We start from the raw sequence: 91,687 nt of genomic DNA on the forward strand, positions 1-91,687 counted from the left end.
CCGGCTGCGAAGGCGACGCGCTGTTGCTGCTACTCGATGCCCAGGGCATCGCCTGCTCGACCGGCTCGGCCTGTTCGGCCGGGGTGGCGCAGCCGTCGCATGTGCTGCTGGCGATGGCCGACGACGACGAGCGGGCCCGCTCGTCGCTGCGGTTCAGCCTGGGCCACGACTCCACCGGGGCCGAGGTCGACGCGCTGGTGGCGGCCCTGCCCGGTGCGGTCGAGCGGGCCCGTCGGGCCGGCGCGGTCCGCGGCACGAAGCCGGTGCCGCCCGCCGCCGGCTGACCCGGCACCGCTGCGGTACTACCCTCGAGCGTGCGGCGACGATCAGGCAGGAGATGGGTACGGTGCGAGTACTGGCGGCGATGTCCGGCGGGGTCGATTCGGCGGTGGCGGCCGCCCGGGCAGTGGCCGCCGGACACGACGTGACCGGTGTGCACCTCGCGCTGTCGCGCAATCCGCAGACGTACCGTACCGGGGCCCGTGGCTGCTGCACCGTCGAGGACGCCCGGGACGCCCGGCGGGCCGCCGACGTGATCGGCATTCCGTTCTACGTCTGGGACATGGCCGAGCAGTTCCACAGTGACGTGGTGGACGACTTCGTCGCCGAGTACGCCGCCGGGCGTACCCCGAATCCGTGCCTGCGCTGCAACGAGAAGATCAAGTTCGCGGCGGTGCTGGACCGGGCGGTGGCGTTGGGGTTCGACGCGGTGGTCACCGGCCATCACGCCCGGCTCGGCCCCGACGGTCTGCTGCGGCGCAGCGTCGACCTGGCCAAGGACCAGTCGTACGTGCTCGCCGTGCTCAACCGGGCCCAGCTGGACCGGGCGATGTTCCCGCTCGGCGACTCGACCAAGGCGCAGGTCCGGGCCGAGGCGGCGCGGCGCGGGCTGGCGGTGGCCGACAAGCCCGACTCACACGACATCTGCTTCATCGCCGACGGCGACACCCGCGGCTTCCTCGCCGACCGGCTCGGCAACGTCCCGGGCGACGTGGTCGACGCGACGACCGGCGCGGTCGTCGGCCGCCACGACGGGGCGTACGCGTTCACCGTCGGCCAGCGGCGTGGCCTGGGCATCGGGGTGCCCGCGCCGGACGGTCGACCCCGCTACGTGCTGTCGATCACCCCGACGAGCAATACGGTGACCGTCGGCCCGGCCGAGGCGCTGGACGTCGACACGGTGACCGGTGTCCGCCCGGTGTGGATCGGCGGGGACCAGCCGACCGGCCCGGTCGAGGCGATGCTCCAGGTGCGCGCGCACGGCTCGACCACCCCGGCGGTGGTCGAGCTGACCGACGCCGGCATGTACGCCCAGCTGCACCGGCCGGTCCGGGGGGTGGCCGCCGGCCAGGCGATGGTCGCCTACCGACCCGATCCGGCCGGCGACGTGGTGCTCGGCTCGGCGACCATCGCCGGCTGACCGGTAGAGTCGGCGGACGTGACCGACGCGAGTGACCTGCCGTGACCCACGCGAGTGACCTGCCGGGACCGGAGCCGGCCGCAGCGGCGGCGGCGGACACACCGTGGCCCTGGCCGCCGGGTGCCGCCAGTGGGATCGGATCGCTGCCCGGCACCGACGTCGCCGAAGCGCAACGGATCGTCCTCGGTGAACTGCCGGGCCTGCCGCACCTGCCCGAGCTACCGGCCCGTGGGCCGGGCGCGGAGATGATCGGGCGCGGTGCCACCTTCCTGGTGGACCTGCCGGTCGAGCTGTACGCCGGTCGCTGGCGGGTCGCCGCCCGACCCGGCCGGGACCTGCGCCGCGCACTCGACCTGCGGGAACGGGACCTCGACCAGTTGACCGAGCAGGCCGACGGCTACACCGGGCCGGTCAAACTGCAGGCCGCCGGGGTGTGGACGTTGGCCGCCGCTCTCGAAGTCGGCCTCGGCGGGCGGCTGGTCCGCGACCACGGTGCCGTACGTGACCTCGCCGCCTCGCTCACCGAGGGCCTGCGGGAGCACGTCGCGGAGGTGTCCCGCCGGGTGCCGGCTGCACGGCTGCTGCTCCAACTCGACGAACCCTCGCTGCCCGCCGTGCTGGCCGGGACGCTGCGCACCGACAGCGGTCTGCGCACCTACCGGGCGGTCGCCGCCGGCACCGTCCGGGACCTGCTCGCCGAGGTGATCTCCGGCGTCGGTGTGCCGGTGGTGGTGCACTGCTGCGCCCCCGGTGTACCGGTGGGTCTGCTGCAGGCAGCCGGAGCCGTCGCGATCGCCGCCGACCTGGAGCTGCTCACCGACCTGGACTCGGTCGGTGCGGCGATCGACACCGGGATGGGGCTGTTCGCCGGGGTGGTGCCGGCGACCGGGGAAGCGTCCGGCGCGGCGGCACCGACCTCGGCGCGGGCGGCGGGACAGGTCCGTACCCTCTGGTCGAAGCTGGGGTTCCCGGCGGAGCAGGCCGCCGCCCAGGTGGTGGTGACCCCGGCGTGCGGGCTGGCCGGGGCGACCGTGCCGTACGCCCGGGCCGCGCTCGCCGCCTGCCGCGACGCCGGCCGGCGGCTGTCCGAGGGCTGACCCGGCAGGCGGCCGGCGGTGGAGTGCGGTGGGGTCTCGGCCGTGGAACACTGCCGCCCGGGGTGTGCCTACGGTTACCGTTGGTGGCGATGAGCTACCACGGTGACAGCGACGGTGACCCGGCCGCCGGTCAGCGCGGCTGGTGGCGGATGTACCGCGGACTGATCATCGCCGTGCTGGTGGTGGTCTTCGTGCTGTGCTTCCTGTGGTGCGCCGGGGTGGCCGTGTTCAACCTCGTCCAGGGCGAGTGACCGGGCCGGTTCGCGAGTGACCGCGGTCGGGCCGCCACACGGGTGACCGCGGTCGGACCGCCGGCCGGTATCCGCGAATGTCGGTGCCGACCGATACGGTGCGCAGGTAGATCCGAACACGGAGGTCAGCCGGTGTCCGAGGAAGTCGTTCCGCAGCAGGTCAGCGCCGCCGGGCAGGCGCAGGCCGGTGAGGAGCCCGACGCGGCCGCCCGGGAGCGGCACGCCACGCTCGCCGAGGAGATCGATCGCCACCAGTTCCGCTACCACGTCCTCGACGCGCCGGAGATTTCTGACGGGCAGTACGACCTGCTGATCCGGGAGCTGAACCAGCTGGAGGAGCGGCACCCGTCGCTGCGTACGCCGGATTCGCCCAGCCAGCGGGTGGGCTACGCATACGCCACCCAGTTCGCCCCGGTGAACCACGCCGAGCGGATGATGAGCCTGGACAACGCCTTCGACGACGATGAGCTCACGGCCTGGGCCGACCGGGTCGAGCGCGACGCCGGTGGCCCGGTCAACTACCTGTGCGAGCTGAAGGTCGACGGCCTCGCGGTCAACCTCACCTACGAGCGGGGCGTGCTGACCCGGGCGGCGACCCGGGGCGACGGTCGGGTTGGCGAGGACATCACCCCGAACGTGCGGACCATCCGGCAGATCCCGGAGCGGTTGGCTGGTGAGGCACCCGAGCTGCTGGAGGTGCGTGGCGAGATCTACTTCCCGGTGGCCGCGTTCGACGAGCTCAACGCCAGCCTGGTCGCCCAGGAGAAGGCGCCGTTCGCGAACCCGCGTAACGCCGCCGCCGGCTCGCTGCGGCAGAAGGATCCCCGAATCACCGCTGGACGCGGGCTGCGCATGGTGGTGCACGGCCTGGGGGCGCGCAAAGGCTTCGAGCCGGTACGCCAGTCCGACGCGTACCGGCAGCTGGCCGACTGGGGGCTGCCGATCAGCCAACGCTGGCAGGTGGTCGGCGACCGCGACGGGGTGCGTGACTTCATCGCCCACTTCGCCTCGCACCGCCATGAGGTGGAGCACGAGATCGACGGCGTGGTGGTCAAGATCGACGAGGTGTCGGTCCAGCGCCGTCTCGGCTCCACCAGTCGCGCTCCGCGTTGGGCGATCGCCTACAAGTACCCGCCGGAGGAGGTCAACACCCGGCTGCTCGACGTCAAGGTCAACGTCGGACGGACCGGGCGGGTCACCCCGTACGCGGTGCTCGACCCGGTCAAGGTGGCCGGTTCGACGGTCGGCTTCGCCACCCTGCACAACGCCGGAGAGGTGGCCCGCAAAGGGGTACTGATCGGCGACATGGTGGTCCTGCGGAAAGCGGGCGACGTCATTCCCGAAGTGGTCAGCCCGGTCGTCGATCTGCGGACCGGCGCCGAGCGCGAGTTCGTGATGCCGACCGAGTGCCCGGAGTGTGGCACCGAGCTGCGCTACGAAAAAGAAGGTGACGCCGATATCCGGTGTCCGAATCTTGACTGCCCGGCGCAGTTGACCCGCAAGCTGGAGTACATCGCCGGTCGCAGTGTTCTCGACATCGAGGCGCTGGGGGAGCGGTCGGCGATCGCCCTGGTCGATTCCGGTGCCGTGCAGAGCATCGGCGACCTATTCGATCTTGATGCGGACCGCTTGTCCGGAGTCGAGTTCTTCTGCAACCAGAGCGGGGAGCTGACCGAGAACGCGAAGAAGCTGCTGGCCAACCTTGCCGAGGCCAAACAACGGCCGCTGTGGCGGATCATCGTCGCGTTCTCCATCCGGCACGTCGGCCCGGTCGCCGCCCAGGCGCTGGCCCGCGAGTTCCGTTCGATCGACGCGATCGCCGCCGCTAGCCAGGAGCAACTGGTCGACGTCGACGGGGTCGGCCCGGTGATCGCCGCAGCCGCCGCCGACTGGTTCGCCGCCCCACACGCTCAGGAGGTGGTCCAGCGCTGGCGTGTGGCGGGCGTGCGGATGGTCGAGGAAGCCGGTGACGACCAGGCGCCGCGTCCGTTGGTCGGCGTCACCGTCGTGATCACCGGTTCGCTCGCCGGGTACTCCCGTGACGAGGCGGCCGAGGCGGTGCAGTCCCGAGGCGGTAAAGTCAGCGGCTCGGTGTCGAAGAAGACCGGGTTCGTGGTGGTCGGCGACAGCCCGGGATCGAAGTACGACAAGGCCGTATCACTGCGTGTCCCGGTGCTCGACGAGGCAGGCTTCGGGGTTCTCCTCGAGGAAGGGACGGACGCGGCCCGAGCGGTCGCCGTCAACGAACCGGACCAGCCGGCCGAGTCCGCCCAGCCTGCCGATCCGGCCGGTACGGCCGAGCCCGCCGCCGCCAGCTAGCGGCGCTCCGGCGCCGGCCGGCCCGGACCATCGCCGGAGCTCCGACAATTGGCGGATGCCATTTCTCGACGGCCGGGAATCCCGCGGCGGGCATTCGCCGACCGCGTCTCAAATCAGTCACGACCGCGCTTCACCCCTGACCCGCCGGCCGTCCATCCTTAAGGTGTAGGACGTCGGTGGGACGCCCGGCTCGTGCTGAGTCGGCGAAGCGGGCCACGGGAGCGCGACGGGAGGGCAGATGGAGGCCGCGGCACTGCGGAACTCCGTTCCTCCGGAACGCGCGCCTGGTTTCTTCGGCTTCGTTGGCGGCGTGACCGCTGCGGCGCTCGCCGTCTGCGCCGTACCGTTGCTGAACCTGCCCGCCCAGATTTCCGACCTGCCGGCGGCATTCTGGCTGATGGCCCTGCTCGCGGTGGTCGGCGACGCCCGACCGTTCACCCCACCGGGCCGGCGGCGCCGATCCGAGGTCTTCCCGTCGGTCTGTTTCACCTTCGCCATCCTGCTCGCCTGGGGCCTCGGCCCGGCGGTCGCGGTGCAGGCCGTCGCGGTTGCGGTCTTCGCCTGGCGGGCCCGGCACGTGCCGTGGCGGGCCCTGTTCAACAGCTCGCAGTACGCGCTGGCGCTCGCCGCCGCAGCGGCGGTGGCCGGACTGGCCGGGCCGGGCACCTTCGCCGGCGCCGCGGAGCTGGCCTGGAGCGACGTCGCGGTGGCGGTCGGCGCGGCGGCCGCTTGGTCGGCGGTCAACTACAGCACGGTCACCCTGGCGATCCGGCTGCGCTTCGGCGGCCGGTGGTGGCGGTCGGCCCGCCGTGGCATCGGCTTCGAGCTGTCCTCCACGGGGTCGCTGCTGCTGCTCGGGCCGGTGCTGGTGGTCGCCGCGCAGGTCGACCCGGCGCTGATCCCGCTGGTGCTGGTGCCGCTGTACGCGGTCTACCGGATGGCTGCGTTGGCCAGCGAGCAGGAACGGTCGGCCCGGCTGGACCCGTTGACCGGGCTGGCCAACCGCAAGGCACTGATCGGCGAGATCGCCGACCAGGTGCCGGCACACGCCAACGCGCTCCGCCGCGGTGCGCCGGATGCCCGGATGGCGCTGCTGCTGCTCGACCTGGACCGGTTCAAGCGGGTCAACGACGCGCTGGGGCACCTGGTCGGCGACCGGCTGCTGGTCGAGGTGGGGTTGCGGCTGGCCATGGTGGTCCGACCGCAGGACCTGGTGGTCCGGCTCGGCGGTGACGAGTTCGCCATTCTGGCCACCCGACTCACCGGGGCGGACGAGGCCCGGGACATCGCCGAACAAGTGGTGACCGCGCTCGCTGAGCCGGTCGCCCTGGACGGGCTGCCGCTGGACGTCGGCGGATCGGTGGGCATCGCCCTCTACCCCGAGCACGGTGGGGACTTCGCCACCCTGCTGCAGCACGCCGACGTCGCCATGTACGACGCCAAGGACACCGGTGACGGCACCGCCGTCTACACGGCCGAGTCGGACCACAACACGCCGGAACGGCTCAGTCTCCTCGCCGACCTGCGTCGGGTGCTCGACGTCAACGGCGCGCACGCGGCCGACCCCGGTCGGGAGGTCGACGACGTCGGCGAGATCACCATGTACTACCAGCCGCAGGTGGAGATTGCGACCGGCGAGGTGGTCGGGGTGGAGGCGCTGCTGCGCTGGCGGCATCCGCGCCGGGGCATGGTCGACCCGGAAGAGCTGATCAAGGTTGCCGAGCAGAGCGCCGTGATGCGCCTGCTCACCCGTCGGGTCGTCGATGACGTCGTCGAGCAGATCGCCAAGTGGGCCGCCGCCGGGATCACCATGCGGGCAGCCGTCAACGTCAGCGTCCGCGACCTGCACACCGGCGAGATCGCCGATCAGATCTCCGACCGGCTCGCCCGCTACAACCTGTCACCCGAGCAACTTCAGCTGGAAATCACCGAGGGGGCGTTGATGGCCGACCCCCGGCGGGTGCTGGCCACCATCTCCCGGCTGGACGCCATCGGGGTGGCGATCGCCCTGGACGACTTCGGCACCGGCTACTCGTCCATGCAGCACCTGCGCCGGCTCCCGCTGTCCGAAGTCAAGATCGACCGTTCGTTCGTCCTCGGCATGGCCGCCGACACCGACGACGCGGCCATCGTCCGTTCGGTGATCGAGCTGGCCCGGGCGCTCGGGCTGCGGGTGGTCGCCGAAGGCGTCGAGGACGACGCCTCCTGGCGGCGGTTGCACGCGCTCGGCTGCCACGTCGCCCAGGGCTGGTTCTACGCCCGGCCGATGCCCGCCGACGAACTGGTCAGCTGGCTGGCCCGGTACCGTCCACTGGTCCCCGGCCCACGTGGCGTTCCGCCCGGCCTGCTGGATGACTCGGCAGACCCGCCGTCAGACCGGCGGCCAGACCCGCCCGGCCCGCCCGATGACTCGGCCGGCCCACCGGAGAAATAGACTCGTCGGGTCCGGCCCGCTGAGCCACGCTGAGCGAGAGTCCCGGGCCAACCGTTCGATCACCGTACGAAGGGGGCGCAGATGGCCGCCATCTCCCGCGAGGAGGTCGCGCACCTGGCGCGACTGTCGCGGCTGGCCGTGACCGAGGACGAACTGGCGACGTTCGCCGGCCAGCTCGACGTCATCCTGCAGTCCGTCGCCCGGATCGGCGAGGTCGCCGCCGACGACATCCCGCCCACCTCGCACTCGGTGCCGCTGACCAACGTGTTGCGCGACGACGTCGTCGTCCCCGGTCTGGACCGCGACGCCGCGCTCGCCGCCGCCCCGGACGCCGAGGACGGCCGGTTCCGGGTGCCGCGCATCCTGGACGAGGAGGTCTGAACCATGTCCGAACTCACCGGGATGACCGCCGCGCAGCTGGCCGGGCTGATCGCCGGCGGCGACACCAGCGCCGTCGAGGTGACCCGCGCCCACCTGGACCGGATCGCCGGCGTCGACGAGCGGGTGCACGCGTACCTGCACGTCGACGCCGACGGTGCGCTCGCCGCCGCGCAGGCCGTCGACACCGCCCGCGCCGCCGGGCAGCCGCTCGGCCCGCTGGCCGGGGTACCGATCGCGGTCAAGGACGTCGTCACCACCAAGGGCGTACCGACCACCGCCGGGTCAAAGATCCTCGACGGCTGGCGGCCACCGTACGATGCGACGATCGTCGCCCGGCTGCGCGCTGCCGGCATGCCGATCCTCGGTAAGACCAACATGGACGAGTTCGCGATGGGCTCGTCGACCGAGTACTCGGCGTACGGGCCGACGTACAACCCGTGGGACCTGACCCGAATCCCCGGCGGATCCGGCGGCGGCAGCGCGGCCGCGGTCGCCGGTTGCGAAGCTCCACTGGCGATCGGCACCGACACCGGCGGCTCGATCCGCCAGCCGGGTGCGGTCACCGGCACCGTCGGCGTCAAGCCGACCTACGGCGGCACCTCCCGGTACGGGCTGATCGCCTTCTCCTCCTCGCTGGACACCCCCGGACCGTGCGCCCGGACGGTGCTCGACGCGGCGCTGCTGCACGAGGCGATCGCCGGCCACGACCCGCGCGACTCCACCTCGATCCCGGCCGCCGTGCCGCCGGTGGTCGAAGCGGCCCGCGCCGGAGCCGCCGGTGATCTGACCGGGGTCCGGCTCGGCCTGGTCACCCAGTTCGCCTCCGGCGAAGGCGCCGAGCCGGGCGTACTGGCCGCCTTCCGTGACGCCGTCGACGCGCTGACCAAGCTCGGGGCCGAGGTCGTCGAGGTCTCCTGCCCGCACTTCGACTACGCGCTGCCGGCGTACTACCTGATCGCGCCGAGTGAATGCTCGTCCAACCTGGCCCGCTACGACGGCGTCCGGTACGGGCTGCGCAGCGGCGACGACGGCAACCGGTCCCTGGAAGAGGTCATGTCGCTGACCCGCGACCAGGGCTTCGGTCAGGAGGTAAAGCGGCGCATCATGCTCGGCACGTACGCGCTGTCCAGCGGCTACTACGACGCCTACTACGGGCAGGCGCAGAAGGTCCGTACCCTGATCACCCGCGACTTCACCGCCGCGTTCGAGCAGGTCGACGTGCTGATCTCGCCGACCACGCCGTTCGTGGCGTTCCCGCTCGGGGCGCGCACCGCCGACCCGTACCAGATGTATCTGGCCGACCTGTTCACCATCCCGACCAACCTGTACGGCGGCCCGGCCATCTCGGTGCCGTGCGGGCTGGCCGACGGGCTGCCGGTCGGGTTGCAGGTGATGGCACCCACGATGGCCGACGACCGGATGTACCGGGTCGCGGCGGCCCTGGAGTCGGCGGTCGGCACCCTCACCCCGCCGGAGCTCTGAGCGGCGACGTGCTGACCTGCGATCGAGAGTTGGAGCTGTGAGATGAGCACGACCGCGTTGCCCACGTACGAGGATGTCGTCGCCCGCTACGAGCCGGTGATCGGCCTGGAGACGCACGTCGAGCTGGGCACCAACACCAAGATGTTCTGCGGCTGCCCGACCGGGTTCGGCGCCGAGCCGAACACCCAGGTCTGCCCGGTCTGCCTCGGGCTGCCCGGCTCGCTGCCGGTAGCGAACAAGGCGGCGATCGAGGCGACGATCCGCATCGGGCTGGCACTCAACTGCTCGATCGCCGACTGGTGCCGGTTCGCCCGGAAGAACTACTTCTACCCGGACATGCCGAAGAACTACCAGATCAGCCAGTACGACGAGCCGCTGTGCGTGGACGGCTGGCTCGACGTCGAGGTCGACGGCGAGATGGTGCGGATCGGCATCGAGCGGGTGCACCTGGAGGAGGACACCGGCAAGACGCTGCACGTCGGCGGCGCGACCGGGCGCATTCACGGTGCGACCGAGTCGCTGGTCGACTACAACCGGGCCGGCATCCCGCTGGTGGAGATCGTCACCAAGCCGATCCCCGGCACCGGGGACCGGGCACCGCAGGTGGCCCGCGCGTACGTCACCGAGCTGCGGGACGTGATCCGTTCGCTGGGCGTGTCCGACGTACGGATGGAGCAGGGCTCGCTGCGCTGCGACGTCAACACCTCGCTGACCCCGGTCGGGCAGACCGAGTGGGGCACCCGCACCGAGACCAAGAACGTCAACTCGCTGCGGTCGGTGGAGCGGGCGGTACGCGCGGAGATGCTGCGCCAGGCGTCGGTGCTCGACGCCGGTGGCCGGATCGTGCAGGAGACCCGGCACTTCCACGAGGACAGCGGCGACACCACGTCGGGCCGGTCCAAGGAGACCGCCACCGACTACCGCTACTTCCCGGAGCCTGACCTGGTGCCGCTCGCCCCGGACGCCGCCTGGGTGGCCGAGCTGAAGGCGGCCCTGCCGGAGCTGCCCCGGGTGCACCGCAAGCGGCTGCAGGAGCAGTGGGGGCTGACCGACCACGACATGCAGTCGGTGGTCAACGCCGGCGCGGTCGAGCTGATCGAGCAGACCGTGGCGGCCGGCACCACCCCGGCCGGTGCCCGCAAGTGGTGGCTGGGTGAGCTGGCCCGCCGGGCCAACGAGTCCGGTGTGGAGCTGACCGCGCTGGGGGTCACCCCGGCGCACGTGGCCGAGCTGCAGGGGCTGGTCGACGCCGGCAAGCTCAACGACAAGCTGGCCCGTACCGTCCTGGAGGCGGTGGCCGCCGGGGAGGGCACGCCGACCGAGGTGATGACCGCGCGCGGCCTGGAGGTGGTCTCCGACACCGGTGCGTTGACCGTCGCCGTCGACGAGGCGATCGCCGCCAACCCGGACATCGCGGCGAAGGTCCGCGACGGCAAGGTGGCGGCGGCCGGGGCGCTGGTCGGCGCGGTGATGAAGACGACCCGGGGCCAGGCTGACGCGCGTACCGTCCGGGAGCTGATCCTGTCCCGCCTCGGCGCACAGGGCTGAGGCGGGCGCGCGGCCAACCACAGCGGACGAGCCGCGTCGGGCACTGCCCGACGCGGCTCGCGTCATTTACCGCTGGTGGTGGCTGACGAATGTCTGCCAGGCTGCGGGGGAGAAGGTGAGGGTGCCGCCGGTGCGGTTCTTGCTGTCGCGGACCAGGACCCGGCCGGGCAGGTTGTCGGCGACTTCGACGCAGTTGCCGCCGGTGCCGTTGCTGCGGCTGCTGGTCCGCCAGGCCGGTCGAGGATCGGTCGTCATGCCCATCTGTCGGCTGCCTCCTGCATCAACGCCACGGACTGCTCGCTGGGCAGAGCGTACTCCCGCAGCGACTCCCAGGCATGCTCCAGTCTGGTCAGATCGGCCTCCAACTCGATGGTCTGGCCCTCCAACGGCCCGTCGACGAAGCCGGCCGCCCGGCCGTCCAGGCTGGCCAGAGTGAACGGGCCGTTCAGCCCCGGGGCAGCACCGCCTCGTCGATCACCCCGACGAAGCGGCACGGCCGCTCGGCCCGGTGCAGGATCTCCTGCCGGCCGAGCCGGTCGCCGACGGTGGTGTCGACGTCGTCGATCGCCACCCCGGCATGGGTGAGGATGACGCGGGCGTACGCCTCGGTCTGCAGCAGGCCGGGCACCAGCAGCGGCTCGTAGCAGCGCAGCATGATCGCCTCCCGTTCGTGCTCCAGCCACGGGCGCAGCCAGACCGGGGCCCGCTCGGTGCGCAGCAGCAGCTCCCAGAGGGTCGAGTAGTCGCAGTTGAAGACCCGGTCGATGGTGGCCAGGTAGTCGAGCCGGATCGGCCGGGCACCGCGCTCGACCGCGCTGACGTGCTGGGCCGACCAGTGCAGGGCGGCGCCCCACTGTTCCTGGGTGAGCCCGGCCAACTCGCGGCGGCGGCGGAGCTCCGCTATCAGATATGCGCTCGCTGCTCCAGACATTCGTTTCCTCCAGCTCTCTACAGAATCGCTTTGCGGTGGGCAGGGGTTGCCCCGTGACGGATGTTGTTGCTACGAGGACAAAGCCCACCTTCCATAGGGGAGGCGGGGAAGTCCAGGGTGGAGGAGTGGGGAATTCGAGAAGGCGTCCATTGTCGTCCCGGTGGGGGACGCGTGGTGCAAGAATGAATGACAAAGATCAATTGCGCCGGCACGGCGTACTCGGCTGGATGTCGGTGCCGACCGGCAGCGCCGTGCCCGGCTACGTCAACCACCCGGTGATCGCCCGCGCCCGCCACCTGGCCGCGATGCACCTGCCCGACCCGGTGACCGGGTGTCCGCGCTGCGGCACGATCACCTGTCCGGGGCTGCGGCTCGCGGTGGCCTACCTGGACCGGTACGACCGCGATGCCGCCCGGACCATCCGCCGGCTGCTCGCCTCGGTCGGCATCTGGCTCACTGCCGACCCGGCGACCGGGGCAGGTGGCGATGACTGAGTCGACAAGATCGCCGCTGGTGCAGCCGTGGGACGTCATCGAAATCGGCGCGAGCGACTATTTGAATGGTGACGGACCCCTGCGACTGAGGGTCATCCACGTCCGCGCCGAGGCCGCCCACCCGAATATCGAATGGATTCATCTGCTGGGCACCCGACTGCACGGCAACCGGGACGGCCAGATGATGATGGTGATGGTCCGCGCGGCGGCGCTGCGCCGCCCCGGCGCGGTCATCCGGCCAGGGCCGGCTTCCGGGACCAAGGTGGAACTCAGGACGGGCTGGGTGCCGGGGTCGCGGACTGAGTGGTAGTCGGGGTCGCGGACGGATCGGCGGTAGGAGTCGGCGATGCCGACGGATCCGCTTCCGGTTCAGCGCCGGCGATGACGTGCCGTTCCAGGGTGACCTGGGCCTGGCCGGTACCGCCGACCCGGATGTCGTCGTGCGCCTGCAACTGGTGCTCGGCGTCGAAGTACAGCACCGTCAAGGCCAATGGCGTCGGCTCCTCGCCCTCCAGACCGCGCAGTCCGGCCCCGCCGGTCGAACCCTCCACCATCAGCCGGGTCGGCTGCTCACCGGGGATCTCGGCGAGCATCCGGACCTCCCGGTTGTGGGTGTGCCCGGCCAGCACCAGCGGCGTGGTGCCGGACAGCGGGCCGGCCGACACCGGGTCGTGCACCAGGGCGATATCTACCGGTTCGTCGGTGCCCAGGATCGTCGCGGCAAGCTGCTCGCCGACCCCGATCACCTGGTCGGTGGCCGGCTTGGACAACCCGCCGTCGGCCGGGCTGGTCTGCTTGTCGGGGGTGAACCGGGGGTCGCCGATACCGGCGATGGCCAGCCCGGCGACCTCGGTGACCTCGTTGTCCAGCACGATCGCGTTCGGCTGGCTGGCGACCGCCTCCTGGGTGCGGATCGAGTCGTGGTTGCCGCGGATGAACACGTACGGCACCTCCAACAGCCCGATCGAGGCGACGTAGTTCGCCTCCGGCTCGCTGCCCCAGTCGGTGATGTCCCCGGTGTCGATCACCACGTCGATGTCGAACTGCTCGACCACGGTACGGATCACCGACCAGCCGGTCGGGTTGAGGTGCATGTCCGACACGTGCAGCACCCGGGTGGTGCCCTCGGCTGCCTGGTAGACGGGCAGCGTCGACACGGTGGTGTAGATCCGGCTGACATTGCTGACGATGTGCTGCAGCTGTTCGGCGTACTGGCTGTAGTTGGTGGCGATCCGCTGTACGTCACCGACCACCGCCGGGGCGTTGACCAGCAGACCCTCGTACCGTGGCTCCTCGATCGACTCCGGCCGGATGGTCGCCGCCGCGACGCCGATGCTGCCGCCGGTGATCAGCAGCGCCAGGGTGCCAGACCAGGCGACCCGGCGGGTGTCGCGGAAGACCAGCGCGGCGAGGATCAAGGTGGTGAGCACGGCGACCGCGATGGTACGGATACCGAGCCGCAGCACCCCCTCGGTGACGTCGCCGACCACGGTCTGACTGGCCCGGGTGATCGCGTTCGGGTCGTCGAGCAGGGCGAGGGTGCGGACCTGGTCGAGGGAGCCGAGCCGGATGGAGAGCTGGACCGGCCCTTCGTGGCTGTCGACGTGCAGCGCGCCGAGCGGCGGGATGGCCATGGTGGTGCCGCCGTCCACCGCCGGGGTCACCGCCATCTCGGCCCGGAACGGGCCGATGTCGACGTCGGCACGAGCCCCGAGCAGGACACCGATGACGACCCCGGCCAGACTGACCGCGACGACCGCGAGCGCCACGCCGATCCGTCGGGTGGCTCGTGACCGCGCGGCCCGCCCGAATCCGCGACCTGCGGTACGGCTGACCGAGCCGAGCCGTCGCCCGGCGTGTGCCAGCCACCGCCCGGGGCGACCCGGCTGCTGAGCCGGACGGCCCGGCTGCTGGCCGGGACGGCTCCGGTCGGCCGTTTGCTCGTCGCTCATGCTGAGATCATGCCTGTCTGATCGAAGGTGGGGAGGCTGGTGGGGTCAGCTGCGCCCGGCTCCGCCGTCGGCGAAGACCAGCCGCAGGATACGGTCGTCCTCCGGGGCCGGTTCGCCCCGGCCGTCCTGGTTCGAGGTGGTCAACCAGACCGAGCCGTCCGGTGCCCGCACGACGGTGCGTAGTCGACCGTACTCCTCGGTTAGCAGCGCGCGGGGCTGGCCGAACACCGTACCGGACTCGGTCAGCTCGACCAGCCACAGCCGCTCGCCGCGCAGACAGGCGGCGGCCAGGATCCGGTCCACCACGGCCGCCCCGGAGCAGGAGGACTCTCCGGTCGGCCAGACAATCAGCGGGTCGACGAATCGTCCGTCCCCGCCTTCGCCCTCGACCTGCGGCCAACCGTAATTCTCGCCCGGCTCGATCAGGTTGATTTCGTCCCAGGAGTTCTGGCCGAACTCGGTGGCGTACAGCCGGTCCTGAGCGTCCCAGGCGATGCCCTGCACGTTTCGGTGGCCCAACGACCAGATCAGCGAGTCGGGGAACGGGTTGTCGGGGGCCGGCTCGCCGTCCGGTGTCATCCGCAGAATCTTGCCGCCGAGGCTCTCCTGGTCCTGGGACAGGCCGGTGTCCGAGGCGTCGCCGGTGGTGGCGTACAGGTAGCCGTCGGGCCCGAAGGCGAGCCGGCCGCCGTTGTGGATGCCGGAGAGCGGGATGCCGGTGACGATCGGTTCCGGTTCGTCGCCCAGCGTCAGCCGGGCGATCCGGTTGTCCTCGGCGGTGGAGTAGTAGATGAACACCGTTTCGTCGGTGGCGTACTCGGGGGAGACGGCGATGCCGAGCAGCCCGCCCTCACCGCCGCCGTCGACCTGGTCGATGGTCTGCACCTCGGTGACGTCCAGCCCGTCCGGGCTCGAACCGGGCCCGACCTGCAGAATCTTGGCGCTGTCCCGCTCGGTGACCAGCGCGGCGCCGTCCGGCAGGAACGCCACCCCCCACGGCACCGCCAGCCTGCTGGCCAGCACGGTGACGGCTACCTGCTGATCGACGCCGCCGCCGGCCGGTGTCTCGGTCGGGGCGGGGAAAGTGGGGGGCGCGCCGGCCTGGTCCGGCTCCGGCTCGCCGAACGTGCAGCCGCCGGCGAGCAGCAGGGTGGTCAGGCTGGCGGCGGCGGTCGCCGTGATCGCGGCGGTCGGGCGACGCGACGAGCGGCGGTACGGCAGGCGAGCGTTCACCCGCACCAGACTAGTCCGCTGCCGGACATCCGCATCCGATGGCGTCCCCGGGTACTTAGGTGAGGGTATCCAATATGAAATCAAATGGTGTTAGGTAAGGGTTCCCAAAATTGCGAGAAGTGAATAAGCGCCATATATTCGATCGCAGTGGACTACTGTTTTCCCACAGTGGCGGTGACGCTGCCGCTGCCGGATGCTGCCAAGCTAGGAGGACCACCATGACCGCGATGATGGAGATGCCCCGGGTGCAGGAGTGCACCGTCGTGGAGTGCGCGTACAACCAGCACGAGGGCTGCCACGCCTTCGCTATCACGATCGGGACCGAGGCGGACAGCGCCAGCTGCACCACCTTCTTCGACATTTCGTCCAAAGGCGGCCTCGACGCGGTGATCGCCCAGGTTGGTGCCTGCAAGCGCGCCGACTGCCGGTTCAACGCCGAGTTGGAGTGCCGGGCACCGGCGATCCGGGTCGGGCCGAGCCGGGAGACGGCCGACTGCATGACCTACGAACCTGCCTGACCCGCTGCAGGTCCGGCCAGAACCGCAGCGGCACCGGTCGTGGGACGAGCCCGTGGCCGGGGTCGCTCCCGCGTCGGCGGCACCGGCTACGGGCGAATTCCCGGATAGTGGTTTCCGCGCAAGGGAAACGTCGTAGTCGACCCTGTGGCACCGGACTGTGACCGGTCCCGACGGCGATAGCCTGTTCAGAAGCAGGCAGCGGGCGTCAGATGCAGAGTGATGTCGCGTGACCGGATGATCATGAGATGCCCGGCCTGAGCGGACCGGACCCGGATGGCCCGCTATCGTCGGACCGGTGAAAGTCTGGATCCCCCACCCGCACGGCCGACAACTGCTCGGCCGGCTGCCCGACGAGGTGACCGTCGAGGTCGCCGCCGACCTCACCCAGCTGCCGTCCGACCCCGCCGGCGTGCGGTTCTGGGTGCCGCCGTTCCTGGCCCGGCCCGGAGCGGCGGAGCTGGCCGGCAAGATGCCGGACCTTCAGGTGGTGCAGTTGCTGTCCGCCGGTGCCGACGCATGGGTGGGGCGGCTGCCGGAGCACCTGACGCTCTGCGACGCGCGCGGGGTGCACGACTCGTCGACGGCGGAGTGGATCGCCGCTGCGATCCTCACTCACGTCCGCGACTTCGCCGGCTTCATCCGGGCACAGACCCGTCGAGAATGGTCGTACGAGCAGTTCGCCCCGACCGACGAGCTGGCCGGCAAACGGGTCCTCATCGTCGGCGCCGGATCGATCGGTGCCGCGCTGCGTGCGCGGCTGTCCCCGTTCGAGGTGGAGTTCACGCTGGTGGCCCGGACCGCCCGGCCGGCCGTCCAGGTGCACGGCGTCGACGAGCTGCCCGCCCTGTTGCCGTACGCCGACATCGTGGTGTTGATCGTGCCGCTGACCGACCGGACCCGGGGGATGGTCGACGCGGCCGTGCTGGCCGCGATGCGCGACGGTGCGCTGCTGGTCAACGCCGCCCGCGGCCCGGTGGTCGACACTGCGGCGCTCACCGCGGAGCTGTCCAGCGGCCGGATCTGCGCCGTACTCGACGTGACAGACCCGGAACCGCTGCCCGCAGACCATCCGCTATGGAGGTTGCCGAACGTGGTGATCAGTCCACACATCGCCGGGTCGGTACGCGGTCTGCTGCCTCGCGCGTACGCCCTGGCGGGTCGGCAGGTCACCCGGCTGGCTGCGGGCGAGCCGCTGGACAACGTGGTGGTGGACGGCTATTGAGTCGGCGGCGTAGCCGGTTCGTCGGTCGCGTCGGCCGTCGGAGTCGCCGGGTCGAGCGGAGTCGCCGGGTCGAGCGGAGTCGCCGGGTCGAGCGGTTGTCCGCTGGCGGCGATCAGCCGGGGCAGGTCGTCGGCCCGTACGGCGGGTAGCCGTACCCGCTCGCCGTCGGTGAGCAGCGCCACCGCCCGGCCCTGCGGGTCGGCCGCCAGCTCGGCTACCCGCGACCAGCCGATCCGGCGCTGGCCGATCAGCGCCCGCACCCGGAGCCCGGCCGGGTCGGCATCGGTTCCGGAGCGGACCGCCCAGATCGCGATCGCCAGCGGCAGCAGCAGGACCGGCAGCAGATACCAGCGGGCACTGGCCAGCGGCAGTGACCCGACGAACGCGATCACCGCCGCCAGCATGATCGCCTGGTGCGGCCGGAACCGGACAGTTACCCTGCGACTCATCCGACAATCCTGGCATCCGGCCGGTGGGTGTCGGCTGCCGGGTAGGTCGGGTGGCATCGGCGAGTGCGCCGCCCGACCCGGCCGCCCGACCAGGCCGGGGGCACCCGACGGTTCCGGTTGCGGAAACCCGCCGGAAATTTCCGGTGACCGCCCCGTAACCCGGCGCCGGACTGGTTCGTTGTGTCCGGCACAGTGGGCCGACCCGGCCCGGCTTTGCCCCGACCCCTTCCGTGGAGGCGACGGCCACCGTGCCTGAGGCGTTCCCCGAACCATCCCGTCCCCGTCCCCATCGGGCCCAACCCCCCGGCTGGACCCTGCCCGCACAGGCCGGCGCCGCCGCGCTGCTGCTGACCGCCGGCGCGGCCGGCCTGCTGACCGCCCCGGTCGCGGTGCTCGGCGCGGTGCTGTTCGGCGTCGGCATGCCCGGTCTGCGGCTGTCGCGGATGGCCGTCACCGCGCACGCCCGTACCGGCGATCTCCGGAACTGCCGCGGAGCCAATCTGCTCGCCGTGACCAGCATCGGCGGCGCCACTGCGGTCTGCGTCGCCGCCTTCAGCCCGCCGGCGGCCCGGACCGGCCTGGCGCTCAGCGGGCTCATCCTCGCGCTGGCCGGCCACCTCGCGGCGATTCTGCTGCTGCCGGGCGTCGCCGAGACCTGGCGGCTGCGGCTGCGGCGGGTGGTCGACGGGCTGAGCCTGGGGATCAGCCTGATCTTCGCCAGCTGGCTGCTCTCGCCGGTCGACACTGCGTCGTCGGCCGTACTCTTCGTCGAGCTGAGCGTGATCGGGGCTGGGTCGATCAGCGTGGTCACCGCCCTGGGGATGCGGAGGCAACGCCCAGCGGTGCTCTACTGCGGTGGCGGCTCCATCGCGCTCCTCGTGGGGCTGGCCGCTCCAACTGTCTGCTTCGCGTACGGCACCGCCGGCTGGCTCTGGTGCCTGTCGACGGCCCCGGCGGTCGGCGGCATGCTGCTACTGGTCATCGGGGCGCAGCGGGCACAGCGGGCAGGCTCGCAGCCGGTCACCCCGGCGCGCGGCCGGCTCACCGCGTACCCACTGTTGACGGTGCCGGCGGTGGTGGCCGCGCTGGCCGCCGCGTACCACGTGGCGACCCAGGGATCGTTCGACCGTACGTCGGTCCTGCTCGGCCTTGCGGTGATCCCGACGCTGGTGGTCCGGGAGATGATGGCCGCGGCCGACGTGCGGTCCTACGCCCGGCGGCTGAGCATCCAGGAGGCGCATTTCCGCTCGTTGGTCTCCGGCGGCAACGATCTCACCCTGACCCTTGGCGACGACCTGCGGGTGCGGTGGCAGTCACCGGCCGCCGCGCGACTGTTCGGGCTGGCCGACGCACAGGTGCTCGGCCGACCGTTCATCGAGCTGATGCATCCGGAGGACGTCCCTGAGGTGATCGCGGTGCTGGCCGGCGTGGTGACTGGCCGGCTGGTGCCGACCACTCGGACCCCGTTGGTCACCGCCCGGCTGCGGGACGGCCACGGTCGGTGGCGGGACACCGAGTCCACCGTGTCTGACCAGCGGACGGTGCCCGAGGTCGGAGCGCTCGTGGTGCATGTGCGCGACGTGGGGGAGCGGGCGCACCTGGAGCGGCGGCTGTACAAGCTCGGCTTCACCGACCAGCTGACCGGGTTGGCGAACCGCCGGGAGCTGATGCGCCAGATCGCCAACCAGCGGGACCTGCCCGGTCACCCCGGTGCGTTGCTGATCATCGACCTCTACGGGCTGGTCGGCGTCAACGAGCAGTACGGGCGGGAGGTCAGCGACGCGGTGCTGGTCGAGGTGGGGCGGCGGCTGCGGGACACGGTGGAGCCGGACGACGTGGTCGCCCGGCTCAGCGGCGACGAGTTCGCGGTTGTCACCGTCGCCGGCCCGATGCTGGCGTACGGGACCGGGGCGCGGCTGGTCGCGGCGTTGCGCGAGCCGTGCCAGCTGCCCGGCGCGGTGGTTGCGCTGCAGACCAGCATCGGCATGGCCGAGGTGGCCGGCGGTGCCGGGGCGGACGATGTGCTGCGCCGGGCGGACCTGGCCCGCCGCCGGGCCCGCCAGCTCGGTCGCAACCGGGTCGAGTGGTACGACTCCTACCTGGAGGAACAGCTGGTCCGGCGGCTGGACCTGGAGCGGGAGCTGCCGGGCGCGGCCGAGCGGGGCGAGTTGGACGTGGTGTACCAGCCGGTGGTGGACCTGGTCGACGGCAAACCGGTGGGGGTCGAGGCGCTGCTGCGCTGGCGCAGCCCGGTGCTCGGCACGGTGCTGCCGGCCGAGTTGCTCGCCGTGGCCCGGGAGCTGTCGCTGCTGGGCCACATCGGCCGGTGGGCGCGGACCACCGCCTGCCGGCAGTTGGCGTCCTGGTCACGGGAGGGACACGGGCTGTGGCTGTCGGTCAACGTCGCCCCGGCCGAGTTGACCGCGACCACCTTCGTGGCCGACCTGATGGCCATGCTGTCCGCACAGGGTATCGGGCCGGATCGGCTCGTCGTCGAGGTCGCCGAGTCGCTGGTCGCCGAGGAGCTGGCGGCTGCCGAGAATCCGCAGATCCTCGCGCAGTTGGCGAACCTGCGGGCGTACGGGGTGCGGATCGCGTTGGACGACTTCGGCGCCGGACAGGCGTCGATCGCCCAGCTGCGGCGGCTGCCGCTGGACGTTGTCAAGATCGACCGTTCACTGGTCGCCGACGCCGGTGCCGGCCTGGACAGTGTCCACCCGATGCTGGAAGCGGTGGCTGGGCTGGGCCGGCGGTTCGGGCTGGAGATCGTCGCCGAAGGGCTGGAGACGGACGGTCAGGTGAGCCAGGCGCAGGCCGCCGGCTGCCGGTTCGGTCAGGGGTACGCGCTGGCCCGCCCCGCACCTGCGGAGCGGACCGAGGCGTACATCGCCGACTTCCCCACCCCGTCGCACTGACCCGATCGGCGGCGACAAGGCGCGGGCGGGCGGAGCTCAGCGCAGGTCAGGCGGCGTAGCCGGGCATCGGGTAGCCGGCCAGCAGGTCGGCTACCTCCCCGGCGATCCGGTCGAGGGCGGCACCGTCGTCCTTGACCGCCGCGGTCACCGCGTCGTCCAGCCAGGCGGCGACCTGCGGCATCTGCGCCTCGGTCAGGCCGCGGGTGGTCAGCGCGGCGGTGCCCAGCCGGATGCCGGACGGGTCGAACGGCTTGCGCGGGTCGTACGGCACCGTGTTGTAGTTCAGCTCGATCCCGGCCCGGTCCAGCGCCTGTGCGGCCGGCTTGCCACCGACGCCCTTGCCGGTCAGGTCGGCCAGGATCAAGTGGTTGTCGGTGCCGCCGGAGATCAGCTCGAAGCCGCGGTCGACCAGCGCGGCGGCGAGCGTCTTCGCGTTGGCGACCACCTGGTGGGCGTACCGGCGGAAGTCGTCGGTGTCGGCCTCGCGCAACGCGACGGCGATGCCGGCGGTGGTGTGGTTGTGCGGGCCGCCCTGCAGGCCGGGGAAGACCGCTTTGTCGATCGCGGCGGCGTGCTGCCCGGTGGTCAGGATCATCGCGCCGCGCGGGCCGCGCAGCGTCTTGTGGGTGGTCGTGGTGACCACGTCGGCGTGGCCGACCGGTGAGGGGTGTGCGCCGCCGGCGACCAGACCGGCGATGTGCGCGATGTCGGCGACGAGCACCGCGCCGATCTCCCGGGCGATCTCGGCGAAGGCGGGGAAGTCGATGGTCCGCGGCACCGCCGTACCGCCGCAGAAGATCACCTTCGGCCGTTCGCGGCGGGCCAGGTCACGTACCTCGTCGAAGTCGATCCGGCCGGTGTCGCGGGAGACGTTGTAGCGGACCGAGTTGAACCACTTGCCGGTGGCCGACACCGACCAGCCGTGGGTGAGGTGCCCGCCCATCGGCAGCGACATTCCCAGCACGGTGTCGCCGGGGGAGAGGAAGGCGAGGTAGACGGCGAGGTTGGCGGGGGAGCCCGAGTACGGCTGGACGTTGGCGTGGGCCGCCCCGAAGAGCGTCTTGGCCCGCTCGACGGCGAGCGTCTCGATCGGGTCGACGAACTGCTGGCCTTCGTAGTAGCGGCGGCCCGGGTAGCCCTCGGAGTACTTGTTGGTCAGCACCGTGCCGCTGGCCTCTAGCACGGCGGTGGAGACGTAGTTCTCCGAGGCGATCATCCGCAGCTTGTCGTGCTGGCGGCGGGCCTCACCCTCGACGAGGGCGGCGAGCTCCGGATCGGTGGCGGTCAGTTGCGGGATCTGCGGTACGTGCACGACGTGTCCTCCTGGGTCGGGCGGCCCCGTCGGCCCGGAGCGACCCGGGCATGACGGTGCCGTCGACGGTGCACCCAGGCGCGCGGCGCACGTCGGTGGTCGCTCCCCGGTGGTCGGTTCCACCTTCGCTGCGCCAGTCGCGTGACCGGTCCGAGCATAACCCGCGGTGGTCGGCGGGTCGGGCAGACCCTGACGGTACGTGGCGAGATCTGCTGGTCTTTGCGCCGTTCAACGCATCAGAAACTCAACCGGTTCACTGATCCGTGCGTGGTGGCGCGGTGCTGCCGCGCGGGGTCAGGTGCGGCGTCTCGTCCTGGTACGCCTGCGTCGGCTCACCGGCGATCGTCGCCAGCAGCTGCCGCGCGGCGTGCGCACCGTACGCCGGGATGTCGCGGCCCAGCGCGGTCAACGGCGGATGCACCAGCCGGCACAGCGGCGAGTCATCCCAGGCAACGATCGACAGGTCGCCCGGCACGGCCAGCCCCATCTCCTGGGCCACCGCCAGGCCGGCGATCGCCATCACGTCGTTGTCGTAGATCACCGCGGTGGGGCGGGCCGCGGTGCTGATCAGCCGTCGGGTGGCCCGCGCACCCTCCTCGCCGGTGTAGTCGGACGCCACCGTGACGCACTGGTCCAGGCCGAGCCGGCGGCAGACGTCGGTGAACGCGTCCGCGCGGATCTCGGTGTGCAGCAGGCCGGGCAGGCCACCGATCCGGGCGATCCGGCGGTGACCCATCGCGACCAGGTACTCGACCGTCTCGACCAGGGCCGATGCGTCGTCGGACCAGATGTTCGGCAGTGAGCCGGTGTGCCCGGGGCCGCCGATCACCACCGCCGGCAGTTGCAGCGTCTCCAGCGCCGGCACCCGGTCGTCGCCGACCCGCAGGTCGCAGAGGAACACGCCGTCCACCCGGCGCTCACCCCACCAGCGCCGGTAGACCGCGATCTCGGCCTCGGTGTCGGCCACCACCTGCAGGGTCAGCGCGTACGACCGGGCGGACAGCTCGGCCTCGACACCGCTGATCAGCTCCATGAAGAACGGCTCGATGCCGAGGATCCGGGCCGGGCGGCTCAGCGCCAGGCCGACGGCGTTGGCGGTGGCCCCGGACAGGGCGCGGGCGGCGCTGTTGGGGTTGAACCCGATCTCGGCGGCGATGGCGAGGATCCGCTGCCGGGTCGCCTCGGACACCCCGGGCTGGCCGTTGAGCGCGTAGGAGACCGCGCCCTTCGAGACGCCTGCTCGGCGGGCGATGTCGGCGATGGTCGGCCGTTTCACCGGCGGCGCTCCTTCGGGTTCGTCTCGGCTGGCCTTGCCCGGTTAAGTCTGCTGCCCGAAACGATATCCGGCATCGGCCGGGTTCGGCGGCCACCCCGCCCGAGGACACCGAGGTTACGGGTTGGCTGCGGCGGTAACCAGCCATTGACATGCATCGAAGTCGCTCGTACCGTGGCCTGACTTACCCGGTTCAGTCGACGCTCCTCGATGTTTGGAGCGTTTCCAAGTGTGTTCGGAGGATGGGATGAAGCGGCGTTGGGCCCCTTGGACGCGTACGGCGGCGGTCGGCGCCGCCGGCGCGCTGCTGATCGCCGGCTGCAGTGGCGAACCCGGCGGCGGCAGCGACGACGGCGGCACCACCCTGACCATCGCGTACTGGGGCGACTTCGGCCTCGACGACCTCAAGGCCGCGTACGAGGCGCAGAACCCGGACGTGCGGATCAACCTCAACTCCGGTGAGTACAACGCCCAGCACGAGGACCTGCAGAAGAAGCTCATCGCCGGGTCCGGCGCCGCCGACATCGCCGCCATCGACGAAGGGTTCGTCGTCCAGTTCCGCGAGCAGGCCGACAAGTTCGTCAACCTACTGGACAAGGGCGCCGGTCAGTACGAGGAACGCTACCTCGACTGGAAGTGGCAGCAGACCCTGTCCGCCGACCGGGCCACCCAGATCGGCCTCGGCACCGACGTCGGCGGGCTGGCCATGTGCTACCGCACCGACCTGTTCGACGCGGCCGGGCTGCCGACCGACCGGGACGAGGTCTCCGCACTGTGGCCCGACTGGGAGTCGTTCGTCGCCACCGGCGAGGAGTACGTCGCGGCCAGCGGCAAGAAGTTCGTCGACTCGGCCACCAACATCTTCAACCCGGTGCTCGGCCAGCAGCCGGTCGGCCTCTTCGACACCAGCGACAAGCTGGCCATGCAAGGCGGACCGAAGGTTGCCTTCGACACCGCCGCCACCGTCGTCGGTGCCGGACTGTCGGCCAACCTCGCCGCCTTCTCCCCGGAGTGGAACAACGGCTTCGTCAACGGCGACTTCGCCGTGCTGGCCTGCCCGGCGTGGATGATGGGCCACATCCAGAACACCGCCCCGGACACTGCCGGCAAGTGGGACGTGGCGGCCATCCCCGGTGGCGGCGGCAACTGGGGCGGCTCGTTCCTGACCATCCCCGCGCAAAGTGAGCACGTCGACGAGGCGTACAAGTTCCTGGAGTGGCTGATCCAGCCCGAGCAGCAGATCGAGATCTTCAAGAAGATCGGCAACCTGCCGTCACAGCCGGCGCTCTACGAAGACCCGGCGATCGTCGAATTCTCCAACCCGTTCTTCAACGACGCGCCGGTCGGCCAGATCTTCTCCGCCACCGCCGCCAACCTCACCCCGCAGTACCTCGGCCGTAAGAACGGCCCCGTCCGGGTCGCGGTGGAGAACGTCCTCAACCGGCTGCAGAGCGGTGACCTGGAAGGCAAGCCCGACGAGGCGTGGACGGAAGCCATCGCGGAAGCCGAGAAGGCGGCGAACGCGTAACCGCTCGCAGGCCGCGAGCCGCGCGTGCGGCCGAACCCGGAGGCAAACCATGTCCGCAACCCGCGCCGCACCGGCACCACCACCCGAGCCGACCTGGCGCAACCGGCTGCACCGCTTCGACATGCGGTACACCCCGTACATCCTGATCTCCCCGTTCTTTCTCCTCTTCATCGCCTTCGGACTCTTCCCGATCATCTTCAACGGCGTGGTGGCGCTGCGGCACTGGCGGCTGGACAACGCCGACCTGACCGGCTGGGCCGGGCTGGAAAACTTCCGGCGGCTGTTCACAGACGACAGCTTCTGGAACGCGCTGTACAACACGTTCGGCATCTTCCTGCTCTCCACCGTGCCGCAGCTGTTCCTGGCCCTGATCGTCGCGTCGCTGCTGAACCGCAAGCTGCGGGCGCAGACCTGGTTCCGAGTCGGCGTCCTGCTGCCGTACATCACCCCGATCACCGCGTCGACGCTGCTGTTCGCGGTCTTCTTCGCCCGCGACTTCGGCATCGCCAACTGGGCGCTCGACGTACTGCACCTGCGCGGCGAGGCGCCGATCGACTGGCGGTCCAGCAAGGCCGCGTCGTGGGTCGCCATCGCTACCATGGTCAACTGGAAGTGGATCGGCTACAACGCGCTGATCTACCTGGCCGCGATGCAGTCGATCCCGCGCGACATCTACGAGGCGGCGGCGGTCGACGGCGCCGGCCCGTGGCGGCAGCTCTGGCGGATCACCGTGCCGATGATCCGGCCGGTGGTGGTCTTCACCGTGATCCTGTCCACCATCGGCGGGCTGCAACTGTTCACCGAGCCGATGCTGTTCGAGCAGAACTCGCAGGCCGCCACCGGTGGGTCAAACGGCCAGTTCCAGACCATCGCCCAGCTGATCTACAAGGTCGGCTGGAAGGACCTCAACCTCGGGTACGCCGCCGCGATGTCCTGGGCACTGTTCCTGATCATCGTGATCATCGCGGCCGTCAACGCGCTGGTCGCCAACCGGCTGGGCGGAGGCCGCAAATGAGCAGCAGAACCGTCGGCCGTGCCCCGGCCAGTACGCCGGGCAGCTTCTGGAACTACCTGTTCCTCAGCCTGGTCATTCTGTTCTCCGCCTTCCCGCTCTACTGGATGGTGGTGATCGCCAGCGGCACCGACGCCGACCTGGCGAAGATCCCTCCGCAGCTGCTGCCCGGCGGGCAACTGCTCACCAACCTCAACGAGGTCTTCACTCTCAAGAACGTCTACTTCGCGCAGTCGCTGGGCAACAGCTTCATCGTCTCGTCGATCGTGACGTTCTCGGTGCTGTTCTTCTGTTCGCTGGCCGGCTTCGCCTTCGCCAAGCTGCGGTTCGCCGGCCGCAACGCGCTGATGGTCGTCGTGGTGCTCACCCTTACCGTGCCCAACCAGCTCGGCGTCGTCGCCCTCTACATCCTGATGGGCGAACTCGGCTGGAACGGCACCCTGGTCGCGGTCATCGTGCCCGGCCTGGTCACCGCGTTCGGCGTGTTCTACATGCGGCAGTTCATCCTCGAAGCGGTGCCCGACGAGCTGATCGAGGCCGGTCGGATCGACGGTGCCACCACGCTGCGGATCTACTGGAGCGTGGTGCTGCCGGCGGTCCGCCCGGCGATGGCGGTGCTCGGCCTGCTCACCTTCGTGGCCACCTGGAACGACTTCCAGTGGCCGCTGATCACCCTCGGCGGCACCTACTACCCGACGTCGATGGTGGCCCTGTCCGACCTGGCCAGCGGCAACTATGTGCTGTACCGGCGGGTGCTCGCCGGTGCGTTCGTGGCGACCATCCCGCTGTTGATCATGCTCTTCATCGGTGGTCGGCAGATCGTCCGGGGAATCATGGAAGGCGCCGTCAAGAACTGACCGGCGAGCACTCGTACCGTGGCCCAGTCCCGATCCAGCACTAGTGAGGTATGGCATGAACTCCGTACGACCGCTCCACGAGGGCTGGACCGTACGACCCGCCGACGGGTCCGACGTGCCCGACGGCGTGGGCGATCACAGCGTCCCCGCGGCCGTACCCGGCTGCGTCCACACCGACCTGCTCGCCGCCGGCCTGATCCCCGACCCTTACCTCGACGACAACGAGACCCGGCTGTCGTGGATCGGCCGGACCGACTGGGTCTACGAGACCACGTTCGACTGGGTCGACCAGGCAGACCCCCGGGTCGACCTGGTCTGCGCCGGCCTCGACACGATCGCCACCGTCACCCTCAACAACGTCGGACTGGGCCGCACTGCCAACATGCACCGCGGCTACCGGTTTGACGCCCGACCGGCCCTGCGCCTCGGGCGCAACACCCTGCGGGTGCGGTTCGACTCCGCGTACCGGCACGCCGAAGCGGTCCGCGACCGGCTCGGCGACCGGCCCAACGCCTACCCGGAACCGTTCAACTTCATCCGCAAGATGGCCTGCAACTTCGGCTGGGACTGGGGCCCCAACCTGGTCACCGCCGGCATCTGGCAGGAGATCGGCCTGCACACCTGGAGCACCGCCCGACTGGCCACCGTTCGTCCGCTGGTCACCGTTACCCACCACCCGACCGGCAGCGCCGAGGCGAAGGTCGAGCTGCACGTCGAGATCGAACGTGACACCGACGAGGACATCACCCTGGTCGCCGCCGTCGCCGGGGCCCGCGCCGAAGCGGTCGTCCCGGCCGGGCAGCGCAGCGCCGTCGTGACCCTCACCGTCGCCGAGCCCGAGCTGTGGTGGCCCCGAGGGTACGGCGATCCCGCCCGCCATGCCCTCGACGTCACCCTGCATCGGGCCGACGGCAGCACACTCGACACCTGGCAGCGACTGATCGGTTTCCGGTCGGTCCGCCTCGACACCACCGCCGACGTCGCCGGCAGCGCGTTCACCCTGGTCGTCAACGAGGTGCCGGTCTTCGTCCGGGGCGTCAACTGGATCCCCGACGACGCGTTCCCCACCCGGGTCGACCGGGCCCGCTACGCCCGCCGGTTCGGCCAGGCCGTCGACGCCGGCGTCAACTTCCTGCGGATCTGGGGCGGCGGACGCTACGAATCGGAGGACTTCTACGACCTAGCCGACGAGCTGGGACTGCTCATCGGGCAGGACTTCCTGTTCGCCTGCGCCGCGTACCCGGAAGAGGAGCCGATCGCCGGCGAGGTCGCTGCGGAGGCCCGGTACCAGGTCGCCCGGCTCACCCCGCACCCCAGCCTGGTGCTGTGGACCGGCAACAACGAGAACATCTGGGGCTGGCACGACTGGGGCTGGCAGGAGATCCTCGACGGACGCACCTGGGGGCTCGGCTACTACCTCGACGTGCTGCCCGGCATCGTCGCCGAACTCGACCCGACCCGCCCGTACTGGCCGGGCAGCCCCTACTCCGGCCGCGACGACCTGCACCCCAACAACCCGGCGCACGGCACCACGCACATCTGGGACGTGTGGAACACCGACGACTACCTGAAGTACCGGCAGTACGTGCCCCGGTTCCTCGCCGAGTTCGGCTACCAGGGGCCACCCGCGTACGCCACCCTGCGCCAGGCGATCAGTGATGACCCGCTCGCCCCCGACTCACCCGGCATGGCCCACCACCAGAAGGCCGTCGACGGTGACCTGAAGCTGCGACGCGGCCTCGACGCGCACCTGCCCGCGCCGCGTGACTTCGACGACTGGCACTACCTGACCCAGGTCAACCAGGCCCGCGCCATCGCCGTCGGGGTGCGGCACTTCCGCTCCCACCGGGGCATCTGCATGGGCACCATCCTGTGGCAGCTCAACGACTGCTGGCCGGTCACCTCATGGGCCGCCGTTGACGGCGACGGCCGCCGCAAACCCCTGTGGTACGCGCTGCGCGACGCCTACGCCGACCGGCTGCTCACCATCGAATCCCGCGACGGTGGGCTCGTCCTGGTGGCGGTCAACGACACCGGCACTGACTGGCACCCGCAGACCGACGTCACCCGGCTCACCCTGGCCGGCGAGCCACTGGCCAAGATCGGCTACCAGCTGGCCGTACCGGCCCATTCGGCGGTCACCGTGCCGATCTACCCCGACCTGGCGGCCACCGGCGACCCACGCCGCGAGCTGCTGCTCGCCGACGCGGCCGGGCACCGGGCCTGGTGGTTCTTTGCCGAGGACAACGAGATCGACTACCCGGTTGCCGGGTACGACGCGACGGCCGCACCGGTCGACGGTGGGCTGCGGGTCACCGTCACCGCCCGGACCGTCCTGCGTGACCTGACCCTCTATCCCGACCGGCTCGACCCGGCCGCCGAAGTGGACCGGGCACTGGTCACCCTGTTGCCCGGCGAGTCGACGGAGTTCGTGGTGCGCACCGGGGTCGAGCTGGATCCGGCGGCGCTGACCAGCCGGCCGGTGCTGCGCTGCGTCAACGACATCGTCAGCGACACCCCGACGGCCGGCGCGTGAGCACCGGACCGGCAGCGGCCGACCGCGCCCCCGGCACCGTCAGCCCGGTCAACATCCACGCCTGGCGCGACTTCGGCATCCTCGACTCGCTGCGGCCGTTGCTGCCCGGCCGGCCGGCGGTGCTCGCCGGCGACGGGCACTGCATGGCGCTTGGCGAACACTGGCTCGGCGGCTACCCCGGCCGCGCCCTGCTCGGCATGGTGGTCTCCACCGGCGTCGGCGGCGGACTGGTCATCGACGGCCGGGTCCACCCGGGCGGCAGCGGCAACGCCGGCCACATAGGACACATTGTGGTGGACATGACCGGACCGTCCTGCCCCTGCGGCGGGCGCGGCTGTGTCGAGGCGATCGCCAGCGGCCCGGCGATGGTCCGCTGGGCCGTCGACCAGGGCTGGACGCCGGGGGAGCGGCCGGGCGACGCCCGTACCCTCGCCGAGGACGCCCGGGCCGGCGTACCGCTCGCCGTCGCCGCGTTCGGGCGTGGCGCGACCGCGCTGGCCGCCGCGGTGGTCTCCGCCACCGCGCTGGTCGACCTCGACGACGTCGTCATCGGCGGCGGGGTGGCCGCCGCCGGTGACCTGCTCTTCGCTCCGCTGCGTGCGGCCGTAGCGGAGTTGGCCGGGCTCGACTTCGTCCGCCGGGTCCGGATCCACACCAGCAGTCTCGGCAACGACGCGGGGTTGCTCGGTGCCGCCGCACTCGCCCTGGAGGCCGCCGCGCGTCAGTGACCTCCACCGCTCCACGGTCAAGGAGAACCCCGCAATGCGCCCACGCTCCGCTGGCCTGCTGCTGGCACTGGCCGGGCTGCTGCTCACCGCAGCGGCAGCCCCGGCCCAGGCCGCACCGCCGGCCCACCATCCCGGCCATCCCGGCCATCCCGGCCATCCTGGTACGCCGACCGCCGAATTCGTCACCCGGCACGGCGACGACCTCACACTCGACGGCCGGAAGTTCCGGTTCGCCGGCAGCAACAACTACTACCTGATGTACAAGTCGCCGACGATGGTCGACGACGTGTTCGCCGACGCGAAATCTGCCGGGTTCACCGTGCTGCGTACCTGGGGATTCCTCGACATCGGCAACGCCGACGGTTCCGACTCGGTCGCCGGCCCGGCCGACGGGGTCTACTTCCAGTACTTCGACGGTGATCGGCCGGCGTACAACGACGGCCCGGACGGCCTGCAACGCCTCGACTACGTCCTCGCCGCCGCCCGCGAAGCCGGCATCAAACTGGTCATCCCGCTGACCAACAACTGGCGTGACTTCGGCGGCATGGACCAGTACGTGCGCTGGCGCGGCGGGCAGTACCACGACGACTTCTACACCGACCCGGTAATCCGCGGCTGGTACAGAGACTGGATCAGCCATGTGCTGAACCGCACCAACACCTTCACCGGGGTGAGATACAAGGACGACCCGACGGTGATGACCTGGGAGCTGGGCAACGAGCCGCGCTGCAAGGGCTCCGGGGTCTACCCGCAGTCACCGGACTGCACCACCGACACGCTCACCGCCTGGGCTGACGAGATGACCCGGCACGTCAAGTCGATCGCTCCCCGGCAGCTGGTCAGCGTCGGCGACGAGGGCTTCTTCTGTGACGATCCGACCAGCGCCGACTGGACCACCAACTGCGGTGAAGGCGTCGACAGCGTCGCGCTGAGCAGGTTGCCCGCCGTCGACGTCGTCTCCTACCACCTCTACCCGGACCACTGGGGCAAGGACGCCGCCTGGGGCACCGAGTGGATCACCCGGCACGCTCACGAGGCGAAGAAGGTCCGCAAGCCGGTGATGCTCGGCGAGTTCGGCATCCACGACAAGTCGACCCGCAACGTCGTCTACCGCGAGTGGACTGACGTGGCGATCGCCGGCAGCACCAGCGGTTTCCTCTACTGGATCCTCTCCGGCGTGCAGGACGACGGCAGCCGCTACCCGGACTACGACGGTTACACCGTCTACTGCCCGAGCCCGGTCTGCACCACGCTGTCCAACGCGGGCGCGGCGGTGCGCGGCGACCGCCGGCCGTGGCCGCCGGTCGCCGACCACGACACCACCACCGTCGAGTTCGGCCAGGTCGCGACGCTGCGGCCGGCGGCCAACGACATCGCCCACCGGGGTACGGTCCGAGCCGCCACCATCGACCTGGACCCGACGGAACACGGCCAGCAGAAGCAGGTCAGTGTCGAGGGCGGGGAGTTCGCGCTCGGCGGCGACGGTGCGGTGACCTTCACCCCGGCGGACGGCTTCGCCGGCCGGGCCACCGCCCGGTACCGGGTGTGGGACCGGGCCAGGCGCGCCTCGAACGTCGCCGACCTGGTGGTCACCGTCAAACCGGACCCGGCCGGGGTGCAGACCCTGTTCTCGTTCGAGACCGGCACCGACGGGTGGGGACCGCCGTCGTGGGAGCCGGGTGTCGGCAGCGTCGCCCAGTCGGACGCGTTCGCCACCGACGGGGTGTACGGGCTGCGAGTCGACTCGGTGACCGGCGGCTGGTTCGGCACGTCGTTCGCTGAGCCGGTGGACCTGTCCGGTCGGGTGACCCTCAAGTACGACCTGCGTACCGACCCGTCAGTGGGCACCAACGCGGCGATCGCCGTGCAGACCGGGCCGAGCTACACCTGGTGCCAGTCCACGTTCACCTGGCTGAACCAGGACTGGACCGGCACCGCCGAGATCGACCTGCTGACCGAGATGTCCTGTGACGCCGAGGCGCTGGCCGACGTGCGCGAGATGTACGTCTACGTCAACCCGGGCTCCGTCCACATCGACAACGTCCGGGTCGAGTAGGACGGCGCGGTCACCGGTGCGCGTCGAGCCCCGGCCCCCGTCGGCGTGGGGCCGGGGCTCGACGTCGTCGCCGCTCGTCTGCTGATCCTGCGGCTCAGCGGAGCGTGGGTGCTTCAGCGATGAACGAGCGCCAGGCGGTCGGGCCGAAGGCGAGCGTGGGACCGCCCTGGTCCTTGCTGTCGCGGACCAGGACGCGAGCGGGAAGGTTGTCCGCCACCTCGACACAGTCGCTTCCGTTGCTGTTGCTGCGGCTGGACTTGCGCCACGCCGGCTCGGTCATAGTTCCTTCACCAACTTCAAGATCATGTCTCGCGACTGGTCGCGCGGCAACGCAACACCACTCAGAGCCTGCCAGGCCTGTTCGAGGGTGGCAACCCGCTTCGGATCGGTCACCAGGCGGCCCTCCAACTGGTCGTCGACATAGCCGACGGTGCCGCCGGTCTCGGCCATGCTGGCGAGCATGAACGGGCCGTTTTGCCCGGGATGCAAGCCGGCGGATACCGGGGCCACCTGCACCAGCACCCGCGACCGGGTGCTCATCTCGGCGATGTGCTCCAATTGCTCCCGCATGATCACGGGGTCTCCCCGACGAAGTCCGTCCTCGTCGATGATGAACTGACACACCGGCGGCTCCTCCCGCTCGAACACGGCGGCCTGTCGCGTCATCCTGAGGGCGAGGTACTCGTCGGCCTTAGCGGGAGTTAGCAGGCCGCTGTGCAGGATGGCCCGGGCGTACGCTTCCGTCTGGAGCAGTCCAGGGATGATCTGGCACTCGTACCGCCGAATCGCGGAGGCTTCCTGCTCCAACTCCGGTAGCGCCCGGAACCAGTCCGGTGGGATGCTCTTGCGGGCGTTCTCGGAGAGTTCCTTGATCAGCGGGGCACTGCTGAATACCTGATCGATGTGGTCTGCCGTGTCGGGCATTGGTATCTGTCGACCGGTCTCGAACTTGGCGATCAGCGATGTCGAGACGCTGAGCTGCTGTGCCAACTGCTCCTGTGTCATGCCGCCGTTGAGCGAACGGAGAAACCTGAGCACCTGTGGAATGCCGTTGCTGCTCACTGCTGCTTGTCCTTCCGGCCCGTATCGGGGCAGCTTCCTACCAGGAATCAACTGCCTTGCGTGCCGGTATCTTCTCGCGTCGTGTCCAATCAGTCCGGGGTGGATTCATGATCTTGGCGCCATGGCCACCCGAAACAGATTCACGTAATGGATGAAGTTGATCCCGGGAACCGAAAGTGCTTCCGGACGTGATGCCGCAGGTGCATCTTGATGCATCTCTGGCATCGAGCTCGGCCGCTACCTCCGAACCGGTGGGGTGACGTTGTGTTTGCCGGGACGCGTTTACCGTCCGGTTCACGGTGCCGAGGGATCTCGCCGGTGTCCGCTAAGAGGCTGGTCTGTCAGCCTTGTAGGTGAGGAAGTAGCCCTTCGGCCAGCTGTGGAAGCTGTTGGGCTCGGTCGCCGGACCGCTGCAGTCGGAGGTCCGGTATCCGGGGACGGAGCGGAAACCGCCGCTCCAGGCGAGCAGCCAGGTCGCGTCGGCCGGTACCTGCGGCAGACATCGTCCGGTGCGGACTGCCTGCCGACTACCTCCGTCGGGTAGCTCGAGTAGAAGACCAGACCCTTGTCGGGGCTCTGGACCGGCTCGCCAGCGGCCGCGGGCGACGCCGGTAGCGTCGCGGTCAGCGTGGTCACCAGGGCGGCGGCGAGACCTGCGGCGACTCGGTGGACGGATCTATGCATCGGTGTCCTCTCGGGACGGTTGGCGGAAGGGGCCGAGGGTCGCTTCGGCCCGCGATCGAAGTGGTATGCGTCGATGTAACGATCGATGCAGAAAGTTGCCGAGTCAACAAAGCTGGCCCCGAATCTAGGTGACCCCCTCACCGGTGGACTGCGCCGATGGCCGGCGACCCGCGCGGTCCTGCCGGTGTCTGTCGCCGCGACGCCGACTGAGAAAAAGTTGTTGGTCATCGGCCGGCCGTTGCCTCTCACCTGTGTCCGGCGGCGTCGCCGGATGTACCGCGACCCGGGCAGAACCCGATTGACCCAGGTGGGGCGTCGACCCACCCGGCACGGAGAGGCTGGAGGACCAGATGATCTACACGACCAAGTTCGGGGTGCTGGCGCGGCGGTCGACCTGGCGGTGGGGCACCGTCACGTTCGTCGCCGCCGCCGTCCTGGGCGTGCTGCTCGCGGTGGCGTTGGCGGCCTGCGGCCCGTCCGGCTCGGGGCGGGCCGACGCGGCCTCGGACGGTGGCCAGGTGTCCGGGGCAGCCGGACTCGGTGGCGCGCCGACCGGCGTCGGCGGCAGCGGGTCGGCCGGCACCGGCGAGCCGCAGACCGACGGCGCCGACCCCGGCGACGGCGGTGACGGCGGGGAACCGGAACCGCCCGTGCAGCCAACCGCCGAGGACTGTGTGACGTACGACCCGGCGAATCTGACGATCGAGCAGAGCGGCGACGCGTGGCGGATGCGCGACGGCGGCCACGCCATCAAACTCTTCGCTACCAAGACCGACGCCGAGGACGGCGTCAAAGTGGCCCGCAACTGGACCCGGCTCTGCTTCATCGGCCGGGACAACGACCGCGCCGACCGGCACCGCTACATCATCACCTACTTCCAGGGCCCGTCCGGGCTGCCGTTCGGACCCGCTCCGCACTTCGACTGCATCACGTACGACCCGGTGGAGCTGGCGGTGCACGGACCCGACGGCGACGGCTGGGGGCTGCGGGCCGCAGCCACCCCGCTGCTCTTCCTGGCCAGCGCGGCCGACGCCGAACGGGCCCGGCTGGTCGCGGCCGGCAACACCCGGCTCTGCCTCATCGGCCACGGCAACGGGCAGCCCGACCCGTCGCGCTACCAACTGGAGTATTGGCGACAGTGACGATCCGTCCTCGACCACGCCGCCTAGCATTGCCCGCGTGGACGATCGTGCCATCGTGGCCGCGCTGGTCGCCGGTGACCCGCGCGGCCTCGACCGTGCCTACCGCGCGTACGCCGACCGGCTGTTCACGTACTGCCGGTTCATGCTGCGCGACGCGGACGGGGCGGCCGACGCCGTCCACGACACGTTCGTCCTGGCCGGTCAGCGGGCGGCGCAGCTACGCGACCCGGAGCGGCTGCGCCCGTGGCTGTACGCCATCGCCCGCAACGAGTGCCTGCGGGTCATCCGTGGCCAGCGGCGGCAGCTGCCGTTGGATGACGTAGGCGAGCTGCCCGCCACGCCGGTCGACCCGGTCACCGGGCTCGGTGCCGAACAGTTGCGGGAGCTGGTCCGGTCGACGGCGGCCGGGCTGAACCCCGGTGACCGGCAGGTGATCGAGCTCGCCATCCGGCACGACCTGTCCGCGGCCGACGTCGGTGCCGTGCTGGGGGTCTCCGACAGCCACGCGCACGCCCGGCTGTCCCGGGCCCGGACCCAACTCGAACGGGCCATCGGCGCGTTGCTGGTGGCCCGCACCGGCGCCGACGACTGCCCGACCCTCGGTGAGCTGCTACGCGGTTGGGACGGCACCCTCACCGTGTTGCTGCGCAAGCGGGTCAGCCGGCACATCGAGAACTGCCCGACCTGCGACGACCGGCGCCGCCGGCAGGTCAGCCCGGCCGCGTTGTTCTCCGCGTACGCGACGCTGCCGATGCTCGCCGTCCCGGCGGAGCTCTGGCCCCGGCTGCAGCTGACCAGCGCCGACGCCGGGCAGGTGGCGGCCCGGGCGCGGATCGAGCAGCGGGCCGGCCGGTTCGACCCGGCCACCGGCTTCCCCCGCCGGGGCGAGCCGCGTCGAGGTCGGCTGCTGGCCGGCCTGGCGGCGGCCGCCGTGCTGGCCCTGCTGATCGGCGGTGCCGTGGTGGTGCCCCGGCTGGGTGCGGTCGACGACACCGCCCGGTCGGCGCCGGCCGGGTCGCCAGGTCTGGCCGCGCCACCGACCACGCCGTCGGCCAGCAGCGCGCCGACGGCCACCCCGAGCGAACCGGCACCGCCGACGCCGACCCCGACCGGGCCGGCCGGTGGCGCTCCCGAGCCGAGCGGTCCTGCCGACCCGGTGCCGCCGTTGACGGTCCAGGCCGAGGCACGGGTCTCCTGCACCGGATCCAGCCGCTACCAGCTGACCGTCGTCGCCACCGTCACCGGTGGCACCGTCGAGTCGGCGGTGCTCACCTGGACCAGCGGCGCGGCCGGTTCGACGCAACCGCCGACCACGGCTCCCACGCAAGGGTCGGGAACCGACCCGCAGTCGACTTCCGGCCCCGGTGCCGGCGGTCCGGGCGGCATCGCCGCGCCGGGCGCGGTGCCGGCGCAAGGCGGCGAGGTGGCGATGACGGTCTCCGGGGACACCGCCACCGGGCAGGTCTGGCGGATGTCCGTGGCGTCGGTCAGCTGGCAGGTCGCCGTCGTCGCAGTCGACGGGCGGCGGGCCGGTGCCGGCCCGTACCCGGCTGCCAACCCGTGCCCGGTGCCGCGCTGACCAGTCGGGAGGCGCTGCGCTGGACCGGCGAGAGGCACCGCCTTGACCAGGGAAGACCGGCGTCGATGTGCCCGGCGGGCAAGGGTCTGTGATCGACGTCCTGCCCGGTCGACGTCACCTCGGCCGAGACGGCAGGATGTCCGGCATGCAACGTGACACCGACGGCGGCGACCGCTTCGACGACCAGGTTCGGATCTACCACCGGGCCGGCGCTCAGGCGGACGTCCCGGCGGTCCTCGCGCTGCTCGACGACGCGGTCCGCTGGCTGGCCGAACACGGCCGTACCGGTCAGTGGGGGACCGAACCGCAGTCGACCGACCCACGTCGGATCGCGACGGTCACCGGGTGGGCGAAGGAGAGCGGCCTGGTGCTGGCCTGTGTGCCGGTCGGCGACGGTGGTGAGCGGGTCGTCGGGGCGCTCGCCGTCGGCACGGCCCGGTCCTACGCGCCGCCGGTCAACGAACCCGAACTGTACGTGAACCTGCTGGTCACCGACCGGTCATGGGCGGGTAGGGGGGTCGGCCAGGCGCTACTGGACCGGGCTCGGACGCTCGCCGTCGAACGCGGCGCGACCCTGCTGCGGGTCGACTGCTACGCCGGTGGTGACCGGGCGTTGGTCCGCTACTACGAGCGGGCCGGGTTCACCGCCGCGGAGCCGTTCACCATCGACCAGCCGGACGGCCCGTGGCCAGGCCAGATCCTCAGCCAGCGGATCCGTTGACCGACCGGCCGGTCCCGGTGGTCGGCTGGCCGGAGCCGGCACGCCAGCCGGCCGGGTCGACCCCGCCCGGCACCGCTGTCGCCGGCTGGTACGGCCCCCGGGTCAGCACCAGGGTGCCGAGATCGAGATGGCTGACCGCGCCGGCCGCGTCCCGGCACACCCGCAGCGTCTCGTCGGCGTAGAAGCCCTTGAAGCCCAACCATCGGTCATCAGCCGTACGTCGGAATTGGGTGCCCCGGTTGGCCACGCCGATCGGGGTGAGCTGCAGGGTGCCGTCGCCGAGCAGCCGGAGCGCCACCGGGCGCGCACCCCAGTACCACGGTCCGGTCAGGTCGACCAGCGTCAGGTCGACATCGGTGGCCGGCCGCCACGGAGGCGGGATCACCGGCTCCCGGTCAGCGACGATCTTGAGGAGGTCGGCGGCGATCTCGCCGATCTGCGGTCCCGTCGTGACATTGGCCAGCACCACAGCGGCGACGTCCTGGTCGGGGCAGGTCCACAGCGCGGCGAGGAAACCGGGTACCGAGCCGGTGTGCCCGGCCAGCTCCAGACCTTCGTGGCGGAGCAGTTGCAGGCCGAGGCCGTACCCGCAGTCCGGGTCCGCACTCTCCGGCGGCGCCGAGCAGCGCGTACCCGGGATTCGAGTAGCGGTAGCGGTGCCCGGCCGGCCGTCGGTCGGACGCCGGCCCGAGCACGTCGGACAGTTCGGGGCGCAGCTCGCCGGGGGTGCGCTCCCACCACGGGCCGGGCGGCTCGGCAGGTAGCCCGCCGGTGTGTGCCAGCAACTGCTCCACGGTCGCCGCGACCCCGCAGCCGGGCAGGTGCCGCTGGATCGGATCGGTCAGCTCCAGCCGGCCCGCCTCCCGCAGCAGCAGCACCTGCACTGCGGTGAAGGTCTTGCTGATCGACCCGATCCGGTAGCTGGTCGCCGCGTCCGGTGTGCCGTGGTCGACCTCACCTCGGCCGGCGGCCCAGGCCAGCCCGTCGGCGCGGACCACCGCCGCCACCATCGACGGTGCCCGCCCGTCGACCTGGCCGACGGCGAGTCGGTGCAGCAGCGCCCGCCGGGTCGTCGGCAGGAGGCCGGCGACGGTGTGGTCCGGCGTCGACCCGGGTCGTTCCTCCGTCGTCATGACCGCCATTGTGTCGGGTGCGGCCGGCGGCGGTGCCGTTGACCGCCCGCCGCTGCGGCACCATTGACCAATGCCAGGTTCGTGGCATGGTTAGCCGATGGATACCGCAGATCCTCAGCAGGCAGGCGTTCCGCCGCGTCCGTGGCTGGCCCGCCCGGTGGCGGTGCTCGGCGGTGTGGTCGCCGGGCAACTGTTGCTGGCCCGCAGCGATCAGGCCGCGGTGATCCTGACCAGTCTGCTGGCGTACCCGACAGGTTTCGAGTTCGACATCAGCGCGATCCTGCGGGCCCCGGAACCGGCCACCGCCGCCGGTCCGGCGCGGGAGCCGGCTGCCGCTGCGTCGGGGGCGCCGCGGCCGCGTACCCCGGTCGACGGGGTCGGCGGCTTGCAGGTGATGGTCCGGTTCGCTGACGGGACGGCGTTGAGCAGCCTGCACCGGAGCACGGTGCCGGCCGACCGTGAACCCGCCGGCCCGCTGCTGTCGCCCGTGGCGGCCAGCACCGACCAGCAGCGGCACGACGCCCGCTTCTGGGTGTGGCCGCTGCCGCCGGACGGTCCGGTGACGGTGGGATGCGCCTGGCCGGCGCGGGACATCCCGCACAGCCGGGTGGAGATCTCTGGTGAGTTGATCCGGCAGGCGGCGGCCGGTGCCGTCGAGCTGTGGCCGGCAGCAGCGCCGACCAATCGAGTGGCGCCGACCGACTGACCGGGCGGCGTCGACCGACCGGCTCACTGACCGGTGGCCTCAGCTGAAGGTGGCCCGGGCCAGCTCACCGGGCTGCGGGCCGGCCTCGGCGACCAGCCGCCCGTCCGGTGCCCAGATCCGGGACCGGCCGGCCGTTTCGGTGTACCCGCCGCCGGTGCCGCCGGCGAAGCTGGCGATCGCCACCCGGACCCGGTGCGCGGCGGTGACCCGGGCAGCCCGTTGCTGCTGGACGACCGATTCGTGGGGCGCGTCGACCGCACCGGCCAGGTAGGCGTCGATGCCGAGCGCGGCGGTCACGGCGGCGTGCTCGGGCACCCCGGTGTCCTTGCAGACGGCCAGGCCGAGCCGCCAGCCGGCGACCTCGACCACCGCGGGGGCCGGCCCGGGCGTGAAGTGCGCCGGCTCCGCACCGCCCAGGAACATCTTCCGGTACGCCACCCGCGCACCGCCGCCGTCGACCGCGAGTACGCCGATGTGCCGGTGTCCCTTGTCGCCGGTGACCGGCGCGCCGACCAGCGCGAGGCTGCCGGTTTCGCGGCAGGCGTCGACGATCGGGGCGAGCCGGGCATCGTCGGGGTCGACCGGTGCCGCGTCGAGTTCGTAGCCGGTCAGCGACATCTCCGGGAACAGCACCACCTGGCCGGCGGCTGGCTGTGCGTCACCGTCCCGCATCGCGCCGGCGGTCCGGACCGCGTCGGCGTGGGCGAGCGCGTTGGCCGCCACGTCATGCCCGACGGTCGGCGGCTGGGCCACGGTGAGGGTGAGGGGACCGCGCATGCCTGATGCTAGCTCCGAGGCCGGCCTGACACGGGCCGTCGCTGCCAGGGCCGGGTCAGTCCGGCAGCAGTGGGGCGGCGGGGCCGAGGTCGCGGCCGAGCAGCACCGCCCGGTTGACCGCGCTGGACCCGAACCGGTCCCGGACCGCGTCGAGCGCGGCGTCCAGGCTCTCCTGCCTGCCGGCCGGCCCGTCGACCGGCCGCGTGCCCGACCGGTCGACCGGCCGGCCGACGGAGCGCCGCGCCGGTGCCTCCGGCGGCGCGTCGGCCGGTCCGAGGGGCAACGCCAGCTGGGTGGCCTGCCCGTCGTCGAGGTTGCCGACCGAGACGCCGACCAGGGTCAGCCCGCGTTCGCGGATCATCGGTCCGGCGGCGGCCAGCAGGTCGCGGGCGGTGTCCAGGATGGTCGACGTCTGGTTGGTGGCCCGGGGCAGGGTGTGGGCGCGGGTGGCCCGGGTGAAGTCGCCGAACCGCAGCCGCAGGGTGACCGTGCGTCCGGTGCGCCCGGCGGCCCGCATCCGCCGGCCGACCCGGTCGACCAGCCCGGCGAGGATCGCGTCCACGTCGGCCGGGTCCCGGCTGGCCCGGCCGAGCGCCTGCTGGGAGCCGATCGAGCCGCGTCGGCCGCCGGTCTGGACCCGGCGCGGGTCCTGGTTGTGGGCGAGGGCGTGCAGGTGCCGGCCGGCGGCGGCACCGACGATGCTGACCAGCGCCGCCTCCCCGAGGCCGGCCACCCGGCCGACCGTGGTGATGCCGCGTTCGCGCAGCTTGCCGGCGGTGACCGGGCCGACGCCCCAGAGTCGTTCGACCGGCAGTGGGTGCAGGAACGCCAACTCGTCGTCGGGTGGCACCACCAGCAGCCCGTCCGGTTTGGCGACGCCGCTGGCCACCTTGGCCAGGAACTTGGTCCGGGCCACTCCGACGGTGATCGGCAGCCCGACCTGGTCGCGGACCGCGACCCGCAGCCGGGCGGCGATGTCGGCCGGCGCTCCGACGAGCCGGCGCAGCCCGCCGACATCGAGGAACGCCTCGTCGATGGAGAGCGGCTCGACCAGCGGCGTGGTCTGCCGGAACACCTCGAACACCGCCCGGCTGGCCGCCGTGTAGGCCGCCATCCGGGGCGGCACCACCACCGCCTCCGGGCAGATCAGCCGGGCCCGCCGGGCGGGCATCGCGGTGCGTACGCCGCGTGCCTTGGCCTGGTAGCTGGCGGCCAGCACCACGCCGGCGCCGACGATCACCGGCCGGTCGCGCAGCCGGGGGTCGTCGCGTTGCTCGACCGAGGCGTAGAACGCGTCCAGGTCGGCGTGCAGGATGCTGGCCTCACCCGCCACCGCGCCATCATCGCACAGATGTTCGACGAACGGGGGTGAGCTGCGCAGACGTCGCCTACCCGGCGGCGGGTCGCTGCGGGTGGCGGCGGGTCACTCCGGGACGAGGCGGTACGCGCCGTCGCTGGCCGAGGTGGCCATCGAGGCGTACGCCCGCAGCGCCGCCGACACCGGCCGCTGCCGGTCGACCGGGGTGTACGGGCGGTCCCGCTTCTCCTGGGCGATCCGCCGGGCCTGCAGCACCTCGTCGGGCACGTTCAGCTCCAGCTTGCGGGCCGGGATGTCGATGACGATCTCGTCGCCCGGCTCGACCAGGGCGATCAGCCCACCGGAGGCGGCCTCGGGGGAGGCGTGCCCGATGGACAGCCCCGAGGTGCCGCCGGAGAACCGGCCGTCGGTGATCAGCGCGCAGGCCCGGCCGAGGCCGCGCCCCTTCAGGAACGAGGTCGGGTAGAGCATCTCCTGCATGCCCGGCCCACCCTTGGGGCCTTCGTAGCGGACCACCACCACGTCACCGGCGACCACCTCGCCGGCCAGGATCGCCGAGACGGTCTCCTCCTGCGACTCGTACACCTTGGCCGGGCCGCGGAAGATCAGGCAGTCGTCGGGCACCCCGGCGGTCTTGACCACCGCGCCCTGCGGGGCCAGGTTGCCGTGCAGGATCGCCAGGCCGCCGTCGGCGGAGTACGCGTGGGCCACGTCGCGGATGCAGCCCTGCGCCGCGTCCGTGTCCAGACTGGACCAGCGGTTGGTGGTGGAGAACGGCTCGGTGGTGCGCACCCCGCCGGGGGCGGCGTGGAACAGCTCGACCGCCTCGTCGGTGGCGCTACCGCCCCGGATGTCCCAGTCGGCCAGCCAACGGCTCAGCGACGGCGAGTGCACCGCGTGCACGTCGCGGCGCAGCGCGCCGGCCCGGTCCAGCTCGCCGAGGATCGCCGGGATGCCGCCGGCCCGGTGCACGTCCTCCATGTGGTACTTCGGGGTGTTCGGGGCGACCTTCGCCAGGCAGGGCACCCGGCGGGAGATGTCGTCGATGTCGGCGACGCCGAAGTCCAGCTCGGCCTCGCGGGCGGCGGCCAGCAGGTGCAGCACCGTGTTGGTGGAGCCGCCCATCGCCACGTCCAGGGCGACCGCGTTCTCGAACGCGGCCCGGCTGGCGACGGCGCGGGGCAGCACCGAGGCGTCGTCGCCGTCGTACCACCGCTTGGCGATCTCCACGACGGTCCGGCCGGCCTCGACGAACAGGTCCTTGCGGGCGGCGTGGGTGGCCAGCGCCGAGCCGTTGCCCGGCAGCGCCAGCCCGACGGCCTCGGTAAGACAGTTCATCGAGTTGGCGGTGAACATGCCCGAGCAGGAGCCGCAGGTCGGGCAGGCGGACCGCTCGATGGTGTCGAGCTGAGCGTCGGTGACGGCGTCGTTCGACGCGGCGATCATCGCGTCGATCAGGTCGAGCTTGGCGTGCACGACGCCCTCGACGGCGACGGTCTTGCCGGCCTCCATCGGGCCGCCGGAGACGAACACGGTCGGGATGTTCAGCCGCAGCGCGGCGAGCAGCATCCCCGGGGTGATCTTGTCGCAGTTCGAGATGCAGACCAGCGCGTCGGCGCAGTGCGCGTTGACCATGTACTCGACGGCGTCGGCGATCAGCTCCCGGCTGGGCAGCGAGTAGAGCATGCCGCCGTGGCCCATGGCGATGCCGTCGTCGACGGCGATGGTGTTGAACTCGCGCCCCACCCCGCCGGCGTCGGCGACCGCGTCGGCGACCAGCCCGCCGAGGTCCTTCAAATGTACGTGGCCGGGCACGAACTGGGTGAAGCTGTTGGCGATGGCCACGATCGGCTTGCCGAAGTCGTCGTCGGTCATTCCGGTGGCCCGCCACAGGGCCCGGGCGCCGGCCATCGTCCGACCGTGGGTGGAGGTCCTCGACCGCAGCTCAGGCATTCGACAAGTGTTACACCACGGTTGCCGCGCCGGCGGCCCCAGCCGTGGCGCGTTTCACGTGTCGGGATGTTTCTGCGGGCAAACCCGCACCCCGGCACCACTATCCAGCGCCGATCCGGCAGAGTTGTGCCGTGCACCTCCCCTCGGGCATGCAGGAGCTCGCGCTGGCGAGTGGGTTGGCTGCTGCGCTGGGCGCTGGCTCATTGTTCGTCGTGGCCCGCCGCCGGGACGGATCATCCGACCGGGCCCATCGACTGCTCGCGGTCGGCGCTGGGCTGACCACCTTCAGTGTGCTCACCGGGCTGGCCGGCGCCGTCGCGATGGCCGCCGAGTGGGACCGGCAACAGTCGCAGCGGAGCCTGCTCGCCACGGTCGTCGCGGTCGGCTGTGCGTTCGGCGGACTGCTGCTGATCTGGGGCCTGCTGCGGCTGCCGGGCCCCGCCGGGCGCTCCGCGCCGACCGCGCGTCACCTGCTCGACTGCCTGGCGGTCGGTGCGGCGCTGTGGTTCACCGGCTGGGTGCTGGTCGCCCCACCGACCCGGCTGCTGGGCGCGGCCACCCCGACCGCCTGCCCGGCGGTCGCGCTGGCCACCGCGACCGTCGTCGCGATCATCGGGGTGGCGGTGATGACCGCGCTGCACAGCGGCCGGCATCCGGCCGGTTCGCTGCTCGGCGGCGCGGGCGCCGTGCTGATCGGGCTCAGCGGCCTCGCTGCGGCGGCGGGCATCTGCCAGTACGGTGTGGGGCTCGTCCTGGCCGGTGCCGTCGGGTTGCCGGTCGGGCTGGTGCTGGTCTGGCTCGGTGGGGGACGGCCGGGGTGCGGCGGCAGCGCGTCGGCCGGCCTGGTGCCGCGCGGGGCCGGTTACGTGTTCCTCCCGATGGTGGTGATGGCCGCTGCCGGGTTCTACCACGTGGCCAGCGGCGGCGAGTTCACCACCGTCGCGGTGGCGGTCGGCAGCCTGGAGGGCTTCATCCTGGTCGGCCGGCAGTATCTGGCCCTGCTCGACGTGCGTCGGTACGCCGCCCGGCTGGCGTCCAGCGAGGCCCATTTCCGCAACCTGGCGCACACCGACCCGTTGACCGGGCTGGCCAACCGGCGGGCGCTGCTGCGTGAGCTCTACGACTGTGTCACCGGTCAACGTCCCGGCGGGCTGCTCACCCTGGACCTGGACGGTTTCAAGACCGTCAACGACATGCGGGGCCATGACGTCGGCGATGCGGTGCTGATCGAGGTGGGCCGGCGGCTGGCCGCCGAGCTGGCCGGGGCGGGCTTGGCCGCCCGACTGGGCGGTGACGAGTTCGCCGTACTGCTGTCGTCGTCCGACCCGGAGCAGGCGCACCGCGTCGCGGTTCGGATCCTGCGCGCCCTCGACGAGCCGTACCCGCATGACAAGGGGCCGATCTACGTGTCGGCGAGTATCGGGATGGCCTGCTGTTCGACCGCGCAGGACGTACCGACGCTGTTGCGCAACGCGGACCTGGCGCTGCGCTCGGCGAAGCAGCGGGGCAAGAACCGGGTGGAGCGCTACGACGTCTCCTACGACCAGGCCCAGCGTCGCCGGGTCCGGCTGGAGCACGAGATGCGTGGCGCTATCGACCGCGGCGAGCTGCGGCTGGCCTTCCAGCCGGTGGTGGCGGTGCCGTCGGTACGGCCGGTCGGGGCCGAGGCGTTGATCCGGTGGCACCATCCGGAGCTGGGCAAGGTGCCACCGGACGAGTTCATCCCGTTGGCCGAGGAGTGCGGGATGATCAGCCGGCTGGGTGCCTGGGTGCTCGACGAGGCGTGCCGGCAGCTGTCCCGCTGGCTGGCCGAGGGGCACGACGTCTGGGTGTCGGTCAACGTGTCACCGCACGAGCTGCACGCCCCGGAGTACGTGCTGCAGGTCGACGAGGCGTTGCGACGGCACCGGGTGCCGTCGCAACGCCTCGTGCTGGAGGTCACCGAACATGCTGTCGCCCGGGATCTCGCGGAGCTGATCCGCCGGCTGAAGGCGCTGCGCGCCACCGGGGTACGGATCGCCCTGGACGATTTCGGTGCCGGCTATTCGTCGCTCGGCCAGCTGCGGAACCTGCCGATCGACATTCTCAAGATCGACCACAGTCTGGTGGCCGAGCAGGGTCCGGTCGCGCCGCCGCTGCCGAATCGGCGGGCGTTCGCGCCGATGGTCGACGTGGTGATGCGGCTCGGGCACCAGCTGGGTCTGGAGGTCATCGCCGAGGGCGTGACCAACCAGGCGGAGCTTGCCGTCGTGGTGGAGGCGGGCTGCCGGTTCGGGCAGGGCGCGCTGTTCGGGTGGGGGGTGCCGGCCGAGCATCTGGAGGCGATGCTGTCGGCGGCGACGTCGTCCGGTAACCGGCATGGAATCGGCGGTCGCCGCCGCTCCAGCGAAGATCAGCAGGCCAGCGCCGGTGCGGCGCCGCTACCCGCCCAGGATGTGAGATCAGTTGACTCATCGCGTGAGATGCGTCAGGCTTAGCCCCATGTCGCTGACTCTGTCGTCTCGAGTACTTACCTGAGCGCACTCTCCGATCGAGAGTGCGCTGGCCCCGTGCATCTGCACGAGGGCCGTTTTTATTGCCAAATCCCTGCCGGTTCCGGCCGATCGGTCCCATCTGCCGGATACGCCGCCGAGACCCATGTCACGAGACCACTGAGCTGAAGGCCTGAATCGTCATGACGAGACCCACGCCCGAGACCCTCGCCCACCGCGCGCACTCGGCAGCGGCGGCCGCGCCGACCCCGGCCACCCTCGCCAACGCCGTGACCCCGCCGCCGGCCCCGCCGGTGCCGGTCTCCGGCGCGGGTTGCCTGGTCCGGTCCCTGGAAGCACTCGGCGTCGACGTGGTATTCGGCATCCCCGGCGGGGCGATCCTGCCGGCCTACGACCCGCTGTACGACTCGACGGTGCGGCACATCCTGGTCCGCCACGAGCAGGGCGCCGGGCACGCCGCGACCGGCTACGCCCAGGCCACCGGTCGGGTCGGGGTGTGCATGGCGACCTCCGGTCCGGGCGCCACCAACCTGGTCACGCCGATCGCCGACGCGTACATGGACTCGGTGCCGATCGTGGCCATCACCGGTCAGGTGGCCCGCCCGTCGATCGGCACCGACGCCTTTCAGGAAGCCGACATCCAGGGCATCACCCTGCCGATCACCAAGCACAACTACCTGGTGCAGTCGGGCGAGGAGATCCCCCGGGTGCTCGCCGAGGCGTTCCACCTGGCGGCCACCGGCCGGCCCGGCCCGGTGCTGGTCGACATCCCCAAGGACGTGCTGCAGGCGCAGACCACCTTCGCCTGGCCGCCGACGCTGGACCTGCCCGGCTACCGGCCCACCCTGCACCCGCACGGCAAGCAGATCCGCGAGGCGGCCCGGCTGATGGCCGGCGCCCGCCGCCCGGTGCTCTACGTCGGCGGCGGCGTGCTCAAGGCGCAGGCCACCGAAGGGCTGCGCCGGCTCGCCGAACTGACCGGCATCCCGGTGGTCACCACGCTGATGGCCCGGGGCGCGTTCCCCGACTCGCACCCGCAGCACCTGGGCATGCCCGGCATGCACGGCACCGTCGCGGCGGTGTACGCGCTGCAGAAGGCGGACCTGATCGTCGCCCTCGGCGCCCGGTTCGACGACCGGGTGACCGGCAAGCTGGATTCCTTCGCCCCGGGCGCCGCCGTGGTCCACGCCGACATCGACCCGGCCGAGATCGGCAAGAACCGTACCGCCGACGTGCCAATCGTCGGCGACGCGCGGCACGTCATCGACGAGCTGATCGAGGCGTACCCGGCGGCGGAGCGGGCCGTCCCCCCCGCCGGCCGCCCGGCGGCGCGTTCCGCCGGCCCGGCCGGCGACCGCACCGACTGGTGGGCGCAGCTGGACGACCTGCGGGCGCGCTACCCGCTGGGCTACGACGAGCCGGACGACGGCACGCTGTCCCCGCAGTACGTGATCGAGCGGCTCGGCAAGCTGGCTGGACCGGACGCCGTCTATGTTGCCGGCGTCGGCCAGCACCAGATGTGGGCCTCCCAGTTCATCTCCTACGAGAAGCCGAACACCTGGCTCAACTCCGGCGGCCTGGGCACCATGGGGTACGCGGTCCCGGCCGCGATGGGCGCCAAGGTCGGCCGGCCGGAGACCGTGGTCTGGGCGGTCGACGGCGACGGCTGCTTCCAGATGACCAACCAGGAGCTGGCCACCTGTGCTCTGGAGGGCATCCCGGTCAAGGTGGCGCTGATCAACAACGGCAACCTGGGCATGGTCCGGCAGTGGCAGACGCTGTTCTACGGCGAGCGCTACTCCAACACCGACCTGGGCACCCACAAGCACCGCATCCCGGATTTCGTCAAGCTGGCCGAGGCGCTCGGCTGTGTCGGGCTGCGCTGTGAGAACGCCGCGGACGTGGACAAGACCATTGCCGCCGCAATGGAGATCAACGACGTTCCGGTCGTGATCGACTTCGTGGTCGGCAAGGACGCCATGGTCTGGCCGATGGTCGCCGCCGGTACCAGCAACGATGAGATCATGTTCGCCCGGGACGTCCGGCCCACCTTCGACGAGGACGACCTGTGACGAGGGCGGCCTGTCACGACCCGGCCAATCCGATGATGACGAGGAAGAAATGACCAAGCACACGCTCTCCGTGCTGGTGGAGAACAAGCCCGGGGTGCTGGCCCGGGTGTCCGGCCTGTTCTCCCGGCGCGGGTTCAACATCGACTCACTGGCGGTCGGCGAGACGGAGAACCCCGAGGTCTCCCGGGTCACCATCGTCGTCGACGCCGACTCGTCGCCGCTGGAGCAGGTGACCAAGCAGCTGAACAAGCTGGTCAACGTACTGAAGATCGTGGAACTCGACCCGGCGGTGTCGGTCGCCCGCCAGTTGCTGCTGGTCAAGGTCCGCGCGGACCGCGCGATGCGGTCGCAGGTGCTGGAGACGGTGAACCTGTTCCGTGCCCGGGTGGTGGACGTCGCACCGGACACCCTCACCGTCGAGGCCACCGGCACGTCCGACAAGCTGGACGCGTTGCTGCGCGATCTCGAACCGTTCGGCATCAAGGAGATGGTGCAGTCCGGTCTGGTCGCGATCGGGCGCGGCTCCCGGTCGATCACCACCGGGCCGGCCCTGCGCGCCGCCTGACCCGCTGGCCGGCGGCATCGGCTGCCGGCCTGATGACCTGCGGCAGGCAGCTGCCGCCCGAGGAGAAGCCGGCCACCGTGGCCGGGCACACGAGAGGGAAGTCATGACCGCTGAGGTGTTCTACGACGACGACGCCGACCTGGCCGTCATCCAGGGGCGCAAGGTCGCCGTGCTGGGGTACGGCAGCCAGGGCCACGCCCACGCGTTGTCGCTGCGCGACTCGGGTGTCGACGTCGTGATCGGCCTGCCGGAGGGTTCCAAGAGCCGGGCCAAGGCACAGGAGCAGGGGCTGCGGGTGCTCGGTCCGGCCGAGGCGTCGGCGTGGGCCGACGTGATCATGGTGCTGGCCCCGGACACCGCGCAGCGCTCGCTCTACGCCGAGGCGATCGCGCCGAACCTGACCGCCGGCAAGGCGCTCTTCTTCGGCCACGGGCTGAACATCCGGTACGGGTTCATCACCCCGCCGGCCGACGTGGACGTGGCGATGGTGGCGCCGAAGGGCCCCGGGCACCTGGTCCGTCGGCAGTACGTCGACGGCAAGGGCGTGCCCTGCCTGGTCGCGGTCGAGCAGGACGCCAGCGGTGGTGGCTTCGGCCTCGCCCTGGCGTACGCCAAGGCGATCGGCGGCACCCGGGCCGGCGTGATCAAGACCACCTTCAAGGAGGAGACCGAGACCGACCTGTTCGGTGAGCAGGCGGTGCTCTGCGGTGGCGCGTCGGCGCTGGTGCAGACCGGGTTCGAGGTGCTGACCGAAGCCGGCTACGCGCCGGAGATCGCCTACTTCGAGTGCCTGCACGAGCTCAAGCTGATCGTGGACCTGATGTACGAGGGTGGCATCGCCCGGATGCGCTACAGCGTGTCGGACACCGCCGAGTACGGCGACTACTCCCGTGGCCCACGGGTGGTCGACGCCCGGGTCAAGGAGGAGATGCGCAAGATCCTCGCCGAGGTGCAGTCCGGGGAGTTCGCCCGGGAGTGGATCGCCGAGGATGACGCGGGCCGGCCGAACTTCGCCAAGTGGCGGGCCGAGGGCGCCGCGCACCCGATCGAGGAGACCGGGCGGAAGCTGCGCGGCATGATGAGCTGGGTCGACCGGCCGATCACCGAGACCGCCTGACGCCGGACAGAGCCCATCACCGACAGTGATCAGTGGTGGGCTCTGTGCCTATCTCGGGGCGGGTTTCGTTACCGAAAGATTGCGGGTTGGGGTCGGTTTCGGGTACCAGGTTTCCGGCGCCGATAATTGACCTACGGTTACAGGTAGTTAATGGCCGCCTCGGGTAATGTGCCCCGCATGCGTCTGGAGCAATCGCACCGCACGGAGCGCTTCGGGGCCGTTCGCATCCATGAGCTTCAGCGTGTCATCGAGCTGGACTCGGGGGATGTCGCCGGTGACCGGGGCCGTGGGCTGGTCTCCCAGGAGGATATCCGGGCCGTCGAGCGGGACATGGTGGTGGTCATACCCTGCATGAATGAAACACGCAGGGTGATTGAAGGAGTGCTCTCTGGTATTCCGCACGACTGTCTGATCGTGCTTGTCTCGAACAGCGGCCGGCAGCCGGTGGACCGTTATGAAATCGAGGCCCATACCGTCGAGCAGTTCTGCCGGTCGGCGGACCGACCGGCGATCACCGTGCATCAACGGGATCCAGGGCTGGCCGCGGCGATGAAAGCCGCTGGCATGCCGGAGTTGATCGACGAGAGCGGGTTGATCCGTACCGGCAAGGGTGAGGCCATGCTGATCGGCATGGCGGTCGCCGCGCTCACCGGGCGCCGGTATGTCGGCTACGTGGACGCCGACAACTACGTCCCCGGCGCGGTCCACGAATACTGCAAGGTGTACGCCGCTGGCCTGCACCTGGCCGACAGCCCGTATCCGATGGTCCGGATCTCCTGGCACTCCAAGCCCAAGCTGCGCGACGGCCGACTGTTCTTCAGTCGCCGGGGCCGCAGTTCGGAGATCACCAACGGGTTCCTGAACCGGCTGATCGCCGAGTACTCCGGCTTCGGCACCGAGGTGATCGCCACCGGCAACGCCGGCGAACACGCTCTCAGCCTCGACCTCGGCCTGCGGCTGCGGCTGGCCGGCGGTTTCGCGGTCGAGCCGTACGAGTACGTCGACCTGTTCGAGCGCTTCGGCGGCATCCTGGACACCGACAGCCCCGAGGTGATGGCGCATTCGGTGCCGGTGCTGCAGGTGGAGACCCGCAATCCGCACTTCCACGACAACAAGGGCGAGGAGCACGTCCAGGGCATGCGGATGCAGGCGCTCAACGTGCTGTACCACTCCCCGGTGTGCCTGCCGGCGGTCCGCGAGGCGATCCTCGAGTTCATGATCGACCAGGGGGCGTTGTCGCCGGGGGCCGAGCCGCCCCGCGAACGGGTCTATCCGCCGGTCGGTTCGCTCGCCTTCGACCTGCTCTACGACACCCTGGAGGCGGAGGCCGGCACGTTCCGGCAGATCGGTGACGGCGGCATCGTCCGTAGTCGGATCCCCCGTCATCCGGTCAGTCCGGCACCGGCCGGCTGACGGTCCGGCGGCGGCAGTCGGAGTACGGCGTCGGTTGGCCGGGGCGGGTGTTAGGTCTGATTTGTGAGGGCCCTCACCCCCGGCCCCGAGCCGCGCCGTCCACGGCTGCGCCTACGATCGCGGGTAGGCCGCCTCCGTGCCGGCGCGACACCCGGGCGGGGGAGCGTAGGGCGCAGAGCGGCGCCCCACCGCCGCAGATACCCGTCCCGGACGACTTTGAGGACCAATGAATCCTGTCGTACTGATCGCTGAAGAGCTCGCGCCCGCCGCAATCGACGTACTCGCTCATGACTTCGATGTCCGCCACGTCGACGGCACGGACCGTCCCGCCCTGCTCGCCGCGCTCGCCGACGCCCACGCGGTGATCGTGCGCAGCGCCACCCAGATCGACGCCGAGGCGTTGGCCGCCGCGCCCCAGCTGAAGGTGGTCGCCCGCGCCGGTGTCGGCCTGGACAACGTCGAGGTACCGGCCGCCACCGCCCGAGGCGTCATGGTGGTGAACGCACCCACCTCCAACATCGTCTCCGCGGCCGAGCAGGCGATCGCCCTGCTGCTCGCGGTGGCCCGCAACACCGCCAGCGCCAGCGCCGCGCTCAAGGCCGGCGAGTGGAAGCGGTCCAAGTACACCGGCGTGGAGCTGCAGGGCAAGACCATCGGCGTGGTCGGGCTCGGCCGCATCGGCGTGCTGTTCGCGCAGCGGATCGCCGCGTTCGGTACCCGGCTGATCGCGTACGACCCGTACATCCAGCCGGCCCGCGCGGCCCAGCTCGGGGTTCGCCTGGTCGGACTGGAGGAGCTGCTCCGGGAGAGCGACTTCATCTCGATCCACCTGCCGAAGACCCCGGAGACGCTCGGCCTGATCGGCGAAAAGGAGCTGGCGATCGTCAAGCCCGGGGTCCGGATCGTCAACGCCGCCCGGGGCGGCCTCGTCGACGAGCAGGCGCTGGCCGACGCGTTGGCCGAGGGCCGGGTCGGTGGTGCCGGCGTCGACGTGTACGCGAAGGAGCCGTGCACCTCCTCGCCGCTGTTCGCCTTCGACAACGTGGTCGCCACCCCGCACCTGGGCGCCTCTACCGCCGAGGCGCAGGACAAGGCGGGTCTGGCGGTGGCCCGCAGCGTCAAGCTCGCGCTGCAGGGCGAATTCGTCCCCGACGCGGTGAATGTGCAGGCCGGCGGGGTGGTCGCCGAGGACGTCCGGCCGCTGCTGCCGCTGGCCGAGAAGCTGGGCAAGGTGTTCACCGCGGTGGCCGGGGTGGTCGCGGCCAGCGTCACCGTCGAGGTACGCGGCGAGGTCGTCGGCAACGAGGTGTCGGTGCTCAAGCTGGCCGCGACCAAGGGGCTGTTCAGCTCGGTGGTCGAGGAACAGGTCACCTACGTCAACGCGCCGCACCTGGCCGCCGACCGGGGCGTCGAGGTGGAGCTGGTCACTCACCCGGACACCGCCGACCAGCCCAACCTGGTCACCGTCCGGGGCGTGCTGCCCGACGGCGGTACGGCAAGTGTCTCCGGCACCGTGGTGCAGTCCGCCGGCCGGGACGTGGTCCGGCTGACCGAGGTCGACGGCTTCGACCTCGAGCTGTCCGCCGAGGGCATCCTGCTCTTCTTCCGGTACGCCGACCGGCCGGGCGTGGTCGGGACCATCGGCTCGATCCTCGGTGAGTCCAGTGTCAACATCGCCGCCATGCAGGTGGCCCGGCGGTCCGTCGGTGGCGAGGCGCTGATGACCCTCACCGTCGACTCCGCTGTCGGCGCGGAGTCGCTGCACAATGCCGCCAGCTCGATCGGGGCGACCGCGGCCAGCGCGGTGGATCTGCGCGAGGAGTGACCTGCCGGACGTGTCGTCCGGCTTCGGCGGTTCGGGGACCCGCGTCCCCGAACCGCCGCCCGCTCAGCGGGTCGACGCGCTGGCCGGCGGCGGATAGACCGAGCCGTCCTGCGGATCGAGCAGCAGCAGATTGTGTTCCTGAGCCAGCCGTTCGATGGTGAGCAGCACCTCGTCGGCGCAGGTCTGACGCAGGTTCATCTCGACGTGGTCGGTTGCGGTATGTAATGGGACCTTTGCCCAGGGGCAGTCTTCTGTGGTGGAGGCGGCACCTTGATCCGGGTAGCTGGCGGTCAGCGCGGCGTGGAAGGACGTGATCCGGCGGTCGGTCGCACCGTCGGCGTGCTCACCCTGCCGGCACAGTTCGTGTGCGGCGTGTACGTCCGCCGAGGTGGACTGATCGTCCAACGCCCATACGACTAGATCGAATGTCACGCCGCACAGCGTGCCATCCATCAGGGGGATCGTTCCACCCAGTGCCGTGGCCGACAAGCAATGTCAGAGGAATTGGAACCTTGCGCCCGGTTGTGCGGAATCGATAGCGTGGCGGTGCGGTTGCTCAGGAGTTGCTCCGGCGCCGGTCGCGTCTTCGGGTGACGTTCCGGCCGGGCCGTGGTCTCTCGGGTGACTGCACCCCCGGTGCGCGAGCTGAGCGCACGTGTCGCCGGCCCGCTCCCGTGGTCATTTGCCGAGATCACGGGGGTGGGCCGCGCCAGGGGCCGACCTTCTTCCGCCGACCAGATTCAGCACGTGGTAGCCGTCCACTGTAGGAAACCAGTCGCGGCCGGCGGGCCCGGCGGCGAACAGCGCGGTCGCGTAGCCGTCGGCCACCGCGAGGTCCGCGCCGAGCACCATGGCGGCGCTGTCCCGCTCCACTACGGCCCCGGTGTGCGGGTTGACGACCTTTCGGCTGCCGACGGTCAGTCCACTGGTCCCGATCGCTCCGTCCATCATGGTCACGGTGGTCGGCTGGCTGCCCGGCGTGGTGCCGGCTGGGCCGTCGCCGGTGTCTGCGGGCAGCGGCTGCTGCAGGGCGATCCGCCACGGTCCGCCGTGCGGGGCGCGTCCGCGTGCCACCAGATCACCACCGCTGACCACGGCGTAGTCGGTGATCCCGGCGGCGCGCAACCGACCAGCGGCCCGCTCGATGGCCCAGCCCTTGATCATGCCGGCCGGGTCGAACCCACCGGGCACCGCCCACGGGTCGAACCAGCCCTCGGTGGCCACCCGCATCGCCTCGCACCGGTGCACGATGTCGGCCAGCGGCGGGTAGACCTCGGCCGCGACCTCACCCCGGCGCAGCAGCGAGACCAGGCTGTTCGGCCGCAGCGGACTGTACGTCACGTCGATCGCCCGCAGCTCCGCGACCGCGTCGCCGATCGCCTCGCTCAGCCCACGCCGGCCGATCCGTTCGCTGCCTACCAGAACGAGCTGGTAGTCGGTGGTGGACGTGGCGACGGTGTGCCGGGCGACCAGCTGGCCGGCCGGGCGGCTGTCGTCGGCCGGCGACGCGGCGGTGCCGGACGACCCGGTCGGGGTGCCGGCTCCTGGCGTCGGACCGATCCGCAGATCGGGCGGTTCCGGCTGGGCGGCGCGGTACGCCAGCATCGTCGATCCTCCTCCGCCGGTGCCCGGATCCGATCTTCACCTACAGTAGCCGTTTGAGGTAAGTATGGTGTTAAGCCCGGCTGTGTGCTTCCTGGGCGGCGCGGGGCGCTGCGGCCAGCTGGCCGCCACCCGTGTTCCAGCGGGTAAGCCGGTCCCGGGTTCCAGCGGGTGAGTCCGTATTCTGGGACCGACGTACCGATTTCCGGGATGATCGCTTAACGTTCGCTAGGCGGTCGACGGAGCAGACGAGGGAGTTGACGTGGCGATGGCGCGGATCGCGGTCGTGGCCGGCGACGGCATCGGATCCGAGGTGACCGCGCAGGCCCGGAAGGTCATCGACGCGGTGCTGCCCGGCGTCGAGGCGACCGAGTACGACCTCGGTGCCGCCCGCTACCACCGCACCAGCGAGGTGCTGCCCGACTCGGTGCTGGACGAACTCGCCGATCACGACGCCATCCTGCTCGGCGCGGTCGGTGACCCCAGCGTCCCGCCCGGGGTGCTGGAGCGCGGCCTGCTGCTCAAGCTGCGGTTCGCCTTCGACCAGTACGTCAACCTGCGGCCGTCCCGGCTCTGGCCCGGCACGGCGAGTCCGCTCGGCGGCGTCAAGCCGGGCGAGATCGACTTCGTCGTGGTCCGCGAGGGCACCGAGGGCCTCTACACCGGCGCCGGTGGCACGATGCACCGCGACACCCCCGCCGAGGTCGCCACCGAGGAGAGCCTCAACACCCGGCACGGGGTGGAGCGGGTGATCCGGGACGCCTTCACCCGCGCTGCCCGCCGGGAGCGGCGCAAGGTCACCCTGGTGCACAAGACCAACGTGCTGACCCACGCCGGGTCGCTGTGGTCGCGGACCTTCGCCGCCGTCAAGGCCGACTTCCCGGACATCGAGACCGAGTACCAGCACGTCGACGCCGCGGCCATGTTCATGGTCACCCAGCCCCAGCGGTACGACGTGGTGGTCACCGACAATTTGTTCGGTGACATCCTGACCGACATCGCCGCTGCGGTTACCGGCGGCATCGGGCTGGCGGCCAGCGGCTGCATCAACCCGGAACGCCGCTACCCGTCGATGTTCGAACCGGTACACGGCTCCGCGCCGGACATCGCTGGCAAGGGCGTCGCGGACCCGGTGGCCGCCGTGCTCTCCGCGTCGCTGCTGCTGGACCACCTCGGCCACCCGGAGTCGGCCGAGCGAGTAGCCAGGGCGGTCGCAGCCGAGCTGGCCTCCCGCGCTCCGGGAGCCGCGCTGCGTACCGCCGAGATCGGCGACCGGCTGGCCGCCCACGCCGTGGGCTGAGCCCAACCGATCGACCCGCGTACCGCGCCGGTCGACCCTTGCCGGGGCCGCACCGCGCGCCGACCGGCGTCCGCCCACGCCACGGGTGTCGGACGGATCAGGTCCGCGCCCGTCACCGCCAAGCGGTCAGTCCGGTTCGGCACCGTTGACTACGCAAAGCTGCGCAGCTCGATTCCGTCTCCGGTGCCGTACCGACCGTACCTTCGCCGTGGGTACCCCTGCCGACGGCCAATCACCAGGTGGCGGACTTACCGGCCGCCGCGCCGGTTCCCGCTGAACGAACGTTCGGGGTAAGTTGCATGACACACAGCTTCGTCGCTTTCTCGCCATGGAGGTCAGCCCGATGATCGGCGGTGACAAACTCGAATTCGAGATCCGTCCGAATCCACACCCGGTAGCCGACGCGGAACGCGCCGCGCTGCTGGCCAATCCCGGGTTCGGTCAGATCTTCACCGACCACATGGTCACCGTCCGGTACGCCGAGGGCAAGGGCTGGTACGACGCCCGGGTGGAGCCACGGGCGCCCATCCCGATGGATCCGGCGACCGCGGTGCTGCACTACGCCCAGGAGATCTTCGAAGGACTGAAGGCCTATCACGCGGCGGATGGGGGAGTGACCCTGTTCCGGCCGGACGCCAACGCGGCGAGGTTCATTGCCTCCGGTGCCCGGATGGCCATGCCAGCCCTGCCGGAGCAGGTCTTCCTCAACTCGTTGCGGCACCTGATCACAATCGATCGACAGTGGATTCCGGCCGGCGACGACGGCAGCCTCTACCTGCGACCGTTCATGTTCGCCAGTGAGGTCTTCCTCGGTGTCCGGCCGGCCCGCGAGTACCTCTACGCGGTGATCGCCTCACCAGTCGGCTCCTACTTCTCCGGTGGGGTCAAACCGGTGACGGTCTGGGCGTCGTCGGTCTACACCCGGGCCGCGCCGGGTGGCACCGGAGCCGCGAAGTGCGGGGGTAACTACGCCGCCTCACTGGTGGCCCAGGCGGAGGCGATCGAGCACGGCTGCGACCAGGTGGTCTTCCTCGACGCGGTGCACCGGCAGTACGTCGACGAACTCGGCGGTATGAACGTCTTCTTCGTCTACGACGACGGTTCGTTGGTCACCCCGCCGCTGACCGGCGCGATCCTGCCGGGCATCACCCGCGAGTCGGTGATCACCCTGGCCCGGCGGGCCGGTCACCAGGTCGTGGAACAGCCTCTCAGCCTGGCCCAGTGGCAGGCCGACGCGGCCAGCGGCCGACTGCGTGAGGCGTTCGCCTGCGGCACCGCCGCGGTGATCACACCGATCGGTCGGGTCCGCTCGGCCGACGGCGAGTTCACCGTCGCCGACGGTGGGCCCGGGGAGGTCACCATGGCGCTGCGGCAGAGCCTGGTGGACCTGCAGCGGGGCCGGGGCGCCGACCCGGACGGCTGGGTGCACCGGGTGTTCTGACCAGTGCCGTGACGCGGTAACCCGGGCCCGGCCCGGGTCACCGCGTCGACTCGGCCCAGGTCACTGCGTCAACAGATGGGCGCGCAGCTCGGTGATCCGGTCTGCGGACAGCCCGGCGGTGCGCAGGTAACCCTCGACCGAGCCGTGCCGCTGCCGCAGCTCGGTGAGGAACGTCTGCATCGCCTCGGCCGGGCAGGAGAAGAACGGCACCGGCACCAGATGGTCGTTGCCGGCCTGGGTGCGCAGCCAGGCGAGCAGCCGTTCGCTGCCGGCGTTGCTCAACGCGTAGTCCTCGGCGATCACCGAGTCCCGGACTCCGAGCAGGGACAGCGTCATCGCGCAGACCAGCCCGGTGCGGTCCTTGCCGGCCATGCAGTGCACCACCGCCGGTGCGGTCCGCGCCTCGGCCAGCAGTGAGATCGCCGCGACGAAACCGTCCGCGGCCTGCTCGGTCAGATCGTGGTAGCGGTCGGTCAGGTAGCGGGCGGCACCCTGCTCCGGCTGGTAGGGGATCTCGCCCCAGTCCTGGTGCCGCAGATGGATGTTGTGGTACTCGAAGCCGTCCGCCGGCGGGATCCGTCCGTACGTCTGCACCTCGTGCGGCCGGCGCAGGTCGATCACGGTCCGTACGCCGAGCGCGTCGAACGCCGCCGCGTCGTCGGCGTCGAGCCGGTGCGGCGAGTCGGCCCGGTAGATCCGCTGCCAGCGGACGGTACGCCCGTCGAGCCCCGGGTAGCCCCCGATGTCGCGGAAGTTGAACATGGTCGCGAAGGCCAGCGAGCGGGTGGCGGCGGCAGTCATGAGTTCTACGGTAGCCAGCCGGGCCGACACCGGTAAACGGTGCGGGTGGCCGGCGCCACGTGGCACCGGCCACCCGCACCGGGTGGGTCGTCACCGGGTCAGATGATCCGGCCCGGTGCCATTGGCGGGACCGGGGTGCCGGTGGCACCGCCGTAGTAGGCGCTCAGCTTGTCGCGGTACGCCGGATCCGTCGCACTGGTCCCGTCGTACTCGGGGGCGTCCTTAATCTGACCCTTGTCGCGGTCGACGTAGACCTTCTGCGCGTCGTGGTCGACGCGGTTGACCACCCCGGCCGGCAGCATCACCTTCCGGCCGAAGATCCACGGCCCGGTGTCGACCACCAGATGGCTGCCGTCCACTTCTTCGGTGGCGGAGTCGATTTTGCCGATGCCGCCGTCGGTCGCCTCGACGTGGTAGCCGGCCAGGTTGGCGCCGTCGATCCCCGCGTCGTCGCGGTAGCGCCACGGGTCGAACGTGCCGGCCGGGGTGCCGCCCACGACGTCACCCTGGCCACCGGCCGGCCCCGTCAGCGCGGTGTGTTGCGGATCGAGCCTGTCCATCGGAGGTCACTCCTTCGCTCGGCGGAACTGACTGCGTCGTCATCCCAGGAATACCCATGGCGCTCGATCGGTACACCTGACCTCGGACGGTCCTACTGTCCCGCGATGTGGATTCGACTACCGGTCCGGGTGCAGTCGGTGGCAAAGTACCCTGCGTGACTTACCTCGTACTCATTATTGGCAGCTAGCGCGCCCCGGCAACCGTCCGCCGAGCGCGCAGACCTCCCGCATCCGCGGGGGGTCTTTTTGTTGGCCTTACGAGGTCGGCCGGACGAGCGGGTGAGGACGGCCCGGCGCGAGCAGCGGGTGGTACGGGACGTCCGTCGAAAGGATCGAGATGACTTTCCAGGTCTATGACACGACTCTGCGCGACGGTGCGCAGCGTGAGGGCATCAGCTACTCGGTGGTCGACAAACTCGCCGTCGCGCGGCTGCTGGACGACTTCGGCGTCGGCTTCATCGAGGGCGGCTGGCCCGGTGCGATGCCGAAGGACACCGAGTTCTTCCGCAGAGCCCGCACCGAACTCGACCTGCGGCACGCCGTACTCGTCGCGTTCGGTGCCACCCGCAAGGCCGGCGTCAAGGTCGCCGACGACCCGCAGGTCCGGGCCCTGCTGGACGCCGAGACGCCAGCGGTCTGCCTGGTCGCCAAGTCCGACATCCGGCACGTCGAGCGGGCGTTGCGCACCACCGGCGCGGAGAACCTGGCGATGGTCACCGACACGGTCGCGCACTTCGTCGCCGAGGGCCGGCGGGTCTTCCTCGACTGCGAGCACTTCTTCGACGGCTTCCGGCACGACCCGGCGTACACCGCCTCGGTGGTCAGCGCGGCGGCCGCTGCCGGCGCCGAGATCGTGGTGATGTGCGACACCAACGGCGGGATGCTGCCGTCGCAGATCGGCGCGGCGATCGCCGACCTGGTCGACCGGACCGGGCTGAGCGCCGACCGGCTCGGCATCCACTGCCAGAACGACACCTCCTGCGCGGTGGCCAACACCATCGCCGCCGTCGAGGCCGGCGTCCGGCACTTCCAGGGCACCGCCAACGGCTACGGCGAACGCCCCGGCAACGCCGACCTGTTCGCCGTCGTCGCCAACCTGCAACTCAAGCTCGGGCTGCCGGTCCTACCGGACGGCTGCCTGGAACAGATGGTGCGCGTCTCGCACGCCATCGCCGAGATCGCCAACATCGCCCCCGACACCCACCAGGCCTACGTCGGGGCCGCCGCCTTCGCCCACAAGGCGGGGCTGCACGCGAGTGCGATCAAAGTGGATCCGTTGCTGTACAACCACGTCGACCCGTCGGTCGTCGGCAACGACATGCGGATCCTGGTGACCGAGATGGCCGGCCGGGCCAGCATCGAGTTGAAGAGCCGTGAACTCGGTGTCGACCTGGCCGGCCATCCGGACGCGCTGTCCCGGGTCACCAAGCGGGTCAAGGAGCTGGAGGCCGGCGGCTGGTCCTTCGAAGCCGCCGACGCCTCGTTCGAGCTGCTGGTCCGCTCCGAGTTGGCGGCCGACACCGGTGCCGTCACCACCCGGCCGTTCGCTCTGGAGTCCTACCGGGTGCTGGTGGAGCACCGCGAGGACGGCGCGGTGGTCTCCGAGGCCACCGTCAAGGTCCGGGTACGCGGCGAGCGGGTGATCGCCACCGCCGAGGGCAACGGCCCGGTCAACGCCCTCGACGAGGCGTTGCGGGTGGCGCTGCGCAGCCACTACCCGGACCTGGCCGACTTCCGATTGGCCGACTACAAGGTGCGGATCCTGGAAGGCAGCCAGGGCACCGGGGCGATCACCCGGGTGCTGGTGGAGACGGTCGACGGCAACGCCCGGGACTGGACTACCGTCGGGGTGCACGAGAACGTGGTCGAGGCCAGCTGGCACGCCCTGGTCGACGCGCTCACCTACGGGCTGGCCCGCGGCCGGACCACCATCGGTGTCTGACCTGACCTGACCTGCCCGGCCCGGGGCCACCGGTGACCCGCCCTGGCCCCGGGCAGGCGGTGCGGGTCAGGTGGCCGGCAGCACCAGCCCGGCGACGACCATCCGGTGGTCGCTGCCGGGCACCCGGTGCACGGTCACCGACCGCACCCCGATCCGGTCGTCCACCAGCACCCGGTCCAGCGTCACCGGCGGGATCGGGCTACCGCTGTACGGCCCCCAGGTGCCGACCAGCCCGTCGCCGGTCGCGTCGGCGGCGTCGACGTAGCCGGCCGCGATCAGCCGGCGCAGCGCCGCGTGGTCCAGGGTGGCGTTGAAGTCGCCGGCGAGGATTCGCGGCGGGCCCTGCGGGTCGGGGCGGGGCTGCCCGGCCAGGTCGGCCCGCCACGACGACAGGGTGTGCAGCGCGAACGGCGCCATCGGGTGCGCCGATTCGACCCGCACCGGCCCGCTGCCCGGCGGGCGGACCGTGCCGTACGACTGAGCGAAGCCGCCCATGTTACGCCGTACCCCGTCGTCGGTGACCGGCCAGCGCGCGTAGACCGCCGATCCGGTGGTCCCCACCTCCGGATCGGTCCGGCGGTACGGCAACAGGTCGCCGACGCCGAGCCGGTCCAGCTCGGCCTCGGCCGCCGGAGTGAACTCCTGCATTGCCAGCACGTCCACCCGCTCCCGGCGCAGCAACTCCATCAGCACCGTCAGGTCCGCCGCCCCGGCCAGCAGGTTCGCCGTGGCGACCCGGACCGTGAACCCGTCGGTGGCGCTCGCGGTCCGGCCGCCGTCCGGCACCGCCCGGGGCAGCACCGCGACGGCGAGCAGCAGCACCGCCAGCAGCGCGGCGCCGCTGGCCCACCACCGCCGGGACCAGACCGCCACCGCCAGCGGGACAACCGTCCACGCCGCCACGTACGGGGTGAACGCGAGCAGCTGCACCAGCGGGCCGTACTCCCAGCCGGCCAGCCGCAGCATCGCCCAGAGCAGCCCCGGCAGCACCAGCGGCCACACCAGCCAACCGCCCGGGCGACGCCGGGGGCTGGCCGGGGGTTGCGGGGTGGGGCTGGTCTGCGGCGCGGTCACGCCGAAACGGTATCCGGTGTGTCCGATGTCGGACCTGTCACCCCGGTTCGGTGTCGGTGGTACCACCCCGGCCGGTCAATCATCCGGTCGGCGGCGGATCCCGGCGTTAGAACGGCCCGATCCGGGGCACCCCTCGGCCGGCGCCGCAGTGGCCCCGCACCGTCGGGGCCGACCGGCGATTGGCGACCAGCGTCAAGGACGGTGCGATGACGACGACCGAGCCACAAGTCAGTACGGAACAGCCAGCCGACGCCGCTCCGGCCGCGGCCGCGCTGGAGCAGGCGCTGTTCGAGGTCAAACGGGTGATCGTAGGGCAGGACCGGCTGGTCGAGCGGCTGCTCACCGCGTTGCTCGCCAACGGACACTGTCTGCTGGAGGGCGTACCGGGGATCGCCAAGACCCTCGCGGCGCAGACCCTCGCGGTCGCCGTCGGCGGCAGCTTCTCCCGGATCCAGTTCACCCCCGATCTGGTGCCGTCCGACATCGTCGGTACCCGGATCTACCGGGCGTCGACCGAGTCGTTCGACATCGAGCTCGGACCGGTGATGGCCAACCTGGTGCTCGCCGACGAGATCAACCGGGCGCCGGCCAAGGTGCAGTCGGCGCTGCTCGAGGCGATGGCCGAGCGGCAGGTCTCGATCGGCGGCCGCAGCTACCCGGTGCCGGACCCGTTCCTGGTGCTGGCCACCCAGAACCCGATTGAGTCCGAGGGGGTCTACCAGCTTCCGGAGGCGCAACGGGACCGGTTCCTGATGAAGGTCGTGGTCGACTACCCGACCGACGAGGAGGAGCTCGGCATCCTCTACCGGATGGGGGTGGACCGCCCGCAGCCCCGCCAGGTGCTGGACGCGACCACCCTGTGCGCCATGCAGCAGCAGGCCCGGGAGGTGTTCGTCCACCACGCGCTCGCCGAGTACATCGTCCGGCTGGTGCTGGCCACCCGCCGCCCGCAACTGTTCGGGCTGCCGGAGCTGACCGGGCTGCTGGCGTACGGTGCCAGCCCGCGCGCCACCCTCGGCCTGGTCGCCGCCGCCCGGGGCTTGGCGTTGCTGCGCGGCCGCGACTACGTGCTGCCCGAGGACGTCCGGGAACTCGCCACCGACGTGCTCGCCCACCGGCTGGTGCTCTCCTTCGACGCGGTCGCGGACGGCGTCGACGCCGGGTCGATCGTCCGCCGGCTGATCCAGGTGGTCCCGCCGCCGCGGATCGCGCCGGCCCACGACCAGCGACCCGGACTGGCGGCTGTCGCGTGACCGGCGACGGCCCGCTCGGCCCGGCCACCCTGCCGGAGCTCACCCCACCGGAGACGCTGCGCCGGCTGGAGCTGACCGTCATCCGGCGGCTCGACGGCCTGCTGCACGGTCAGCACCTGGGTCTGCTGCCCGGCGCCGGCAGCGAACCCGCCGGCAGCCGGGAGTACCGGCCCGGTGAGGACGAGGTACGCCGGATGGACTGGGCGGTCACCGCCCGGACCACCGTGCCGCACGTCCGCGAGGTCGACGCCGACCGGGAGCTGACCTGCTGGCTGCTGGTCGACGGGACGGCCAGCATGGACTTCGGCACCGGCGAGCTGGAGAAGCGGGAACTGGCGGTGGCGGCGGTCGCCGCGGTCGGCTTCCTGACCGCCGGCACCGGCAACGCGGTCGGGGCGCAGTTGATCGGGGCGGACGGCGTTCGCCGGTTTCCGGCCCGGACCGGCCGGGACCATCTGCTGCATCTGCTCCGTGCGCTGCTCGCGGCGCCCCGGGTACCGGCTGGCGGGTCCGGCCGGGACGCGCCGCCGCCGCTGGCCGACGGGATCGACGGGATCCGGCGGGCGGCCACCCGGCGCGGGTTGACGGTGGTGGTCTCCGACTTCCTCGACGGACTGCCGGATGACCCGGCCGGCCGGCCGGACTGGGAACGGCCGCTGCGCCGGCTCGCCGCCGGGCATCAGGCGCTGGCGATCGAGGTGACCGACCCCCGGGAACTCGACCTGCCCGACGTCGGGGTGATCACCGTCGAGGACCCGGAGACCGGCCGCCGCCGGGAGATCAGCACCGCCAGCCAGGACCTGCGGCGCCGGTACGCCGAGGCCGCCGCCGAACAGCGTTGCCAGGTGGCCGGGGCGATCCGCCGGGCCGGCGCGGCCCATCTGGCGCTGCGCACCGACCGGGACTGGGTGGCCGACATCGTCCGGCACGTGCACCGCCAACGGCAACTGGCCGGCTGCCCACCGGCCCGTTCCGCCCCGGTACCGGCAGGAGGACTCTGATGACCTGGCAGTCCCCGGAGCGGCTGTGGCTGCTCGCCGCGGTTCTCGCGCTGGCCGGCGGTTACCTGCTGATGCAACGGCGCGGTGCCCGGTACGCGGTCCGGTTCACCAACCTGCGGCTGCTGGACCGGGTGGCACCGCAGCGTCCGGCCTGGCGTCGGCATCTGCCGGCCGGCCTGTTCCTGGCGATGCTGGCGCTGCTGGTGGCCGGGTTCGCCCGGCCGATGGACGAGGTCCGGGTGCCCCGGGAGCGGGCCACGGTGATGGTGGCGGTGGATGTTTCCACCTCGATGCTGGCCAACGACGTCCGACCGGACCGGCTCAGCGCGGCCAAACGGTCGGCACACGAGTTCGTCGACGACCTGCCGGCGCAGTTCAACGTCGGCCTGGTGGCGTTCGCTGGCAACGCCTCGGTGCTGGTCGGGCCGGGCACCGACCGAGAGGCGCTGGGCGCCGGCATCGACCGGCTCGCCGAGGGGATCACCGGGGCCCAGGGCACCGCCATCGGCGAGGCGATCAAGACGTCGTTGGAGGCGATCCGGTCGCTGGACGCGCAGGCCGCCGAGGAGGTCCCACCGGCCCGGATCGTGCTGCTGTCCGACGGGGCGAACACCTCCGGGCGGTCGCCGGAGTCGGCGGCGGCCGAGGCGGTGGAGGCCGGGATCCCGATCGACACCATCTCGGTCGGGACCGCCGCCGGCTACATCGACTACGGCGGCGGCCGGCCGCTGCGGGTGCCGGTGGACGGCGAGAATCTCGAAGCGGTGGCCGAGTTGACCGGCGGTGCCTACCACGAGGCGGCCAGCAGCAAGCAGTTGAGTGCCGTGTACGCCGACATCGGCACCTCGGTCGGCTACCGGCTGGAGCTGGCCGACGTCTCGGCCCGGTTCATCGGATTCGGGCTACTGCTCGCCGTGGCTGCCGCCGGGACCTCGCTGTTGTGGTTCTCCCGGCTGCCCTGACCCGCGCCACCCGGACCTACCCCGCGCCACCCGACCTGGACCGGTAAAGGAGGAGCCCGATGACTGTGCCTACCGGGCTGGGCGAGCCGCGTGGCCCGTGGTTCGTCTCGCCGGACGCGGACCGTTGGCCGGGGCTGGACGGTTCCGCCGTACCGCCGGCACCGCCCCCGCCGCGACGGTGGCGTCGCCGGCTGCTCACCGCCGCCGCGGTGCTCGCCCTGTCGGCGGCGTCCGGCGGGCTGGCCGGCGCGGTGGTCGCCGGCTGGGGCGGCGACGCGGGACAGCCGGCGGCGCTGCCGTCGCCGTCGGTCACCCCCGGGGTGTCGCCGGACCTGGTGGCGGCGGCGGCCAAGGTGCTGCCCGGCGTGGTGTCGGTCCAGGTCGAACGGGGCAGCATGATCTCCGGTGGGTCCGGCTTCGCGATCGACGACCAGCATCACATCATCACCAACGACCACATCCTGGACGGCGACAGCGAACCGGGGACCCCGCTCAACGGCCACCAGGTCAGCGTCGTCGCCCAGGACGGTCGGCGGATCGTCGCCGAGGTGGTCGGCCGGGATCCGGGCAGCGACATCGCGGTGCTGCGGGTGCCGTCGACCGCCGGGCTGCGTCCGCTGGCCCTGGCCCAGCCCGGCGCCACCCAGGTCGGAGAGTCGGTCCTGGCGGTCGGCTCCCCGCTCGGCCTGTCCGGCACGGTCACCGCCGGGATCGTCAGCGCCCTGGACCGTGAGGTGATGCTCGGTAACGGCGGGCGGCAGACCGCAGTGCAGACCGACGCGTCGATCAACCCCGGCAACTCGGGCGGGCCGCTGGTCAACGTCGACGGCGAGGTGATCGGGGTGAACACCGCCATCGCCACGTTGGAGGGTGTCGGGTCGATCGGCATCGGCTTCGCCATCCCGATCCACCGGGCCGAGCAGACGGCCGACGAGATCATCCGGCGGGGCGGCTGACCACCGCCCAGGTGGTCGGCGCCGACGGCAGCGGTACTGTCGGATGATGGCGGCAGGCGAGATGCGGGTCACCGACTCGGTGGTGATCCCGGCGGGCGAGTTGACCGAGCGGTTCTCCCGTTCGTCCGGACCCGGCGGCCAGGGCGTCAATACGGCGGACTCGCGGGTCGAGCTGTCGCTCGACGTCGCCGGCTCGACCGCGCTGCCGCCGTGGCTGCGCCAGCGGGCGGTGCAGCGGCTGGCCAATCGGTTGGTCGGCGGGGTGTTGACGGTCACCGCCAGCGAGCACCGCAACCAGTTGGCGAACCGGGCCGCGGCCCGGGACCGGTTGTCCGCACTGCTGCGGGAGGCGATCGCGCCGCCGGCGCCGCCGCGTCGGCCGACCCGGCCGTCCCGGGCGGCGAAGGAACGGCGGATCAGCGACAAGAAACGCCGGGCGCAGACGAAGCGTCTGCGCCGCGGCGATCCTGACTGACCCGGTACGCGGCCCGGTCAGCTGTTCGGCCCGGTCAGCACCAGCAGGCGTTGGCCCAGCTGTCGGTGGACCAGAAGTGCGAGTCCCAGTCGCCCGGCGTCCACGATCCGGTGGACCAGAAGTGGCTCGACCAGGCCGGGTCCACCCAAGACCCGGAGCCGTCCCAGGACGGCGAGGTCCAGACCGCGTCACCCCAGGTGCGACTGGCCCAGGAGGTGCCGGTCCAGCCGTCCGCGGCCATCCGGTGACCCAGCCAGACGCCGCCGGTCCAGGCGGTCCGGGCCGCGGACCGGCTGGCCCAGGCCGGGCTGCTGAACGGGCCGAAGATGCTCTGCTCGCCCTGCAGCGTCACGTTGTTGCGGGCCACTCTGCTGGTGCCCCGGGACGCGTCGATCGGGCCGTGTCCGTCGGACCTGGTCCACTGCTGCGGCTGCCACACCGGGGTGTAGGTCAGTGCCGCGTTCAGGTTGATGCTGCGTAGGCCGAGGTTCGCGCCTCCGCCGGTGGGCAGGAAGGTACCGCTTTCCATCAGTAACTGTTTGACCTCGTCGGCGGTGAGCCACGGCTTGGCCTGCAGCAGCAGCGCGGCGACGGCCGAGGTGACCGCGACCGCCTGCGAGGTGCCGCTGCCCCGGAACAGGGTGCTGCCGACCCGGGCGCCGGGGTAGTGGTTGTCGATGTTGGAGCCCGGGTTGCGCAGCGACAGCACCGATTCGCCGGGGGCCAGCAAATCCAGTTGCCGGCCGGCCGTGGCCAGGTTGGTGAACGGCGCGAGTTCGTCGTCGGCGGTGGTCAGCGTGCCCTTGGTCAGACTGGCGCCGACCGTGATGACGTACGGGTTGGTCGCCGGATTGTCCAGCCGACCGAACCCGTTGCCGTCGTTGCCGGCGGCCGCCACGACCACGATTCCGGCGTGCCACGCCTGTTCGACGGCGAAGTGCAGCGGATCGGTCCAGAAGGCCGGGTTGCCGGCGGAGCCGTACGCCAGGTTCAGTATCCGGATCGGATGGGTGGGGTCGTGGTTGCGGTTGGCGACGACCCAGTCGATCGCCGCGATGACCTGTGAGACGTCGACCGCGCCGTTGGCCGTACCGACCTTGACCGAGGTCAGGCTCGCCTTCGGCGCCAGCCCGCGCGCGCCGCTGGTCGGATCGTCGCCGATCAGTACACCGGCGAGGTGGGTGCCGTGCCCGTAGGTGTCGAGCCAGCGCAGATTTGTCGCCTGGGACTCGAAGGACAGGTCCGGGCCGTTGACCAGCCGGTTCCCCGGCAGGCCGGGGACCGGTACCACCCCGGTGTCGATCATCGCAATGCCGATCCCGGTGCCGTCCAGCGCCGCCGTCGCAGGGGTGTTCGCACCGACGATGCTGCGCACGTCGGCCAGCGAGGTGCCCTGGCCAATGCCGGGGGAGCCGTTCCACAGGCTGGCGAAGCCCCCGGCCGGTACAGCGTCCGGTGCGCCGGCCGGCCGCGCCGCCGGCCCGCCGGCCACGGTGGCGGCGAGCATCACGACCGTCGACAGTACAGCGATCTGTTTTCGGTATCCGCGCTGTTCGCGTACAGCGCTTATCGTCGGCACCGGTGCGATCCTCCTGACGAATAACTAGATCATGGCTACCGGTAAGTCCATCCGATAGGGACGTGTCCCGGCACCACGGTGGACATGTTACGTAGCAGAAACCTCTCAGGTGGGAACGAACATCCTCCTATCGTGCAGGACGTGCGTCGGGCCGGTGGACTCCCATGCCCGGTGACTGACGGATAGCATCCAACTCGGTGGTGCCGTACACAGAGGGCACCCGTTAACCATGCCGACACGCCCGTCGGCCCACCAGGTCGCGGCAGGCGGGTCCGGTGACCCGGTACGCCGGTGGTGACGAGGGCGGTGAGACGTACGACGTGGCGGCGACCGATCCGGTCACGGGAGCCCGTCAGCGCGCATCCCTTGAGCCATTCCTCAGACGCCAGTTGAGCCGGGCGGGGCACCCCTGTGGGGTGTTCCTGTTCGACGTCGACTTCTTCAAGACCGTCAACGACGTCTACGGCCACCTGCGTGGCGACCGGGTGCTCCGCCAGCTCGCCGAGCGGGTACGCGCCACCTGCCGGCCGCAGGACGTACTGTTCCGGTACGGCGGCGACGAGTTCGTCGTCGTACTGCCGCAGACCGGACTCACCGAGGCGGTCCGGCTCGCCCTGCGGCTGACCGAACGGATCCGCAACACCGAGTTCTCCGGCGACCCGCCGCTGCATCTGACGGTCAGTCTCGGGGTGGCGACCGCCCCCGCGGACGGCACCACCGCCGAGCACCTGCTGGACCACGCCGACCGACGCAACTACCTCGCCAAACGGCGAGGGCGCGACAGCGCGGTCGCCGACGACGTGGAGATCGCCGACGACACCGGATCCCGGCTGTGGGAACGCGACGAGGCGCTGCGCCGAACCCACGAGTTCCTGACCCGGCTGCAGGTGACCGGCCGTGGCTCGGCCCGTGTCCACGGGCAGCGCGGTGCCGGGCACACCCGTTTCCTCGCCGAGACCGCCCGGCTGGCCGCGTTGCGCGGGTTCGCCGTGGTCACGGTGTCACCCGAGCCGGAGCCGCTGCCGCCGCCGGTCTTCGCCGACCAGGTTCTGCTGATCGCCGACCTCGCCGCCGTCGACCGGGTCCCACAGTTGCTGCGCGTCTGGTCCCGCCCGAGCCTGCTACCCGCCGTGCTCGGGCTGGTGCAGGCCAGCACCGAAACGGCCCGGCCGGCCCGGCCGCCCGGACCCGTCGGTGCCGGCGAACCGGTCACGGTGACCGGTCCCGGTCCGCTGCCCGGTGTCGGTGCGGGTGGAGTGCACCTGCCAGAGCTGGAGCAGATCGAGCTGACCCCGTGGTCGCCGGCAACGACCCGGATCTGGTTGCGGACCGCGCTGCGCGGCGAACCCAGCCGGACCCTGGTGAACTGGTTCGTCCGGCAGACCGGCGGGCTGCCGGCCGCCGCCGACCGGGAACTCGACCGGGTACGTAGCCGTCGTGGTCTGGTCGGTTCCGGCACCGGCGGCTGGACGTTGAGCCCGGACCTCCTTGGCCGGCCCCGGCGGCGGGTGCGGCTGCCCGCCCCGCTGACCCCGCTGATCGGCCGGGACCGCGAGGTCGCCCGGATCGACGCGCTGCTGGCGACCAGCCGGCTGGTCACGCTCGTCGGGGCCGGTGGGATCGGCAAGACCCGGCTGTCGCTGTCGGTGGCCGCCGGTCTCGCGGCTCGGTTCGACGACGGGGTGTGTTTCGTGGCGCTGGCCGCCTGCCGCACCGCGACGGAGGTGCTCACCGCAGTCGCCGCCGCGCTGGACGTGCCGGTGCGTGCCGGGCAGGCGGTGCTGGACGCGGTGGTCGACCACACCGCGGACACCGAGTTGCTGCTGGTGCTGGACAACCTGGAGCAGGCGTTGGCCGCCGGTCCGCCGTTGGGCCAGCTGCTGACCGCCGCTGGGCGCGTTCGGGTACTGGCCACCAGCCGGGAGCCGTTGGGAATCTACGGCGAACAGGTCTACCGGGTGCCGCCGCTGCCGCTGCCCCGCCTCGACGACCTGCCGCGCGGGGCGTCGGCCGCCGCCCGCGTGGTGGCGCAGCATCCGGCGATCGCCCTGTTCGACCAGCTCGCCCGGGCGGCCGACGCGGACTTCAGGCTGACCGCCGACGCCCTGCCGGCGGTGGCCGAGCTGTGCCGGCGGTTGGACGGCCTGCCGCTGGCGATCGAGCTGGCCGCCGCGCGTACCGACCAGTTGAGCCCGGCGGCACTGCTGGAGCGGCTCGGCCCGCACCTGGACCCGCTCGGCCCCGGGCCACGCGACCGGCCGGCCCGCCAGCGGACCCTGCACGGCACCGTCGACTGGAGTTTCGGCCTGCTGGAGCCGGCACAACGGGACGTCTTCACCGCTGCGGCTGTCTTCACCGCCGAGCCGACGGCAGCTGCCGTGGCCACCGTCGCCGGGCTGGAGCCGGTCGCCGTGGCGGGGTCTGCGGCCACGGCGGGGTCTGCGGCCGTCGACCGGGTCGCCGAAGCGTTGGAGGCGCTGGTCCGCAAGAGCCTCGTGGTGGCGGTGACCGGGCGGTCCGGCACCCGCCGGTACGCGATGCTGAACACCATCCAGGCCCAGGCCCGCCAGCTGTGCACCACCGGGCAGCGGTCCCGGCAGCTGCGAAACCATCTGGCGTACTGCGCCGGGCTGGCGGACCGGGCGGCCGGCGGGATGGTCGGGCCGGAGCAGAGCCGCTGGGCCGACGAGCTCGACCAGGAATACCCGGACCTGCGGGCCGCGCTGGAGTACGCGCTCGCTGCCGACGACCTGGCCACCGCGACTCGGCTCTGCCTCGGGTTGTGGCGGTACTGGCGCAACGGAAACCAGATCCGTGACGGCCGACAGTGGCTTGACCGGCTGCTCTCCGCCCCCGCCGGGTTGGCCGCGGAGCACCGCCGCCAACTGCTCTATCCGGCGGCGGTACTGGCCGCCACCCAGGACGACACCGCCACCGCCGCCCGACTCGGCGGGGAGTGTCTGCGCCTCACCGAACGGGCCGGCGACGCCGAGGGCGCCGCGCAGGCCCGCAACATCCTCGGCGTCGCGGCGATGCTCGCCGGCCGCTACGACGAGGCCGGCGAACACTTCCGGTACGGCCTGGAGGTGTGGCGCGAGCTTGGGGCGAAGCCCGGCATGGCGATCGCGCTCGGCAACCTCGCCAAGGTCTGTCTGCGGGCCGGCAACATCGCCGACGCCGACTGGCATATCAACCAGTGCCTGGCGCTGGAGCGGGAAGCCGGCAACAGCCGCGGCGTACTGCTCGGGTTGACCTGTCTGGCCGAGATCCTGCTGGCCCGGCCGGACCCAACCGGCGCGGCCGCCGTCGCCCGGGAAGCGCTCGACCTGGCCACCGGGCTGGGGGACCTGTTCGGCGAGGCGGTCGCACTGCACCATCTCGGGCAGTGCGAGCTGGCCGGCGGGGACCGGCCGGCCGCGCTGCGGTTGTTCGTCGCGGCCCTGGAACGGCGGTTCGAGCTGGGCGACCGGGCGGACCTGTCCACCTCGTTGGAGACGGTGGCCGAGGTGACCGTCGACGAGGATCCGGCCCTGGCGGTACGGATCCTCGCTGCGGTCGACTCGTTGCGCTACCGGTTCGGCCTGGTCGCACCGGTGGCGGTGCAGCAGCGGCGGGACGCCGCCCTCGACGCGGCGCGGCGCGCATTGACCGGTGACGCGTTCGACGCCGCCTGGTACACGGGCGCGGCCACCCCGCTGGACCTGGTCGTCGACCAGGCACTGGACTGCGCACCGGAGGGACCCCGGGACCCGGCCGCGGTGCTAGGGTCCCGGGGGTGATCGAAGCAGCTGTCCACCTTGCCGCCCAACCCCGTCTCGACACCCTGGTCACCGAGTGGCGTTCCGAGGCGCAGCGGCTGCGTACCGACTATGCCGGCACCGCGTGGCTCGGTGACCGCCCGGCGGACGACACCGGCCTGGCCGGCCCCGACTACACCCGCCGCGGCGTGGACGTGCAGCTGTTCCTGCCGGACACCCACTGGTACGCGGTCGACGCTTTGGACGACGTGGAAATCCAGGTGACCGGCGGGCTGGTGCAGGTCGCCGCCACCGCCCGGCAGACCCAGGGACTGGTCGGCGCGCTCGCCGCGCCGACGGTGGATTTCTTCGAGCACCCCGACGGCGAACCCGGCGTCGGGATCTGCCTGTCCCTGCGCGGTGAGATCTGGTCCAACCTGGGGCTGTCCTACCGGGTGAGCGTGCTCTGCCGGCCGGACGCGGTACTGCGGTCCGGCGGGCGGGCCGACGGGGAGCCAGCCGACGGAGACTGACCGGGCCGGCCCTGGCGGGTCGGCCTTCCCGGGTCGGCCTACGCTGGTCGGGTGGTGACCGACACCCTGCTCGACCGGGTTACCTGGACCCGGCGCCGCGACGCGCACGCCGAGCGTGTCGACCGGCTGGTGGGCGGGCACCTGGAGCGCCGCCGCCGGGGCGAGTCGCATCCGGTCGCCGACTTCCTGTTCACCTACTACGCGTACCGGCCGGCGCAGCTGCGTCGCTGGCATCCGGGGGCGGGGGTGCGACTCGCCGACACCGAGCCGGCGCAGTGGGGCCGGGACTACCGGACGGTTCCGAGCGGCGACGGGGTGGCGGTCACCCTGGACACCGCCGGGCTACTGGCCCGGCGCGGCGAGTTCGTCACCTGGGTACGGGACCTGCTGGCCCGTACCGCGAACCGGCCGGCGCACCTGGGCTGCTTCGGCCTGCACGAGTGGGCGATGGTCTACCGGCAGCCCGCCGACGAGGTCCGCCACCACCGGTGGCCGCTGCGGATGAGTCCGGCCGGCCTCGCCGAGTTCGTCGACGGCCAGCGGATTCGGTGCAGCCATTTCGACGCGTACCGATTCTTCACGCCAGCGGCCCGGCCACTGAACCTGCTTTCCCCGCAGCGCTCCAACCAGGCCGACTTCGAACAACCGGGCTGCCTGCATGCCAACATGGATCTGTACAAGTGGTCCTTTCGGTTGAGTCCGCTGGTCCCCGGCGAACTGGTGGTGGACTGCTTCGAGTTAACCCGTGACATCCGGGACCTGGACATGCGGGCCAGTCCGTACGACCTGCGGGAGCTGGGCTATCCGCCGGTGCGGATCGAGACCGCGGCGGGTCGGGCCGAGTACGCGACGATGCAGCGGGACTTCGCCGAGCGGGCCGCGGTACTGCGGGACCGCCTGTTGCGGTGTATCGCCCGATTCGATGGGTTTGGCCAGTCGGATCAGCTGAGCTGACATTCCGACTTCGCATCAACTTCATGTGCCAATCGTGGCCGCCTGCTGACCGCTGCCTTAATTCAGTCAGCTCCAATGGTTGACCGGACCTATACGTTCAATTAATCTCAAGCGCAGAAGCAAGATAGAACGTCAGGTAGAAGTCAAGGAGTGGCCCAGCAACGGCTCCCGGGTCGACAAGGAGGTGCGCGATGTTGGCGGACTACGGGACGCGGGCGCTGCGGTTCGCGGTGGCGGAAGCGGGCAGACGGTGCCCGGCGCACGGACGGTGCCCGGCGCACGGACGGTGCAGCCCCCGACCGTCAGGGAACGTCGGGGGCTGTGTCCAGTGTGCCACGGCAACCGGGTTCCGCGCGACCGCCCGGCGGTACCGGCCCGCCGACCCCGGCGGTACGGGTGCTCGACGGCGTCAATCAGCTGCGTGCCGTCGCCGATCCGATCCGGTTGCGGGTGCTCGCGGTGCTCACCGCCGAGCCGGACCGGGCGCTGTCCGCCCGCCAGCTGGCCCACCAGCTGGGCATCACGTTCAGCCTGATGCACTACCACCTGCGGGTGCTGCCCAGGAGGGGATGATCCGGGTGGTCAACCAGCGGACCGACCAGGGCCGGGCGGAGCGGTACTTCCAGGCCACGCAGTTGGCGTTGCGCTGGGACTTCCCGCCGGCTGACCGGTCCGGCGACGACATTGCGCCAGCGAACCGGGCCGGCGACGGCGGGTCGAACGGGAAGCACGTTCAAAATAAGCTGAGCGACGGACGGAAGTCAATCGTCGGGGTAGAATCAACCGTGAAACGTTGGTTGACTGGAGGTCTGCGGTGACTGAGCTGATGGCCAGCCGGGTGATCGAGGACGTGGCTACCCTCAAGGCGCTCGCCGACCCCATCCGGATGCGGGTGCTGGAGCTCGCCATGTCCGAGCCCGAGCGGACCTGGACCGCCAAGGAGCTGGCAAACATCGTGGGCGTCGCGCCCACCAAGATCTACTACCACATCAACCAGCTGGAACAGCACCAACTGCTGCACATCCGGGACACCCGGGTGGTCAATGGCATTATCGAGAAGCAGTACGGTGCCGGCCAGCTCAACTTGACCTTCCACCGCCGCTCCGGCGAGGAACCCAGCTCGGTGCACGAGGTGGTGGCCACCCTGCTCGACCAGATCAAGGACGAGATCGAGGCCGGACTCAACGCCGGCACCATCTCCGATAGCAGTGAGGCGCCCGACCCGGTCCGGATGATGCTCAGCCGGGGGGTCGCCGAGATCCCCGTAGACCGGATCGCCGAGTTCCGCCACGAGCTGCAGGCCCTGATGCGGCGGTTCGAGCAGGCCGGCGTCCCCCGTGACGGCACCACCACCGGTGGGCACCGGTTCGCGATGCTGGTCGGCATGCACCCGCTCGGGTTGTCCTGACCTGACTCGCCTGCCGAGTTCACCCCGTAACCCCGTCAGGCCGGGCAGCCGGGAGCCGACCGTCAGATCCACCGTACGGCGACCCCGGCAGAGAACGCGCCGCTGCGCAGCTCCAACCGGTCCGGGACCAGGTCGCCGCTGACCGTGAAGGCCAGCGGGACCAGCATCCGGCCCCCGGGCGGCACCGGCTCGGCGAAGACGTCCCGGCCGCCGTTCTCCTGCCGGGTCGCCGCCTCGTCCACCCCGACCCAGTCACCGGTCGGCAGATACGCCCGCTGCAACGGCCCGTACCAGAACTGTTCGGTGTCGCTGCGGTTGCGCAGCCCGACCGTGGCGACACACCGCCGATCCTGCCCCTGCCCATCAGCCGGCGCGCAGGCCATCCGGAAGACGGTGAACTCGAAGGCGGCCTCGGTCAGCAGCACCCCGAATCCGCCGGCCGGTGGCGCACCGATCCACCCACTGGGCGGCTGGTTGGCCCGGTCCAGCACCTCGCTGCCGTAGCTCGCCACGCGTACCGCCGCCACCGCCAGCCCGGTCAGCATCGCCAGCAGCAGGCCGAACACCAGCGGCGTCGCCGGGCGCCAGCTGCGCTTAGGGGCGGCCGGCACCGCCGCCGGCAACCGCACCCGCCGCCCGGCCGGGGTGACGACCCGGCGTCGGTCGACCCGGCGCTCCCGCAGCCGGCGGCGCCACCCGTACCCAAGCATCGCCACCACGACGAGTGCCGTCAGCCCGCCGATCAGCGGCATCGACGGGCGCTGCCACCAGGCCGAGTCCGCCGCCTCGATGCCGGCTGTCGGGGTCCACCGGGCGCTCGCGCAGTCGTACGGCAGCGCGGTGTCCCGCTGGTACGCGCAGACCGGGAAGGTCTGCGCGGTGCCGGCACCGCCCGGCCGGAACGACGCGGTGACCGTCTGCCCGCTGTTCGCCGGCAGGCTCAACTGCCAGGTGATCTCCGAGGCATCGACCCGGCCGGCGGCGCCGACGGTGGCCACCGAGGTCATCGTCGGTACGGCCATCCGCAGGGTGACGTCGACCGGTGACACCGTACGGTTGACCGCCTCGACCCGGTAGGTCGCCGCGCTCTGCCCGATCTCGTTGATCGTCACCGCGACCAGTTCCTGCCTCTCGGCCCGTGCCGAAGCAGCCCCCTCGGCCCGTGCCGGTGCCGCGCCCGGTGCCAGGATCCCCCCGCCGACCACCAGAACGGCGCCGAACAGACCGGCCCGCAGCGCACGTCGCCACCATGACATCACCATCTCGTCTCTGCCCCTGACCCGAACGGTAGGCCGGCACCGGCCGTCCGGCCGGCGAAGCGCGGTTCCGCCACCTGATCCGGTGACCGGTGCTAGATTTCCACTTCTCGCAGTGACCGTTGTCGCCCTTCGCCGTGACCGCCGGGGCGGCGCGGGCGCAGGGCGATACATTGACCGGGTGCGTATCGCTCGTTTCGCCCATGGCAAGGGAATGTCGTTCGGAGTCGTCGAGGGGGAGCCGGGAGCCGGCCCCGAGGCGTTGACCGTCGCCGAGGTCGACGGCCACCCGTTCGGCAGGCTGACCTTCACGTCGCAGCGTTGGGCGCTGGCCGACGTCCGGCTGCTGTCGCCGATCCTGCCCAGCAAGGTGGTGTGCGTCGGGCGCAACTACGCCGACCACGCCGCCGAGCACGGTGCCGAGGTGCCGGCCGAGCCGTTACTGTTCCTCAAGCCGTCGACGTCGGTGATCGGTCCACGGGACGCGATCCGACTGCCCGCCCAGTCCCGGCAGGTGGAGCACGAGGCGGAGCTCGCCGTGGTGATCGGACCGCCCGGTGCCCGGCGCGCCGACCGGGCCGCCGCCGAGCGGGCGATCTTCGGCTACACCTGCGCCAACGATGTCACCGCCCGCGACCTGCAGCGGTCGGACGGCCAGTGGACCAGGGCGAAGGGCTTCGACTCGTTCTGCCCGATCGGCCCGTGGATCGTCACCGGGCTGGACGTCACCGACCTGGAGGTCCGCTGCGAGGTGGGTCCGAAGCCGGACGAGATGGACGTACGGCAGCTGGGCCGGACCAAGCAGATGGTCTTCGACGTGCCGACGCTGGTGTCGTACGTGTCACACGTGATGACGCTGCTGCCCGGTGACGTGATCCTGACCGGGACGCCGGCCGGGGTGAGCGAGCTGACCGCCGGCGACACGGTGTCGGTCCGGATCGAGGGCATCGGTGAGCTGGCCAACCCGGTGGTCGCGGCGGACTGAGGCAAACCGCTGCGGTATCCCGATTTGGCGCGCACCATGGGGTCAGGTAGAGTTCTGTCCCGGTGCGGCGAGCACCGATGGGGTATGGGGTAATTGGCAGCCCGACTGATTCTGGTTCAGTTAGTCTAGGTTCGAGTCCTGGTACCCCAGCCACCGATGCCGGAAGGCTCCAGATGGCGTCGGGGTGCTGGTCTCTGTTAGAGTTCGGCACCGTGTCCAACAGGACACAGCAGCACGAAACGGCAGTTTGTACCAGGATAGTTCTGGCCCCGTCGTCTAGCGGCCCAGGACGCCGCCCTCTCAAGGCGGTAGCGCCGGTTCGAATCCGGTCGGGGCTACAGCGCTCAAGGCGCCCTCCTACGGGGGGCGCCTTTTCGTCGGCCCTGTCCGGCTACCCCGCCGCCCGGTCGCCGCTGCCTATAATGCCCGAAACGGCCTGGGCTGCGCAGAGTTACCCGGAGATCAGGGCTCGATCAGAGCACGGCGGGGTGCGGAATCAATGCGGGCTCAGAGCCCGGAGAGCCGTTGGCCGGCGCGGACCACGGCCATGGCGTGCCGCTCACCCGGCCGGCGGCCGAGCCGCTCGATCGGCCCGGAGACGCTGACCGAGGCGATCACCCGGCCGGTGCGGTCCCGGATCGGCGCGGAGACACTGGCCACCCCGGCCTCCCGCTCGGCGACGCTCTGCGCCCAGCCACGTCGGCGCACCTCGGCGAGCGTACGGCCGGTGAACTTGCAGCGGGGCAGTAGCGGCATGACGGCCTCGGGTGGCTCCCAGGCCAGCAGGATCTGGGCGGCGGACCCGGCGGTCATCGGCAGCACCGAGCCGACCGGCACCGTGTCGCGCAGGCCACTGGCCCGCTCGGCGGCGGCGACGCAGATCCGCTCGTCGGCCCGGCGCAGGTAGAGTTGGGCGCTCTCGCCGGTGGCGTCGCGCAGCGCGGCCAGCAGCGGCTCGGCGGCGGTCAGCAAGACGTCGGGCGCGGCGTTGGCCAGCTCACCCAACCGGGGGCCGGGCCGCCACCGCCCCTGGGTGTCCCGGACCAGCATCCGGTGGATCTCCAGGGCCTGTGCCAACCGGTGCGCAGTGGCCCGGGGCAGCTTGGTCCGGTCGACGAGTTCGGCGAGGCTGGCGCCGTCCACGCAGGCCGCGAGGATCACCACCGCCTTGTCGAGAACGCCGACACCGCTCATACTGTGTCCCACAAGCCGAAACATACCTCCCAGAATTTAGGATGTCCAGATGGTGGGAGCCACTTCGAAGCAGACATCGCCCAGGACCCTGGCCGAGAAGGTCTGGGACGCGCACGTGGTGCGATCCGCCGCGGGCGAGCCGGACCTGCTCTACATCGATCTGCACCTGCTGCACGAGGTCACCAGCCCGCAGGCCTTCGACGGGCTGCGGCTGGCCGGCCGGCCGGTGCGCCGGACCGATCTGACCCTCGCCACCGAGGATCACAACACCCCGACCGGGTACGCCGACCCGGCGTTCAACGGCCGGCGCGGGGACCTGCTGACCATCAGCGACCCGACATCGCGTACCCAGATCGAGACGCTGCGCCGCAACTGCGCCGAGTTCGGCATCAGGCTGCACGCCCTGGGCGACGACAACCAGGGCATCGTGCACGTCATCGGCCCGCAGCTGGGCCTGACCCAGCCCGGCATGACGATCGTCTGTGGCGACTCGCACACCGCGACCCACGGCGCGTTCGGCGCGCTCGCCTTCGGCATCGGCACCAGCGAGGTCGAGCACGTGCTGGCCACCCAGACGCTGCCGCAGTCCCGGCCGAAGACGATGGCGGTCACCGTCACCGGCGAACTCGGCCCGGGGGTCACCGCCAAGGACCTGGTGCTGGCGCTGATCACCAAGGTCGGCACCGGCGGTGGTCGCGGCTACGTGGTGGAGTACCGGGGCGAGGCGATCCGCCGGCTCTCCATGGAGGGCCGGATGACGGTGGCGAACATGTCCATCGAGTGGGGTGCCAAGGCGGGCATGGTGGCGCCGGACGAGACCACCTTCGCGTACCTCAGGGGCCGGTCGAACGCGCCGCAGGGCGCCGACTGGGACGCCGCCGTGGCCTACTGGTCCAGTCTGGCCACCGACGAGGGGGCGACGTTCGACGCCGAGGTGATCCTGGACGCCAGCGAGATCACGCCGTTCGTGACCTGGGGCACCAACCCCGGGCAGGGCGCCGCGCTGAGCGCCGCCGTGCCCGACCCGGAGCAGTTCGACACCGACGCGGAGCGGGTCGCCGCCCGCCGGGCGCTGGAATACATGGACCTGCGGCCGGGCACCGCGCTGCGCGACGTGCCGGTCGACGTGGTCTTCGTCGGCTCCTGCACCAATGGTCGGCTGGAGGACCTGCGGGTCGCCGCCGATGTGCTGCGCGGGCGCAAGGTCGCCGACGGGGTACGGATGCTCGTGGTGCCCGGATCGGCCAAGGTACGGGAGGCGGCCGAGAACGAAGGGCTGGACAAGGTCTTCGCCGACGCCGGTGCCGAGTGGCGGTTCGCCGGCTGCTCGATGTGCCTGGGCATGAACCCGGACACGCTCAAACCGGGGGAGCGCTCGGCCTCCACCTCCAACCGCAACTTCGAGGGCCGGCAAGGCCGGGGCGGGCGTACCCACCTGGTGTCGCCGCCGGTCGCCGCCGCCACCGCCGTGGTGGGCCGGCTGGCCGCGCCGGCGGACCTCAACTGACCGCCGCTGGACACGCACCACGAGACGGGATCACGACATGGACAAGTTCACCGTGCACACCGGGACCGCCGTCCCGCTGCGCCGTTCTAATGTAGATACCGATCAGATCATCCCGGCGGTGTACCTCAAGCGGGTGACCCGGACCGGCTTCGCCGACGGTCTGTTCAATGCCTGGCGCGAGGATCCGGGATTCGTTCTGAACAATCCTTCGTATTCCGGGGCATCCATTCTCGTCGCTGGCCCCGAGTTCGGCACCGGGTCATCGCGTGAACACGCGGTGTGGGCGCTGCGGGACTGGGGCTTCCGGGCCGTGCTGTCCCCCCGCTTCGGTGACATCTTCCGCGGCAACGCGCTCAAGGAAGGGCTGCTGCCGGTCGAGCTGGGAATGCCCGCCATTGAGGAATTGTGGTCGCTGGTCGAGGCCGATCCGGCCGCCGAGGTGACCGTCGACCTGGCCAGCCGGGAGGTCAGGGCCGGTGCCTCCGGCTGGTCGTTCCCGATCGACGACTTCAGCCGGTGGCGGCTGATGGAGGGATTGGATGACATTGGACTGACCCTGCGTCACGAGTCGGCCATCACCGAGTACGAGCGCGGTCGGTTGTCGTTCAAGCCGGTCGTGGCATAGCGCACAACGCCGAACCGGTCTCTTCCCAACGGGGTTCCCGACGCCGATTCCGCCCCCATCCGGTGGCCCACCAACCGTCCGGCTATACCAACCGGTCGGCTCCGGCCACCGGTTGGGGGCGAATCCGTTACGACACAAGGACTTTTTTCCGGCAGATGTTTGTGTCCTGCCGGTACAGGGCATACCGTGCGCGCAGAATGGCTCGTTGAGTCCAGTTGCACATACGGGAGGGAACTCGTGAACAAGGCAGAGCTCATCGATGCGCTCGCTGCTCGCCTGGGAGACCGCAAGACGGCGACGACGGCGCTCGACGCCGTCTTGGCCGAGGTTCAGTCGGCGGTCACCAAGGGCGACCGGGTGGGTATCACCGGCTTCGGGGTGTTCGAGAAGCGCGTCCGCGCGGCTCGAACAGCGCGCAACCCGCGTACCGGCGAGTCGGTGAAGGTCAAGAAGACCTCGGTGCCGGTCTTCCGGCCCGGCGCGGGCTTCAAGGACATGGTGGCCAGCGGCAAGGCACCGAAGGCCACCGCGGCCAAGTCGACCGCGGCGAAGTCCACGGCGACGAAGGCCACCGCAGCCAAGTCCACGGCGGCCAGGAGCACCGCCCGTGGCGCGGCGAAGTCCACCGGCACGGCCGCCAAGTCGACCGCCACCAAGGCGCCGGCGAAGCGGGCGGCCGGCGGTACGGCGAAGAAGACCGCCGCCGCCAAGACCACCCGGTCCGCGGCGGCCGCGCCGGCCAAGAAGTCCACGGTCAGGAAGACCACCGCGACTCGGTCCACCGCGGCCAAGTCGGCGGCGGCCAAGTCGACCGGAGCCAAGTCGACGGCGGCGAAGAAGTCGCCGGCGAAGAAGGCCCCGGCCCGCAAGCCCGCCGCCCGTAAAACCACCCGCTGAGCCGTCCGGCCACACCGGCCGGACACCACCAGCGCGAAGGCGCCCACCGCCGGTACGGCGGTGGGCGCCTTCGTATATGCGACAGGGCCGCTGACCCGGTCCGCTGGGCCGCCGCAATCGGCCCCGCTAGAGCCGGTCCGCGCCGACCAGCCGCTCCCCGGCGAACGACAACAACCAGCCGCCGCCCTTCGCGGTACGGTGATCCGCCGCCGACCGCCGGGTCAGCACCGTCAACGCGGCCGGGATCACCTTGCCCTGACTGCACACCGCTGCCGGCGTACCGGCCGCCGCCAACTCGCTCAGCCGGCCCGCCGCCGCCAACGCGTTCTCGTCCGGCTGCTGGCCGGCGGCCGGCTCGTCGAACACCGACTCCACTTCGACCGGCAGATCCAGCGCCTGCGCCAGCGGGGCGACCGTCTGCACACACCGCCGGGGCGACGCCGACAGCACCCGACACGGCCCGGTCAGCACCAGCAACGCCGCCAACGCCTGCGCCTGCCGCAGCCCGGCGGTGTCCAACGGGCGGGCACTGTCCGGACCCGGCCAGGTGTCCCGGCTGCCGGCGTGCGCGTGCCGCACCAGGGTGAGCGTCGCGGTCACCGGCGGCAGCTGCGCGAACCCGTGCAGCACCCCGACGTCGTGCCGGTACGTCAACCGCTGCCGCGCCTGCGCCAACGGCAGCCAGCACAGCTCGTCGACCTCGTCGGCGGCGTCAACCGGCACCGGCTCGGACGACGCCTCCACCGCCCGCATCGACCAGTAGTCGACCACCTTCAGGTTGCCGTCCGGCATGGTGTAACGGATCGACGGTAGCCGCACCTGCGGCACCGCCCGGATCCCGGTCTCCTCACCGACCTCCCGGACCGCCGCCACCAACGGACGCTCCGCCGGCTCCAGTTTGCCCTTCGGCAGCGACCAGTCGTCGTGCCGGGGCCGGTGCACCAGACACACCTGCACCGCCCCGCTGTCGTCGGTGCGCCACACCACCCCGCCGGCGGCCCGGACCTCGGTCACGGCAGCCACTTCGTCCGCTGCCCCGCCGCCGCCCGCTCCCAGGCGGTGGCGAACTCCGCCCGCGCCGCACGGATCGCGGCCCGCTCCCGCTCGACCAGCCGGCCGACGGTCACCGCCAACTCGTGGTCGTCCGGGTGCTCGGCCAGCACCCCCTGCCAGGTCTCGGCGGCCACCGCCGCGTCCTGGTGCTCACCGAGCAGGTTCTGCACCTTCGACAACGCCTTCGCCAGCTTCGCCGCGCCACCGCCGATCACCGGCGCCACCGCGTCCACCGCGTACCGGGCCTTCTTGCCGTTGATTCGCACCGCGTGCCAGCGCTCGTCGGAGGCGTCCAGGGTCAGATCGGCGGCACCGTCCACACCGCTGCCGCCGAACGCCAACCGGCGCCACGGCTTGGCCACCAGGCGAGGCAGCACCTCGGCCGCCGGGCCGGCCGCCGCCGGGGTCAGTCGCGGCTCCCGGGCCGCCTGCACCAGCATCTCCACCAGGGCAACGTACCGGTCGGAGCGCAGCGTCGCGTCCACCTCGGCCAGTGCCGCCGCCTGCCGGTCGGCGAGCGTCGCGTCGATCAGCTCGACCGCCGCCGACGGTAGCGGCGCCACCGGGTCCGCCCCGGCGGTACGCCGCAACCGGTCCCGCAGCACCTCGGCGTCGCGGGCACCGCCGAGCACCCCGGCGATCCACTTCAGCTCGTCGCGCAGCGCACCCGCCCACTCGCGGTCCACCAACGCCCGGAAGGTCCGCAGGTCGCTGCGCAGCCGCCGGCAACCCACCCGCATCTGGTGCACGGCGGTGTCGTCGTCGCCGACCGGGGCGTGCAGCCGCACCAGCGGGTCGTGCGCCAGGATCCGGGCGACGCCGTCGCGGACCGCCCGGGTGACCACATCGGCGGCGGTCGGCCCGTCCGGCAGGTCCTCGACCGCCGGCAGCTCCGCCGGACCGGCGGCGGCCGCACCCAACGCCCGTACGTGCTTCGGGGTGAACCCGCCGGCAATCGCCCCCGCCGCGACCAATTCGGCCTCGACCTGGTCCAGCAGCGACCGGTTGGCGGCCTTCAGCTCGACCTCCACCTCACGGAACCGCGACCGAATCGTCTTGCCGTCCAACACCGACACCGCGTCGTCGGCCAGCTCCACCAGCAGCGCGTCGTCGGCGTCGCGCAACTCCAGCACCGTACGTGCCGTGCGCACCGTCGCGGCCGGCGTCAGCTCCACCCCCCGCGAGTACGCGGTGACCAGCCACACCAGCTCGGCCGGCGGCTTGCCGCGCTTACCGGACCGGCTGATCTCGTGCCGTACGCCGGGCGCGTCGGCGGGTAGCTTCACCGTCCACGGCTTCGAGTCGCCCACCCGGTGGCGCAGCGACACCCCGGCGCGGGCCAGCCGCAGATCCGGGGTGTCGTAGTAGGTGGCGGTCAGCTTCGCCGCCGGCTGCTGCACCAGCCGGCCACCGTCCGGCAGACAGCCGGACAGGTCCGGCACGGTGAAACCCGGCTCGACCTCGTACTTGCGTTCCTCCTCCACCATCGGGCCAGCCTAGCGCCGCCCGCCCGAGGTCGCCGCTGTCGACAGGGCGCCGCCGGCCCGCCGACCGCCGGTGACAGCAGGAGCTATTTGCCGGTGCCGATGAACCGCCGGAGCAGCCGCTCCTGCAGATGCACCAGCGGCCGCTCGTCGGTCGACCGGTGCCGGCTCCAGGTGCCGTCCGGGTGCAGCTCGAACGACTCGCAGTCCGGGCTGAACGCGTCGCTCATCAGCTGGTCCAGCTCGGCGCGGGCCACCGGGTCGGTCACCTGCACCAGCGCCTCCACCCGGCGGTCCAGGTTGCGGTGCATCAGGTCGGAGGAGCCGATCCAGAACTCCACGTCGCCGTCGTTGCCGAACCGGAACACCCGGGAATGCTCCAGGAACCGGCCGAGGATCGACCGGACCCGGATGTTGTCCGACAGCCCCGGCACCCCGGGCCGCAGCGTGCACATCCCCCGGATCAGCAGATCCACCTGTACGCCGGCCTGCGACGCCCGGTACAGCGCGTCCACCAGCTCCTCGTCGACCAGCGAGTTCACCTTGATCTGGACCAGCCCGCCCCGGCCCTCGCGGACGTGGGCGACCTCCCGCCCGATCCGCTCGATCAGCCCGCTGCGCACCCCGTGCGGGGCGACCAGCAGCCGCCGGTACGCGGTCTGCCGGCTGTAGCCGGTCAACACGTTGAACAGGTCGGTCAGGTCGGCGCCGACCTCCGGGTCGGCGGTCAGCATGCCGAAGTCCTCGTACAGCCTGGCCGTCTTCGGGTGGTAGTTGCCGGTGCCGATGTGGCAGTAGCGGCGGATCTGGTTGCCCTCCTGGCGTACCACCAGGGCGGTCTTGCAGTGGGTCTTCAGCCCGACCAGGCCGTACACGACGTGGCAGCCGGCCCGTTCCAGCATCCGCGCCCAGCCGATGTTGGCCTGTTCGTCGAACCGGGCCTTCACCTCGACCAGCACCACCACCTGCTTGCCGGCGGCGGCCGCCTCGATCAGCGCGTCGACGATCGGCGAGTCGCCGCTGGTGCGGTACAGCGTCTGCTTGATCGCCAGGACGAGCGGGTCGGCCGCGGCCTGCTCGATGAACCGCTGCACGCTGGTGGAGAACGAGTGGTACGGGTGGTGCACCAGGATGTCGCCGTCGCGCAGGGTGGCGAAGACGCTGCGCGGCACCTCGCCCTCGACCAGCCGCGGGTGGGTGGCCGGCACGAACGGGCGGTCCTTGAGGTCCGACCGGTCGGAGCTCTCGTACACCTGCCACAACGCGGACAGGTCCAGCAGCCCCGGCACCCGCAGCACGTCGTGGCTGTCCATGTCCAGCTCGCGGACCAGCAGGTCGAGCATGTGGTCGGAGATGGAGGCGGCCACCTCCAGCCGAACCGGCGGGCCGAACCGGCGCTGGGCGAGCTCCCGCTCCAGCGACTGCAGCAGATCCTCGTCGCGGTCCTCGTCGACTTCGAAGTCGGCGTTGCGGGTCACCCGGAACAGGTGGCACTCAACCACCTGCATGCCGGAGAACAGCTGGCCGAGCTGGGCGGCGATCAGATCCTCGACCGGCAGGAACCGGGCGCCCAGCCCTTCCTGGCCGACCACCACGAACCGGGGCACGTTGTTCGGCACCTTGATCCGGGCGAACAGCTCCGGGCCGCCGTCGGGGTCACGGACCGCGACGGCCAGGTTCAACGACCGGCTGGAGATGTACGGAAACGGGTGCGCCGGGTCGACGGCCAGCGGGGTCAGCACCGGGAAGATGTGCTCCCGGAAGTAGGTGCGCAGCCCTTCCCGCTCACCGGTGCTCAGATCGCTCCACCGGATCAGGTGGATGCCCTCGGCGGCCAGCCGGGGCCGGACCTCCTCGGTGAAGCAGCGGGCGTGCCGGGCGACCAGGCCGGCGGTCTTCGCCGCGATCAGCTCCAACTGGGTACGCAGCGGCAGCCGGTCGCCGCCGCGTACCGGCAGCCCGGCCTGCAGCCGGCGTTTCAGCCCGGCGATGCGGACCATGAAGAACTCGTCGAGGTTGCTGGCGAAGATGGCCAGGAACTTGGCCCGCTCCAGCAGCGCCGTCTGCGGGTCCTCGGCCAGCTCGATCACCCGGGCGTTGAAATCGAGCCAGGACAGCTCCCGGTTGAGGAACCGGTCGTCGGGCAGCGGCTGGCGGGCCAGCGTGGCCGGCTCGTCCGGCTCGGCCGGCTCGGCGGTGTCCGACACCGGGTTGGCCGGGTCGGGGGCCTGCACCGGCAGCGGCGCGGCCGGCGCGTCGGTCGCGGACTCCGCCTCCGGCGCCGGCTCGGTGGTCTCCGGTGCTGCCTGCGGTGCCGCCTTGGCCCGCCGGCGGGCGGTGCCGCCTGCTGACTTGCGGGCGCTGCTGGCCGTGGACCTGCGAGCGGTGCCGGCCGTCGATTTGCGGGCGGTGCCGCCGGCCGGTTTCCGGGCGGTGCCGTTCGACGACTGGCGGCGGGCCGGCCGGGGCGTCGCGGTCGCGCCGTCGTCGGCAGCGGGCTGGTCGGCGGCAGACTGGTCGGTGCCGGCGGGCTGGTCAGCGGTGGGCTGGTCGGCTGCGCGGCGCGGACGGGCGGCGGCGCGCCTGGAGGGGGCGGGCGTCACCCGGTAATCATGACCTGATCACGGTGAACTTGGCATAAATTCGCCCGGCTCCAGCTAGCCGAATGTGGGCAACGTAACGCGGTTGACGTGCCCGGACTCGTCACGCTCGATGCGTACCCGCTGACCCAGCCGCAGCAGCCGCAGCCCGGAAGCATCGAACGCGGCCGCCGGGAACGCCAGCTCCGCCCCGTCGTCGAGCAGCACCGTGCCGCTGCGGGTCGCCGAATCGAAGGTCGCCACCGTGCCCTGCATCTCAGCTCACCGACCTGTGTCGCATGTCAGCACGGTACCCGCTGGCGTACAGCGCGGCGGTGTACCGCCCCAGGCCGAGCCGGGCCGCGTCGGCGAGGTCGGCGGCGGTGTCCACGTCGCGGCGCAGCGTCGGCCAGTCCCCGCCGCGCCGGACGGCACCCGACCGTTGATGCCGTACTGCCGATCCGGCGCCGAAACCCGGCCGCAGCGCGGTGCCGACGGCGGCCGCCAGCAGCACCGTGCCGGTGCCGGCGGCATCCGGCACGAACCAGCGGTCCACGCCCGCCCCGGCGGCGGTGTCGAGGGCGGTGGTCAGCTCCGCCGGGCGCAACGCCGGCAGGTCAGCGGTCAACGCGGCGACCGGCCGGCCGCCGCCGACAGTCGCGGCGCCGTGCGCCACCGCCGCGTTCAGCCCGCTCACCTCCGGCGCGCCGAGCTCCGGGTCGGCGACGGTACGGGCACCGAGCGCGCCCAACGCGGCGTCGGCCGCCGGATCCGAGGTGACCACCACCACCTCGGCGACCAACGGGCAGGCCAGCGCGGCGGCGACGGTGTCGCGGGCCAGGGCCAGCGCCAGCTCCTCATGCGGTACGCCGTCGAGCGCACCCCGCAGCCGGCTCTTCGCCACCGCGAGCCGCTTGACCGGCAGCACCACCGACCAGGTCGCGTTCCGCACCGCTCCATCCTGCCGGCTGGGCTCGCATTGGCTCTGGCCGGGTCGGACAGGGCATGATTCGCTGCGTCGGTCGGCAAGACGGCGGTCGGGTGCGGTGACCCGGTGGTGGCCAGGGTGGTGGCCAGGGTGCGGTGACGAGGAGGATCGGGTGGCGCGGCGGAAACTGGGCTTCTGGCGACGCTTCATCGTGATGGTGGTCAAACCGACCCTGCTCGTATGGACGAAGCGGAACTGGTCCGGGATGCAGCACATCCCCGGCACCGGTGGGGTGATCGTCGTCGCCAACCACATGTCGCACGCCGACCCGATGGTCATCGGTCACTACCTCTACGAGGCCGGCCGCTGGCCCCGGTTCCTCGGCAAGGCCAGCCTGTTCACCATCCCGGTCATCGGGCGCTGGCTGCTCAAGGTGAAGCAGATCCCGGTGCACCGGGGCAGCGTCGACGCGATCAAGTCGCTGGAGGCGGCGATCGTCGGCGTCGACGAAGGCGGCGCGGTGGTGATCTACCCGGAGGGGACCACCACCCGCGAGCCGGACCTGTGGCCGATGCGCGGCAAGACCGGCGCGGCCCGCCTGGCGTTGACCACCGGCGCCCCGGTCGTGCCGGTGGCGATGTGGGGTCCGCAGCAGATGTACGACCCGCGGACCGGGAAACTGAACCTGCTGCCCGGCCGGAAGGTGACCGTCGTCGCCGGTGAACCTTTCGACCTGAGCAGATGGGCCGGGGTCGAGCCGACCCGGGCGGTGCTGGAGGAGATCACCGAGACCATCATGCTGCGACTGCGGGACATGGTCGCCGAGATCCGGGGCGGCGAGGCCCCACCGCTGTACACCCCGACCGCCCGCCGCAAGGGCCGGTCCAGCGGCACCCCGGAGCCGGGACAGTGACCGGGACCGGCCGGGCCGTCGTCCTGGGCGCCGGCTCGTGGGGGACCGCGTACGCCAAGGTGCTCGCCGACGCCGGCGCCGACGTGGTCCTCTGGGCCCGACGTGAACAGGTCGCCGCCGCGATCCGCGAGTACGGCACCAACCCCGACTACCTGCCGGCGGTGCGGCTGCCCGACCGGGTCACCGCCACCAGCGACGCCGCCGAGGCGATCAAGGGCGCGGGGCTGGTCGTGCTCGCCGTACCGTCGCAGACCCTGCGCGGCAACCTGGGTGACTGGGCCGCGCACATCGGCCCCGACGCGACCCTGGTCAGCCTGATGAAAGGGATCGAACTCGGCACCACCAAGCGGATGAGCGAGGTGATCGTCGAGACCACCGGGGTCGGCCCGGACCGGGTCGTGGTGGTCTCCGGCCCCAACCTGGCCGCCGAGATCGCCGCCGAGCAGCCGGCCGCCAGCGTCGTCGCCGGCACCGACACCGCGCGCACCGCCGCCGTGCAGCAGGCGATGCTCACCGGCTACCTGCGGCCGTACACCAACGACGACGTGATCGGCTGCGAGCTGGGCGGGGCGGTGAAGAACGTGATCGCCCTGGCGTACGGCATCGCCACCGCGATGCGCCTCGGTGACAACACCAAGGCCACCCTGATCACCCGGGGGCTGGCCGAGACGGCCCGCCTCGGTGTGGCCCTCGGTGCCGACCCGCTGACCTTCTCCGGCCTGGCCGGCCTCGGTGACCTGGTCGCCACCTGCTCGTCGCCGCTGTCGCGCAACCGGACGTTCGGCGAGCACCTGGGCCGGGGGGAGACCCTGGAACAGGCGCAGGCCGCCACCCGGCAGACCGCCGAAGGGGTGAAGAGCTGCCTGTCGATCCGGGACCTGGCCCGCGCGCACGGGGTGGAGATGCCGATCACCGAGCAGGTGGAACGGATCTGCCACGAGGGCCTGGACCCGCGTACCGCGTTGACGCTGCTCATGACGCGGGCCACGAAACCGGAATAGGCTCTGCCGCCGGCCGGTGACCTTGGTCAGGATGAACGGCATGACCGCCACTTCCCGCGACCCGGGGTACGGCGACGGCACCCGGTGTGTCGCCGCCGGGCTGCCCGAGCCGACCCCCGGCCAGCCGTTCCTGCCCGGCCCGGTGTTCGCCGCCCCGTACCACCTGGACCCGGTGACCGGGCCGTCGCCGGACCGCGACGGCTACGCCCGGGAGGACAACCCGACCCGGCGGGCGCTCGAATCGGCCATCGGTGACCTGGAAGGCGGCGACACGCTCGTCTTCGCCAGCGGTCAGGCGGCGATCACCGCGCTGCTGCTGACCACGCTGCGCCCCGGCGACACGGTGCTGCTGCCCGCCGACGGCTACTTCACCGTACGGGCGTTGGCCGCCACGGTGCTGGAGCCGATCGGCGTGACCGTGCGGCTGATGCCGACCGCCGGCCCGTATCCGGACTTCGCCGGGGTACGGCTGGTGCTGCTGGAAACCCCGGCCAACCCGGGACTGGACGTCTGCGACGTCGCCGTGCTCGCGGCGGCGGCGCACGCCGCCGGCGCGCTGGTCGCGGTCGACAACAGTGCGCCGACCCCGCTCGGGCAGCGGCCGCTGGACCTGGGCGCGGACACCGTGGTCGCCTCCGGCACCAAGGCGCTGACCGGCCACTCGGATCTGCTGCTCGGCTACCTGGCCACCCGCTCGGCGGCGGCGCTGGCCGATGCGAAGCGGTGGCGCAAACTGACCGGGTCGGTGCCGGGCCCGTTCGACTGCTGGCTCGCCCACCGGTCACTGGCCACCCTGGACCTGCGGCTGGCCCGCCAGTCAGCCAACGCGGAAGCGGTCGCCGCCGCGCTGGTCGGGCGCCGTGACGTCACCGGCGTACGCTGGCCCGGCCTGCCGACCGACCCGTCGTACGCGGTCGCTACGGCCCAGATGCGGCGCATCCCGGGGATCGTGTCGTTCGACCTGGGCGACGCCGACCGGGTTGGCCGCTTCCTGACCGCGTCGAAACTGGTGTCGGCGGCCACGTCGTTCGGTGGTCTGCACACGGCCGCCGACCGGCGGGCCCAGTGGGGTGACGACACGTCACCGGGCTTCGTCCGGCTCTCGTGCGGCATCGAGGACACTGTGGACCTGGTACGCGACATCACCGCCACCCTGGACGCCACCTGACAGACTCGGCCCCGTGGGAGCCAGCGCACGGGAAGCGGGATCCGGGTGATCGAGCAGGAGCCGCGTGGCGGTCCGCCGTCCGACTACCGGCGGCTGGCGGTCTACCGGCTGAGCGTCTGGTTTCTGCGGTCGATGGCCGTGGCGTTGCCCTGCATCTTCATCTGGCCGCAGGTCTGGTTCGTGTTGCCAATCGTCATCGTGTTCGGGCTGATCGTGACGTTGCCGCTGCGCTACCTGGCCCACTTCGAATGGAGGATGCCGATGCTCGACCTCGATGCGTCGATGCTCAAGGACGCGTTGAACGTCCGATACTGGTGAGGGCTGCCGACGATCCTCTGTGGCATGTCCGGGAGGTGCCAGCCTACTGGCGCGCGATGCTCGCCATGAGGATCTTTCTGTTGGCGTCCCTGGTCGTCGGTGTCTCGGTCCTGGCGCTCCTGCTCGGTGGGCCGGTGGCCGTGTTCAGGCCGGTGCTCGAACTCATGTTCGTGGTGTTCGCCGCTGCGATGGTCCTGCACTGGTCCGCTATCCGCCCGGTGTACCGTCACATCCACCAGATTCCCGAGCTGGCCGCCACGGACATTTTCGAGCGTGGGCCGAAGCTGTTCGGCCTAGTGGTGAGAGACCTGTTCGACCTGCGCAGCTGGCGGCCACCGCGGTGATCGAGGTGTGGTCAGGCAGTCAGGTCAGGCCGAGAAGTGCTCGTACTCCTTCGCCGTGTCGAGCAGCAGCGTTCGCGATTCGGCTGCATCGAGCGCCGCCGATCGGATCCCGTCGTAGGTGAGGGCGTACAGGTCGACCTCGGCCTGTCTGTCGAGAAAGAGCGCGCCGGTCAGCATCTCGTGATGGACGATGCTGGGCTCGCTCGCGTCGGCGAAGTCGAGGATGGTGAACGGGGTGCCAACTGTCATCCCAGGGTGCAGTCCAGCGGAGAACGGTAGGACGCGAACCGAGACGTTCGGGAGCCGGGACGCATCGGTCAGCCGGTGCAATTGCTCGGCCATCACGGGGTACGAGCCGACCACGCGCATCAGCACGGACTCGGCGAGGACGACCTCGATATCCGGCACCTGAGATGTACTGCGGGTCAGGACGCCGGTGTCAGCGGTCCTGGTCGCCATACGTATCGCGGTGTGCGTAGCTGGTGGGTCGGCAGCGGTCGCTCCGGTGACTGCGGCGGCATACGCCCTGCTCTGCAGCAGGTCGGGAACGATCTGGAACTCGTAGATGCGTAGCCGGCTCGCGGCTTCCTCAAATCCGACGTAGATGTCAAACCACGGCGGCAGGCTCGCGTAGTCGTGCCACCAGCCCTTCTCTCGGGTTTTCGTAGCGAGACCGGTGAGTGCCTCGATCATCGGGGCCTCGGCGCCGTACAGGCTGCAGAGTGACGCCACATCCTCGGCGCACACCGGGATCTCGCCGTGTTCGATCCGACGTAGTTTGCTCGCCGGCCACTGCAGCATGCCGGCAGCCACGGCCGTTGAGACATGGTTCTGCCGGTCGCGGAGCTTGCGGACCTCCTGACCGAGCCGGCGGCGTGGTACGGACGAGTTCAAGATTGACGCGGCCACCGTGAGCCCTCCTGACGCTCGGTATCGCGGTCTGCGAGCCCAGACAGTAGGAGCCGGGCGGGGACCCAGAAACGTCCCTACGGACACTCTGCCGACCACTTATCTGGACTCAAAGCGTCCCAGTTGTGTCCGGTACCGTGGCGGCATGAGTCACCGCCTGCGCTCTGCCATGCTTCGGGCACAACTCGACAGTGTCGCCCTGGCCGCCGCCGTGGGTGTCGACGTCAAGACCGTGAACCGTTGGCTCGGCGGCCGGATCCCGCGGCAACGCACCCGGTTGGCCGTTGCCGACACACTCGGTGAAGACGAAGCCGATCTCTGGCCGCGCGTACGGCCGGATCTGGCCGCAGGGGCGGAGAGTACCGCCGAGGTCGTCGGCGCTTAGAGCGACCGGCAATAGGCGTTACCTGAGTCGGCGGGTTGTCGGCCGGGTGTCCCAGC

Annotated in this window: 77 protein-coding genes, 2 tRNA genes, 4 pseudogenes and 1 riboswitch (1 of these 84 running past the window's edge); of the genes and pseudogenes, 55 read left to right on the plus strand and 28 right to left on the minus strand. The window is 71.6% G+C overall.

What is annotated here, in order from left to right; all coding sequences use genetic code 11:
* The 9 genes from ACFHW1_RS15105 to gatB all read left to right on the plus strand — a co-directional run.
* Positions 1-284, plus strand: the end of a protein-coding gene (locus tag ACFHW1_RS15105; protein WP_416615629.1) for a cysteine desulfurase family protein. The gene continues 913 nt to the left of window position 1, outside the view; the window shows 284 of its 1,197 coding nt (coding positions 914-1,197); its start codon lies beyond the left edge, outside the window; its stop codon occupies positions 282-284.
* A gap of 62 nt (positions 285-346) precedes the next feature.
* Positions 347-1,420 (plus strand): tRNA 2-thiouridine(34) synthase MnmA, encoded by a 1,074-nt coding sequence (mnmA, locus tag ACFHW1_RS15110; protein WP_416590610.1) that lies wholly within the window; start codon positions 347-349, stop codon positions 1,418-1,420.
* Positions 1,421-1,479: 59 nt separating this feature from the next.
* Complete coding sequence (locus ACFHW1_RS15115; RefSeq protein ID WP_416568927.1) at positions 1,480-2,517, plus strand: methionine synthase; 1,038 nt, start codon at positions 1,480-1,482, stop codon at positions 2,515-2,517.
* 89 nt (positions 2,518-2,606) lie between these two features.
* Positions 2,607-2,768 (plus strand): hypothetical protein, encoded by a 162-nt coding sequence (locus ACFHW1_RS15120; protein WP_416553649.1) that lies wholly within the window; start codon positions 2,607-2,609, stop codon positions 2,766-2,768.
* 132 nt (positions 2,769-2,900) lie between these two features.
* Complete coding sequence (ligA, locus tag ACFHW1_RS15125) at positions 2,901-5,087, plus strand: NAD-dependent DNA ligase LigA (RefSeq protein WP_416568911.1); 2,187 nt, start codon at positions 2,901-2,903, stop codon at positions 5,085-5,087.
* 238 nt (positions 5,088-5,325) lie between these two features.
* Positions 5,326-7,521 carry a putative bifunctional diguanylate cyclase/phosphodiesterase gene (locus ACFHW1_RS15130; protein WP_416553653.1) on the plus strand — a complete coding sequence of 732 codons (2,196 nt, stop codon included), beginning with the start codon at positions 5,326-5,328 and terminating at the stop codon, positions 7,519-7,521.
* Positions 7,522-7,602: 81 nt separating this feature from the next.
* Complete coding sequence (gene gatC, locus ACFHW1_RS15135; RefSeq protein WP_123600383.1) at positions 7,603-7,902, plus strand: Asp-tRNA(Asn)/Glu-tRNA(Gln) amidotransferase subunit GatC; 300 nt, start codon at positions 7,603-7,605, stop codon at positions 7,900-7,902.
* A 3-nt stretch (positions 7,903-7,905) separates the two neighbouring features.
* Positions 7,906-9,384: an Asp-tRNA(Asn)/Glu-tRNA(Gln) amidotransferase subunit GatA gene (gene gatA / locus ACFHW1_RS15140; RefSeq protein ID WP_416553655.1), complete on the plus strand. Its 1,479-nt coding sequence runs from the start codon at positions 7,906-7,908 to the stop codon at positions 9,382-9,384.
* 42 nt (positions 9,385-9,426) lie between these two features.
* Positions 9,427-10,932: an Asp-tRNA(Asn)/Glu-tRNA(Gln) amidotransferase subunit GatB gene (gene gatB, locus ACFHW1_RS15145; RefSeq protein WP_416553657.1), complete on the plus strand. Its 1,506-nt coding sequence runs from the start codon at positions 9,427-9,429 to the stop codon at positions 10,930-10,932.
* A gap of 66 nt (positions 10,933-10,998) precedes the next feature.
* Here the strand turns inward: gatB and ACFHW1_RS15150 are convergent, their stop codons facing one another.
* Positions 10,999-11,193 carry a DUF397 domain-containing protein gene (locus ACFHW1_RS15150; protein WP_416553659.1) on the minus strand — a complete coding sequence of 65 codons (195 nt, stop codon included), beginning with the start codon at positions 11,191-11,193 and terminating at the stop codon, positions 10,999-11,001.
* A pseudogene (locus ACFHW1_RS15155) lies at positions 11,184-11,863 on the minus strand (Scr1 family TA system antitoxin-like transcriptional regulator). The gene ACFHW1_RS15150 and the pseudogene ACFHW1_RS15155 overlap by 10 nt, the downstream one beginning before the upstream one ends.
* Positions 11,864-12,045: 182 nt before the next feature.
* Here ACFHW1_RS15155 and ACFHW1_RS15160 point away from each other — a divergent pair.
* Both ACFHW1_RS15160 and ACFHW1_RS15165 read left to right on the plus strand, forming a co-directional pair.
* The gene (locus ACFHW1_RS15160) at positions 12,046-12,357 is read left to right on the plus strand and encodes a hypothetical protein (RefSeq protein ID WP_416590606.1); all 312 of its coding nucleotides are present in this window, start codon (positions 12,046-12,048) and stop codon (positions 12,355-12,357) included.
* Positions 12,358-12,376: 19 nt separating this feature from the next.
* Positions 12,377-12,667 carry a hypothetical protein gene (locus ACFHW1_RS15165; protein ID WP_416590605.1) on the plus strand — a complete coding sequence of 97 codons (291 nt, stop codon included), beginning with the start codon at positions 12,377-12,379 and terminating at the stop codon, positions 12,665-12,667.
* Here the strand turns inward: ACFHW1_RS15165 and ACFHW1_RS15170 are convergent.
* Complete coding sequence (locus ACFHW1_RS15170) at positions 12,627-14,309, minus strand: metallophosphoesterase family protein (protein WP_416615630.1); 1,683 nt, start codon at positions 14,307-14,309, stop codon at positions 12,627-12,629. The two genes, ACFHW1_RS15165 and ACFHW1_RS15170, sit on opposite strands and share 41 nt — an antisense overlap.
* A gap of 45 nt (positions 14,310-14,354) precedes the next feature.
* Entirely contained in the window at positions 14,355-15,542 is a 1,188-nt protein-coding gene (locus tag ACFHW1_RS15175; protein ID WP_416553667.1) for a PQQ-dependent sugar dehydrogenase, read from the minus strand.
* Between the two features lie 218 nt (positions 15,543-15,760).
* Between ACFHW1_RS15175 and ACFHW1_RS15180 the strand changes: the two genes are divergently transcribed.
* Both ACFHW1_RS15180 and ACFHW1_RS15185 read left to right on the plus strand, forming a co-directional pair.
* Positions 15,761-16,060 (plus strand): DUF1540 domain-containing protein, encoded by a 300-nt coding sequence (locus tag ACFHW1_RS15180; protein WP_416553669.1) that lies wholly within the window; start codon positions 15,761-15,763, stop codon positions 16,058-16,060.
* A 295-nt stretch (positions 16,061-16,355) separates the two neighbouring features.
* Positions 16,356-17,282, plus strand: coding sequence for a 2-hydroxyacid dehydrogenase (locus ACFHW1_RS15185; RefSeq protein ID WP_416615632.1), 927 nt, complete (start codon positions 16,356-16,358; stop codon positions 17,280-17,282).
* A gap of 89 nt (positions 17,283-17,371) precedes the next feature.
* Here ACFHW1_RS15185 and ACFHW1_RS15190 read toward each other — a convergent pair.
* Positions 17,372-17,731, minus strand: a pseudogene (locus ACFHW1_RS15190) (PH domain-containing protein); the annotation flags it as partial.
* A 248-nt stretch (positions 17,732-17,979) separates the two neighbouring features.
* Between ACFHW1_RS15190 and ACFHW1_RS15195 the strand changes: the two are divergent.
* Positions 17,980-20,646 (plus strand): putative bifunctional diguanylate cyclase/phosphodiesterase, encoded by a 2,667-nt coding sequence (locus ACFHW1_RS15195; protein WP_416615634.1) that lies wholly within the window; start codon positions 17,980-17,982, stop codon positions 20,644-20,646.
* A 46-nt stretch (positions 20,647-20,692) separates the two neighbouring features.
* Here ACFHW1_RS15195 and glyA read toward each other — a convergent pair whose 3' ends face one another.
* Positions 20,693-21,958 (minus strand): serine hydroxymethyltransferase, encoded by a 1,266-nt coding sequence (glyA, locus tag ACFHW1_RS15200; RefSeq protein WP_416553675.1) that lies wholly within the window; start codon positions 21,956-21,958, stop codon positions 20,693-20,695.
* A 65-nt stretch (positions 21,959-22,023) separates the two neighbouring features.
* Positions 22,024-22,109: riboswitch (ZMP/ZTP riboswitch) on the minus strand.
* A 102-nt stretch (positions 22,110-22,211) separates the two neighbouring features.
* Positions 22,212-23,234, minus strand: coding sequence for a LacI family DNA-binding transcriptional regulator (locus ACFHW1_RS15205; RefSeq protein ID WP_416553677.1), 1,023 nt, complete (start codon positions 23,232-23,234; stop codon positions 22,212-22,214).
* A gap of 244 nt (positions 23,235-23,478) precedes the next feature.
* Here ACFHW1_RS15205 and ACFHW1_RS15210 point away from each other — a divergent pair, with 244 nt between their 5' ends.
* The 6 genes from ACFHW1_RS15210 to ACFHW1_RS15235 are packed head-to-tail and all read left to right on the plus strand — an operon-like array spanning position 23,479 to position 31,948.
* On the plus strand, positions 23,479-24,759 hold the full coding sequence (locus tag ACFHW1_RS15210; RefSeq protein WP_416615635.1) for an extracellular solute-binding protein: 1,281 nt from the start codon (positions 23,479-23,481) through the stop codon (positions 24,757-24,759).
* A gap of 49 nt (positions 24,760-24,808) precedes the next feature.
* Positions 24,809-25,774, plus strand: coding sequence for a carbohydrate ABC transporter permease (locus ACFHW1_RS15215; RefSeq protein WP_416553681.1), 966 nt, complete (start codon positions 24,809-24,811; stop codon positions 25,772-25,774).
* Entirely contained in the window at positions 25,771-26,628 is an 858-nt protein-coding gene (locus ACFHW1_RS15220; protein ID WP_282234396.1) for a carbohydrate ABC transporter permease, read from the plus strand. The genes ACFHW1_RS15215 and ACFHW1_RS15220 overlap by 4 nt, the downstream gene beginning before the upstream one ends.
* Before the next feature lie 55 nt (positions 26,629-26,683).
* The gene (locus tag ACFHW1_RS15225) at positions 26,684-29,164 is read left to right on the plus strand and encodes a glycoside hydrolase family 2 protein (protein ID WP_416615637.1); all 2,481 of its coding nucleotides are present in this window, start codon (positions 26,684-26,686) and stop codon (positions 29,162-29,164) included.
* Positions 29,161-29,892 (plus strand): ROK family protein, encoded by a 732-nt coding sequence (locus ACFHW1_RS15230; RefSeq protein WP_416615638.1) that lies wholly within the window; start codon positions 29,161-29,163, stop codon positions 29,890-29,892. Before ACFHW1_RS15225 ends, ACFHW1_RS15230 begins: the two co-directional genes overlap by 4 nt.
* A gap of 34 nt (positions 29,893-29,926) precedes the next feature.
* Positions 29,927-31,948, plus strand: coding sequence for a cellulase family glycosylhydrolase (locus ACFHW1_RS15235; protein WP_416615639.1), 2,022 nt, complete (start codon positions 29,927-29,929; stop codon positions 31,946-31,948).
* A 94-nt stretch (positions 31,949-32,042) separates the two neighbouring features.
* Here ACFHW1_RS15235 and ACFHW1_RS15240 read toward each other — a convergent pair whose 3' ends face one another.
* Both ACFHW1_RS15240 and ACFHW1_RS15245 read right to left on the minus strand, forming a co-directional pair.
* The gene (locus tag ACFHW1_RS15240) at positions 32,043-32,228 is read right to left on the minus strand and encodes a DUF397 domain-containing protein (protein ID WP_416553689.1); all 186 of its coding nucleotides are present in this window, start codon (positions 32,226-32,228) and stop codon (positions 32,043-32,045) included.
* Entirely contained in the window at positions 32,225-33,115 is an 891-nt protein-coding gene (locus ACFHW1_RS15245; protein ID WP_416615656.1) for a helix-turn-helix domain-containing protein, read from the minus strand. Before ACFHW1_RS15245 ends, ACFHW1_RS15240 begins: the two co-directional genes overlap by 4 nt.
* Before the next feature lie 929 nt (positions 33,116-34,044).
* On the opposite strand from ACFHW1_RS15245, the gene ACFHW1_RS15250 reads away from it, so the two are divergent.
* The 3 genes from ACFHW1_RS15250 (at position 34,045) to ACFHW1_RS15260 (ending at position 37,136) form a co-directional block, all read left to right on the plus strand.
* Positions 34,045-34,836: a hypothetical protein gene (locus ACFHW1_RS15250; protein WP_416615641.1), complete on the plus strand. Its 792-nt coding sequence runs from the start codon at positions 34,045-34,047 to the stop codon at positions 34,834-34,836.
* Positions 34,837-34,873: 37 nt separating this feature from the next.
* Positions 34,874-36,415 (plus strand): sigma-70 family RNA polymerase sigma factor, encoded by a 1,542-nt coding sequence (locus ACFHW1_RS15255; RefSeq protein ID WP_416615643.1) that lies wholly within the window; start codon positions 34,874-34,876, stop codon positions 36,413-36,415.
* A 145-nt stretch (positions 36,416-36,560) separates the two neighbouring features.
* Positions 36,561-37,136, plus strand: coding sequence for a GNAT family N-acetyltransferase (locus tag ACFHW1_RS15260; RefSeq protein WP_416553695.1), 576 nt, complete (start codon positions 36,561-36,563; stop codon positions 37,134-37,136).
* Here ACFHW1_RS15260 and ACFHW1_RS15265 read toward each other — a convergent pair.
* A complete protein-coding gene (locus tag ACFHW1_RS15265; protein WP_416615657.1) occupies positions 37,117-37,896 on the minus strand; it encodes a serine hydrolase in 780 nt (259 codons plus the stop codon). The two genes, ACFHW1_RS15260 and ACFHW1_RS15265, sit on opposite strands and share 20 nt — an antisense overlap.
* Positions 37,811-38,278, minus strand: a pseudogene (locus ACFHW1_RS15270) (serine hydrolase domain-containing protein); the annotation flags it as partial. The pseudogene ACFHW1_RS15270 and the gene ACFHW1_RS15265, both read right to left, overlap by 86 nt.
* 88 nt (positions 38,279-38,366) lie before the next feature.
* Between ACFHW1_RS15270 and ACFHW1_RS15275 the strand changes: the two are divergent.
* Positions 38,367-38,975, plus strand: coding sequence for a hypothetical protein (locus tag ACFHW1_RS15275; RefSeq protein WP_416553697.1), 609 nt, complete (start codon positions 38,367-38,369; stop codon positions 38,973-38,975).
* Between the two features lie 39 nt (positions 38,976-39,014).
* Here ACFHW1_RS15275 and ACFHW1_RS15280 read toward each other — a convergent pair whose 3' ends face one another.
* The 3 genes from ACFHW1_RS15280 to ilvD all read right to left on the minus strand — a co-directional run bounded on the left by ACFHW1_RS15280 (position 39,015) and on the right by ilvD (position 43,023).
* Positions 39,015-39,752 carry a carbon-nitrogen hydrolase family protein gene (locus tag ACFHW1_RS15280; protein WP_416553699.1) on the minus strand — a complete coding sequence of 246 codons (738 nt, stop codon included), beginning with the start codon at positions 39,750-39,752 and terminating at the stop codon, positions 39,015-39,017.
* A 55-nt stretch (positions 39,753-39,807) separates the two neighbouring features.
* Positions 39,808-41,085, minus strand: coding sequence for a DNA polymerase IV (gene dinB / locus ACFHW1_RS15285; RefSeq protein ID WP_416553701.1), 1,278 nt, complete (start codon positions 41,083-41,085; stop codon positions 39,808-39,810).
* Positions 41,086-41,175: 90 nt separating this feature from the next.
* Positions 41,176-43,023, minus strand: coding sequence for a dihydroxy-acid dehydratase (ilvD, locus tag ACFHW1_RS15290; RefSeq protein ID WP_416615644.1), 1,848 nt, complete (start codon positions 43,021-43,023; stop codon positions 41,176-41,178).
* Positions 43,024-43,172: 149 nt separating this feature from the next.
* Here ilvD and ACFHW1_RS15295 point away from each other — a divergent pair, with 149 nt between their 5' ends.
* The 6 genes from ACFHW1_RS15295 to serA all read left to right on the plus strand — a co-directional run bounded on the left by ACFHW1_RS15295 (position 43,173) and on the right by serA (position 52,507).
* Entirely contained in the window at positions 43,173-45,500 is a 2,328-nt protein-coding gene (locus ACFHW1_RS15295) for a putative bifunctional diguanylate cyclase/phosphodiesterase (protein ID WP_416553781.1), read from the plus strand.
* Between the two features lie 197 nt (positions 45,501-45,697).
* Positions 45,698-47,587, plus strand: a complete 1,890-nt coding sequence (locus tag ACFHW1_RS15300) for an acetolactate synthase large subunit (RefSeq protein ID WP_416553705.1) — start codon at positions 45,698-45,700, stop codon at positions 47,585-47,587.
* 49 nt (positions 47,588-47,636) lie between these two features.
* Entirely contained in the window at positions 47,637-48,152 is a 516-nt protein-coding gene (gene ilvN, locus ACFHW1_RS15305; protein ID WP_282234408.1) for an acetolactate synthase small subunit, read from the plus strand.
* 103 nt (positions 48,153-48,255) lie between these two features.
* Positions 48,256-49,269 (plus strand): ketol-acid reductoisomerase, encoded by a 1,014-nt coding sequence (gene ilvC / locus ACFHW1_RS15310; protein ID WP_416553707.1) that lies wholly within the window; start codon positions 48,256-48,258, stop codon positions 49,267-49,269.
* A gap of 177 nt (positions 49,270-49,446) precedes the next feature.
* A complete protein-coding gene (gene mpgS, locus ACFHW1_RS15315) occupies positions 49,447-50,682 on the plus strand; it encodes a mannosyl-3-phosphoglycerate synthase (RefSeq protein ID WP_416553709.1) in 1,236 nt (411 codons plus the stop codon).
* A 226-nt stretch (positions 50,683-50,908) separates the two neighbouring features.
* The gene (serA, locus tag ACFHW1_RS15320) at positions 50,909-52,507 is read left to right on the plus strand and encodes a phosphoglycerate dehydrogenase (protein ID WP_416553711.1); all 1,599 of its coding nucleotides are present in this window, start codon (positions 50,909-50,911) and stop codon (positions 52,505-52,507) included.
* Positions 52,508-52,570: 63 nt separating this feature from the next.
* On the opposite strand, the gene ACFHW1_RS15325 is transcribed toward serA, so the two are convergent.
* On the minus strand, positions 52,571-52,939 hold the full coding sequence (locus ACFHW1_RS15325; RefSeq protein WP_416553713.1) for a hypothetical protein: 369 nt from the start codon (positions 52,937-52,939) through the stop codon (positions 52,571-52,573).
* A gap of 246 nt (positions 52,940-53,185) precedes the next feature.
* The gene (locus ACFHW1_RS15330; protein ID WP_416553715.1) at positions 53,186-54,112 is read right to left on the minus strand and encodes an FAD:protein FMN transferase; all 927 of its coding nucleotides are present in this window, start codon (positions 54,110-54,112) and stop codon (positions 53,186-53,188) included.
* Between the two features lie 265 nt (positions 54,113-54,377).
* On the opposite strand from ACFHW1_RS15330, the gene ACFHW1_RS15335 reads away from it, so the two are divergent.
* Both ACFHW1_RS15335 and ACFHW1_RS15340 read left to right on the plus strand, forming a co-directional pair.
* The gene (locus ACFHW1_RS15335) at positions 54,378-55,409 is read left to right on the plus strand and encodes a 3-isopropylmalate dehydrogenase (RefSeq protein WP_416553783.1); all 1,032 of its coding nucleotides are present in this window, start codon (positions 54,378-54,380) and stop codon (positions 55,407-55,409) included.
* Between the two features lie 343 nt (positions 55,410-55,752).
* Complete coding sequence (locus tag ACFHW1_RS15340) at positions 55,753-56,850, plus strand: branched-chain amino acid aminotransferase (RefSeq protein ID WP_416590591.1); 1,098 nt, start codon at positions 55,753-55,755, stop codon at positions 56,848-56,850.
* Positions 56,851-56,910: 60 nt separating this feature from the next.
* On the opposite strand, the gene ACFHW1_RS15345 is transcribed toward ACFHW1_RS15340, so the two are convergent.
* Together ACFHW1_RS15345 and ACFHW1_RS15350 are read right to left on the minus strand one after the other, a co-directional pair.
* Positions 56,911-57,651 carry a tyrosine-protein phosphatase gene (locus ACFHW1_RS15345; RefSeq protein ID WP_416553719.1) on the minus strand — a complete coding sequence of 247 codons (741 nt, stop codon included), beginning with the start codon at positions 57,649-57,651 and terminating at the stop codon, positions 56,911-56,913.
* A gap of 98 nt (positions 57,652-57,749) precedes the next feature.
* Positions 57,750-58,211, minus strand: a complete 462-nt coding sequence (locus tag ACFHW1_RS15350; protein WP_416553721.1) for a PRC-barrel domain containing protein — start codon at positions 58,209-58,211, stop codon at positions 57,750-57,752.
* A 337-nt stretch (positions 58,212-58,548) separates the two neighbouring features.
* On the opposite strand from ACFHW1_RS15350, the gene cimA reads away from it, so the two are divergent.
* The gene (gene cimA / locus ACFHW1_RS15355; RefSeq protein ID WP_416615646.1) at positions 58,549-60,153 is read left to right on the plus strand and encodes a citramalate synthase; all 1,605 of its coding nucleotides are present in this window, start codon (positions 58,549-58,551) and stop codon (positions 60,151-60,153) included.
* Between the two features lie 66 nt (positions 60,154-60,219).
* Here cimA and ACFHW1_RS15360 read toward each other — a convergent pair whose 3' ends face one another.
* On the minus strand, positions 60,220-61,119 hold the full coding sequence (locus tag ACFHW1_RS15360) for an endonuclease/exonuclease/phosphatase family protein (protein WP_416553785.1): 900 nt from the start codon (positions 61,117-61,119) through the stop codon (positions 60,220-60,222).
* A gap of 314 nt (positions 61,120-61,433) precedes the next feature.
* Here ACFHW1_RS15360 and ACFHW1_RS15365 point away from each other — a divergent pair, with 314 nt between their 5' ends.
* Genes ACFHW1_RS15365 through arfB form a run of 5 tightly spaced genes read left to right on the plus strand, consistent with a single transcriptional unit; the run spans position 61,434 to position 65,874 of the window.
* Entirely contained in the window at positions 61,434-62,480 is a 1,047-nt protein-coding gene (locus ACFHW1_RS15365) for an AAA family ATPase (RefSeq protein ID WP_416553725.1), read from the plus strand.
* On the plus strand, positions 62,477-63,481 hold the full coding sequence (locus tag ACFHW1_RS15370; RefSeq protein WP_416553727.1) for a DUF58 domain-containing protein: 1,005 nt from the start codon (positions 62,477-62,479) through the stop codon (positions 63,479-63,481). Before ACFHW1_RS15365 ends, ACFHW1_RS15370 begins: the two co-directional genes overlap by 4 nt.
* On the plus strand, positions 63,481-64,443 hold the full coding sequence (locus ACFHW1_RS15375; RefSeq protein ID WP_416553729.1) for a VWA domain-containing protein: 963 nt from the start codon (positions 63,481-63,483) through the stop codon (positions 64,441-64,443). The genes ACFHW1_RS15370 and ACFHW1_RS15375 overlap by 1 nt, the downstream gene beginning before the upstream one ends.
* Before the next feature lie 59 nt (positions 64,444-64,502).
* On the plus strand, positions 64,503-65,399 hold the full coding sequence (locus ACFHW1_RS15380; protein ID WP_416568601.1) for a S1C family serine protease: 897 nt from the start codon (positions 64,503-64,505) through the stop codon (positions 65,397-65,399).
* A gap of 46 nt (positions 65,400-65,445) precedes the next feature.
* Positions 65,446-65,874: an alternative ribosome rescue aminoacyl-tRNA hydrolase ArfB gene (gene arfB, locus ACFHW1_RS15385; RefSeq protein ID WP_416615647.1), complete on the plus strand. Its 429-nt coding sequence runs from the start codon at positions 65,446-65,448 to the stop codon at positions 65,872-65,874.
* Between the two features lie 34 nt (positions 65,875-65,908).
* On the opposite strand, the gene ACFHW1_RS15390 is transcribed toward arfB, so the two are convergent.
* The gene (locus tag ACFHW1_RS15390; RefSeq protein ID WP_416568600.1) at positions 65,909-67,453 is read right to left on the minus strand and encodes a S8 family serine peptidase; all 1,545 of its coding nucleotides are present in this window, start codon (positions 67,451-67,453) and stop codon (positions 65,909-65,911) included.
* Between the two features lie 275 nt (positions 67,454-67,728).
* Here ACFHW1_RS15390 and ACFHW1_RS15395 point away from each other — a divergent pair, with 275 nt between their 5' ends.
* The 5 genes from ACFHW1_RS15395 (at position 67,729) to ACFHW1_RS15415 (ending at position 74,085) form a co-directional block, all read left to right on the plus strand.
* Positions 67,729-71,232 carry a diguanylate cyclase gene (locus ACFHW1_RS15395; RefSeq protein WP_416615649.1) on the plus strand — a complete coding sequence of 1,168 codons (3,504 nt, stop codon included), beginning with the start codon at positions 67,729-67,731 and terminating at the stop codon, positions 71,230-71,232.
* Complete coding sequence (locus ACFHW1_RS15400; protein ID WP_416553735.1) at positions 71,229-71,723, plus strand: hypothetical protein; 495 nt, start codon at positions 71,229-71,231, stop codon at positions 71,721-71,723. Before ACFHW1_RS15395 ends, ACFHW1_RS15400 begins: the two co-directional genes overlap by 4 nt.
* Positions 71,724-71,774: 51 nt before the next feature.
* Entirely contained in the window at positions 71,775-72,677 is a 903-nt protein-coding gene (locus ACFHW1_RS15405; protein ID WP_416553737.1) for a 3-methyladenine DNA glycosylase, read from the plus strand.
* 321 nt (positions 72,678-72,998) lie between these two features.
* Complete coding sequence (locus ACFHW1_RS15410; protein WP_416553739.1) at positions 72,999-73,250, plus strand: helix-turn-helix domain-containing protein; 252 nt, start codon at positions 72,999-73,001, stop codon at positions 73,248-73,250.
* 241 nt (positions 73,251-73,491) lie between these two features.
* Positions 73,492-74,085 (plus strand): helix-turn-helix domain-containing protein, encoded by a 594-nt coding sequence (locus ACFHW1_RS15415; protein ID WP_416553741.1) that lies wholly within the window; start codon positions 73,492-73,494, stop codon positions 74,083-74,085.
* Between the two features lie 62 nt (positions 74,086-74,147).
* Here the strand turns inward: ACFHW1_RS15415 and ACFHW1_RS15420 are convergent, their stop codons facing one another.
* Complete coding sequence (locus ACFHW1_RS15420) at positions 74,148-75,341, minus strand: hypothetical protein (RefSeq protein ID WP_416553743.1); 1,194 nt, start codon at positions 75,339-75,341, stop codon at positions 74,148-74,150.
* Between the two features lie 181 nt (positions 75,342-75,522).
* On the opposite strand from ACFHW1_RS15420, the gene ACFHW1_RS15425 reads away from it, so the two are divergent.
* The 3 genes from ACFHW1_RS15425 to ACFHW1_RS15435 all read left to right on the plus strand — a co-directional run bounded on the left by ACFHW1_RS15425 (position 75,523) and on the right by ACFHW1_RS15435 (position 76,664).
* The gene (locus ACFHW1_RS15425) at positions 75,523-76,326 is read left to right on the plus strand and encodes a fumarylacetoacetate hydrolase family protein (RefSeq protein WP_416553745.1); all 804 of its coding nucleotides are present in this window, start codon (positions 75,523-75,525) and stop codon (positions 76,324-76,326) included.
* 78 nt (positions 76,327-76,404) lie between these two features.
* Positions 76,405-76,479 (plus strand) — tRNA-Gln (locus ACFHW1_RS15430).
* A 112-nt stretch (positions 76,480-76,591) separates the two neighbouring features.
* Positions 76,592-76,664 (plus strand) — tRNA-Glu (locus ACFHW1_RS15435).
* Between the two features lie 169 nt (positions 76,665-76,833).
* Here ACFHW1_RS15435 and ACFHW1_RS15440 read toward each other — a convergent pair.
* Positions 76,834-77,520: an IclR family transcriptional regulator gene (locus ACFHW1_RS15440; RefSeq protein WP_123600449.1), complete on the minus strand. Its 687-nt coding sequence runs from the start codon at positions 77,518-77,520 to the stop codon at positions 76,834-76,836.
* 49 nt (positions 77,521-77,569) lie between these two features.
* Between ACFHW1_RS15440 and leuC the strand changes: the two genes are divergently transcribed.
* From leuC to ACFHW1_RS15455, 3 genes are all read left to right on the plus strand, one after another.
* Positions 77,570-79,027 (plus strand): 3-isopropylmalate dehydratase large subunit, encoded by a 1,458-nt coding sequence (leuC, locus tag ACFHW1_RS15445; RefSeq protein ID WP_416553747.1) that lies wholly within the window; start codon positions 77,570-77,572, stop codon positions 79,025-79,027.
* A gap of 37 nt (positions 79,028-79,064) precedes the next feature.
* A complete protein-coding gene (gene leuD, locus ACFHW1_RS15450; RefSeq protein WP_416553749.1) occupies positions 79,065-79,652 on the plus strand; it encodes a 3-isopropylmalate dehydratase small subunit in 588 nt (195 codons plus the stop codon).
* A 237-nt stretch (positions 79,653-79,889) separates the two neighbouring features.
* Complete coding sequence (locus tag ACFHW1_RS15455) at positions 79,890-80,549, plus strand: HU family DNA-binding protein (protein WP_416553751.1); 660 nt, start codon at positions 79,890-79,892, stop codon at positions 80,547-80,549.
* A 126-nt stretch (positions 80,550-80,675) separates the two neighbouring features.
* Here ACFHW1_RS15455 and ACFHW1_RS15460 read toward each other — a convergent pair whose 3' ends face one another.
* The 5 genes from ACFHW1_RS15460 to cofC all read right to left on the minus strand — a co-directional run bounded on the left by ACFHW1_RS15460 (position 80,676) and on the right by cofC (position 86,617).
* Entirely contained in the window at positions 80,676-81,572 is an 897-nt protein-coding gene (locus tag ACFHW1_RS15460; protein WP_416553753.1) for an NUDIX domain-containing protein, read from the minus strand.
* A complete protein-coding gene (locus tag ACFHW1_RS15465) occupies positions 81,560-83,089 on the minus strand; it encodes a CHAD domain-containing protein (RefSeq protein WP_416553755.1) in 1,530 nt (509 codons plus the stop codon). The genes ACFHW1_RS15460 and ACFHW1_RS15465 overlap by 13 nt, the downstream gene beginning before the upstream one ends.
* Before the next feature lie 83 nt (positions 83,090-83,172).
* Positions 83,173-85,326: an RNA degradosome polyphosphate kinase gene (locus ACFHW1_RS15470; protein ID WP_416615658.1), complete on the minus strand. Its 2,154-nt coding sequence runs from the start codon at positions 85,324-85,326 to the stop codon at positions 83,173-83,175.
* A gap of 417 nt (positions 85,327-85,743) precedes the next feature.
* Positions 85,744-85,941, minus strand: coding sequence for a cold-shock protein (locus ACFHW1_RS15475; protein WP_416568597.1), 198 nt, complete (start codon positions 85,939-85,941; stop codon positions 85,744-85,746).
* A gap of 1 nt (position 85,942) precedes the next feature.
* Positions 85,943-86,617 carry a 2-phospho-L-lactate guanylyltransferase gene (gene cofC / locus ACFHW1_RS15480; protein WP_416615651.1) on the minus strand — a complete coding sequence of 225 codons (675 nt, stop codon included), beginning with the start codon at positions 86,615-86,617 and terminating at the stop codon, positions 85,943-85,945.
* A 148-nt stretch (positions 86,618-86,765) separates the two neighbouring features.
* On the opposite strand from cofC, the gene ACFHW1_RS15485 reads away from it, so the two are divergent.
* The 5 genes from ACFHW1_RS15485 to ACFHW1_RS15505 are packed head-to-tail and all read left to right on the plus strand — an operon-like array spanning position 86,766 to position 90,337.
* Positions 86,766-87,506 carry a lysophospholipid acyltransferase family protein gene (locus ACFHW1_RS15485; protein ID WP_416615653.1) on the plus strand — a complete coding sequence of 247 codons (741 nt, stop codon included), beginning with the start codon at positions 86,766-86,768 and terminating at the stop codon, positions 87,504-87,506.
* Positions 87,503-88,507, plus strand: a complete 1,005-nt coding sequence (locus ACFHW1_RS15490; protein WP_278167744.1) for an NAD(P)H-dependent glycerol-3-phosphate dehydrogenase — start codon at positions 87,503-87,505, stop codon at positions 88,505-88,507. The genes ACFHW1_RS15485 and ACFHW1_RS15490 overlap by 4 nt, the downstream gene beginning before the upstream one ends.
* A 40-nt stretch (positions 88,508-88,547) precedes the next feature.
* A complete protein-coding gene (locus ACFHW1_RS15495; RefSeq protein WP_416615654.1) occupies positions 88,548-89,675 on the plus strand; it encodes a cystathionine gamma-lyase in 1,128 nt (375 codons plus the stop codon).
* A gap of 45 nt (positions 89,676-89,720) precedes the next feature.
* Positions 89,721-89,993, plus strand: coding sequence for a hypothetical protein (locus ACFHW1_RS15500; protein WP_416615655.1), 273 nt, complete (start codon positions 89,721-89,723; stop codon positions 89,991-89,993).
* The gene (locus tag ACFHW1_RS15505; RefSeq protein ID WP_416568592.1) at positions 89,990-90,337 is read left to right on the plus strand and encodes a hypothetical protein; all 348 of its coding nucleotides are present in this window, start codon (positions 89,990-89,992) and stop codon (positions 90,335-90,337) included. Before ACFHW1_RS15500 ends, ACFHW1_RS15505 begins: the two co-directional genes overlap by 4 nt.
* Before the next feature lie 24 nt (positions 90,338-90,361).
* Here the strand turns inward: ACFHW1_RS15505 and ACFHW1_RS15510 are convergent, their stop codons facing one another.
* Positions 90,362-91,246 (minus strand): DUF5753 domain-containing protein, encoded by an 885-nt coding sequence (locus ACFHW1_RS15510; protein WP_416568591.1) that lies wholly within the window; start codon positions 91,244-91,246, stop codon positions 90,362-90,364.
* Positions 91,247-91,415: 169 nt separating this feature from the next.
* Between ACFHW1_RS15510 and ACFHW1_RS15515 the strand changes: the two are divergent.
* Positions 91,416-91,628: pseudogene (locus ACFHW1_RS15515) on the plus strand (XRE family transcriptional regulator); the annotation flags it as partial.
* Positions 91,629-91,687: the final 59 nt, after the last annotated feature.

It is taken from the genome of Micromonospora sp. LOL_014, from assembly GCF_048060245.1.
In the GTDB taxonomy this organism is placed as follows: Bacteria; Actinomycetota; Actinomycetes; order Mycobacteriales; family Micromonosporaceae; genus Micromonospora_E.

Excerpts from the sequence above, each read along its gene's own strand:
- ACFHW1_RS15120 (WP_416553649.1), top strand. The coding sequence starts at position 2,607 with ATGAGCTACCACGGTGACAGCGACGGTGACCCGGCCGCCGGTCAGCGC.
- ACFHW1_RS15130 (WP_416553653.1), top strand. The coding sequence starts at position 5,326 with ATGGAGGCCGCGGCACTGCGGAACTCCGTTCCTCCGGAACGCGCGCCT.
- gatC (WP_123600383.1), top strand. The coding sequence starts at position 7,603 with ATGGCCGCCATCTCCCGCGAGGAGGTCGCGCACCTGGCGCGACTGTCG.
- gatA (WP_416553655.1), top strand. The coding sequence starts at position 7,906 with ATGTCCGAACTCACCGGGATGACCGCCGCGCAGCTGGCCGGGCTGATC.
- gatB (WP_416553657.1), top strand. The coding sequence starts at position 9,427 with ATGAGCACGACCGCGTTGCCCACGTACGAGGATGTCGTCGCCCGCTAC.
- ACFHW1_RS15150 (WP_416553659.1), bottom strand. The coding sequence starts at position 11,193 with ATGGGCATGACGACCGATCCTCGACCGGCCTGGCGGACCAGCAGCCGC.
- ACFHW1_RS15160 (WP_416590606.1), top strand. The coding sequence starts at position 12,046 with ATGAATGACAAAGATCAATTGCGCCGGCACGGCGTACTCGGCTGGATG.
- ACFHW1_RS15170 (WP_416615630.1), bottom strand. The coding sequence starts at position 14,309 with ATGAGCGACGAGCAAACGGCCGACCGGAGCCGTCCCGGCCAGCAGCCG.
- ACFHW1_RS15180 (WP_416553669.1), top strand. The coding sequence starts at position 15,761 with ATGACCGCGATGATGGAGATGCCCCGGGTGCAGGAGTGCACCGTCGTG.
- ACFHW1_RS15210 (WP_416615635.1), top strand. The coding sequence starts at position 23,479 with ATGAAGCGGCGTTGGGCCCCTTGGACGCGTACGGCGGCGGTCGGCGCC.
- ACFHW1_RS15215 (WP_416553681.1), top strand. The coding sequence starts at position 24,809 with ATGTCCGCAACCCGCGCCGCACCGGCACCACCACCCGAGCCGACCTGG.
- ACFHW1_RS15220 (WP_282234396.1), top strand. The coding sequence starts at position 25,771 with ATGAGCAGCAGAACCGTCGGCCGTGCCCCGGCCAGTACGCCGGGCAGC.
- ACFHW1_RS15225 (WP_416615637.1), top strand. The coding sequence starts at position 26,684 with ATGAACTCCGTACGACCGCTCCACGAGGGCTGGACCGTACGACCCGCC.
- ACFHW1_RS15235 (WP_416615639.1), top strand. The coding sequence starts at position 29,927 with ATGCGCCCACGCTCCGCTGGCCTGCTGCTGGCACTGGCCGGGCTGCTG.
- ACFHW1_RS15240 (WP_416553689.1), bottom strand. The coding sequence starts at position 32,228 with ATGACCGAGCCGGCGTGGCGCAAGTCCAGCCGCAGCAACAGCAACGGA.
- ACFHW1_RS15250 (WP_416615641.1), top strand. The coding sequence starts at position 34,045 with ATGATCTACACGACCAAGTTCGGGGTGCTGGCGCGGCGGTCGACCTGG.
- ACFHW1_RS15260 (WP_416553695.1), top strand. The coding sequence starts at position 36,561 with ATGCAACGTGACACCGACGGCGGCGACCGCTTCGACGACCAGGTTCGG.
- ACFHW1_RS15275 (WP_416553697.1), top strand. The coding sequence starts at position 38,367 with ATGGATACCGCAGATCCTCAGCAGGCAGGCGTTCCGCCGCGTCCGTGG.
- ACFHW1_RS15280 (WP_416553699.1), bottom strand. The coding sequence starts at position 39,752 with ATGCGCGGTCCCCTCACCCTCACCGTGGCCCAGCCGCCGACCGTCGGG.
- ilvD (WP_416615644.1), bottom strand. The coding sequence starts at position 43,023 with ATGCCTGAGCTGCGGTCGAGGACCTCCACCCACGGTCGGACGATGGCC.
- ACFHW1_RS15295 (WP_416553781.1), top strand. The coding sequence starts at position 43,173 with ATGCAGGAGCTCGCGCTGGCGAGTGGGTTGGCTGCTGCGCTGGGCGCT.
- ACFHW1_RS15300 (WP_416553705.1), top strand. The coding sequence starts at position 45,698 with ATGACGAGACCCACGCCCGAGACCCTCGCCCACCGCGCGCACTCGGCA.
- ilvN (WP_282234408.1), top strand. The coding sequence starts at position 47,637 with ATGACCAAGCACACGCTCTCCGTGCTGGTGGAGAACAAGCCCGGGGTG.
- ilvC (WP_416553707.1), top strand. The coding sequence starts at position 48,256 with ATGACCGCTGAGGTGTTCTACGACGACGACGCCGACCTGGCCGTCATC.
- mpgS (WP_416553709.1), top strand. The coding sequence starts at position 49,447 with ATGCGTCTGGAGCAATCGCACCGCACGGAGCGCTTCGGGGCCGTTCGC.
- serA (WP_416553711.1), top strand. The coding sequence starts at position 50,909 with ATGAATCCTGTCGTACTGATCGCTGAAGAGCTCGCGCCCGCCGCAATC.
- ACFHW1_RS15330 (WP_416553715.1), bottom strand. The coding sequence starts at position 54,112 with ATGCTGGCGTACCGCGCCGCCCAGCCGGAACCGCCCGATCTGCGGATC.
- ACFHW1_RS15335 (WP_416553783.1), top strand. The coding sequence starts at position 54,378 with ATGGCGCGGATCGCGGTCGTGGCCGGCGACGGCATCGGATCCGAGGTG.
- ACFHW1_RS15340 (WP_416590591.1), top strand. The coding sequence starts at position 55,753 with ATGATCGGCGGTGACAAACTCGAATTCGAGATCCGTCCGAATCCACAC.
- ACFHW1_RS15345 (WP_416553719.1), bottom strand. The coding sequence starts at position 57,651 with ATGACTGCCGCCGCCACCCGCTCGCTGGCCTTCGCGACCATGTTCAAC.
- ACFHW1_RS15350 (WP_416553721.1), bottom strand. The coding sequence starts at position 58,211 with ATGGACAGGCTCGATCCGCAACACACCGCGCTGACGGGGCCGGCCGGT.
- cimA (WP_416615646.1), top strand. The coding sequence starts at position 58,549 with ATGACTTTCCAGGTCTATGACACGACTCTGCGCGACGGTGCGCAGCGT.
- ACFHW1_RS15360 (WP_416553785.1), bottom strand. The coding sequence starts at position 61,119 with ATGCTGCGGCTGGCCGGCTGGGAGTACGGCCCGCTGGTGCAGCTGCTC.
- ACFHW1_RS15365 (WP_416553725.1), top strand. The coding sequence starts at position 61,434 with ATGACGACGACCGAGCCACAAGTCAGTACGGAACAGCCAGCCGACGCC.
- ACFHW1_RS15375 (WP_416553729.1), top strand. The coding sequence starts at position 63,481 with ATGACCTGGCAGTCCCCGGAGCGGCTGTGGCTGCTCGCCGCGGTTCTC.
- ACFHW1_RS15380 (WP_416568601.1), top strand. The coding sequence starts at position 64,503 with ATGACTGTGCCTACCGGGCTGGGCGAGCCGCGTGGCCCGTGGTTCGTC.
- arfB (WP_416615647.1), top strand. The coding sequence starts at position 65,446 with ATGGCGGCAGGCGAGATGCGGGTCACCGACTCGGTGGTGATCCCGGCG.
- ACFHW1_RS15420 (WP_416553743.1), bottom strand. The coding sequence starts at position 75,341 with ATGTCATGGTGGCGACGTGCGCTGCGGGCCGGTCTGTTCGGCGCCGTT.
- ACFHW1_RS15440 (WP_123600449.1), bottom strand. The coding sequence starts at position 77,520 with ATGAGCGGTGTCGGCGTTCTCGACAAGGCGGTGGTGATCCTCGCGGCC.
- leuC (WP_416553747.1), top strand. The coding sequence starts at position 77,570 with ATGGTGGGAGCCACTTCGAAGCAGACATCGCCCAGGACCCTGGCCGAG.
- leuD (WP_416553749.1), top strand. The coding sequence starts at position 79,065 with ATGGACAAGTTCACCGTGCACACCGGGACCGCCGTCCCGCTGCGCCGT.
- ACFHW1_RS15465 (WP_416553755.1), bottom strand. The coding sequence starts at position 83,089 with ATGGTGGAGGAGGAACGCAAGTACGAGGTCGAGCCGGGTTTCACCGTG.
- ACFHW1_RS15475 (WP_416568597.1), bottom strand. The coding sequence starts at position 85,941 with ATGCAGGGCACGGTGGCGACCTTCGATTCGGCGACCCGCAGCGGCACG.
- ACFHW1_RS15495 (WP_416615654.1), top strand. The coding sequence starts at position 88,548 with ATGACCGCCACTTCCCGCGACCCGGGGTACGGCGACGGCACCCGGTGT.